Source organism: Sphingomonas sp. GM_Shp_1 (assembly GCF_026540895.1).
Taxonomy (GTDB): Bacteria; Pseudomonadota; Alphaproteobacteria; order Sphingomonadales; family Sphingomonadaceae; genus Sphingomonas.
The window spans coordinates 57,202-170,298 of sequence record NZ_JALNUR010000002.1; the positions used below are offsets into that span (position 1 = coordinate 57,202).

Below are 113,097 nucleotides of genomic sequence, written 5' to 3' on the forward strand. Positions count from 1 at the left end.
ACTGCTCGGCATTCATCTCGCCCAGCCCCTTGTAGCGCTGGATGGCCAGGCCCTTGCGCCCGGCCGTCAGGATCGCCTCCAGCAACTGGCTCGGCCGCGCCACGCGGGTCTCACCGCGCGCCAGGGTGGTGCTGTTGCCCTCCTCATCGGTCGGCACGACATCGGCCGAGGGCTCGGTCGCGGCACTGCGCAGCGGCACCAGCTTGGCCGCGTTGGTGAAGCTTTCCGCCTGTTCGGCGGCCAGACTGTGCAGCTTGCGCGCCTCGGCCGAGGCGATGAAGCTGGCCTCGACGATATGGTGATCGGTAACGCCGCGCCACAGCCGCTCGAAATGGACGCCGCCATCCTCGGTCAGCCGCGCCGACCAGCGCGCCTCGTGATCGCCCGATTCCAGACGGCGCGTGGTCTCGACCACCGTCGCCATGCGCTGCTCGCGGGTCAGCACCGGATCGAGCGCCCCCGCCAGCGCCAGCACCTCGATGATCGAGGCGTCATAGCGGCGCGGCACGTACCGCATGAGGGTACGCATCCGCCGGGCATGATCGACCAGTCCCTTCAGGTCGTTGCCCGAGCGCGCGCCGCCCGGCCCTTCCAGCACCATCGTGGAAACACCCGCCTCGACCAGATATTCGTCGAGCGCACTGTCGTCCTTGAGGTAGACTTCCGACCGCCCCTTGGTCGCCTTATACAGAGGCGGCTGGGCGATATAGAGGTGCCCGCGCTCGATCAACTCGGGCATCTGGCGGTAAAAGAAGGTCAGCAGCAGCGTGCGGATGTGCGCGCCGTCGACGTCTGCGTCGGTCATGATGACGATCTTGTGGTAGCGCAGCTTGTCCGCGTTGAAGTCGTCGCGGCCGATGCCGGTGCCCATCGCCTGGATCAGCGTACCGATTTCCTTGGACGAGATCATGCGGTCGAACCGCGCGCGCTCGGTGTTCAGGATCTTGCCGCGCAAGGGGAGGATCGCCTGGAAATGGCGGTTGCGCCCCTGCTTGGCCGAGCCACCGGCCGAGTCACCCTCGACCAGGAAGAGTTCGGACTTGGCGGGATCGCGCTCCTGGCAGTCGGCCAGCTTGCCGGGCAACGAGGCGATGTCCATCACGCCCTTGCGCCGGGTCAGTTCGCGGGCGCGCTTGGCTGCCTCGCGCGCGGCGGCGGCGTCGATGATCTTGGCGACGATGGCGCGGGCGTTCTGGGGGTTCTCCTCCAGCCAGTCGGCCAGCTTGTCGGCGATCAGCGATTCCAGCGGCTGGCGCACCTCGGACGAGACCAGCTTGTCCTTGGTCTGGCTGGAGAACTTCGGATCGGGCAACTTGACCGAGACGATGGCGGTCAGCCCCTCACGCATGTCATCGCCGGTCAGCGTGACCTTCTCCTTCTTCAGAAGGCCCGACTTGTCGGCATAGTTGTTGAGCGTGCGGGTCAGCGCCGCGCGGAAGGCCGCGATATGCGTGCCGCCGTCGCGCTGCGGGATGTTGTTCGTGAAGGCGAGAACGTTCTCGTAATAAGAATCATTCCACTCCAACGCGACGTCCATGCCGATTGCATCGCGCTGGCCATGAATGGCGATGGGTTCGGGGAAGAGCGGCGACTTGGAGCGATCCAGCCACTTCACGAAAGCGGCGATCCCGCCCTCATAATAAAGCTCGACCGTCTTGGGCTCTTCGTGCCGCGCATCGGTCAGGAACAGGCGCACGCCCGAGTTCAGGAACGCCAGCTCGCGATAGCGATGCTCCAGCTTCTCGAAGTCGAACTCGGTGATCTTGAAGGTCGACGGGCTCGGCAGGAAGGTCACGCGCGTGCCCTTCTGCCCCGGCTCGGCCTTGCCGACCACCTTCAGCGGTGCGACCGCGTCGCCATGCGCGAAGCGCATGTAGTGCTCCTCGCCGTCGCGCCAGATGGTCAGGTCGAGGAACTCGGACAGCGCGTTGACCACCGACACGCCGACGCCGTGCAGGCCGCCCGAGACCTTGTACGCATTGTCGTCCGAAGTGTTCTCGAACTTACCGCCGGCGTGGAGCTGGGTCATGATGACCTCGGCCGCCGATACGCCCTCTTCGGGGTGGATGCCGGTCGGGATGCCGCGGCCATTGTCGGTCACGCTGACCGAGCCGTCGGCGTTAAGCTGGATGTCGATACGGTCGCAATGCCCCGCCAGCGCCTCGTCGATCGCATTGTCCGACACCTCGAACACCATATGGTGGAGGCCCGATCCGTCGTCGGTGTCGCCGATATACATGCCCGGCCGCTTGCGCACCGCGTCGAGGCCCTTCAGCACCTTGATCGAGGAGGCGCCGTACTCATTCGTCTGGGGGGTATCTGCCATAGCGAGTATATAGGAATTCCGGCCCCCTAAAGGAAGCGAAATGGAAGGGGAGACGCCCCTTTCACGTCCCCCCGACCAAAGGGTGCCGAGGCCGCGTTCCTGACGCCGATTTCATCCCCCGGTCGGGAGCCGATAAGGGCCCCGCGCATATCCCGGCCCCTCCGGCATGGGAGACATTCGATGACCCGCAAAGCGATCCTCCTCACCCTGCTGGCGACGCTCGTCGGCACGAACGCCTCGGCCCAGTCGATGCGGCGGGATTATCCAAGCTGCAACCTAGCGCAGCAGCACCACCTGCACGCGGCCACCGGGGGTGCGATCCGCGACAGCCGTCAGGCGCATCTCTCGATGCGCGCCAATATCCTGCAGGCCGATATCGGCAATGCCCGCAAGGCCCGGCGCTTGACGCAGCCCCAGGCGCGGACGCTGTGGAACGAGGTCGATCGCATCCGTCGCGACGCCGACCGCTTCGTCGCGAAACAGGGTTTTCTGAGCGCGGGCGAGGCGGCGAGTTACGACCGGGCGCTGGATGTGGTGGCGATGAGGTTGTGTCGGTGAGGGGATGGTCTCGGTGAGACACCCTGCCCTCCCCCATCCCCTCCCGCTTGCGGGAGGGGCGTGCTCTGGTCTGACCGCAGGAAACTACTACGAAATAAGCCCGAACGTCGCCCCGTAACGCACCCCTCCCGCAGGCGGGAGGGGATGGGGGAGGGCTCCGGTGTCTCACAGAGCCCCCGATCGCCAACTCAAAACGCCACCCGCGTCGCCTCTCCCGGCACATCGGTGAACAACCCCGGCTCGGTCCCGGTCATCCACACCTGCCCCCGCCCCGCCAGCCGCTCGAACAGCGCGGCGCGGCGCGAGGGGTCGAGATGCGCCGCCACCTCGTCCAGCAGCAGCACCGGCGGCACCTCGCGCCGTTCGGTGACAAGGTCGGCATGGGCGAGCACGATGCCCAGCAGCAACGCCTTCTGTTCCCCGGTCGAACACAAGGCCGCCGCCTGCCCCTTGGCGACATGGGTGACGCGCAGGTCGGCACGGTGCGGGCCCACCAAGGTCCGCCCCGCCGCCGCATCGCGCCTGCGCCCCATCGCCAGCGCATGGGCAAAGGCCCCCGCCTCCACCGCCTCGCCCTCCAGGGCCAGCGCGGCGCGCGCGAAGACGCTCTCGGGCGCATCGGCCAGCCGCTGGTCCAGCGCCGCCACCGCCGCCACCCGTGCGGCGTCAATCGCCGCGCCATGCTCCACCATCCGCGCCTCCAGCGCGCTCAGCCAGTCGGGGTCGACCGGCTCCTCGCTGGCCAGCAGCCGGTTGCGCTCGCGCATCGCCGCGTCATAGCGGGTCGCATGCATCCCGTGCGCAGGCGCGAGCGCCATCACCAACCGGTCGAGAAAGCGCCGCCGCTCGGAGGCGGGCTCGACGAACAACCGGTCCATTGCGGGGGTGAGCCACAGGACCGATAGCCAGTCGGCGAGCGCATTGGCGCTCGCGCCCGCCCCCTGCACCCGGACCACCCGCCGCTCGGGCGCGGAGGGCAGCGCGCCGGTCGCGATCTCGACATCGCCGTCCAGCGTCGCCGCAACCCCGAACCCGCCCTTGCCGCCCTGCCGCGCCATCGCCGACAGCGCCGCCCGGCGCAGCCCCCGGCCGGGCGCGAGCAACGACACCGCCTCCAGCACATTGGTCTTCCCCGCGCCATTCTCGCCGGTCAGCACGACGAACCCCGCACTCGGGAACAGTGCGAGGTCGGCGTGATTGCGGAAATCGGTGAGGACAAGGCGGGTGAGCATTATGTCCGCCTTAGAACATCCTCCCCAGCATGGGGAGGTGGCAGGCCGAAGGCCTGACGGAGGGGGGCTTCCCCATAGGTCACCCCTTGCGGCGATCCCCCTCCACCACCCTTCGGGTGGTCCCCCTCCCGTTGCAGGGGAGGAATTTAAGGGCCTTACACCCGCATCGGCATCAGCACGTACAGCGCAGGCGCTTTGTCATTCTCGCGGATCAGCGTCGGCGCAGCAGCGTCGGCCAGGTGGACCTCCACCAAATCGCTGTCGATTTGGGCAAGGATATCGAGCAGATAGCGGCTGTTGAAGCCGATCTCGAAGCCCAGCGAGGTGTATTCGCCCGGCACCTCTTCCGACGCGGTGCCGTTTTCGGGGCTGCTGACCGACAGGGTGATCCGGTCGCGGTCCAGCGCCATCTTCACCGCGCGGGTCTTTTCGGTCGCGATGGTCGACACGCGGTCGACGCCCTGCATGAACGCCTTGGGGTCCAGCTTCAGGATCTTGTCGTTCGCGGTCGGGATGACGCGGCTGTAATCGGGGAAGGTGCCGTCGATCAGCTTGGAGGTCAGGATCGCCTGGCCCAGGTCGAAGCGGATCTTGGTGCCCGACAGCGACACGCCGACCGAGCCGTCCACCTCGTCGAGCAGCTTGCGCAACTCGCCGACGCACTTCCGCGGCACGATCACGTCGGGCATGCCCTCCGCGCCGTTGGGGCGCTCGATGGTGACGCGCGCCAGACGGTGGCCATCGGTAGCGGCAGCCTTCAGCACGGGGGCGCCGTTATCCTCGGCGACGTGCAGGAAGATGCCGTTGAGATAATAACGCGTCTCTTCGGTCGAGATGGCGAAGCGCGTCTTGTCGATGATCTGCTTGAGCAGCTCGACCGGCAGTTCGAACTGGGTCGGCAGCTCGCCTTCCGCGATCACCGGGAAATCGTCGCGCGGCAGGGTGCCGAGCGAGAAGCGCGCGCGGCCCGCCACGATGGTCATGCGTCCTTCCGCCGCCGTCAGCTGAACCTGGCTTCCCTCGGGCAGCTTGCGCGCGATGTCGAACAGCGTGTGTGCCGACACGGTGGTCGAGCCGGGCTGGTCCACCGCCGCCGCGACACTGTCGTTGATCTGCAGGTCCAGATCGGTCGCCATCATCCGCAACTGGCCCTCGGCCGTCGCCTCCAGCAGCACGTTGGAGAGGATCGGAATCGTGTTCCGCCGCTCCACCACCGACTGGACATGGCTCAACCCCTTGAGCAGCGTTGCGCGTTCGATCGTCGCCTTCATTTCCTGATCCCCCGCCGGAACGACCGCATGGCCGGAGTCCGATAGTGATAAATGGCCTTGGTTCCTACCCGCCAAGAAGGGGCCGAAGCAAGGCTTCGACCCCTTCACCACTGGTAGTAAAACCACCGTTAATGTGGAAAAGAATCCCGGCTCAGAAACGCAGGCCCAGACCGGCGAGCAGCTGGTGACGGTTCGGGTTGATGCCGACGCCGTCCATCTCGTCATAGTGCGAATAGCGATATTCGCCCTTTACGAAGGTGTTGGGGCTGATCGCATATTCCAGACCGGCGCCCAGCCGATAGCCGCCGACTTCCTGGTCGTTGGACGTGGTGACGCCCGCCGTGGTGTAGCGTGCATCGAACTTGGCGTTGGTATAGCCCGCCTTCAGATAGCCCATCGCGACCGGCGAGATGACATAGCCGACGCGCGCACCGGCATAGAGATCGCGGCCCGCACCCAGGCGGAACTCGTCGCCGGGCACGCGGATGCCGTTGCTGCGCGTGTCGGAGCTGGAGCCGGTGATCTCGCCCTCGGCGCCGACGATGACCGGGCCCATCGGGATGTCGTAGCCGATGGCCGCGCCATACAGCACGCCGTCGCTCGAGCTGCTGTCCTGGCCCTGGCGGTCGTTGAGGCTGTCATAGCCGATCAGACCTTCGACGCGGAAACCGGTGAAGGGCTGGCCCGTGGTCGTCTGGGCGGCGGCGGGGGCCGCGGCGGCGAGGACGGCCGAGGTCGCCAGGGCGGCGAGCATGAGCTTACGCATAAACTACTCCGTTACTGTACAGGCCGCCGTTACGGTGGCGGTCGCAGGCTCAATGGCGGGAAAGCGCGCCCGTTGCATGAACCTCAGCTAAACAGGAAAAAGCGTTGCATCCGCGCAACAGCCGCGACAGGGATAAGGCCATGCCGATGCCCGCACCCCCGCCCCTGCATCCGGACCATCCGCGCCGGGGCCGCGACTTCATCGCCCGGCATGGCGAGACGGTGTTCAACCGGATCGGCAAGATTCAGGGGGACCGCACCGACCTTCACACCCCGCTGACCCGGCGCGGCTTCGCCCAGGCCGAGGCCTTGGGCGACGTGCTGCGGGATCATCTGGGCGATTCGCCCGCATTGACCCTGTGGTCCTCCCCCACCGGTCGTGCGCTCCAGACGCTGGCGGTGATCGCCGAGCATCTGGGGCTCGACTGGCATGCCACGACGCAGGATTCGCGGCTGATCGAACTGGGATTCGGCAGTTGGGGCGGACAGGTCTTCGCCGATCTCGCCGCGGTCCATGGGCCCATCGTCCATCCGCACGGCATGGCGGTCGGCGCGCCCGATGGGGAAAGCTATGCCGCGATGGCCGCACGGTTGCGCGGGTGGATGGCGGATACGCACGACCATGACGGCGACCGGCTGATCCTGATGCATGGCCTGTCCAGCCGGGTGCTGCGCGGCTTGATGCTGGGTCTGGCGGACGATCCTCTGTGCGGCGTGCCGGTCGCCGAACGTCTGCCGCAGGGGTCGATCGTGATGATCGAGCGGGGGCGCGAGACGCTGATCCACCGGGCGACGGCATGAGGCGACTCGCGCTGATCCTGACTCTGATCGCGGCGCCGGTGGTCGCGCGCGAGACGATCGGCATCTACAAGGGCTGGGGCGCGTTTCGCGATCCCGATCGCTGCTATGCCATCGCCAAGCCGGTGCTGGCGAACGGACGGCCGGAGGGGTTCGCCAGCGTCGGCACCTGGCCCGCCCGGCGCCTGCGCGAATCCTTCCATCTGCATCTCAGCGCACCGCGCGACCGCGCCGCGTCGGTCACCCTGGCGATCGGCGAGCGCCGCTTTCCGCTGGTGGGCGGGGAACGCGATGTATGGGCCCCCGATGCCGCGACCGACCATGCCCTCGTCGCCGCGATGCGCTCGGGGCGGAGCATGAGCGTCTCGGCGGTCGATACCCGGCGTCGCCCCTTTGCCGACACCTATGCCCTGGCGGGCGCGGCGGCGGCGATCGATGCGGCGACCCTGGCCTGCGTGACGGGCTGACGCCTACTTCCTCCCCGGCACGGGGAGGGGGACCAGCGAAGCTGGTGGAGGGGGCGTGCGGCACAGGATGTCCCATGTGGCACGCCCCCTCCGTCAGGCCTTCGGCCTGCCACCTCCCCTTACAGGGGAGGATGGAAATCGTCGCGATTTTGCGCTATGGGCACGCAATGCAGACAGTTTCGGCCGCCCCCATGCCCATCCCCGGGCACATCGATCCCGTGCCCGTGCCGCGCGGTGTTCAGCCGCGCCCCGATGGCCGGGTCGACCTGATCGGCCTGACCAAGGACCAGTTGCGCGAGGCGCTGCTGTCGGCGGGCATGGAGGTGCGGCAGGCAAAGCTGCGTTCCAAGCAGATCTGGCACTGGCTCTATAACCGCGGCGCGACTCGCTTCGCCGACATGACCGATATCGCCAAGGCGCAGCATCCCTGGCTGGAGGAACGCTTCGCCATCGGCCGTCCCGAGGTGGTCGAGGCGCAGGTGTCGAATGACGGCACCCGCAAATGGCTGCTCCGCTCGCCCGACGGGCAGGATTACGAGATGGTGTTCATCCCCGACGCCGACCGGGGCACCCTGTGCGTGTCGAGCCAGGTCGGCTGCACGCTGAACTGCCGTTTCTGCCACACCGGCACGATGCGGCTGGTGCGCAACCTGACCGCGGGCGAGATCGTCGGGCAGGTGATGCTGGCGCGCGATTCGCTCGGCGAATGGCCCAGCCAGCCCGAAGGCCGCATGCTGACCAACATCGTCATGATGGGCATGGGCGAGCCGCTCTATAATTTCGACGCGGTGCGCGATGCGCTGAAGCTGGTGATGGACGGCGACGGGCTGGCCCTGTCCAAGCGTCGCATCACCCTGTCGACCAGCGGCGTCGTCCCGATGATGGCGCGCGCGGGAGAGGAGATCGGCGTGAACCTGGCCGTCTCGCTCCACGCGGTGACCAAGGACGTGCGCGACGAGATCGTGCCGCTCAACAAAAAATACGGCATCGAGGAACTGCTTCAGGCCTGTGCCGACTATCCGGGCGCCAACAATGCCCGACGCATCACCTTCGAATATGTGATGCTGAAGGACAAGAACGACTCGGACGCCGATGCGCACGAGCTGGTCCGGTTGCTGCGCCAGTACAAGCTGCCCGCCAAGGTGAACCTGATCCCGTTCAACCCCTGGCCCGGTGCCGATTACGAATGCTCGACGCCGGAGCGGATTCGCCGTTTCTCCGACATCGTGTTCGAGGGCGGCATCTCCGCGCCCGTCCGCACCCCGCGCGGCCGGGACATCGACGCCGCCTGCGGCCAGTTGAAGACCGCCGCCGAGAAGAAGAGCCGCGCGCAGCTCGATCGCGAGGCGGAGGAGAAGTTCGCGGCCCTGGGGTGATGCCCCTCCACCATCGCTGACGCGATGGTCCCCCTCCCCAAGCAGAGCTCGGGGAGGATTTAAGAAGGCCGTCTCATTCCTCCCCAAGCTCCGCTTGGGGAGGGGGACCGCCCGGCGAAGCCGGGTGGTGGAGGGGCGCGCGCCCCCTTGCCCCCCACCCCCGCCTGAGGCACGGAAACGCGTAACCATGTGTTACCGCCCATCATGATCGACTGGACCTTCCTCGCCCTCGCCGCCGCCGGGGGTTTTCTCGGCGGCGCGATGAATGCGTTGGCGGGGGGCGGCAGCTTCTCGACCATGCCGACGCTGATCGCGCTCGGCCTGCCCTCCACCATCGCCAATGCCACGTCGAACGTCGCGCTCCAGCCCGCCGCGATGGCGAGCGCCTGGGCCTATCGCCATGGGCTGGAGCCGGTGATGGGCGTGACGATGCGGCGCATGGTCGCGATCACGATGATCGGCGCGTTCATCGGCAGCGCGCTCCTGTTCTTCACCCCGCCCCGCGCCTTCGACCTGATCGTTCCCTGGCTGCTGCTGACGGCGACGCTGGCTATCGCGGGCGGGCGCCATGCGTCGGACTGGCTCGCCCGCATCGCCCGGCCCGGCCCCCGCGCGCTGATGACGGCGCAGGGAGTGCTGGGCGTCTATGGCGGCTATTTCGGTGGCGGCATCGGCATGATGCTGACCGCCGCATGGGGCCTGTTGTCGGGACGCGATCCGGCCCAATTGGCCGCGCCCCGCACGCTGATGCTGGCCACCGCCAACGCCGCGGCGACCCTGGTGTTCATCGCCACGGGCATGGTGGCATGGGCCCAATGCCTGCCGATGCTCGCGGGCGGCATCCTGGGCGGATGGAGCGGTGCGCTGGTCGGGCGCAAGCTGCCCGCCGGGCTGATCCGGGGCTGGACGCTGCTGCTGACCACGGTGACGACGGTGGTGTTCTTCTATCGGGGCTATGCGTGACGCAGCCGAACGACCGCCGCCAAAGGGCGTCTCAATCCGGCCGCCGCATCTCGAATCGCGCCGCCTCGGTCACCTCAAAATAATCCACCGGGCCGCCGCCGCGCAGGATCGGGCGGGCGCGGGCGGTCTGGTAGATGCCGTCCGTGATCATCTCGGCGGCGATGTGGATGCCGACCGCCTCGCCGATGACCAGCCACTGGTCGAGTTCGCGCCCCTCCTTGGTCTCCAGCCGGATCAACTGGGTCAGGCGGCATTCGAACGACACCGGGCTGTCGGCGACGCGGGGGGCGGCGACCAGGCGACCGTCCTCCGCCGTCACGCCGGCAAGGGCGAATTCGTCAATCTCCGCCCCCACGGCCGCGGCGCTGGCGTTCATCGATTCGGCCAGCGCCATGGTCGCGAGGTTCCAGGTGAAGACCTTGGTCTCCGCGATATTGGCGACCGAGTCCTTCCACCCCTGCGACGAAAAGCCGATCAGCGGCGGGCGGTAGTTGAAGACGTTGAAAAAGCTGTAAGGTGCCAGATTGTTGACGCCCCGTGCCGACCGGCTGCCGATCCAGCCGATGGGCCGGGGTGCGACGATCGCGTTCAAGGGATCATGCGCCAGTCCATGGCCGTTGACGGGTTCGTAGAAATGCCAGTTCTGGGTCATGCCTGGGGTCACCGAAAGGGAGTGTGGATGGAAGCGCCAACGCCGCAAGAGCCTCAAAGACCCCGATCGCGGTCGGTCATTCGCCGCCACGGCGTGGTGACGCGGGTCTGGCACTGGGTCAATGCGGTGGCGGTCCTGATCCTGCTCGGGTCGGGCCTGGGCATCTCGAACGCGCATCCCCGGCTCTATTGGGGACGCTATGGCGCCAATTTCGATCCCGCATGGGCGAGCCTGCCGCATTTTCCCGGTTGGATCACGATTCCCGCCCGCTACAACCTCGCCATTTCGCGACGCTGGCATCTGTTCTTCGCGCTGGTGCTGGGGTTCGGACTGCTCGCCTATATGATTGGCGGCCTGCTGACCCGGCATTTCCAGCGCGACCTGCGGATTCGGGGGCGCGAGCTTCGCCCCACCGCCATATGGGCCGATTTCCGGCGGCATCTGGCCTTCCGTTTCCATGACGAGCACGATCCGCGCCGCTACAACCTGTTCCAGAAGCTGAGTTATGTGCTGGTGCTGTTCGTCGCGCTGCCGCTGGCGATCCTGACGGGGATCGCGCTGTCGCCCGGGATGAATGCCGCCTGGCCCTGGGTGCTGGAGATATTGGGCGGGCGGCAATCGGCGCGTTCGATCCATTTCATCACCGCCGGCGCGCTGGCCCTGTTCACCATCGTCCATCTCGTGCTGGTCATCCTGGCGGGCGCGGGCAACGAGATGCGGTCGATGATCACCGGTCGCTGGAGGATTCCCGAATGATCGGCCGTCGCACCATCCTGACCGGCGGGGCCGGGCTGTTGCTCGCGGGCTGCGACCGTATCATCGAGCAGCCGACCGCGCGCAAGATCCTGTTCGCGGGTGAGGATATGCAGAAGGGGCTGCAACGCGCGCTGACCAATCGGGGCGCGCTGGCCCCCGAATATCGCCGCGACCAGATGTCGCCCTATTTCCGCACCAACGGCACGCGCAATCCCGGCACGCCCGAATATGCCGCGCTGCTCGCCAACCGCTTCGAGGATTGGCGGCTGAACGTCGGCGGGCTGGTCGGCAAGCCCTTATCGCTGTCGCTGCGCCAGATCGGCGAGTTCCCCGCCCGCCGCCAGATCACCCGCCACGACTGTGTCGAGGGGTGGAGCGCGATCGGCGAGTGGATGGGCCCGATGCTGGGCAGCATCCTGAAGGCCGCCGATATCAGCAGCCGGGCGCGCTATGTCGTCTTCACCTGCGCCGACCTGTACGGGGGCCAGCCCTATTACGAATCGCTCGACCTGATCGACGCCTTCCACCCCCAGACGATTCTGGCCTGGGGCATGAACGGGCGGATGCTGGACGTCGGGCACGGCGCACCCTTGCGCCTGCGGGTCGAGCGGCAACTGGGGTACAAGCACGCCAAGTATCTGATGCGCATCGATGCGGTCGCCAGTCTGACCAACATAGGTTTGGGCAAGGGGGGATATTGGGAAGACCATGTCGATTATGACTGGTATGCGGGGATTTAAGACACTAGTCGGTGCCATATGGCGCTGATCGATCTCTTTCTGTCGCGCGCGGTCCGCAAGGGCCGCCTGTCCCTCACCCATCATGACGGCAAGGTCCGCGAATTCGGCACGCCCGAACCGGGCTATCCCGATGTCGCGATCCGCTTCACCGATGCCCGCGTCGCCGGACAGATCGTCCGCAACCCGGCATTGGCGGCGGGCGAATCCTTCATGGACGGCCGCCTGATCGTCGAGAAGGGCGATGTCCGTGATCTGGTCGAACTGCTGACCGCCAACGACAAATGGGAAGCGGGCCGGGCGAACCTGAACCCGTCGCGCTTCGTTCGGGCGGCGGGGGCGATCAAGCACCGGATCGACCGGATCAACATGGAGCGCCGGTCGAAGAAGAACGTCGCGCATCATTACGACCTGTCCGCCACATTGTACGAACTCTTCCTCGACACCGACAAGCAATATAGCTGCGCCTATTTCACCGATCCCGCCAACGATCTGGAGCGGGCGCAGCGCGACAAGAAGGCGCATATCGCCGCCAAGCTGGCGATCCAGCCGGGGATGAAGGTGCTCGACATCGGCTGCGGGTGGGGCGGTATGGCGCTCTATCTGCACCAGATGTGCGGCGCGGAAGTGCTGGGCGTCACCCTGTCGGAGGAGCAGCTCAAGGTCGCGCGCGCTCGCGCCGAGGCCTTGGGCGTCGCCGACAAGGTGAAGTTCGAACTGATCGACTATCGCCGGGTGGAGGGCCGGTTCGACCGCATCGTCTCGGTCGGCATGTTCGAGCATGTCGGCCCGCCACAATATCGCACCTTCTTCCGCAAATGCCGCGACCTGCTGACCGAGGACGGCGTGATGCTGCTCCACACGATCGGGCGGCTGAGCGGGCCGGGCGTCACCGACGACTGGACGACCAAATACATCTTTCCCGGCGGCTACAACCCCGCTCTGTCGGAGATCGTGCGCGCGCAGGAGGGCTTGCGCATGTTCCTGACCGATGTCGAGGTGCTGCGCTGCCATTATGGCTGGACGCTCGACATCTGGTACGACCGGACCGTGGCGGCGAAGGAGCGGATCGTCGAGCTGTATGACGAGCGCTTCTACCGCATGTGGCTGTTCTATCTGGCGGGCGCGGGCGCGGCGTTCCGCAATGGGGGCCTGTGCAACTATCAGGTGCAGCTCACCCGTGGGCGGCTCTCGGTGCCGGTGACGCGGGATTATATGTATGAGGGCGAACGCGCGTTGCGGGCCAAATAAATCCTCCCCTGCAGGGGGAGGGGGACCGCCGCGAAGCGGTGGTGGAGGGGGGCTTCCTCATAGGATGTCCCTGGTGGCGAGCCCCCTCCACCAGCTTCGCTGGTCCCCCTCCCCGTGCCGGGGAGGATCGGTCAGGCTCGAAGCCGCCGGATATCCAGCACATCGACCCCGGCGAGCGTCACCGGGCCGAAACGGCCATCGACTTCCGCGACGATCCCCTCGGCGGTCGAGCGTACGCGGGTCCAGGGGATTTCGCGCACCGCGATGCGGCGGCCCTGGAGCTTGATCGCCGCGACGCGACCGTCCTGCGCCACCGCCAGCGCGCCCTGGCCGTCGGCACCGACCACCGCGCCGGATACCGAAAAGCCCTCCAGCGCGGCTTCGGCCGCCGCCGCGACATCCTCCGGCGCGCCGAGGCGGCGGTTGCGGCGGCGGCGGACCAGCCAGCCGATCCCGACCCCACCCAGCACCGTTCCGGCGCCCAGACCGGCCAGCGCCCAGCCCATCACGGCGCCGGTGATCGGCAGGATCATCCCGCCGCGCCCGACAGGGCTTCGAGCGTCGGGCGAAGACCGGACAGGTCATAGCCCGCCCCCTCGGCCTGCATCACGATCAGGGTCGGGTTGCGCCCCGCCTTGGCCGCCGCCAGCGCCCACAGGTTGCAACTGCGCGTGCCCGACCGGCAATAGGCGAGCACCGGCCCCTTGGCCTCGACCAGCGCCTGGGTCATCTGGTCGACCATCTCGTGGCTGAAGCCGCCGGGCGTCACGGGAATGGCTGTATAGGCCAGCCCCTGATCCTCCGCCGCCGCGCGGATCGAGTCGCCATTGGGCTGCCCCGGCTCCTCGCCATCGGGGCGGTTGTTGACGATGGCGGTATAGCCCGCCGCCTTGATCGCCGCGACGTCCTCGGGGCGGATCTGGGGGGCGACGGCGACGCTTTCATTGAGTGGGCGGATCATGCGACTCACCTATTCAAAGGGCCGTTTCACCGCAACCGGTGCCGAGCCTTCTTCGGCAGGAAAAGACGCATCAGCCGGCGCTTGGCTCCGATGGCATGGGAACATCCCGCGCTCCCCCACGTCTGATCCGCAATGGATTTTCGCAGGAGCCGGGCGCCATGTCGCTGATCGATCGTCGCCAGGGGCTGTGGGGCCTGGCCGCGCTGGGCGCCGCTGCCGCCGTACCGCTCGCCTGGCGCCGGGCCCAGGCCGCCGCCCCCGGCCCCGCGACGCTGGCGGTTGTGGAAAAGGGCGCAGGGCGCGTCGCCTTCTACAGCCTGCCCGATGGCCGCCGGACGGATATGATCGCGCTGGGGCCGCAGCCGCATGAGATGGTCGCCGATTCGGCGGGCCGCTTCGCCTATGTCGGCGGATATGGGGTGAAGGGCTGGCAGTTCGGCGGCGAGGGAGGGCACCAGCTCTGGGTGATCGACCTGACGACGCGCAAGCTCGCCCGCACCATCGACCTGTCACCGCACCGCCGCTGGCACGGGATGCGGATGGACGCGAAGGGGAGGCTCTACGCGCTGTCGGAAACCGACAGCCTGCTCGCCCGCTTCGACCAGCCCGCGACCGCGACAAGCCCCGACCGGATGATCCCGGTCGGCGGCGCGCGCAGCCATTATTTCGTGGTAAAGGCCGATGGCACCCGCGCCTATGTCGCGGACACGATGAGCGGCATGGTCATCATGGTGGACCCCGACGATGCCAGCTTCGCGCCCGTCAAACAGCATATCGGCACCGCGCCCGAGGGTCTGGCGCTCAGCCCCGACGAGCGCACCCTGTACGTGATCGACCGTCCGGCGGGCGTGCTCCACGCGCTGGACGCGATCACGCTGCGCCCCCGTGCCCGCACGACCCTGCGCGGCGAGGCGGTGCGGGTGATCGTCCAGCCCGATGGCCGCCTGATCGTGTCCAACCCGGCGGACAAGAGCCTGACCCGCCATTCGCCCGCCACGCTGAAGGAGGAAGCCAGGCTTCCCCTGCCCGCCGCCGCGCCGGGGCTGAACCTGCCTGCGGGCGGGTCGATCCTCTATGCCGCGCTGGAGGACGACCGCATCGCGATCGTCGATCTGGCGACCTGGCGGATCGTCGGCGGCTTCGCGACCGGCGACGCGCCGGATACCGCCGTGCTTCTGTAATGGCACCGGCCCTTTGCCTTCGCGCCGCTTTACGGTAGCGGTAAGGCGATGGCTGCCAAAATCTCCTGCGATGTCGCGATCATTGGTGCAGGCCTGGCCGGCGGCCTGATCGCGCTGGCGCTCAAGGCGCGGCACCCGGCGCTCGACGTGCGGCTGGTCGATGCGGGCGAGACGATCGGCGGCAACCATCTCTGGTCCTTTTTCGGCAGCGATGTGGCGAAGGCCGATCGCTGGATCGTCGAGCGGCTCGTCGCGCATGGCTGGCGCAGTTACGACGTGGCCTTTCCGGCGCATTCGCGGACGCTGAACCAGACCTATTATTCGATCGAAAGCCACCGACTGGACGCGGAGGTCCGCCGCGTGCTGCCGCCCGAAGCCCTGATGCTGGGCCGCAAGGTGCTGTCGGTGACCGCGACCGCCGCGGTCTTCGCCGATGGCGACCGGGTGGAGGCGACGGGCGTGATCGACGCGCGCGGCGCGGGCGACCTGTCCTCGCTGTCCTGCGGATGGCAGAAATTCGTTGGCCAGGAACTGCGCCTGACCCACCCGCATGGCAGCGAGCGGCCGGTGGTGATGGACGCCACCGTCAAGCAGCTCGACGGCTATCGCTTCGTCTACACCCTGCCCTTCGCGCAGGATCGGATCTTCGTCGAGGACACCTATTATTCGACCTCGTCCGATCTGAACCGCCGCGCCATCGTCCAGCGGATCGAACGCTATGCCGAGGCGCGGGGGTGGGAGACGGTGGAGGTGCTGCGCGAGGAAGCGGGCGTGCTGCCGGTCGCGATGGGGGGCGACTTCGACAATTACTGGCGCAGCGGCGGGGCCAGGACGCCCAAGGCCGGGATGCGCGCCGGGCTGTTCCACCCGACCACCGGCTATTCGCTACCCGATGCGATCCGCATGGCGGCGATGCTGGCCGAGCGGCGCGATTTCGCCGGGGCGGACCTGCACGATGCGACCTATCGCATGGCGCGCGCCGCCTGGGACGCGCGCGGCTTTTACCGGATGCTCGACACGATGTTGTTCAAGGCGGCGGAGCCGGATGAGCGATACCGCGTTCTGGAGCGTTTCTATCGACTTCCGCCCGACCTGATCGGGCGATTTTATGCGGGGCAATCGACCATGGCCGATAAGGCACGAATATTGACCGGACGGCCGCCGGTGCCGATCCTGCGCGCCATCGCCGCGCTGCGGGGCAGGTCATGAAGAGCGCGGTCGTCATCGGATCGGGCTTTGGCGGGCTGGCTCTCGCCATCCGCCTGCAATCGGCGGGCGTGCAGACGACCATCGTCGAGGCACGCGACAAGCCCGGCGGGCGCGCTTATTATTGGGAACGCGACGGCTTCACCTTCGACGCCGGCCCCACCGTCATCACCGATCCGGCCTGTCTGGAGGAACTGTGGGGCCTGACCGGCCGGTCGATGTCGGAGGATGTGAAGCTCGATCCCGTCAGTCCCTTCTACCGGCTGAACTGGGTCGACGGCACCAATTTCGATTACAGCAACGACGACACCCAGCTGCGGTCCGAGATCGCCAAGCTGAACCCCGACGACATTGCCGGATACGGCAAGTTCCTCGACTATGCGGCGGGCGTCTATCGCGAGGGTTACGAAAAGCTCGGCCATGTCGCGTTTCTCGACTTCGCCTCGATGGTGAAGGCCGCGCCGTCGCTGATGAAGTATCAGGCGTGGAATTCGGTCTACGCCATGGTGTCGAAGTTCGTGCAGTCGGAGAAGCTGCGTCAGGCGCTGTCCTTCCACACGCTGCTCGTCGGCGGCAATCCGATGACGACCAGCGCCATCTATGCGCTGATTCACAAGCTGGAGCGTGACGGCGGCGTCTGGTTCGCGCGCGGCGGCACCAATCGCCTGGTCGCTGGCATGGTCGCGCAGTTCGAGCGGATCGGCGGCGTGCTGCGCCTCGGCGATCCCGTCACCCGGATCGAGACCCTGGGCGACCGCGCGACCGGCGTGGTGACCAAGAGCGGCCTGACCATCCAGGCGGAGGCGGTCGCGACCAATGCCGATATCATGCACAGCTACCGCGACCTGCTGGCCGACAACCGCTCGGCCCGGCGGACGGTCAACCGGCTGGAGCGCAAGCGCTATTCGCCGTCGCTGTTCGTCGTCCATTTCGGCATCAAGGGCGCGTGGCCGGGCATCCCGCACCACATGATCCTGTTCGGCCCGCGCTATAAGGGGCTGCTGACCGATATCTACGACACGGGCGTGCTGTCGGAGGATTTCTCGCTCTACCTCCACCACCCGACCGTCACCGACCCAAGCCTGGCGCCCGAGGGGCATTCGACCTTCTATGCGCTGGCCCCGGTGCCACACATGGGCAAGTTCCCGATGGACTGGGACGAGGTCGGGCCGATCCTGGAAAAGCGCATCCTGGACGAGGTCGGCCGCCGCCTGATCCCGGACATCCACGAGCGGATCGTGACCAAGTTCCATTACGCGCCGTCGGACTTCGCGACCGACCTGAACGCGCATATGGGCTCGGCCTTCTCGCTGGAGCCGATCCTGACCCAGAGCGCCTATTTCCGGGTCCACAATCGCGACGATTCGATCCCGAACCTGTATTTCGTCGGCGCGGGCACGCATCCGGGCGCGGGTATTCCGGGCGTGGTCGGCAGCGCGAAAGCCACGGCGGCGCTGATGCTGGAGCGGCGATAGCAGCCAATCCTCCCCGGCGCGGGGAGGATCACGCCAGCAGCGCGTCCCCCTCCGCCTCTTCCACCTCGGCGGCTTGGCGGGCCCACATCTCCGCATACAAGCCACCCCTGGCCAGCAATTCGCCATGGGTGCCACGCTCCGCCACCCGGCCGCCGTCGAGCACGACGATCTGGTCGGCATGGACGATGGTCGACAGCCGGTGCGCGATGACCAGCGTGGTGCGCCCGCGCTCGATCGCCTGCAGCGTCGCCAGAATGTCCGCTTCGGTCCGGCTGTCGAGCGCGCTGGTCGCTTCGTCCAGGATCAGGATCGGCGGGTTCTTCAGCAGGGTGCGGGCGATGGCGACCCGCTGCTTTTCGCCACCCGACAGTTTCAGCCCGCGCTCGCCGACGCGGGTGGCGTAACCCTGCGGCTGGCGTTCGATGAACTCGGCGATCGCCGCGCCCTTCGCCGCGCGCTCGACCTCGGCCTGGTCGGCCCCCTCGCGGCCATAGGCGATGTTGTAGCCGATCGTGTCGTTGAACAGCACCGTATCCTGCGGCACGATCCCGATCGCGCCCCGAAGCGAGTCCTGCGTGACGGTGGCAATCCCCTGCCCGTCGATGGTGATCGCGCCCTCCTTCGCCTCGTAGAAGCGGTAAAGCAACCGCGCGAGCGTCGACTTGCCCGCACCCGACGGCCCCACCACCGCACAGGTCGTCCCCGCCGGAATGTCGAGCGTCAGTCCCTTCAGGATGGTCCGCTCCGGGTCGTAACCGAACACGACATTGTCGAACCGAACATGGCCACCCGCCACCCGCAGCGGCGGCGCGCCGGGGGCGTCGACCACCTCGGCGGGGGTGTCGATCAGGTCGAACATCGCGCCCATGTCGATCACCCCCTGGCGGATGGTGCGATAGACCATGCCCAACAGGTCGAGCGGGCGGAACAGCTGCGACAACAAGGTCGAGACGAACACCACATCGCCCGGCGAGGCCGCGCCCCGGCTCCATTCGCGCGCGACCCAGGCCATGGCGAAGCCCAGCATCAGGCTGGTGATCAGCGCCTGCCCGACATTCAGCCAGGCGAGCGAATTCTCCGACTTGGTCGCCGCGCGGGCATAGGCCGCGACGCCGGTTTCGTATCGCCGCGCCTCGCGTTCCTCGGCGTTGAAATATTTGACCGTCTCGAAATTCAGCAGCGAGTCGACCGCATGCGCCACCGCGCCGGTGTCGAGATCGTTCATCCGGTTGCGCAGCGCATTGCGCCAATCGGTCACCTTGCGGGTGAAGACGATGTAGAGCACCACCATCGCCAGCGTGGTGACGACCAGCACCGGCCCGAAGCTGCGCCCGAAGATCGCCAGCACCAGCCCCAGTTCCAGCACCGTCGGCGCAATGTTGAACAGGAGGAAATAGAGCATCGTGTCGATGCTCTTCGTCCCCCGCTCGACCACCTTGGTCACCGCCCCGGTCCGCCGTTCGAGGTGGAAGCGCAAAGACAGGCGGTGGAGATGGCGGAACACGTCCGCCGACAGCCGCCGCGTCGCGTCCTGCCCGACCATCTCGAACACGGCATTGCGCAGATTGTCGAACAGCGTCGTCCCGAACCGCGCCGCCGCATAGCCGACGACCAGCAGGGTCACGAGCGTCACCGCGCTCCGGTCGCCCCCCGCCATCCGGTCGATGGCGTATTTCAGCGTATAGGCCGCGCCCAATACCTGAATCAGTTTGGACACCACGACCAGCGCCATCGCCGCCACGATCCGCACGCGCAAAGCAGGGGCTTCGGCGGGCCAGAGATAGGGGAGGAAACGGCGAAGCGTCGGGATCAGGGGCCGGTCAGGCGTACCGGCGGTGGAGTCGATAGGCGGCATGTCACCCCCATGTCGGCGGAACCGAGGGGAAGTTCAATGGGTGGTACGATCATGGGCGTCATGGCTTGCGGCCCTGCCCTCCCCCGGCCCCTCCCGCCTGCGGGAGGGGAGTTTTGTGGGAATTTTGGCTACCCGCATCCCCGCCCATAGAAATTACAGTGAGCGCTTGCCTCTGGCCGCTCCCCTCCCGCAGGCGGGAGGGGCTGGGGGAGGGCCTCGCCACACGCGACACCCTCCCGAACCTCGCCCCCTTACAACCCCTTCACGAACTCCGCCCCATGCTTCACCTGCGCGGTCGAGGCCTTCAGCGTATCGCCGATCGGCTCGGCCCGCCCGCCCAGGCAGGGCGCGAGGAAATTCTCGGCCACCGCGTTGAACGCGATGCCGTTCACCGGTCGGGCAAAGCCATGCCCCTCATCGGGGAACAGCACATAGGTGACGGGAATGGCCTTGGCCGCCATCGCCGCGACGATCTGGTCGCTTTCGGCGACGTTGACGCGCGGGTCGTTGGCGCCCTGCCCGATCAGCAGCGGCTTCCTGATCCGGTCGACGAAGGTCAGCGGGCTGCGTTCCTTGAGCAGCGCGCGGCCTTCCTCGGTGGTGGGGTCGCCCATCCGCTTGTAGAATTGCTGCTTGCCCGCTTCCCAATAAGGCGGGATTGTCTTGAGCAGGGTGAACAGGTTGGACGGCCCGACGATGTCGACGCCGCATGCGAACTTCTCCGGCGTGAAGGTCAGGCCCGCCAGCGTCGCATAGCCGCCGTACGAGCCGCCCATGATCGCCACCTTGTCGACCGTGGTAACGCCCTGCTTCACCGCCCAGTCGACCGCGTCGATCAGGTCGTCATGCATCTTGCGGCCCCATTGCAGGTCGCCCGCCGAGATAAAGTTCTTCCCGAAACCGGTCGAGCCGCGATAATTGACCGACAGCACCGCATAGCCGCGATTGGCGAGCCACTGGTGATAGCTGTTATAGCCGAACCCGTCGCGCGCCCAGGGTCCGCCATGGACGAACAGCACCATCGGCACCGGCCCGGTCACCCCCTTCGGCTTGGTCAGATAGGACACCAGGCTCAACCCGTCGCGCGCCGGAATCTCCACCGCCTCCATCGGGACGAGCGGCGCATCGGCCAGTTCGGGGCGGCTGACATAAAGCTGGGTCAGCTTTTTCGCTTTGCGATCGTACAGCCAGGTCGAGGCGGGCGCGGTGACCGGGTCGAAGCTGACCAGCCATTTGTCGTCCGCATCGGTGCGCGACCCGATCGAGAACTGCCCCTTGTTCTGCGCCTTGAGGAAGGCGAGGTCGGCCTTCACCGCGTCGCCGACCGGGACATAGTCGCGCTTGAGGTAATCGACCTCATAGGCCTCGACCCGACCAGTCTTGGGGTTGAACAGCCCGCCGCCGACATCCGCCTTGGGGCTTTCGCCGATCACGGCCATCTGGCCGCTGGCCATGTCCTGTGCCATCAGCGCGGCGGTGTTCCGCCCCCGGCTGTCCATCCAGTAGAGCGTCTTGCCGTCCACCGTGAAGCCCAGCGGCGAGGTGGTCAGCGAATCGTCCAGGCCAAACTGAACGACGGGCGTCGTCTCCACCTTGGTGCCGTCGACGCGGAAATAGTCCGACCCGCCATCGGGGCGCGCCTTGGCCGCCATGCGCAGGCGCAACTGGTCGTCGGCGAGGAACCCGGCATAGCCGTCATTCTGCATCACCTTGGTCAGCGCGCCGGTCGTCAGGTTCAGCTCGTACACGTCGTGCCAGCGCGGATCGCGATTGTTGACGCCGACGAGGATGCGATCCTTGATCGTCTCGCTGGTGCCGACGATCTGGACCCGTGTCTTCTCGAAAGGAGTCAGCGCCTTTTGCTCGCCGGTCACGACATTGACGCCGTAGAGCAGGAAATTCTCGTCGCCGCCCTTGTCGTTGACGAACAGGATGGACTTCGAATCCGGCGACCAGAAGGCTTGGCGGATCGGCCGGGTCTTTTCGGCGGTCAGCGGGCGGGCCTTATCCGGCGTCGCGATCGGTGCGACCCAGACGTTGAGCACGCCGTCGCGCGGCGCGATGAAGCTGATCCACTTGCCGTCGGGCGACAGCCGCCCGCCGGTCTTGGTCGGATTGCCGAACAGCTTGGCGCGTTCGATCAGCGGCACGTCCGCCGCCATCGCCGATTGCGCCACCATCAGCGCGGCCCCCGCCGCCAGCAAAGCCCTGAATCCCATCTCATGCTCCCCACCATGAACTGTATTGCCACAGCATGACACCCGTCCCGTGATCGGACAAGCGCAAAATCGGAACAACCCGCCGCCCTTACGAGTTTTCAATTCCAAGTGGAGGCGGTCGATGGAACCGATTTTCTATGTGATGGCCATATTGGGTTGTGGCGATGGCAGCATCGATTGCACCGAAGCGCGCATGGTGCCTGCCAGGTACCAGACCATGGCCCAATGCCGCGCCGATCTTGCCAACCGGATCGCCGCGAATACGGATGTGCCCTATCCCGTGATCGGCGCGGACTGCCGCCGGATGGGCGCGCAGATGGCCAAGGCGGAGCGTAAGCCCTCCAAGGGGTGAATCCCACCACCTCCGCTCAGCCTGAGCGAAGCCGAAGGCCAAGGGAAACCATGCCCGCTGAGGTCATCGCGTGCGCTTCGACTTCGCTCAGCGCGAACGGTGACCGGGAATTGTCACGCACCCCCCATCATCAGCCATCATCTCGGCAGGCAAAAAGCTACCGGGGTCGCGTCCACAGCGTCGGGTCGCGCGGGGTGATCGTCATGCTCCCCCGCCGCGCCGCCTGGACGCTCGCGCCCGCCATGAAGCGCAGCTTCTCCGCCTTGCTGGTGCCGACGCGGCTGTCCCAGGCACGGCGTCCGCGCCGGGCGACCTTGCGCCCGATCGCGCCATAGATCGCCGCCGCCGACAGCACCGCCCAGGCCGATCGATAGGACAGAGCCGGCGTCCCCATCCGCGCACTCGCCTCGAACCTTGCCGCCTGGTCGGTCAGGCGGCGGGCCAGCGCGCTAAGGCCGGGCCGGTGCGAAGGCGCCATGATCGCATCGGGCGCGATGCTCTTATAGGCGAGCCATTCGCGCGGCAGATAATAGCGCCCCGCGCCCGCATCCTCGGCGATGTCGCGCGCGATATTGGCGAGCTGGAACGCCAGCCCCAGGTCGCAGGCGCGGTCGAGCGTCGCCTGGTCGTCGGGCGCCACCCCCATCGTCACCGCCATCATGCAGCCGACCACACCCGCGACATGATAGCAGTAGCGGTAAAGATCGTCCTCGGTTTCGGGCCGCCAATCCTCGGCATCCAGCGCGAAGCCCGCAATCAGGTCGCGGGGCCAGCGATGCGGCATCCCCGTCTCCGCCGCGACGACCCGCAACGCGTCGAAGGCCGGATCGCCCACGACCTGCCCCGCCAGCGCCGCCTCGGTCTTCTCGGTCAGTTCGGCCAGCCGCGCGGGCGCATCCGCCACGCGGGTCATGCCATGGCCATGATCCTGCCCGTCGGCGATGTCGTCGCAGCGGCGGCACCAGGCATAGAGCAGCCAGGCCCGCGCCCGCGTTTCGGGATCGAACAACATGCTGGCGGCCGCGAAGCTCTTGGAGCCCTTCGCGATCGACGTCTTTGCCGCCGCCACCAGCGCCGCGCGCTCGTCCGGGGCGGCGGACGGGCTCACAGGTCGCCCGCGTTCATGCGTACGATGGGCTGGGTCGGCACATGCGCACCCATCCGCCCCAAAAGGCCGTCCAGCGTCGAATCGACGATCAGCAGGTCGCGGTGCTGCGGTCGCAGGAAACCGACCTCGCCCATCTTCTCCCAAAAGGCGACGAGATGATCGTAATAGCCACCGGTGTTGAGCAGTCCGACCGGGTCGGCATGATAGCCGAGCTGCGCCCAGCTCAGCGCCTCCCACAATTCGTCCATCGTGCCGGTGCCGCCCGCGATGGTGACGAAGCCGTCCGACAGGTCGGTGAACGCTTTCTTGCGCTCATGCATCCCCGGCACGACATGGAGTTCGGTGAGGCCCCGGTGCGCGACCTCGGCATCGACCAGCGCCTGCGGGATGATGCCGATCACCTCGCCACCCGCCGCCAGCGCCGCATCGGCGACCGCGCCCATCAGACCCAGCCGCCCGCCGCCATAGACGACGCCGATCCCGCGCTCCGCCAGACCACGTCCGACGCTACGAGCGGTTTCGATGTAAAGGGGGTCGCTGGGGGTCGCCGACCCGCAATAAATGGCCAATCGCTTCATGAGCCATGCGCTAGGCCAAGGCGCCGGGCGGAACAAGCGGGCAAGCGACCGGTCACGCTGGTCGCGCGTCGATTATGGAAGGGGCGACGCGAACAAGGCCGCCCCGCCCCTTCCCGATATTACCGGCCGCGCAGCGTGTTCAGCAGCGCGATGCCCAGCACGCCGCCCAGCGCCGCCGAGGCATAGGGGCGATCCTTCACGAACTGGCGCGCCTGGTCGATCAGCGGGCGGACGGTCTGGTCGATGCTGGTCTTGGCATCGCCGAACGCCTTCTGCGTCTTGCCGCCCAGTTGCTCGCCCCGGCCCTCGGCCTGCATGGACTTGTCGCCCATGGCCGTGCCGATCCCTTCCTTGACCTTGCCGCCGAAATCCGTGGCCGAACCGTTGATCGTGTCGGTGTTCATCGATGCCTCCTATGCTGGACTGGAAATGGCCGGGGCCCATCAAAGCCCCCGTGACGATGGAGCCTAGTAACCCCGCAGCGCGGCGATGTTTCCCCCAAAGGTCCGCACGAGCCAGGTCGGCCGGGCAAAACCGCCATCGCCCTTTCGCATCCATCCCCCGCTCGCTACATGCAGCCCGATGGCCGCCGACCCCCTTGCCAAGCTCCACGAAGTTTTCGGGTACAGCCAGTTCCGCGGGGTGCAGGAACAGGTGGTCGACCGTGTCCTGAACCGGCAGCGGACGCTGGCGGTCATGCCGACCGGCGCGGGCAAGTCGCTCTGCTATCAACTCCCCGCCGTGATGATGGACGGATGCTGCGTCGTGGTCAGCCCGCTGATCGCGCTGATGCACGACCAGTTGCGCGCCGCCGAGGCGGTCGGCATCCGCGCCGCCACGCTGACCAGCGTCGACCAGAATCGCGGCGAGACGATGGCCCGCTTCCGCGACGGCCAGCTTGACCTGCTCTATGTCGCGCCCGAGCGCGCCTCGTCGGGGCATTTCCGCGAACTGCTCGGCTCCGCACCGCTCAGCCTGTTCGCGATCGACGAGGCGCACTGCGTCAGCGAATGGGGCCACGACTTCCGCCCCGACTACCGGCTGCTCGAACCGCTGATGGACGCCTTTCCCGAGGTGCCCCGGCTCGCCCTGACCGCGACCGCCGACGCGCATACCCGCGCCGACATCGCCAAGCAGCTGGGCATCCCGGTCGAGGGGATGATCGTCTCGGGCTTCGACCGGCCCAATATCCGCTATGCGATCAGCCCCAAGGCGAATGTGAACCAGCAGATCGCGCGGGTGGTCGCCGACACGCCCGGCCCCGGCATCGTCTATGCCCAGACCCGCGCCGCGACCGAGAAGCTGGCCGAGGCGCTGGCCCGGACCGGCCGCCCGGTGCGCGCCTATCATGCCGGGCTGGACCCCGCCGTACGCGCGAAGAACCAGGCCGATTTCGTGGCGAGCGAGGACATGGTGATCTGCGCCACCGTCGCCTTCGGCATGGGGATCGACAAGCCGGACGTCCGCTTCGTCGCCCATGCCGGGCTGCCCAAGTCGATCGAGGCCTATTATCAGGAAACCGGCCGTGCAGGTCGCGACGGCGATCCGTCGGTCGCGCATCTCTTCTGGGGCGCCGACGACTTCGCCCGGGCACGGCAACGCATCGCCGAGGTCGAGCCCGAACGCCAGCCGGGCGAGCGCGCGCGCCTGTCCGCGCTGGGCGCACTGGTCGAGACAGGCGGATGCCGCCGACGTATCCTGCTGCGCCATTTCGGCGAGGAGCTGGCGGAGGATTGCGGCAATTGCGACAATTGCCTCGGCAGCCCCGATGCGGTCGATGCGACGACGACCGCACAGAAATTCCTCTCCGCCGTGTTCCGCACCGGCCAGATGTTCGGCGCGGGCTATATCGAGCAGGTGCTGACCGGCCAGTCGACCGAGCGCAGCCTGATGAACGGGCATGAGGCGCTGTCTGTGTGGAACATCGTCTCGGGCGATGAGGTGGCGCTGCTCAAGCCGGTCCATCGCGCACTGCTGCTGCGCGACGCGCTGCGCACCAATTCGCATGGCGGGCTGGAGTTCAGACCCGCCGCCCGCGCGCTGATCAAGGGCGAGGCGCGGCTGTCGCTGGTCGTGCCGCCCAAGCGCGAACGCAAAGCCCGCCGCACCGCGCCGGTCGCCGCCAATCCAGCGGACAATCCGCTGTTCGAGGCGCTGCGGGCCAAGCGGCGCGAACTTGCGCAGGAGGCAGGGGTGCCGCCTTATGTCATCTTCCACGACTCGGTGCTGCGCGACATGGCGGCGCAAAGGCCGACCAGCCGCGCGGCGCTGTCGCTGCTGTCGGGCATCGGCGCGCGCAAGCTGGATGCCTATGGCGAGGCGTTTCTGGCGGTGATCCGCGACGCGGGCTAAGCTCGGGGCCATGAACGCCCCGACCCTGACCCCAACCCTGACCACTGCGCGGCTGACCTTGCGCGGTCACCATCCCGACGATCTCGACGCACTGACGGCGATGTGGGCCGATCCTGCGGTCTACGGCATGATCGGCGGCAAGCCGCGCGCCCGCGAGGAGGTTTGGATCCGCCTGTTGCGGTCGGTCGGCAGCTGGACGGTGTTCGGATACGGCGCATGGGTGGTGTGCGACCGGGCGACGGGCCAGGTGCTGGGCGATATCGGCCTGCTGGAATCGCGCCGGGCGATCGTACCCGAACTGACCGTACCGGAGGTGGGATGGGCCCTCGCCGCCGCCGGGCACGGCAAGGGCTATGCGGTCGAGGCGATGCGCGCGGTACTGGACTGGGCGGATGCGAAGGGCCTGGCACGGACCTGCTGCATCATCGATCCGGGCAATACGCCGTCGATCCGGCTGGCGGAAAAGCTGGATTACGGATCGCCGGTCGAGGGGATTTATCACGAGCGGCCAATCCAGATTTTCCACCGGGGCTGACAGTCGAAGTATAAGACCTTTTGGGGATAGGATCGGGCATGGGCTTCGACTTCGCTCAGCCTGAACGGAGCGGGGGTAAGGTCGCGCAAATGGCGCGTTGTCGGTGAAACGATCGCGATCCTGGTCCGCTCGGTCCCGCCCCGCCCTCCGTTCGCGCTGAGCGAAGTCGAAGCGTATGGGATGCCATTCGCGGAGAGGTTCATGCGTGGGCTTCGACTTCGCTCAGCCTGAACGGAGGGTGGGAGGTTCGCGCGGAGACGCGGAGGCGCGGAGAGGACGTGCCCGGCCGACAGGCCGCTTCTCACCGGCGACGGTACGGCATGTGCGACGCCGAACGGACACCTGACGCCGCCGCACGGGCAAACCTCTCTGCGCCTCCGCGCGAACAAAAGGCCGCATATCCGACGATCACGGTTCAAGCCCCGCCTCCGATAGGGTACAGTCCCACCCGTGACGCTTGCCCTGATCCTGTCCGCCATCGCCATGACGCTGATCGTCGGTGTGCGCTATCTGCTCGCCTCGGGGGCGTTCGCGCTGGCGACCCGGGCGCGGCATCCCGATCTCTATGCCGGGCTCGACCCGCAGATCCGGCGGGAGATCGCCTGGAGCCTCGCCTCCGCCGCGATCTATGGCGTGCCTGCCGGGATCGTCGCCTGGGGGTGGCAGAACCGGGGATGGACGCGGATCTATGCCGACGTCCATGCCTATCCGCTCTGGTATCTGCCGGTTTCGGTGCTGCTCTACCTGATCGCACACGACACTTGGTTCTACTGGACGCATCGCTGGATGCACCGCCCGGCGATCTTCAAGCGCGCCCATGCCGTCCACCATGCCAGCCGCCCGCCCACCGCCTGGGCCGCCATGGCGTTCCATCCGATCGAGGCGGTGACGGGCGCTGTGGCCATTCCGCTACTGGTCTTCGTGATTCCGATCCATGTCGGCGCACTCGGCTTGGTCCTGACGATCATGACCGTTATGGGCGTCACCAACCACATGGGTTGGGAAATCTTTCCCCGCTTTCTGTGGCAGGGGCACCTGGGGGGGTGGCTCATCACCGCAAGCCATCATCAACGGCATCATGAGCAATATGGGTGCAATTATGGACTCTATTTCCGCTTCTGGGATCGACTGTGCGGGACCGACCGGGGTCTGGGCGATTTCGGACGCGCCCATGCGCAGGCCGCGCGTCGCGCTTCTGCTGCTGGCCGCCCTGCCGTTGATGAGCGCCGCGCCGGTTAGCCGGCTGGACATCGGGATCGACAATCTGCGCTCGGGCAAGGGGATGATCCGCCTGTGCCTGACCGCCGACCCGGACAATTTTCCCGCCTGTGTCGACGATGCCCGCGCGATGACGCGCTCCGTCCCCGCAGGCCAGAAGGCCTTGCACCTCGACGGCCTGCCGCACGGCGATTACGCCGCCGCCGTCATCCATGACGAGAACGGCAATGCCAAGCTCGACACGCTGGCGGGCATCCCGCGCGAGGGCTTCGGCTTTTCGCGCAACCCGGCGATCCGCTTCGGCCCGCCGCGCTTCACCGCCGCCCGCTTCAGCCTGGGTTCTGTGGCCGAAACACAACAGATTCGGATGCGTTACATTTTCTGAACGAGGGAACCGGAGCGAAATCCTCACCCTGGCGTTCCATTTCGGATAATCCATTCAGGGAGTTTTCCGTCTTGCGCCTTTTTCCGCGCGTAATCGCCCCGCTGATCGCCACGGGCGCGCTATCCCTGTCGCTGCCCGCCTGGGCGCAGGATACGACCGTTTCCAGCGACCCCGCCGCCGCCGAAATGGCCGGGCAGTTGGGCAAGAACACCATCACTGTCGGGCTCGGCGCGGCCTATCTGCCGGATTATGAGGGGTCGAACGACTATAGCCTTTCCCCCGCACCCGCTGCTTTGGCCTATATCGACGGGCACACCATCACGCTGATCGGCAATCGCCTTTCGGTCGATCTGATCGGCGACCGGAACAACCGCGACTGGGATTTCCAGGCGGGCCCGATCGGCGTCGTCAATCTGGACCGCACCGCGCCGTCGCGGATCGACGACCCCCGCGTCCGGGCGCTGGGCAAGATCGGCGCGGCGGTGGAACTGGGCGGCTATGTCGGCATCGGCAAGGTCGGTGTGGTCACCAGCCCCTATGACCGGCTGTCCGTTTCGGTCAGCTATCGCCATGACGTGACCGGCGTGCACGACAGCGGCATCTGGCAGCCTTCGGTCAATTACTTCACGCCCCTGTCGACCAAGGCGGCGGTCGGGCTGTTCGCGACCGCCGAACATGCCGGGCGCGGCTATGCCCGCCGCTATTTCTCGATCGATCCGAACCAGAGCGTGGCGAGCGGCCTGCCCGTCTACAACGCGCGTTCGGGGTGGAAGGACTGGTCGGTCGGCGGCCTCGCCACCTATTCGATCACGGGCAATCTGCTGAAGGGGTGGAAGCTGGTCGGCGGCCTGACCTATGGCCGCATGGTCAACGACTTCGCCGACAGCCCGATCGTGTCGCAGGCCGGGTCGCGCAGCCAATGGCTGAGCGCGCTGGGGGTCGCCTACACGTTCTGAACCCTATCCTCCCCGGCACGGGGAGGGGGACCATGCGAAGCATGGTGGAGGGGGATCGCCGCACAGGGTGTCCTATGAGGAAGCCCCCCTCCGTCAGGCCTTCGGCCTGCCACCTCCCCGTACCGGGGAGGATTTCTCACTCCTGCGGGCATTCCCCCGGCTGGGTCACCGGCGCGCCGCCCATATACCATTGGCTGCGGTCGCCCATCGTCTCGCGATCGTGATAGCAGACCCGCGCCTTGGACGATTTGGTGTCGACCTCGACCGTCCAGTTATTGTCCGTACAATCATGCGGGGTACAGCCATGCGCCGCGATCCCCTGCTCCCCCCGGCGGAAGATCGGCACCGTCACCGCGCCGCGCGACATGATCCGCTGGATCAGCTGCTGATTGCCCACCGCGTCGTGCAGCGCGCTCGCCACTTCGGTCCGGTCGAAGAAGGTCACGCCGTCGACCGCGTCATTGGGATAATGGCCGATATAGGCGGTCAGCGGATTGACCTGCGCCACCCCCGCCACCGGCGTGGGCCGTGCGGTGCCGGGCGGGGTGAAGTTGCCCGGCGCGACGTCCGAATCCGCATCTCCTTCCCGACTGCCACAGGCCGCGAGCGCCAACAGGGCCATGGGGGCAAGGAAGGCGAAGCGGCGCATCTCTCTCTCCTGAAAACAATCGCTTTTGACGGGAACGCTTTGACGGCATGGCCGGTTGCCAAAGCGATGACAGCCGCGCCCTCCCCTGATTCCGACCTGTCCCGCTTCGTCGAGGCCCAGGCGGACAGTTTCCCCGCCGCGCTGGCCGAACTGCGCGCTGGGCGAAAGCAGAGCCACTGGATGTGGTTCGTCTTTCCCCAGATCGCCGGTCTCGGCCGCAGTCCCACCGCGCGATTCTACGCGATCCGGGACGCGGGCGAGGCGCGGGCCTATCTGGCGCATCCGATCCTCGGTCCCCGCCTGCTCGAAGCGGTCCGTACCGCGATCGCCGCACCCGGATCGGCGGAGGCGGTGTTCGGCGGGATCGATGCCATGAAGCTGCGCTCCTCGCTGACCCTGTTCGCCGCCGTCGCCGACGATCCTGCGCCCTTCCGCGAAGGGCTGGACCGGTTCTTCGACGGACAGGCCGACGACGCGACCCTGGCGAAGCTCGACCACCCCGCGCCGTGACGCGTGGGGCGGCCGAGCCTCGCAACGGTCATTTGATGGTGACGGGCCCCGGTCCGGTCACGCTGGCCGACTGATCGGCGGTCAGGACGATGGTCCACTGGGTGCTGTTGTCGCACACCGCGTTCCAGCTCGGATTGCCATTGACCGGGGCGGCTTCCTTCATCGCGGTGACGGACTGGCAGCTCGCCCCCGAAGGCCCGGCATCGCGGATCGCGCGGAACAGCACCCCGCGCCGCTGCCCCTCGGGCAGGTCGCGGATCTTGGCGCCCAGCGCGTCCGCGCTCATCACATTGCCGGTGGCGGCGACCGCAGCGGTGTTGTTGGCGGGCTCGGTCGAGGAGCCGCACGCCGCCAGCGGCAAGGCGGCGGCCATCACGGCGAGGGTGATCGTCGAACGTTTCATGATCATGGTCCTCCAATAGGCTCGGCGGCCGGCGGAATGACGACCGTATCGGGTGCATAACGATTATCCGCCAAGCCGGTTGCGCGCCAATCGCACCGGGGGCAAGAGGATGCGATGAGCGACATCCGACTGGACCCAAGCTGGCTGGCCGTCCTGCGCGACCAGTTCGACGAGCCCTATATGAAGGCGCTCAAGACCTTCCTGGCGGACGAGCGCGCCAGCGGCCAGCAGGTCTTCCCCCGCCCCTCCGGATGGTTTCGGGCGCTGGACCTGACCCCGCTGCCCCAGGTGCGCGTCGTGATCCTGGGGCAGGACCCCTATCATGGCGAGGGGCAGGCGCATGGCCTGGCCTTCTCGGTCCAGCCGGGCGTCCGCCCGCCGCCCAGCCTGGTCAACATCTACAAGGAAATGGCGACCGACCTGGGCATCGCGCCGCCGAGCCATGGGCTGCTCGACCATTGGGCGCGGCAGGGGGTGCTGCTGCTCAACTCGGTGCTGACCGTGCGGATGGGGCAGGCCGCGTCGCATCAGGGGCGCGGCTGGGAACGGTTCACCGACGCGGTCATCCGCACCGTCGCCGCCAAGCCCGAGCCGGTCGTCTTCATCCTGTGGGGCGCCTATGCCCAAAAAAAGGCGGGGTTCGTGCGCGAGATGGGTGCGGGACGGCACTGCGTCCTGACCTCGGTCCACCCCTCGCCCTTGTCGGCGCGGGGCGGCTTCTTCGGCTCGAAGCCCTTTTCCAAGGCCAACGCCTTTCTGGTGGAGCAGGGCCGCGAGCCGATCGACTGGGCGCTGCCGCCGCTGTCCTGATCTGTAATCATACTGGCTTCAATTGCCGCGAGGGCGCATACGGGCCGCCATTCCACCGATGCGATGAGGACCAAGGGCAATGGCCGACGACGAATATGTGTATGACGAAGCGACCGGCGAATGGATCAGCGCCGCCGACGCCGCCGCCAAGGCCGGCACGGGCAGCGACGATGACGCGGTGGTGGTGCGCGACTCGGTCGGCAACGTCCTGAGCGACGGGGATCAGGTGACGCTGATCAAGGACCTGACCGTCAAGGGCGCAGGCCAGACGCTGAAGCGCGGCACCCTGATCAAGTCGATCCGCCTGACCGGCGACGCGCAGGAAATCGACTGCAAGTTCGACGGGATCAAGGGCCTGGTGCTGCGGGCGGAGTTTGTGCGGAAGCGGTAAACCTTGACATTGTACAGGTGATTGTACAATTCTACACGTATGCAGGCTGTCTCCTATTCCGAAGCGCGTGAGAATTTGAAGGCGATGATCGACAAGGTCGTCGCCGACCGCGCGCCCGTGGCGATCACACGCCAGCGGGGCGAAGGCGCGGTGCTGATCTCCGCCAGCGAATGGGCGTCGATCGAAGAGACGCTCTACCTGTTGCGCTCGCCCAAGAACGCGCAGCGCCTGCTGGAAAGCATTGCTGAGTTGGAAGCAGGCGGCGGCGAGACACACGATCTTATCCAGTCGTGAAGGTCCAATTCTCGTCGCAATCGTGGGCCGAGTATCTCGACCTCCACGCCCATGACGCTAAGCTCTTCGCCAAGCTTAATGCCCTGATCGAGGAATGCCGCCGTCACCCGTTCAAGGGGACCGGTAAGCCCGAACCGCTGGGCGGCAACCTGTCAGGCTGGTGGTCGCGGCGGATCAGCCATGAGCATCGGTTGGTGTACCGGGTGGCGGGCAGCGGTGAAGAACAGGTGCTGCAAGTGGCACAGTGCCGGTATCATTATTAGATTATCTGCGGGCGATGGTTTAGGATCTAATGTCCTTAAAAAGCGCCTTTACGACAAAGACAGCTAGACCAACGATTTGCGTCAAATTTTGAACCAGCAAGGCCGGAAGAAGCCACTCATACGCCTTAAAGTTCCATGCCCCGACACCAACACGATAAAGCAGGTATGATTGAAACCCTACCATGCCTGCCATTAACGACATAATAAACCAAGACCAATTCTTCTTATGCTGATAATGATCTCGCAGCCCTTGCAGATGAGCGTAACTCTCTTGAGCCTCAATCGAAGTCCTACGAAATTGATCTAAATATTGATTTTCGGCGGCCATAGGCGGCGTTGGTGAAGCCTTGACTTCCGCCAGAACATCCTCAGGACGAGGAAGAGCGTGATCTACCGCCGTGGGATTATCATCTGACATTTTTCAGACGATATTCCATCATAGTTCTCGAAACGGCAAATGCGTCAGCGAGGCTGGCGACAGAGGCCCCCTTTACGGACTTCAGCAATCGCTTAGGCACTAAAAGATTTGCAGCAAAAAAATTGGCCTCTTTTTCAAAAGCATCATTGCTGTCTACGCTTTGAAATCTTGGTAATATATCATAGTCATCAGGATTTTTATCAAAATAATGCTTATGTAGCAACCAATGCCCAAGCTCATGAGCAATAGTAAATGTTTGACGACCCGTTAGATCTTCGGCATTCACGTAGAGTTTTGCAGCCGCAAAATCACAAAATCCTGCCACCTTATCGCTGGCCTTGCCAAAATTTGCGAATACTACATCAACCCCACTCCGCTCGGCAATTTCAAGCGCAGGGATTGGCGGTGCAGAATACAATTCGGAAAGCTCATTGGCTTTCCTTTCTACTTCACGCCACCGTGGCGACGTCAAAGGCTGGAGTGCGTTATCCATCGCGTCGGCGATATAACAAATCCACGCAGATTCGTCTAGAGGAATTTGTCAAGATCACTACGCCAGATTTTTGACCGGATGTGTCTAGCATCCGGTCGATTCGATGGTGTTTTTGCTTACTCACTCCGCCGGAAGGTAAACCTCCCCACCCTTCTCGCGGAATTTCTCGCTCATTTCCTGCATCCCCGCCTCGGCATCCTCCGCCGCGACGAAGGTTTCCACCGGCGCGTTCTGCTTGGCCGCGAATTCCCGCACTTCCTGCGTGATCTTCATCGAGCAGAATTTCGGGCCGCACATCGAACAGAAATGCGCGGTCTTGGCGCCCTCCGCGGGAAGCGTCTGGTCATGGTACGACTCCGCCGTGTCGGGGTCGAGCGACAGGTTGAACTGGTCGCGCCAGCGGAACTCGAAGCGGGCGCGGCTGAGCGCGTCGTCGCGCATCTTGGCGGCGGGGTGGCCCTTGGCCAGGTCGGCGGCGTGGGCGGCCAGTTTGTAGGTCACCACGCCGACCTTCACGTCGTCGCGGTCGGGCAGGCCCAGATGTTCCTTGGGCGTGACGTAGCAGAGCATCGCCGTGCCGTACCAGCCGATCATCGCCGCACCGATGCCGCTGGTGATATGGTCGTAGCCGGGCGCGATATCCGTCGTTAGCGGCCCGAGCGTGTAGAAGGGCGCCTCGCCGCAGGCCTCCAGCTGCTTGTCCATATTCTGCTTGATCTTGTGCATCGGCACATGGCCGGGGCCCTCGATCATCACCTGCACGTCCTGCGCCCAGGCGCGCTTGGTCAACTCGCCCAGCGTATAGAGCTCGGCGAACTGCGCCTCGTCATTGGCGTCGGCGATGGCGCCGGGGCGCAGGCCGTCGCCCAGCGAATAGGCGATGTCATAGGCCTTCATGATCTCGGTGATCTCGTCGAAGCGTTCGTAGAGGAACGACTCCTTGTGATGCGCCAGGCACCACTTGGCCATGATCGAGCCGCCGCGCGACACGATGCCGGTGACGCGCTTGGCGGTCAGCGGGATGTAGGGCAGGCGTACGCCCGCATGGATGGTGAAATAGTCGACGCCCTGCTCAGCCTGTTCGATCAGCGTGTCGCGGAAGATTTCCCAGGTCAGCTCCTCGGCGATGCCGCCGACCTTTTCCAGGGCCTGATAGATGGGGACGGTGCCGATCGGCACCGGCGAGTTGCGGATGATCCACTCGCGCGTGTCGTGGATGTTGCGCCCCGTCGACAGATCCATGACCGTGTCCGCGCCCCAGCGGATCGACCAGACCAGCTTGTCGACTTCGGAGGCGACGTTGGAGGCGACCGCCGAGTTGCCGATATTGGCGTTGATCTTGACCAGGAAGTTGCGGCCGATCGCCATCGGTTCGGATTCGGGGTGGTTGATGTTGTTGGGGATGATCGCCCGACCGCGCGCCACTTCGTCGCGGACGAATTCCGGCGTGACGTAATCGGGGATTTCCGCGCCGAAGCTCTCGCCGTCGCGGACATACTCCTTCAGCATCTCGCGGCCCAGATTCTCGCGGGTCGCGACATATTCCATCTCGGGCGTGATGATGCCTTGGCGGGCATAATGCATCTGGCTGACGTTCATGCCTGCACGCGCGCGCAGCGGCCGGTTCAGCCCGGTGCGCGGGAATTGCGGCACGCCGCCCGAACGGTCGGGGCCGAGCTGGCCATTGTCCTCGGGGCGGAGCTCACGGCCGTCATAGGCCTCGACATCGCCGCGCCCCTCGATCCACGCGCGGCGGATCTGCGGCAGGCCCGCCATGATGTCGATGCGCGCATTGGGGTCGGTATAGGGGCCGCTGGTGTCGTACACGCGCAAGGGCGGCTCGCCCGAGGACGAGTCGAGATGGATTTCGCGCATCGCGACGCCCAGCGGGCCGACATGAATCTTCTTCGAGCCACGGATCGGGCCGGTGGTCACGCCGATTTCGGCCTTTGCGGGGATATCTGCCATAGTCGTCCACTCCATGCGGAGGAAACGGACCATGAGAGATGGGGCCGCTCCCTCCCTACGCCGGTGTCAGCCGGATCAGGTTCAGCGGGTCGGGGGCTCTTGCCCCCCTCTCAAGCGCAGGTCAGCGCTCCCCCGGGGATGGACACAGCATAAGCGGTTTCGCGGCGGATAAGAAGGGGTTTTGCAGTGGCCTCGCCATGACCCGCCCGGATGCGCGCACGGAACGGCGACAAAAAAACCCCGACCGGCCAGGGGACTAAGGCCGAGTCGGGGCAAGGACCGTGAAGAGGATCGGCGCTTATCCGCTGGCGGCGCTGGTCCGGACATTGCCGTTCAGGCCGTTGGGGAAGAAGCCGCCGCCGGTCACCGCCGCCTTGTTGAGATAGACGACGTTCAGCACTTGGCCGGGCGTACGGGCAAAGGCGATCGCGTTTGAGTCGGCGGGAACGATGTTCGCCACCTGCGTGCCGTTGACCGTCGCGACGATGCCCTGATCGAGGTCGGTCGAGCCGTCCAGGCTGTCGCGCGCATCGGAAATCTGCCCGGCGGCGGTGATCAGCCCCGCATTGGTCAGCCCCTTGCGATACAGGACCGAGCGGACGAGCCCGGCATGATAGGCCTCCGCCGCATGGATGCCCGCCGCCGCCTCGACATAGGTCTTGTTGGTCAGCAGGGTGACGCCGCCCATATAGGCGGTCACCCCGACATCTTCGAAGATATAGGCGGCGAGCAGGAAGTTCTCGTCCGAGGCATAGGGGTCGAAGGTCGCGTCCGCCGCGATCACGCCGGCGGCGCGGGCCGCCGCGGTGAAGGCGCCATTGGCATCGCCCGACAGGTTGATCGCCGGTTGCGCCACCGCCGAGGTGCCCAGCGCGGAGCGCAGGAAGTTGACGTGCGCGATCTCGTCCAGGGCGATCTCGCGCGCATATTGCGCGACGATCGGGTCCTTGAACGCGACCCCGCGCGGCTGGCCGCTGGTGCCGGTCGCGACCGCCCCTTGCGTGCCCGTCCCCGTCTGGAACGACGCGGCAAGGCCCGTATTGAAGGCGGCATAGCTGTAGAATTGCGCTTCCAGATATTCGAGCTGTAGCGCGAAGTTCAGCACATCGGCATCGGTGACCGACCCGGTCGGGCTGGCGGTCGGCGTCGGGGTGGGGACGACGATCACGTCGTCATCGTCGTTGTTGCAGGCGCCCAGCATCGCCAGCCCGCCCACGGCGCCCGCTCCGGCGGCCATGCGCATGAAACGGCGGCGATCGGCCCGGCGCTTGGCCGAGGCTTCGTCAATGACATCGAGAATGAAGCGTTCTTCGCTCATGATGATAATCCTCTCGAAACGAGGAAAGAGGGATCAGTTCGCCGCGCTGGCGCGCAGGGTGCCGTTCACGCCCGCCGGGAAGAAACCCCCGAGCGTCGCCGCCGCATTGTTCAGATAGACGATGTTGAGCACCTGCTGCGGCGTCCGGCTGAACGCGATGCCGTTATTGTCGAGCGGCACGATGTTGGACACCAGCTGACCGTTGATGGTCATCTGCGCGATCCCCTGGTCGAGGTCGGTCGAACCGTCCAGGCTGTCGCGGGCGTCCGAGATGCGGCCGGCTGCGGTGATCAGCGAGGATTGCGGGTTGGTCAGGTCATAGCCCAGGCCGTAGAGCGTCGTGCGAACGATCGCGGCGTGATAGGCCTCGACCGCCAGGATGCCCGCAGCGGCCTGGAGGAAGGTCTTGTTGCTGATCAGCGGCGAGGCACCCTTATAGGCGGTCACCCCGACATCCTCGAAGATATAGGCACCCAGCAGAAACGCGGTCGGCGAGGCATAGGGGTTGAAGGTCTCGTTGGCACCGACCACGCCCGCCGCCCGCGCCGCCGCCGTGAACGGACCACTGGCATCGCCGGAGATGTTGATCGCGGGTTGCGCGACGGCCGCACTGCCCAGCGCGGTGCGCAGGAAGGCGACATGGGCGGCCTCGTCGGCGGCAATCTCTCGCGCATATTGGCCGATGATCGCGTCGTCGCTGTTGCCGGTGGCGAAATTGACCTGCGCGCCGCCGGTCACCGCACCCTGGTTGCCCGTGCCCGTCAACTGGCTGGCGGGCAGGCCCGCGCCGTTGGCGGCATAGGCATAGAATTGCGCTTCGAGATATTCGAGGTTCAGCGCGAAGTTCAGGATGTCGGTATCGGTGATCGCCGCCTGTGCCCCGGCCTTGCTGGTCAGGGTGAAGGCGGTCGCTCCGGCAGCAGCCGCTCCGACCGCGAGTTTGAAGAAATCGCGCCGCAGGTTGCGGCGCTCGGCCCGCGCGTCGAACGCGTCGAGCAGTTGTGCGCTTTCCGTCATCATGCTCCTCCCTAAAGGAACCAAGATGAACTCTTCTGTATTTAGGTAACCGTCAGAAGAGCTCACAAAGGGGCATGGCCGAGAACTTTCCTTAATCTAGGCTTTCGGCCGGACCATGAAGCGAAACGTCACCCATTGGAAAAAGACGCAGCTTTTTTAAAAAAAGCGTTTTGTCGAAAATCTTATGCCGGCCGGCCGGTCATGGGGCGAGACGGACCGATTGTGCCTCGGCAAGATAGACGGCGAACAGGTCGTCCGGGTCGCTCCACTGCGCCACCGGGGTCCAGCCGCCCGCACGCAGCAGGATCTTGGCATCGCGGGGACCATATTTATGGCTGTTCTCGGTATGGATGGTCTCCCCCGCCGCCATGGCGAAGGGGCGTCCCTCGATGGTGAACTCGACGTCCCGCTCGGCGGCGAGGTGCATCTCGATCCGCGAGCGGTCGTCGTTCCACACCGCGCGGTGGCGGAAGGCATCGACCGGGATGGTGCCGTCGAGCTCGCGGTTGATCCGGTCGAGCAGATTGCGGTTGAACGCCGCCGTCACCCCCTGCGCATCGTCATAGGCGGGGACCAGCACCTCGCTGGACTTGGCCCGGTCCATCCCGATCAGCAGCATCGCCCCCTCACCCAGCGAGCCGCGCATCGCGCGCAGCAGGTCGGTCGCCATGGCGGGGGTCATGTTGCCGATGGTCGACCCGGGGAAGAAGCCGAGCTTGGGCGCGTCGGCGACCATGGCAGGGAGCGCCAGCGGGCGCATGAAGTCGCCCTCCAGCGGATGGATGGGCAGGTCGGGGAAGGCCTGTTGCAGGTTGCGCGCCGAGTCGCGCAGGAAGTCGCCCGAAATGTCGATCGGCACATAGGCGGACGGCTCGACGCAGCGGAGCAGCACCGGCGTCTTGGTCGAGGAGCCCGATCCGAATTCGACCACCGCGCGCCCCTTGCCGACATGCTGGATCAGATCGGGGCAGATGGTCTTCAGGATCGCGGTTTCGGCGCGGGTGGGGTAATATTCGGGCAGGTCGGTGATCGCCTCGAACAGCTCCGACCCCTTGCGGTCGTAGAACCAACGGGCGGGAATGGCGCGCGGACGACGCTCCAGCCCGGCCAGCACATCGGCGCGGAAGGCGGGGTCGGCAAGGGACATCTGACCGTCCTCGATCTCGGGCTTCAGCATGGTTACAGGTCCTTTGCCAGGCGGACGCCGGTGAATTGCCAGCGCTGATGGGGATAGAAGAAGTTGCGGTAGCTGGCGCGGGCATGGCCGCGCGGGGTCGCGCAACTGCCGCCGCGCAGGACGAACTGCCCGTTCATGAACTTGCCGTTATACTCGCCGACCGCGCCCTCGACGGCACGGAAGCCGGGATAGGGGCGATAGGCGCTGCCAGTCCATTCCCAGACATCGCCGAAAAAGGCCGGGCCTTGCGGAGCTGGGCGCGGCTCGATGGGGCCAGCGGCGTCCATCTGGTTGCCGCCGGAAGCGTCGTGCGCGGTCGCCGCCGCTTCCCATTCCATCTCGGTCGGCAGCCGTGCGCCCGCCCAGGTCGCATAGGCATCCGCCTCGTAGAAGCTGACATGGGTGACGGGCGCGGCGGGATCGATCGCGCGCCGCCCGTCCAGCCCGAAGCGGGTCCAGCCACCGTCGCGCTCTTCCCAATAGAGCGGCGCGCCGATAGCCTTTGCCTTCACCCAGGCCCAGCCGTCCGACAGCCAGAGGCGCGGATCGCGATAGCCGCCATCCTCGATGAAGCGCATCCACTCGGCATTGGTGACGGTTCGGTCGGCGATGGCGTGCGGATGGAGCAGCGCGTCGTGGCACGGCCCCTCGCAATCGAAGGCGAAACCCTGTCCTTCATGGCCGACCTGCACGATCCCCTGCCGCCCCTCGATCCAGCCGATCGCCCCCGGCATGGCGACCGGGGTCTTGGGCCGGGGCGCGTAGAGCGCGGGTTCGAGCGGGTTTTCGGAAAAGAGATGCAGGATGTCGGTGACGAACAGTTCCTGATGCTGCTCTTCATGATGGCACCCCAGCGCGACCAGTTCGAGCGCCCCCTCGGGCAGATCGGGCATCGCCGCCAGCAGGGCGGCATCGACATGCGCCCGATACGCCCGCACCTCGTCCAGCGACGGGCGGGTGATCATCCCCCGGCGGTGCCGAGCATGGCGCTTCCCTTCCGCTTCGTAATAGCTGTTGAACAGGAACGGAAAGCGCGGGTCGTGCAGTTGATAGCCCGGCACATGATCGCGCAACACGAAGGTTTCGAAGAACCAGGTCGTGTGCGCCATATGCCATTTGGCGGGTGAGGCGTCGGGCATGGACTGCACCGTCGCATCGGCGTCGGACAGCGGCTCGGCCAGCGACAGGGTCAGCCCCCGAACCGCGCGATAGCGGGATGCCAGTTGATCGGCAGGCGTCGGCGCCGTCGCGGAGGACGGGACGATAGTCGGCATTCGGGTGCTCCCCGGATTGCGGGGAACAACGACCGGCCCTTTACCGTGTCGCTCGCACCCCTCCTGGAACCCAAAGAACGTCCGACGCGCCGTTTTGGTTCACCGCGCGCGCGGCGACGAACAGCCAATCCGACAGACGGTTCAGATAGGCGAGCGCGAAGGGGTTGATCGCCTCCAGCTCACCCAGCGCCACGCCCGCCCGCTCGGCGCGCCGCGCGATGGCGCGCGCCAGGTGCAGATGCGCCGCCGCCGATGTGCCGCCGGGCAGGATGAAGCTCGTCAGCGGCGACAGTGCCGCGTTCATCGCGTCGATCTCCGCCTCCAGCCGCGCGACCTGTTCGGGCAGGATGCGCAACGCCCCCTCAATCTCCCCCGGCGTGGCAAGGTCCGCGCCCAAGTCGAACAAATCGTTCTGGATGCGCGTCAATGGCCCATGGAGCGCCCCCTCGATCGACAGCAGCGCGACGCCGATCGCGCTGTTCGCCTCATCGACCTCGCCGATCGCGACCATGCGGGGCTCGGCCTTGGACCGGCGCGATCCGTCGACCAGCCCGGTGGTGCCCGCATCGCCGGTGCGGGTGTAGATTTTCGTCAGCTTGACCAAGGGATCAGGTCCGCCCCGCCATGAACAGCAGCAGCACGACGACGGTGATCGCCAGCGCCTGAAAGAAGATGCGCTGCTGCATCATCCGATTGGACTTGAGCTGCGACGCGGTCGGCCCCTCGCCCTTCGCCTCGGCGGTCGCTTCCTGAAGAAAGGAGATGATGCCGCGCACCAGCGCGACGACGGTGGCGATCATCGCGGCGATCAGCAGGATCACGAGAAAAGTGTTCATGCCCGAAGCTTACGCCTCCCCCAGCCGAAATCCAGCAGGAAGCATATTGCGGCGCAGCGCATCCGCCAGCGCCCGCCCGTCCGCGCCGCCCTCGCGCATCGCGGCCAGCGCGGGCGCGCCGTGGCGCTTGGCCAGACGCTGTCCGTCTTCGCCGACGATCAGCGGATGGTGGTGATAGAGCGGCGTCGGCAGGCCCAGCAGCGCCTGGAGCAACCGGTGGACATGGGTCGCCTCGAACAGGTCGACCCCGCGCACCACGTCGGTCACGCCCTGGGCCGCATCGTCCACCGTCACCGCCAGATGATAGCTGGCGGGCGCGTCCTTGCGCGCAAGGATGACGTCGCCATGGCTCAGCGGATCGGCGGCGACCGTCCCCGCCCCTGCGTCATGCCAGTCGAGTGGCCCCGCGAGAGCCGCCGCACGCGCCATGTCGATCCGCCAGCCATGCGGCGTCGCCATCCGCGCGGCGCGGGCCTCGGGCGACAGATGACGGCAGGTGCCGGGATAGACGGGCGCAGGTCCGTGCGGCGCGGACAGGCTGGCGGCGATCTCGGCTCGGGTGCAGAAACAGGGATAGAGCAAGTCGGCCAGCCGCGCCTGCGCCGCAGCATACAGGTCCAACCGTTCGGACTGGAAGGACAGATCGTCCCATTCCAGCCCCAGCCATTCCAGATCGCGAAGAATTGTCTCGACATGCTCGGGGCGGCTGCGGGTGCCGTCGATATCCTCGATCCGCAAGAGGAAACGCCCGCCCCCCGCCCGCGCCAGATCATGCGCGCGCACCGCCGACAGGGCATGGCCCAGATGCAGCCGCCCGGTCGGGCTGGGCGCGAAACGTGTCACGGGTCGCACTCCGCTCATCGCCCACCCCCTTGACCGCATTTCCTTTCCCATGCTGTCATAGGCATGTCACGACGCTGCGCGAAGAGGCACGGCGTACCGCGAAGGGAGGAGCTGTGTTTCATCCCGACTTGATCCGACACCCGGACTCCTGTCCGGCTCTCGTGCTGAACGCCGATTATACGCCGCTGTCTTATTACCCGCTGTCGGTCTGGCCATGGCAGACCGCGGTGAAGGCCGTGTTCCTCGACCGGGTAGATATCGTCGCCCATTATGAGCGTGAGGTGCGCAGCCCGACCGCCAAGGTCAAGCTGCCCTCGGTCATCGCGCTCAAGCAATTCGTGAAGCCGTCGCAATTTCCGGCCTTCACCCGCTTCAACCTGTTCCTGCGCGACCGCTTCTCCTGCCAATATTGCGGGTCGCATCGGGACCTGACCTTCGACCATGTCATCCCGCGCGCGCAAGGCGGGCGGACGACCTGGGAGAATGTCGTCACCGCCTGTGCCCCCTGCAATCTGAAGAAGGGCGGGCGCACCCCGCGCCAGGCCGCGATGCCGCTGCATATCGAGCCGATCCGCCCGACGAATTGGCATTTGCAGGAACATGGCCGCAGCTTCCCGCCCAATTATCTGCATGAAACATGGCACGACTGGCTGTACTGGGACGTTGAGTTGGAAGCGTAACGAAGCTGGGAGTGTCGAATGCGTGCATGGGCGATGGGCCTGGGGCTGACGGCGTTGATGGCCGCGACCACCGCCTGTGGGAAGAAGGAGGAGAACCGCGCCGAGGCCGATCGCGCCGCCGCCAAGGCCGGTTTCGTGCCGCCGTCCGTGACCTCGCGGGTCGATTTCGGCGGCATGATGGCGCGCCGCTTCCGCGAACTGGACCGCGACGGCAACGACATCATCACCCATGAGGAAATGCCCAGCACCAATTCCCGCCTGTGGGAACTCGACCGCAACAAGGACGGCGAGATCACCGAGAGCGAATTCTTCGAGGGGATGCTGGCCCGGTTCGACCGGATGGACCTGAACCGCGACGGCACGGTGACGTCGGAGGAACGCGAAGCCTCGCGCACCGAACGCCCCACCGCGCCGAGCAATCCGGTCGCGACGGGTGCGGGGGCCGGCGCGAACGCGGGCGCTCCGGGGAATGCGAACTGACGCTACCTGATCCTGGCCTCTTTCGGGTTGCATAAATTGCCATTCCCTATGGGAAACGGCCCGAGCCCTATGGTCCGTTCTGGTCGACCGCGACAGTCCAAGTTCCGAACATCGTAAGGTCGCATGCTTTTGCCAGACCGATGGACGGGTGATTGTCGAGCTGGCAACGATATTGCGGTTCGTAGCCGTGCGAGCGCGCGAAACCACTGATCGCTTGAACGACCGCGCGCGCATATCCCCGCCCGCGCGCCTCAGGCAGGGTCAGCACGCCCAGGTCCGCCATTGGGCTATCGGTCCAGAGATAAGCGCTCGCCGCGCTGACCAGACGCATCCCGTCGAAGCAACCGAACACCGCCCAATGGTCCAGTTCGACCCACGCATCCTCCTTGTCCTGCTCCGACGCCTCCGCCAGGAAGGCTTCGAACACCCGGCGGTCATCTTCGGCAATCCGACGAACCGGGATGGCCTTATCCGCTCTCGGCAGAAACGCCGCCCCGTTTCCCCGATAGAAAAGGCAGTCGGGGTCGTGCAGGATGATCCCCGCCCCTTCTAGCCGTGCCTTGAATCCTTCGATCGATAGCCGATCGGCGAAACCGACGCCTGCCCGATCCGCCACCTCAGGACGAATCGCGGCGCATACCGATCCATCGACCTTTTCCAATATCATCACCGGACGCTTCGGATTCAGCGTATCGGATATGGCATAGGAGACTTCCGCCGGGTCGTCCGGCTGACAACCCGCGAACGCCTTACGCCAATATGCCAGGACAGGCTGCGGAGCATCGGTCATGCTCTTTACATAGCATTTCGAGCTATTTCCTGAACCCCGTTCACGGAAGGCTTCGATAATCCCAGGGCGTAATTTCCTATTTGTAATCGATCACGATATTATACCAAAATTACCCACCGCAATCGGTTGACGCCTGCGCTATTGCGTTGCAGCAATGGCGCCCATGACGACCTTGCCTCCTATCGCCAACAATGCCGATATCCGCTTTCTGGGCGCGCAACTGGGTGACGTGATCCGTCGCTATGGCGGCGATGCGCTGTTCGAGGCGACGGAGGCCATTCGCCGCGCCTCGGTCAATCGCCATCGCGGCCTGGGCGACGATGCCGAGGTCGACTTGCAGTTGGAAAAGCTGGCGCTGGACGAGACGCTGGATTTCGTACGCGGCTTCATGCTGTTCTCGATGCTCGCCAATCTGGCCGAGGACCGCCAGGGCATCGCGCGCGAGCCCGGCACCGACATCGCCGAGGTGCTGGAGACGCTGGCCGACAAGGGCATCGACCGCGAGGCGGCGATGGAGTTGCTGGCCCGTGCACTCGTCGTTCCCGTGCTGACCGCGCACCCGACCGAGGTACGGCGCAAGAGCATGATCGACCACCGCAACCGGATCGCCGAGTTGCTGGCGATGCGCGATGCGGGCCGCGACGTGACGCCCGACGGCGACGATGTCGAGGCGGCGATCGGTCGCCAGATCGCACTCCTCTGGCAGACCCGCGTGCTGCGGCGCGAACGGCTGTACGTCACCGACGAGGTGGAGACGGCGCTGTCCTACCTGCGCGACGTGTTCCTGCCGGTGCTGCCCGCCTTGTATCAGCGTTGGGACAAGGCGTTCGGCGCGCGCGTGCCCGCCTTCCTGCGCCCCGGTTCGTGGATCGGCGGCGACCGTGACGGCAATCCCTTCGTCACCGCCGAGTCGCTGACCACCGCGCTCGCGCAAGCAGCAGACGCGGTGCTGACCCATTATTGCGAGGCGGTCCACGCGCTGGGCGCCGAGCTGTCCATCTCGACCGAACATGCCGAGGTGGACGAGGCGGTTTTGGCGCTGGCCGATGCCAGCGGCGACGATGCGCTTAGCCGTTCGGACGAGCCCTATCGCCGTGCGCTGTCGGGCATCTATGCCCGCCTCGCCGCGACCCATCAGAAACTGACCGGCAAGACCCCGCCCCGTCCCGGGCGGCTGACCGGCGAACCCTATCCCGATCCCAAGGCATTGCGCACCGATCTGGTCGCCATCGCGCGCGCGCTGGCGGCGCGCGGTGACGGAGCGTTGGCGAGCGGCGGGGCGCTGGGGCGGCTGATCCGAGCGGTCGAGACCTTCGGTTTCCACCTCGCCACGCTCGACCTGCGGCAGAATTCGGCGGTGCACGAACGCGTCGTCGCCGAACTCCTGAAGGTCGCCGGGGTCGAGCCGGATTATCTGGCACTGGACGAGGACGCCCGCGTCGCGCTGCTCCGCCGCGAACTCGCCAATGCCCGGCCGCTGTTCAGCCATTATGCGGACTATTCGGACGAAACCCGGTCCGAACTGGCCATCGTCCAGGCGGCGGCCGATGCGCATGCCAAATATGGCCCGAAGTGCCTGACCAACTATATCGTCTCGATGGGCAAGTCGGTGTCCGACCTGCTCGAAATCAACCTGATGCTGAAGGAATTCGGACTCTATCGCCCCGGTAATCCCGCCACCGCCGCGATCATGGCCGTCCCCTTGTTCGAGACGATTGAGGACCTGGAAGCGGGTCCGGAGATCATGCGCGCCTATTTCGGCTTACCCGAAATCGCCGCCATCGTCCGCGCGCGCGGGCACCAGGAGGTGATGATCGGCTATTCGGACTCGAACAAGGATGGCGGCTACCTGACCTCCACCTGGTCGCTGTCCAAGGCGTCGAGCGCGTTCCGCCCGGTGTTCGAGGAAGCGGGCGTGCGGATGCAGCTGTTCCACGGGCGCGGCGGTGCGGTGGGGCGCGGCGGCGGCAGCGCCTTTGCCGCGATCCGCGCCCAGCCGCACGACACGGTGCAGGGCCGCATCCGCATCACCGAGCAGGGCGAGGTGATCGCGGGCAAATACGGCACACGCGACTCCGCGCTGACCAATTTGGAGGCGATGGCCTCGGCCACGCTGCTCGCCAGCCTGGAACCCGACCGTTTGTCGGCGGCGGATAATGCGCGCTTCACCGCCGCGATGGAGGAATTGTCGGCGACCGCCTTCACCACCTATCGCGACCTGGTCTATGGCACGGAGGGCTTCCGCACCTTCTTCCGCCAGATGACCCCGATCGCCGAGATCGCCGGGCTGAAGATCGGCAGCCGCCCGGCCAGCCGCAAGAAATCCGATGCGATCGAAGACCTGCGCGCCATCCCCTGGGTGTTCAGCTGGGCGCAGGCGCGCGTCATGCTGCCCGGCTGGTTCGGGGTCGGCACCGCGATCGCGCGGTTCGAGGACAAGGCGCTGCTCGCCGAAATGGCGAAGAGCTGGCCCTTCTTCGCCGCCACGCTCGCCAATATGGAGATGGTGCTCGCCAAGTCGGATATCGGCATCGCGCGCCGCTATGCCGGACTGGTCGAGGATGAAACGATGCGCGACGCGATCTTCGGGCGCATCCATGACGGCTGGCACCGCGCGCGCGACGGGTTGCTGACCGTGACCGGCCAGACGCGGCTGCTGTCCGACAACCCGGCACTGGAGGCGTCGATCCGCCTGCGCCTGCCCTATATCGAACCGCTCAACCTGCTCCAGATCGAGCTGATGAAGCGCCACCGCGCCGGGGAAAGCGATCCCCGCATCGGCGAGGGCATCCTGTTGTCGATCAACGGTATCGCCACGGCCTTGCGCAACAGCGGGTAAGGCGGATGGCCGATTTCGTCGTTCATTACGAAGGCGGCCTGCGCTGCCATGTCGCACATCCCGACAATGGCGCGGTGCTGGTCATGGATGCGTCGCAGGAACTGGGCGGGCGGGGTGAGAATTTCTCGCCCAGCGACATGCTGTCGGTGTCGCTGGGCGGCTGTGTGCTCAGCATCATGGCGATGGCGGGACGCGTCGCCGGGCTGGAACTGGCGGGCGCGACCGCGACCGTGACCAAGGAGATGGGCAACGCCCCGCGCCGGATCACCAGAATGGCGGTGACGGTCGCGGTACCAGGCGTATTCGACGCCGCGCAGAGGCGCAGGCTGGAAACGGCGGCGCAGGCCTGCCCGGTTCATACGGCACTGGGCATCGATGCGCCGATCCGGATCATTTGGCAGGACTGACCGACCATCCTCCCCGGCACGGGGGGGTGGCAGGCCGCAGGCCTGACGGAGGGAGGGGCTTCGACAAAGGACGCCGCGCCCGGCGCGCCCCCTCCCCCGGCCAGCGAGCGCTTGGCGGACCGCCTCAAGCCCCGAGGTTCGATCGACATTCAGGCTGCACAATCCTTATTCCTCCCCTGCAAGGGGAGGGGGACCATGCGCAGCATGGTGGAGGGGTGTCCCCCTCTCGAGAGCGCGACACCCCTCCGTCAGGCCTGACGGCCTGCCACCTCCCCTTCCAGGGGAGGAATGGAGGAATGTCGATCCGCCCTAACGCTCCGCCTTCGCCATCACCTCCGCCATCGCCCGGTCGCCCGGGTCGGAAGACGCCGCCAGCCCGGCGATCACGCCGTGGCGGTTCGCGTCATCATGATGTTGCGCGATCTTCCATATGCCTTCCAGCCGCTCGATCCGGAGCGTCAGCCCGACGATCCCGCGCTGCAAGCCCTGGATAAAACCGTCCGGGGCATCGTCCAGCGACCAGGGATCGTCGCGACCGGCTTCCCGCGCATCGGTCAGCCGGGCGAGATGCGCCGCCAGCCAGGCCGGATCGCGCGTCGGGGATAGCCGCCCATGCGCATGGACCGTGACGTAGTTCCAGGTGGGCACGACCTTCCCATGCTGGCGCTTGCCGGGATACCAGCCGGGATGGACATAGGCGTGCGGCCCCTGAAAGATCGCCAGCGCCGCGCAGCCGCCCTCGGCCAGCCGCCACAATGGGTTGGCGCGCGCGACATGCCCCTCCAGCACCCAGCCATCGCCCAGCGGCACCGCCAGCATCGGCAGCGATACCGCCTCGGGCGCACCGTCGCGCACCACGACCAGCGAGGCGAGGCCGATGGCTGCAATCGCCTCCAGCAGCACCGCTTCGCGTGTTTCCCGAAACTGGCGGGGCGGGTAGCTCATGCGAGCGCCCATGCCGGTTCGCCGCGCTCGTGCGCCAGCAGCCATTGCTTCACCGCCAGCCCGCCCGCAAAGCCGGTCAGCGTGCCGTTCGCGCCGATCACCCGGTGGCAGGGCGTGACGATCGACAGTGGATTGCGGCCGTTCGCCGCCCCCACCGCGCGCGACGCCCCCGGCCGCCCGATCGCGGCGGCGAGCGCGGCATAGCTGCGCGTCTCGCCGTAAGGAATGGTGTTCAGGCCGGTCCAGACGCTCTTCTGGAAGTCGGTGCCCACGGGATCGAGCGGCAGGTCGAAGCCGCGCCGCCGACCGTCGAAATATTCGCCGAGTTGCCGAACGGCCTCGGCCAGAATGGCATGGGCGGGATCGCTGCGTCGATCGGGCAAGGGCACGCGGCCCGCCCGCTCCGCCGCCCATAGGACGGCGCGCAAGCCCTGGTCGCTCGCCACGAGGGTCAGCTCGCCCACCGGCGAGGCCATGGTGCATTCGCTCAACATGGCGCGACCTTAACCGATAGCGCGCGGCGATGCGTCCCGCTTCTTGCGGTCAAAGCCGAAAGGGTGCCGCAATCTCGGGCGTGACGCGCAGCAACCGGCCCGTCGCACGGTCGATCAGCGCCCAGGTGGTCACCGCCTCCACCTTCACCTGCCCGTCCGCGCCGATGAAGCGGACATGCCGGTCGAACCGCGCGCCCTTGGGCGGGTTCGGCACCCAGGTTTCGGCGGTCACCGTCTCACCCATGACGACATTGCCGCGATAGTCGATCTCGTGCCGGGTCACGACCCAAACATGGGCGGCGACATGCTCGGGCGGGGCGACGGCTTCCCAATGGGCGGTGGCGATCGCCTGAATCCACTGGACCCAGACGGCGTTGTTCACATGGCCCAGTTCGTCGATATGCTCGGGGGCAGCGGTGATCTGGATCGAAAAGCGGCTCATTCCTGTTCGTTCGGGTCCCTGTATCTCTGCCACAGCGAACGCACGCCCCAGCCGATCGCGGCCGCGACCATGACCAGCGCCGCCGCCATCAAGATGTGCAGCAGGCTGGGACGATAGCGCGCCGCCAGTTCCTGAAACGCCTCGCCGAACAGATAACCGATCCCGACGAAGATCGACGCCCAACATGCGGCGGACACCGCATTGACCGCGACGAACAGCCGGGTCGACACCTTGCTGGTCCCCAGCGCCACCGGGCTGATCGTGCGCAGGCCGTAGAGGAAGCGGAAGGCGAAGATGAAGCCGACCGGATAACGCTCCATCATATGGGTCACGCGCGCATAGACCCGCCTTTTGCGCAGCTTGCCGATCCACCGCCCGTCGCGCGAGCGTCGACCGATTATGAAGAAGATCTGGTCGGCCAGGAACGACCCGATGGCGGCGGCGACCAGCGCGGCGGGCCAGCCGACCAGCCCCTGATGCGCCAGGATGCCGCCGGTCACGACCGCCGTCTCTCCCTCCAGTCCGGCGCCGAGCGCGATGGCCACCACGCCATAACGGGCGACGATCGCCTCTATGCTCAGGATTCGACTCCCATCTGCCACAGGATGAAGGCGTGCTCCTCCGCCCCCTCGCGCAGGGACTCGAACCGGCCCGACTTGCCGCCATGCCCTGCCCCCATATTGGTCTTGAGCAGCAGCAGATTGTCGTCCGTCTTGGTCGCGCGCAGGCGAGCGGCCCATTTGGCGGGCTCCCAATAGGTCACGCGCGGATCGTTCAGCCCGCCCGAGATGAACATCGGCGGATAGGCCTGGGGCTTCACATTGTCATAGGGGCTGTAGCTGCGGATCAGCTCGAACGCCGCCTTGTCCTCGATGGGATTGCCCCATTCGGGCCATTCGCCCGGCGTCAACGGCAGTTCGGCGTCCATCATCGTGTTGAGTACGTCGACGAACGGCACGTCCGCGATCACCGCGCCCCACAGCTCGGGATCGGAATTCACCACCGCGCCCATCAGCTCGCCCCCCGCCGAGCGGCCCGCAATGGCGATGCTGCCCGCCTGGGTCCAGCCGCCGTCGATCAACCCCTTCGCCACGTCGACAAAGTCGTTGAAAGTGTTGGTCCGCTTTTCCAGCTTGCCGTCCAGATACCATTGCTGGCCCAGATCGTCACCGCCGCGGATATGCGCGATGGCATAGGCGAAACCGCGATCCAGCAGGCTCATCCGCCCGGTCGAGAAGCCCGGCGGAATGGCATAGCCGTAGGCACCATAGGCATAGAGGAACAGCTTGCCCGATCCGTCGCGCGGGAAGTCCTTCGGGTAGACGATCGACACCGGCACCATCGTCCCGTCACGCGCGGGAATCTTCAGCCGCTCGGTCCGATATTTGTCGGCGTCATAGCCCGACGGGATTTCCTGCACCTTCAACACGGTGAGCCCACCGGTCGCCACATCATAGTCATAGACGGTGCCCGGCGTGACCATCGACTCATAGCCGAGGCGTAGGACCGACACGTCATATTCCGGATTGTCGCCCAGACCCGCCGTATAGCTCGCCTCGGGAAATTCGATCCGCTGCGGCACGGTCGGCGTGTCGTAGCGGTGGATGGCGATCCGGTCCAAACCGTCCTCGCGCCCCTCGACCACGAAGAAGTCCTTATAGCACTCCACCCCGGTCATGTAGAAATGCGGGTTGGGGCCGATCAGCTCATGCCAGTCGCCGGGATTGTCGATCGAGGCGGTGCAGAGGCGGAATTGCGGGTCCACGTCATTGGTGTGGATGAACAGCGTGCCGTCATGCTCGTCCACATCATATTCGCGACCCTCTTTCCGGGGCGCGACCAGGATCGGTTCGGCAAAGACATTGTCGCTGGGAAGCAGTCGCACCTCGCTGGTGACATGGTCGCCGGTCGCGATCACGATCCAGTTGCGCGCGGAGGTCTCGGCGACGGCGACGCGATAGCCTTCGTCCGCCTCGTGGAACAGTTCGACATCGTCCGCCACGGGCGTGCCCAGCCGGTGGAAGCGGGCATTGTCGGTCCGCCACTGCGCATTCGCCACGCCGTAGAGAAAGCCGCTATCGTCCGCGACCCAGACGATCTCCGACAACATGCCGGGGATGACGTCGGGGAGGTGCTCGCCGGTGGTCAGGTCCTTGACCCGCACCTCGAACCGTTCCGAGCCATTGTCGTCGATCGCATAGGCGAGGTAGCGGCCATTGTTGCTGATCGAGAAGGCGCCCAGCCGGAAATATTCCTTGCCCTCGGCCAGCGCCGGTTCGTCGAGCAGCAGCTCGTCGGGGCCGCCCGCGACGGGCTTGCGCCACCATTTGCGATATTGCCCGCCGGTCTCGAACGCGGTCCAGTAGAGCCAGTCTCCGTCCTTCTGGGGAACCGAGGATTCGTCCTCCTTGATCCGCCCCTTCATCTCTTCATAGAGGCGATCGATCAGCGGCTGGCGCGGGGCCATCACCGCGTCGAAATAGGCATTCTCCGCCTCGACATAGGCGAGAACGTCCTTGTCCTCGACCTCCGGATAGGCGGGGTCCTTCAGCCAGGCATAGGGATCTTCGATGGTGATCCCGTGGGCGGTGAAGCTGTGAGGGCGGGTTTCGGCAACGGGCGGCGTCGGCGCGGCGGGTTCGGTCATCGCCCGGATGTAGCTAGGGTTACGTCCTACCGGAAGGGGGTCGAGCGGTTTCCTCATACCCTCTCCCCAGCTCGCAACTCCACCTCCGTTCAGCCTGAGCAAAGTCGAAGGCCATGGGAATCCCGTGCGGCGATGGGCGGTACGTGCACTTCGACTTCGCTCAGTGCAAACGGAGGATGGGATACGCCCCTTCCGGCCTGACCCTTCTAACTCGCCCCTTCTGGGTCGACGATACGGGCGTGCAGGGCTAGACCGCGATCATCCTCCCATCGCCTTCAGGTCCCGTCATGCCCCATTCCTCCCGCCTTGCCGCGCTTCGCGCCCTACTTGCCGCCCAGGGGCTCGATGGTTTCGTCGTGCCGCTGACCGACGAGCATATGAGCGAATATGTCGGCGACTATGCGCAGCGCCTAGCCTGGCTGACCGGGTTCGGCGGATCGGCGGGAACCGCGGTGGTGATGGCGGACAAGGCCGCGATCTTCACCGACGGGCGCTACACGCTCCAGGTGCGCGAGCAGGTGTCGAGCGAGGACTATGCCTATGTCCCCGTGCCGCAGGACAGCGTGTCGGGCTGGCTGGGGCGCGAGGCGGCGGCGGGGCAGCGGATCGGGTACGACCCGTGGCTGCACACCCGCCAGCAGGTCGCCGACATGGCGGCGGCGCTCGCCGACCGGGATGCGGAACTGGTCGCGGTCGCCACCAACCCCATCGATGCGATCTGGTCCGACCGCCCCGCCCCCTCCCCCGCCGTGCTGACGGTGCAGGACGATGCAGTCGCGGGCGAAAGCTCGGCGGCCAAGCGCGCGCGGATCGGCGAATGGCTGGCCGAGCAGCGCGCCGATGCGGTGGTGTTGTCGGCACTGGATTCGATCGCCTGGGCGCTGAACGTGCGCGGCACCGATGTCGCGCATACGCCGGTCGCCTTGTCCTATGCCATCGTCCATGCGGACGGCGAGACCGACCTGTTCGTCGCGCCGGAGAAGATCACGCCCGAAGTGCGCGCGCATCTGGGCAATGCGGTGCGGCTGCATGAACGCGCGGCGTTCGAGGGTTATCTGGGGGGCTTTGCGGGTAAGCGCGTCGTCGCCGACCCCGAGCGCGCGGTGGCGGCCATCGCGCAAGCGCTGGAGGCGGGCGGGGCCAAGGTACTGGCGCTTCGCGATCCGGTGGTGCTGACCAAGGCGATCAAGAACCCCGCCGAAATCGCCGGGCACCGCGCGGCTTCGATCCGCGACGGGGCGGCGATGGTGAGGTTCCTGCACTGGGTCGAGCGCGAATGCCCCAAAGGCGGACAGACCGAACTCTCCGCCGCCGCACGGTTGCTGGCGTTTCGCGAGGCGACCGGGCTGCTCAAGGATACCAGCTTCTCGACCATCTCGGCGACCGGAGCGCATGGTGCGAGCCCGCATTACCATGTCACCGAGGAGTCGAACGCCCCCATCGAACCGGGCCAGCTCTTCCTGATCGACTCGGGCGGGCAATATCGGGACGGCACGACCGACATCACCCGCGTCATGTCGATCGGCGCGCCGACGGACGAGATGCGCGACCGGTTCACCCGTGTGCTCAAAGGGCATATCGGCCTCGCCACGGCGGTCTTCCCGGATGGGACGTTGGGCGGGCACCTGGATTCGCTGGCCCGGCGGCCGCTCTGGGAGGTCGGGCTGGATTATGCGCATGGCACCGGCCACGGGGTCGGCGCGTACCTGTCGGTTCATGAGGGACCGCAACGTATCGCCGCGCCCAACTATCCCGGCGGCGCGGCGATGGAGCCGCTGCGGGCGGGCATGATGCTGTCCAACGAGCCCGGTTACTACAAGGCGGGCGAATATGGCATCCGCATCGAGAATCTGGTGCTGGTCGAGCGGCGCGAGATCGCAGGGGCGGACCGGGAGATGCTGGGCTTCGAGACGCTGACGCTTTGCCCGATCGAGCGGACTTTGATCGTGGCGGATTTGCTGACCGCGGGGGAGCGGGCGTGGCTCAACGCTTATCATGCGCGGGTGGCGGAGGTTTTGGCGCCGGAGCTGGAAGGGGCGGATCGCGACTGGTTGCTGGAGAAGTGTGCGGCGATCTGATTTTTGGTTCACGCGAAGCCGCGAGGGCGCGAAGAGATTTGGTTCGCGCGGAGACGCGGAGGCGCGGAGAAGATTGTTCGCGCAGAGGCGCAGAGGACGCAGAGAGGGTGCGTGCGCGGCAGCGCTCTCACTTCATCAACGCCTGAGATAAGAGGGCCGCTGGCGCGGCGGGCGAGACACCTCCGCGTCTCCGCGCCTCCGCGCGAACAAATCTTCTTCTTTCTTCGCGTCCTCGCGGCTTCGCGTGAACACAAAAAACGCCGCGCGGGAGGGGCTTCCCACGCGGCGTTTCTGTACCCTTCATTGGGCACGGCTACTGGACCCCGGCCTTCGCCGGGGAACAGGTTACCGACCCAACAGCACCCGCGCCTGCCCTGCGATCTGCGCCAGCATCGCGGCATTGGGTTGCGCGGCCAGGCGCGCCCGGTCGATCACCGCCTTGAACTGGCCGACGCGCGACGCATTGCGCTCCAGCCATGCCTCGACCGCCGCTTCCGGGTCGGTCGCGCCCGCGCGGCCCAGGAAGTCCAGCCGCTGCTGCTGGAAATCGCGCGCGAGGCCCGCGATCAGCAGCCGCTCCCACGGATCGCTGGGGTTGATCCGCGCCGCCTGGCCCTGCGCCCAGTCCAGCCCCAGCGCCTGGCCCAGACGGGTAAAGGCATGGGTCAGCCGCGTCTCGTCGAGCGACAGGCGCTGGCCGAGATCGGCCAGACCCACCGCGCCGTCCAGTTCCGACACCCGCACCACCCGCGCCGCGAGGTCGGCCGGAGCACCCGCCTCTTCCAGCGCCGCGACGACCCGCGCACTCTGCGCCTTGGCCTCGTCGCGCAGCAGCGCGGGCGTTTCCGCCGCCAGCCGCTCGATCCCCGGCTGCAACCGTTCCAGCGCCGCGCCAGGCGCGGTGCCCGCCGGCATGGCGCGCAGCAGGTCGGCAATCTGCGACCGGGTCGCGCGCGCGACTTCGTCGAACAGCGCGATGCGCGCCGCCTCGGGCATCGCCGCCGTCTCGATGGCGGTCCACAGGCTGGGCAGATCGAACAGCCGCTCGACCACGACGAACATCGCCGCGATGTCGGCCATCGCCGCACCTTCCTCTTCCGCCAGCTCGAACGGATGGAGGATGCCCAGCCGGTTGACGATCCGGTTGGCGAGCTTGGTGGCGACAATCTCGCCGCGCAGGCGATGCTGGTCGATCGCCTCGCCGAACTGCGCCTGCATCGCCGCCGGGAAGGCGGCACGCAGATCGGGGAGCAGTTCGTCGTCCAGCGCCAGCGGGCTGGTCTCGATCGCATCCTGCAGTGTCAGCTTAGCCGTCGCCAGCAACACCGCCAGTTCGGGCCGGGTCAGCGCCAGCCCGTCCTGCCCGCGCCGCAACAGCACGTCGTTGCTGGCCAGCCCCTCGACCGCGCGGTCGAGCCGCCCGGCGCTCTCGAAGATCTCGATGACACGGACATAGCTCGGCATCGCGCCCGCGCCGTCCGCCTCGGCGATCGACAGGCCCAACGTCTGGAGCCGGTTATCCTCCAGCACCAGATGCGCCACGTCGTCGGTCATCGACGCGAGCAACGTATTGCGGTCGTCCTCCGCCAGGCGGCCCTCGATCATCTCGCGGTTCAGCGCGATCTTGATGTTGACCTCGTTGTCCGAACAGTCGACGCCTGCCGAATTGTCGATGAAGTCGGTGTTGATCCGCCCGCCACGCTCGGCAAAGGCGATGCGCGCGGCCTGAGTCACGCCCAGATTGGCACCCTCGCCGATGGCGATGACCCGCAGATCCTCGGCATCGACGCGCAGCCGGTCATTGGCCGGATCGCCGACCTGGACATTATTCTCCGCCGCCGCCTTCACATAGGTACCGATGCCGCCGAACCAGAGCAGATCGGCCGGGGCCTTCAGGATCGCCGAGATCAACGCCGCTGGTTCCAGCGAGGTCGCGGTGATGCCCAAAGCCTCGCGGATTTCGTCCGACAGCGGAATCGTCTTGGCCGAACGCGGGAAGACCCCGCCGCCGGGCGAAATCAGGCCGGTGTCGTAATCCGCCCAGCTCGACCGCGGCAAAGCGAACATCCGCGCGCGCTCTTCCCAGCTCGTGGCGGGATCGGGGTTGGGGTCGAGGAAGATGTGGCGATGGTCGAACGCCGCGACCAGCTTGATCGCCTTGGACAAGAGCATCCCGTTGCCGAACACGTCGCCCGACATGTCGCCACAGCCGACGACACGAATGGGCTGGCTCTGCACGTCAATGCCCCGCTCGGCGAAGTGACGCTGGACCGAGACCCAGGCGCCCTTGGCGGTGATGCCCATCGCCTTGTGGTCATAACCCTGACTACCCCCGGAGGCGAAGGCGTCGCCCAGCCAGAAGCCGCGCTCCAGCGCGAGCGCATTGGCGACGTCGGAGAAGGTCGCGGTGCCCTTATCGGCGGCGACCACGAAATAGGGGTCTTCGCCGTCCAGCACCTTCACGCCCTCGGGGTGCACCACCGCGCCCTCGACGATATTGTCGGTGATCGACAGGAGCGCGCGGATGAAGACGCGGTAGCTTTCCTTGCCCTCCGCTGCCCAGCCGTCGCGGTCGGTGACGGGCGAGGGCAGTTGCTTCGGGTAGAAACCACCCTTGGCCCCGGTCGGCACGATGACGGCGTTCTTGACCCGCTGCGCCTTCATGAGCCCCAAGATTTCGGTGCGGAAGTCGTCGCGGCGATCCGACCAGCGCAAGCCACCACGGGCCACCGGCCCGGCGCGCAGGTGGATGCCCTCGACGCGGGGGCTGTAGACCCAGATTTCGCGCCACGGCAGCGGCGCGGGCAGGCCCGGAATCTTGTGGCTGTCGAGCTTGAACGCCAGCGCTTCCTTGCCCGCCTCGGCAAAGGCGTTGGTGCGCAACGTCGCCGCGATCATGTCGCGGAAGCTGCGCAAAATCCGGTCGTCGTCGATGGCCGACACCGCATCCAGCCCCGCCGCGATGGCGGCATCGGCGGCGGCGATGTCGCCGGTCGCCTTGGGATCATGCGCCACCGTGAACCGCTCGATCAGCGCGGTCGCCAGCCTGGGCGCCCGGCGCAGCGCATCGACCACGGTGGTCAGGCCATAAGGCAGCCCCGCCTGGCGCAGGTAACGGAACCAGGCGCGGAACAGCACCACCGCCTGCGGGCTCAGCCCCACATCGACGATCAGGCGGTTGAACGCATCATTCTCCGCCTTGCCCTCCAGCACGGCCGCGATCGCGCCCTCCAGCACCGCCGCGCCCTTGGGCTCGGTGGTCGCCTCGGTCTCGACGATAAAGTCATGGACAAAGGGATCGGCCTCGTCGCGCAGTCGGGTCGGCAGTTCGCCGATCACCCGAAAGCCGAAATTCTCCAGCACCGGCACCGCGTCCGACAAGGGCAGCGCGCCGTTCAGCTTGTAGATCTTCAGCTGGCGATCCTGCCCCGGCTGGACCGGGAACAGGCGGACCGAGCGGCTGTCCTCATTCTCCAGCGACGCCAGGCGCAGAATGTCGGCGGCGGCTTCGGCCGCATCGCTGACATTGCGGTAATTGGTCGGGAAGCCATTGGCCCAACGCAGCGCCAGACGCGCAGCACGGGGCGCGGGCACCTGCTCGGCCAGTGCGGCCTCGACATCCGGCATCCAGCCGCGCACCATCTTGCGCAACCGCTCGGCCAGCGCCGCCGTATCCGGCAGGCGGCCGTCCTGGCGCAGGTCGATGGTATAGCGGATCAGCGCGACGACGCCGTCCTCCAGCGCGATCGACCAGTTGAGCAGCGAGCCATTGGCGGCCTCGCCCAGCATGTCGCCGATGGCGACACGCCGCGCGGTGGTTAGCTCATCGCGCGGCAGCCAGACGAACGCGAACAGATGCCGCTGCAACACCGATCGGATCAGTACCAGCTCGGGCCGCGGCCGGTCGGCCAGCGACATGGCGGTCAGCGCCAGCTGCTCCAGCGCCTCGCCCGGAAACGCCGTCACCAGATCGTGCGGCAGCGCGGTCAGCGCATGGGTCAGCGCCTTGCCGGTATGGCCGCGCGGATCGAAACCGAACTTGGCCTGCAGCGCGGCGAGGCGCGTCCGCAGCACCGGCACCTCATGCGGCGGGCTGGCGAGCGCCGCGCTGGTCCACAGCCCGGCATGGATCGACAGGCCGACGGCGCGGCCGCCCTCCATGATCGGCACCAGCACCAGGTCGAGCGGCACCGAGCGATGCACGGTCGAGATCGCATTGGACTTCAGCAACAACGGCGCCGCGCCGCCCTCGACGAAATAGTCCAGCGCGCGCTGGCGCGACGTGTCCGCCAGCAGCGGCACCTTGTGCGGCGTCCGCGCAATGCCAAGTGCGGGGGCGTCGCGGCCATCTTCGAACCACTTCTCATGGCCCAGCAGCGTCAACTTGCCGCCCAGGAACCAGAGGAGCAGCGCCGCGCCCTCGCCATTCTTCTCGCCCAGCGTCGTCGCATCGGCGGCGAGCGAATCCTGCAATCCCGACCAGTCGGCAACGGCGGCCCGGACATCGGCCAGCACGGCGCGTAGGTCATCGACCAGCCCCCGCCGGTCGCGCGCGTCGGCGCGTTCCATTTCCAGGTAGATGAAGGATTCGGACTTTCCACCCGCGCCGATCGCCTGAAGCTCACCCTCACCGTCACGGGTGACCGGCAGGACGGGGTGGATCACCCGGTCGATCGCGATGCCGTCCGCACCGACCATCGCCGCGATCGAATCGACCAGGAAGGGCATGTCGTCATTGACGATGGCCAGGCGCATCCGGCGATGCGTGTCATCGCCCGATATCGGCTCCAGCGCGATGGAGGGCTCGCCCGGTGCGCGCCGCTGGGCCACCCCCGCGACGAAGGCCGCCGCGGCCGCCACCTCCGCGGGGCCAAACCCCTGCAACTCCGCCGGAAGGGCGCCCTGGGTCAGCCGCGCGGCAATCGCGTCGGCCATCGGATGCGACATATTCGGTGCCATGGCCGCTAGTCCTAGGCCCGGCGTTCGCGCCGCTCAACCCTTTGCAACCCGAGAAAAGATGTTGCGTCGCAGCGCAATTATCAGCGCGTGGCGCGCAATACCCTTTCCGCCAACCGGGCGTCGCCGCTGACCGACCCGGTGATCGCCACACCGCCGTCAACGCTGACATGACCGACCAGCACCATCGGCGTTCCGGGGGCGGCATCGGTCGCGAAATCGACATGCCCGATGACCTCGGGCTCGGCCATCGCTTTGGCGGACGGCGGATTCCACAGGTCCTCGGCGGTCCCTTGCGCCACCGGTGCCGCCGGACGGCTCGCGGATTGAAGCAGCGCCGAATCTAGCGTCGCCTGCAACAGCGGATCGGCCAGCTCCTTCCAACTGACCACCCCGTGGACGAAATCGATCATCAGCCCGTTGGACGAATAGGGCAGCAGAATGCCACGATAGAGCGTCGTCCGCCCCCGTCCGTTGATGAACTCGGCCTCGAACCCCGCGGGGGCCTGATCGATCAGGATCCGGTCGCAATGCCCCGTCAGCCGGGCGAGCAGCGATCGTTCGGGAAGGTCGGCGACGCGCTTGACCGGTCCCGCCATGCCGCACTCCTCGCGCAGCGCCTGGCCGATATAGGCGATGGCCGGATCGCGCCGGTCGCCGCGAAAGTCGAGCAGGACCGAATTGGCTGCGAAATCCCCCATCGCCTCGGATTCGAGCGCCCCGATCACCGGGAAGCGCGCATCCCCCAGCAGCGACGCCCAATGGTGATAAGCCCGCGCATGCAACCGCCGCTCGACCCCACCGAGGTCCAGAAGCACATCATCGCCTCGATCCGCCACGTCGCTCCCGACCGATGCGGTATCGGGGCGCGGGGCGCTGTTCATGACTGTCTTCCTGGCCATGCTCCGGTCATGCCCACCTATAGTTAACCCCGGGTAAAGATCGCAAAGACGCTTGCCAGCCCCCCAACGACCTGTTAAGCGCGCCCACCTCGACCGGATACCAGCCGGATCGATCGACGGGCCGCTTTAGCTCAGCTGGTAGAGCATCGCATTCGTAATGCGGGGGTCACAGGTTCGAGTCCTGTAAGCGGCACCATCACGTCCCCGGAACAAACCTGGAAAACCGCAGAAATCTGCGGTAAAATGCCTCTCGGCGGTCCCGTGAAATCTCATTATGTTCCGCCGTGGCCCACTCAAAAGGGGCCACGAATCATGGGGCCACGAACGTTGCAGGAGGCGTGGCCCCATGCTTACGGTTGTGCAGATCCGGGCGCTGAAACCGGCAGAGCGTCCCTACAAGGTGGCCGATTCGGACGGCCTATATCTACTGGTGCAGCCATCCGGCGCCCTGCTCTGGCGCTTTCGCTACCGGTGCTGCGGCATCGAGCGCAAATTATCGCTGGGCAGTTTCCCCGATGTCACCTTGATGCAGGCGCGCCGGAAACGCGACGAGGCCAAGGCCGAACTCGATGACGGGATCGACCCTGTGGAGGAAAAGCGCCAGCGGCGGCTGAAGGCCGAACTGGCGGCGCAGACGACGTTCGCGCTCGTCGCCGGGGAATATATCGAGAAGATGGAGCGCGAGGGCCGTTCCCCCGCTACCATCAAGAAAGCGCGCTGGTTCCTCGAACTACTCGATGGCATCGCCAAGCGTCCGATCGCGGCGATCACCCCGCATGAGCTTCTCGACGTGCTGAAGCGGGTCGAGCGTCGCGGGCATCATGAGACGGCGCTTCGGCTCCGCTCCTTCGCCGGCCGTGTCTTCCGCTATGGTTTCGCGACCCTGCGCACCGAGCGTAATCCAGCCGACATCCTGCGCGGCGCCCTTACTGTTCCCAGGGTCAAGCATCATGCGGCGATCGTCGAGCCCAAGAAAGTCGGCGACCTGCTGCGCGCAATAGACGGGTACACGGGCCGGCCCGAGACCCTGCATGCACTCAGGATCGCGCCGCATGTCTTCCTGCGCCCGGGTGAGTTGCGGCAGGCGAAATGGAGCGAGATCGACTTCGCCGAAAAAGTCTGGCGCGTGCCGGCCGAGCGCATGAAGATGAAGCAGCCGCATGCCGTACCCTTGTCGCGGCAGGTGCTGTTCCTTTTGCAGGATCTGCGGTCGCTGGCGCGGGACAGCGAATTCCTCTTCCCGGCGCTTCATACCACCAAGCGCTGCATCTCGGACAATACGCTGAACGTCGCGCTGCGCCGCCTGGGGTTCGAGAACGATGAGATGACCAGCCACGGCTTCCGCGCCATGGCCAGCACGCTCCTCAACGAGTCAGGGCTGTGGCATCCCGATGCCATCGAGCGCGCGCTGGCCCATGGCGAGAAGGACAAGGTGCGCGCCGCCTATCATCGCGGCGCGCACTGGGCGGAACGGGTGCGCATGGCGCAGTGGTGGTCGGATTATCTCGACCAACTCCGGATCGGCGGTGCCGTCATCAAGGGCAAGTTTCGCAAGCGAGCGTAGGACTTGCTACGCCTGCCATGCGATGATGGCGTCATTTCGCAGGATCGTAGGAAGCGGGATTGCGCATCCACTCGTCGATGGCCGATGCACGCCAACCTATGCAGCGGGTGCTGAGCTGAGTGCTCCTTGGAAAGGTGCCGTCGGCCATCTTGCGATATAGGGTGGAACGGCAAAGTCCTGTCTGCGCCAGGACGGCGTTCAGACGGAGAAAGCGGTCAGGATTAGCGGACATGGGTACCACCTTTCGGTTTTTGCGGTTGGGAACCGCTAAGGTCCTGTTTCCCCGCTAAGTGGAGTAGATCCTCTTTGGGTCCTCCGGGGTGCTCGCGAGGGACATTCGCTACCGTCTCTCACGATGCTGCAGGAACGGCATCGACGCCGCTGGCGTGGTGCCAAGCTGCTCCGTCTGGATCCATTCTGTTTTGTGACCCGAGGCAAAGAGCGCGAGTGTCGCAATGCTTGGTGGATATCGACGGCGCCCCACCCAAATCTGCGCAAGGGCGTGAAGGCAAGGCTGGCAAACGTTGGAATCGCGCGCGTTACATGTCGTCGTCCAACCATGCTGACGAGAATAGCTCTTCCCCGCCTCTGGCCGCTACCCTCGCGGACGCCCGATATAGCCCAGCGTCCTTAACGTTGATAATGCCCCACAGGGTATAAATACACAATACACCCTTCAAGGTATATCGCTAGTTTATCCCTTATAGGGTATGCCGTCACTGAAAGGCGTCTCCCGTGGCCCATATTGCTCGCTCTCCCAAACAGCTCGGTGCGCTCATCCATAACGCGCGGACCAAGCGCAACCTCACCCAGCAGGCTCTGGCGGCCTTGGTTGGCACCGGGCAGAAGACGATCTCCCGCATCGAAAGCGGGCAGACGGGTACGAAGCTCGACACCCTGTTCGGTATCCTGGCAGCGCTCGACCTCGACATGCAGATCGCACCGCGCAGCAAGGGCAGCGCTGACCTGAGCGAAATCTTCTGACAATGGCACGCCGCAAGACCCACGTTCCCCTGAACGTGCTGATCAATAATCGCCTCGTCGGCCGCCTCGAGAAGGAAACGAGCGGCGCCGTATCGTTCCGCTATGATCAGAGCTGGCTCGAGTGGGAGCACGCATTTGCGGCCTCGCTGTCACTGCCGCTTCGTGCAACCACCTATCGCGGCGCGCCGGTACTCGCCGTTTTCGACAACCTGCTTCCCGACAGCGTAGATATCCGACGCCGCGTGGCGGAGCGCACGGGTGCCGAAGGTACCGATCCGTACAGTCTCTTGGCCCGCACCGGCCGGGATTGTGTCGGTGCGATGCAGTTCCTGCCCGACGGTGAGGCCATCGACGCCATAGGCGATATACGGGGCGAAGCTTTGAGCGACGAGGATATCGAACACCTCCTCGACAATCTCAAAGGTGCGCCGCTCGGGATCGATCCTGGCCAGGAATTCCGAATCTCGATCGCGGGTGCGCAGGAGAAGACCGCGCTGCGGCGCCACGACGGCCAGTGGCTGCGTCCAATCGGAACGACTCCGACAACGCATATCCTAAAGCCTCAGCTCGGCGAGATTCCGACCTCGACCGGCACGGTCGACATTACCGCCAGTGTCGACAACGAGCATTACTGCCTGGCGCTGCTGGGTGCCTTCGGCTTGCCGGTCGCGAAAACCGAGATCGTCACCTTCGGAGCGCGGCGCGCGCTGGTCGTAGAGCGGTTCGATCGCCGATGGCTCGCCGATGGCCGACTGCTGCGCGTTCCGCAGGAAGACTGCTGTCAGGCACTCGGCGTGCCATCCTCCCAGAAATACCAAAGCGAAGGTGGTCCCGCCGCGGCGGACATCATAAGACTGCTCGGCGGTAGCGACGATCCGACCGAGGATCAGGCGACATTCCTGTCGAGCCAGATCATCTTCTGGCTCATCGGCGCGACCGACGGACATGCGAAAAACTTCAGCCTCTTCCTGCGTCCGGGCGGCGGCTTCAAGCTGACGCCCTTCTACGATGTCCTGAGCGTCCAGGATGCTGTCGATCGCGGACAGTTGGCACAGAAGAGTTTCCGGTTGGCAATGTCGGCGGGCACCAGCCGCCATTACCAGGTCGAGGAAGTCCTGGGCCGGCACTTCGTCCAGACCGCGAGAGCCGCGGGTATCGGCCCGACCATTATCGACAAGGTCATCACCGACATTCGCAAAAAAGCCGTCACGGCCGCGGACGTCGCGCGGGAAGCAATGCCGGACGACTTCGCCGACGACGTCCATGCCAGCGTAAGCCGCGCGATCGCCGATCGTCTGGCACGTCTCGACACGGCGTTTACGGAGCTAAGCTAGTCGCGTTGCAAAACATGTCCGGCATGCCCCTCTCCGCCATCCTCATTGTCGGTCAACCGCTTGAGGCTGCGATACTGGACCAGCGTGGCACGGCCGACCTTCGTCGTCTCGAGGTCGCCCGACTGGATGAGCTCGTAGATCCGCGAGCGGCTGAGGCCGGTGATACGAACCGCCGTTGCCACGCGGACCGTCAGCGGCTTGATCTTCCTTTCCCATGCCCGCTCGATCATGTCTGCCCCCGTACTCGCGCGTCGCGCTTGCGCACGAACGCCCGATCGCTCTCCAGAAAGGCCGACAACATCGCGGGGATCAATTCGGTGACCGGCTCCTCAATGCCGTAGGTCGAGGCATAGGCCGCAGCATAGGCCTGCAACGACGACTGGAGGTCCGGCGTGATGGTGATGGCCAGCTTGACCGGCGTGCGGTCGGGCAGCTTGCCGAGCTTGAGATCGGCCATGTCAGCTTGTCCTTCTCGGATAAGGGGCGAGGATGAGATCGTGGGTCACCAGCAAGCGGACCGGCGCCCCGGGACGGATCGTGACCGTCGGCTGGACGTCGAGGTTGCGCTGGGTAATCTGGTCGCCGGCCCGCGCAACGTTCATCTGGGCGGACTGGCGGATCGCCTGCACGAGGTCGCTTCCGCCGGAGATCGACAGCTCGGAACCGACGCCGAGCATGGTCGCGATCGCGACACCCTTGAGCAGCGTCCATGTGTGGAAATCGACCCGGTCGGCAAGCCCGGCATAGCCTTCCGGGTCGGTGGCAGGCATGTTGTCGAGCCGCACCGAGCTGCCGTCGGGCAGGATCAGCCTTTGCCAGATCACCAGCGCACGGCGCTGCCCGAACGCGACGACGCTGTCATACTTGCCGATCAGCCGGGCACCCTGTGGTACGAGCAGGATCGTCCCCGTGACGGTATCGAACACGTTCTGGGTGACCTGCGCGGTGACCATGCCGGGCAAGTCGGAACTCAAGCCGGTGATGAGGCTTGCCGCGATCACGCTGCCCGCCAGCAGGCTGTTGGGCGAAGCAGGAGTGACGAGGGCGCCGACGTTGAGATCGCCGCCCGTGTCTCTGGCCGCGGCGAACTGCTCCTTGCGCGTCCCCGTCGCCGTCGCAGGGATGGCATCAGGGACTTCGGGGCCGACGGGGGAAGCAGGGGTGACCATGCTATGGCCGGTCGTGACCTGCGCCATCAGGCCCGATTCTCGCGCCGCCTTGAGGTCGGCCATCCGCTGCTGCCGTGCTGCCGCGACCGTATCGACGGACGGAGGGGCAACGGTCGCTTCGGCCCGTTCCTGTGCGCGAAGGATTGGCCGGCCAAGGTCGCCGGGAAGCGGTGGGCCGAGCCTGGGCGCATCGCCATAGCTGGCCGGGAGGCCAGAGAGTGCGTCGGCGGCGGGCTTTGCCATCGGCTGAGACAATTCGCTGTCCTGCGCGACGTGCCGGAAGACCTGCGGCTTCAACGCCATCCAGGCGATACCCATCAGGCTGGCCGAGCCCAGTGCGGCGATGCCCATGATCGCACCCTTGCGGAAGCGGATCGCGCGTGCCGGACGGGAACGGATGGCCAATGTCTCCGGGTCGACCTTCGGCGGCTGGGCGGGCGCCTCGGGTGCGGGCGCGTCGAGCATGGCTTCGGCGGGCGAAGGTGCGTCTGACGAAGGTTCGGCAATCTCGGTCATGCCCCCCTCCGCTGAGCGGATGGCCCGATCCTGTCGATGCGGACGACCTGCTGCTTCTTCAAGCCGAGCCGGAGTTCGGCCGCGTCGAAGATACGGTCGACGACATAGAAGCGGTCGCGCAGCCGGTAATTGACCAGTTCCACCTTCCCATCTGGGCCGACGACGAAAAGGGGCGGTGCATCACCATTGGCCAGCGAAGCCGCAAACTCGACATAGGTCCTTGTCCCGTCGTCGAACACGCGCAGCGGCCGCCATGGCGGGCGGTCGCCGCTGATCGCGTAGTTGAAATGCAGCTGCTCGACCGCCAGCCCCGTCGCCCCCGGTGGCGCAGCCTGCGCGGCTTCCGCCTTGCGTCGCACGGCCAGCAGCTCGTCCTGCGGATAGGTCCAGCGCAGCGAGGACAGCGCCGTTGCCGGGGTGCTGGCGAGCCTGAGATGATAGGCGCGCCGGTCGGTCGTGATGACCAGGTTGGTGAGGAGGCCTGCGGAGACCGGCTTGACCAGCACGTGCGTCTGCTTGCCGTCGCCCGAACCGCTCGTCGTATCGCCGATCACCCAGCGGGCGGTATCGCCGCTCGCGACCGCCACGAGGGTCTCGCCGGGCTGGAGCGCAATGTCCGTTACCAGCCCCGGCGCGGTATAGACTTGATAGATCGTGCCGTCGCTGAACGGATAGACCTGCGCGCCGCTGACGAACCCGTTCGCTGCCGGCTCGACCGTGGCGTTCCGTGTCGCGGACCGCACCGTCTTGAGCCGTGCCGCGGTGCGATCCTGCGCCCACGCGGGGCCGGCCAGGACCATGGTGGCGATGGCCGGCAAGATGACGGATTTCATGGGTTCTTCTCCTGTGAGTTGGACAGGCTCACCGCGCCGGATCGGGCGCCGAGTGAAGGATCGAGCGGTGATCCGAATGGAAGGTTCGCCGGCGACCGGGTGGCGGGGCGTGGGGATGGCGACGATGGCGCGGTGTCCAGTTCGCGGCTCCAGTCGATCGCGTCGACATAGATGCCGAGCGGGTTCTTGCGCAGCACATCGGCCGATGTCGGCGCGCGCATGACGATGCTGAGGATCGCCGTCCAGCGCTGGACGCCGGCCTGGCTGCCGCGCTCGAACATGGTCTCGGTCCATTTGACCTGGAACGACGTGTCGGACGCGCGAACGACGCTCGTGACCTGCACCGACACCGTCCGGTCGCCGACCTGGGCAAAGGGCGCTGCCGACCGGGCATATTCCCCCAGGAACTGGGCCCCGCGCTGGGTTGCGAAATCATAGGCCTCGAGCCAGTCGCGGCGCAGCAGCACCGGGTCGAGCGACACCGAGCGGATGTTGGTGATGAATCGCGACAGGTGCCACGCCACCTGCGGGTCGGTCGGCCGGTATGCGACGTCGGCCGGCTGGACGGAGCGCGCCTCGCCGAGCTTGTCGACCTCGACGACATAGGGCGTGACGCGGCTCTGCATCGATTGCCAGGCAAGGGCTGCCGACGTGCCTGCGGTCAGGAACAGGCAGCCGAACGCCATCAGCCGCCAGTTGCGCGCCTGCACGCGCGCCGAGCCGATCCGCTCGTCCCACAGCTGCCCGGCACGCTGGTAGGGTGTCTCGGGCGGCGGCGTTCGCCCGTAGCGCTGCACGCTTCGCTTGAAGACCATGGTTCAGTCGTTCCTTTCCTTGATGTCGGGAATGGCGGAGCCGCCGCCACGATCGCCTTGGCTGAGCGCGTGGATCGCGACTTGGCGGCGATGGCGGCTCGTCTGCTGGTCGCGCATCGCCCGCGCCCAGGCGGGCATGCCGCCCTCGGCGTCGTTCGTGCCCGGCGACGCGTCGGAGGTTCGATTGAGCGCCGACCAGGCGGCGTTGCGACCTCGCTCTGCAGCAGCGCCGAGCCCGAAGGTGCTTTCGATCTTCTGGGCCGCCGCACCCTTGGCAGCGGCGGCCATTCCGCCGACTGCAGAGCCGCCCGTCTCACGACCGAGCTGCGCGGCGGTCGAGGCCGCGGATCCCATTGCGGTGCCGGCACGCACCGCCCCCAGCGCAGCGCCGGCCAGGGCGCGCGCGCCGCCTGCCGCCGCGCCGCCCGCCAGCATCGCGATGCCGCCGGCGCCGACCGCACTCCCCAGCGCCGCGCCGGCGCCGAGTTGCGGCGCGCCTGACACAAGTCCCGAGGCGATCGAAGGCCCGAAGATGCCGAGGCCGAACAGCGACAGGCTGGCAAGGACGAGGCTCATCGCCTGGCCGATGTCGGGCTCCTGACCCCGCAGCGCTTGCGTGAACTCGGCGAAGAAGTTGGAGCCGATCCCGACGATGACCGCCAGCACCATCACCTTCACGCCGGACGAGACGACATTGCCCAGCACGCGCTCGGCGAGGAAGCTGGTGCGGTTCCACAGCGCGAACGGCACGAGGATGAAGCCCGCCAGGCTCGTCAGCTTGAACTCGAGGATGCAGACGAACATCTGCACCGCGAGGATGAAGAAGGCGACGATCACCAGCGCCCAGGCGAACAGCAGGATCATGATCGTCAGGAAATTGTCGAAGAAGGTCGTGAACCCGACCATCTCGCTCGCTTGATCGAGCAGCGGCCACGCCGCCGAGAAGCCGGTACCGGCGAGCCGCCCGGGTTTCAGCAGGTCGTCCGCGGACAGCGTGCCACCGCCGGCGGTCAGCCCGGCCTGCGCGAACGAGCGGAAGATGATGTCGGCAAGGCGAGAGAAGCTGTTGAGGATGAACGCGAAGGCGCCGACATAGAGGATCTTCCTGAGGAAGCGTCCGATGACATTGTCCTCGCCGCCCATCGCCCAGAACAGGCCGGCAAGTGTGATGTCGATGCCGATCAGCGTCGCGGTCAGGAAGCCGACGTCAGGACCGAGCAGCCCGAAGCCGCTGTCGATGTAGGTGATGAACGCCTGGAGGAAGCGGTCGATGACGTTCAAGTCGTTCAAGGCGGTTCATCCTGCGTCGGTAAAGGGATGTCGCGGGGCGCGGTGGGGAGCGGGACCGCACCCCGCGACGGCGACCGATGATCGGGGCATCACCGGCCGCCGGCCGGATCGAGCCTGTCTACGCCGTGGGGCTATTGGGACGTGTAGGCTGATCCGGAGCCGAGGAACTTCCTGGTCGCCACGCGTGCCTCTTGCGCCTGCGTCGCGCGCCGTGCCTGCTCGATCGCCTCGCTACGGAACTGCGCGGCCATCATCTGCTGGAGCTGGAACTGCTGTTTGGCAGTCAGGGCAAGGAGCTGGTTGGTGGCCTGCTGTGCCTGGAGGGAACCTTCCGCGCCTTGGCTGCGCGCGACGATGTCGGCGAGCGCCTGTGTGTCGGCCCGGACGTTCTCGACGACCTGCGCCTGCACCGTCATCGTCTGGCGGAAGGCACCCATGCTGGCATCGAGCCGCGCGCGGGCATCCCGCACGCGGGTGTCGGTGCGGAGCGCCGAGGAGAAGTCGGCGGGAAACAGCGATTTGAACTGGTCGTCGAGCTGGCCGACCCGGAAGTCGATCGCCTGCGCCCGGCCCATCAGCCGGTCGATCTCGGCAAGCTTCTGCTTGAGTGCATCCAGCTGCGGGAAATCGATGCGGCTTAGGTTCTTGCCCATGGCAACCAGCATCTGCGCCTCATTCTGGAGCTGCTGGATCTGCTGGTTGACGCTCTGCAGCGTGCGCGCGGCGGTCAGGATGTTCTGCGCATAGTTTCGCGGATCGAACACGATCCCGCCGAACTGCGCATGGGCCGGCGTCGCCGCCGACATGACCCCCATGATGAAACTGCCCCTGGCAGCGGCGGCGAGCATGGCGGCGATGACGCGGCGGCGGTCGAGGAACGGCATGACGATCTCCAGTGCTTTGGCACCCGCACCCGCGTCGATCGCGGTCGGGCTCGGCATGGAGTGTCGGCCTCTCAGCGCCGCGGCGTCAGATACCGGCTGGGGTCTGCACGGGACCTTGTGGGGACAATCACGAAACCTTCCCCAAAGACCCGGCAGTTGTTGTGGCCAGACTTCGACGTCGCTATGCGTGGCACATGAGTAATACAGCCAATCTTCTGAAGCGAACAGTTCACGTAGGCTTGATTGCGCTGCTAGCTTGCGCCTCGATGGCGGACGCCAGAGCCAACGCCTCTCTGCCGGATATGACCACGGCTCTCCGAGAACTGCACGTGGAGAGTGCTTCGGTCGCCGTGATCCGCAACGGACGGATCGTCTCGACGGGCGCCTGGGGCATGGCAGGGCCAAACCGGGCGGCGACCGTCGCCACGCCCTATAATCTCGCCTCGCTGACGAAGCCGCTGACGGCGGAAGTCATCCTGCGCCTGGTGTCAGCTGACAGGCTGTCGCTCGACGAGCCGATGGATCGCTACTGGAGCGATCCCGACCTGTCGCGTGATCCCCGGCGGATGAAGCTCACCGTCCGCATGGCGCTGAGCCATCGCACCGGGTTGCCAAACTGGCGCGATGCCAAGGGGCTGGCGTTCGATCATGATCCTGGCACGACGACCGGCTATTCGGGCGAGGGGTATCAATATGCCGCGCGCTACGCCGAGCGTCGCACCGGGCAGTCGTTCGAGACGCTGGCTGGCCGCTGGCTGTTCGCACCTGCCCACATGCGCGCTTCCGGGTATGTGTCGGCGCAAGGCGAGGCGGCGCCGATCGCCGTGCCCTACGACGACGCCGGCAAGCCGCTCCCTGTAGAGCGTGTGACGCGCTACAACGCTGCCGATCTCGCGCACGCGACAGCGCGTGATTATGCGCGCTTCCTCATCGATGCGCGCAACGACAGGGGCCTGGTCGCGTCCGTCGCGGCGGAGCGCAGCAAATCGCAGGCCGATCTGACGCCCGGAATATGTGCCGGATCGAAGGCAGCCAGCTGTCCACCCTGGACCGGCTTTGGCTTCGGCTGGCAGCTTCTCGGATTTCCCGGAGGCACAACGATGCTCCACACCGGCAAGGATGCCGGGGCCTTCACCTTCGCCGCGATCGATCGTGCGAGCGGCGACGGCATCGTGATCCTGACCAACAGCGACAACGGATGGCGGGTCATCCTGCCTATCCTCGAACGCACCGGCAGCGACCCGAAGCTGATCGCCTTCCTGCGTGGCCAGATGAACTGACAGGACCAAGGTCATGCTGACTGCCCTTGCCGCCGCCGCAGTCCTGCGGACGACGGCTCCGTGCTCACGTCCTTCTCGTCTTCGTTGCAGTTTAGCCGAGCGGTAGCAGGCGACCAATCGCGATCGGTTCAGACTTGGCCGCGGATCGTGGCGGCGCGCTCCGCGAGTACGGCCGCCGGCCCTTCAAGCTCGTAGAAGGCAAAGGGATTGAGGAATTGCCGTCCCCAGAACAGCGCCCTGTCCACCGGCCCCAGGCTCGCCTCGTCGCACAGCGCGAGCCATTGCGCGCCAATGGTCTCGATCTGCCTGGACACGATCGCAATGGCCTGGTCGGACGTCATATGGAAGTCGCCGGCGGCGGCCAGGCAGGTGGCGATCTGGCTCGAGCGGTGCCGGCCCACAATCAGCATCGCTTGGCTGGCTTCCTCGCCGGCTCGCGCCTGTGGGCAAATGTCGTAGGCGGGCGTCAGGGCGAGCTGCGCCCCATCCCAGAACGCGGCGTGGTTGCGCGTATGATCGTCGACATTGCCGACCAGGATGTTGAACGTCAGCCGCGCGAACAGCTCGTGCAGGGTCGCGGTCGGATTGATGAAGCGGAAGCGTATCTTCTCGGCAAGATCCTGATAGCTCGCATAGCGCGCCTGCATCTCGTCGAGCTCAAGGATGGTGAGCGCCGATACCATCGCCCGGCGGTGCCAGTCATTCCCGGTCGGCACCGTCGCGTATCGCGCTCGCCATCGCAAGTGTGCCGAGGGGTGCGATGAGTTCGCCCACGAGCGGGAGTTCCGGCATATAAAGCGGGATGGCGTCGGTCCGCTCGCGATACGAACGGCCATACATGAACTGGATACGCTCGCCGTCGGATACCAGCCGGCCAGCAACGACCGGCTTCGTGGCTCCGGGCAGCCAGGTCCAGACAAAGGCCTCGCGCGGATGGGGCAGCTTAGAAGTCATCGCTGAAGCTCAACGGCCTCGGCCGCACGCGGCGAGGGAGCAGTGCGAGGCGCTTGCCCGCTTCGTCGAGCCGCATCGACACCCCCTGTGCATCCTCTTCGAACAGCGGAATGCCGAGGATGGCACACGCCTCGAAGGCAAGTCCCAGTTCGACCTTCGGATCACCCCTTTCCAGCCGATGCAAGGTGCTGCGGTCGACGCCGAGCCGGTCCGCCAAGTCTTGCGCGGTCATCCTGCGCGACTTGCGCTCGAGCTGCACCAGCATGCCGAGGAGCTCTACAGCGGCAATCGTATAACGTGCGTAACTGCGCTTCTTTGAAGCAGGCATCTGTGGCACCCATCCGGCATCAGGCGGGTTAACGCGTGATGTATCCGGCAAATGTAATCTCAAACATCCATTGTCAATCCTTCTGCTGCATGTATCCATCATTAGAAAGGTTAATGATGGATACATCCATCGATCATGTCCCATCGCCAACGGCTCGTCTTTCGCGGTAGAAAGACCCAAGGCGATCGATTTTTGCCATTATCGCGCATCTCGAATGCACGATGATCTCAGACCGAGGCAGCCTAGCTGTGACCGCAGCAGGCGTCGCGTAATTCTGCATCGCTAGAGTGATGCTCCGCCAGGTTCCGGCTGCGGGGCATCGGCCATGAGGTCGGCCGCCCAATCGAGGCCAGCGTCGCGAAGGAAGGCACTGGCGAAGCCATCGCGGCCATGTTCGGCGAGCACAGCATTGATCCGCTTCTGCGTCGCCGGGTCCGACGCGCCGCACAGCGCGAGTGCGATGGGACCAAGCCCCAGCTCGAACAGCCGGTTCCCGCGCGCCGACTGGAGGTAGTAATGGCGCTTGGGGGTCGCCCGGGCGATCAGCTCGACCTGTCGGTCGTTGAGACCGAAGCGCGCGTAGAAGTCATGGCCCTGCGGTTCGACCGCCCGGTCGTTGGGCAGCAGGATCCGCTGCGGGCAGCTTTCGATGATCGCGGGCGCGATCGCCGAGCCCGCGATGTCGGCGAGGCTCTGTGTCGCGAAGACGACTGCGACATTCTTCTTGCGCAGCACCTTCAGCCATTCGCGGATACGCGCGGCGAACAGTGGGTGGTCGAGGAAGATCCACGCCTCGTCGAGGACCAGCAGCGTCGGGCGCCCGTCGAACCGCGCCTCCAGCCGGTGAAAGAGATAGGTCAGCACCGGCGCGACCGCGCTGGCCTGGCCCATCAGCGCCTCGGTCTCGAAGCATTGGACATCGGCAAGGTCGAGTTGCTGCTCGGACGCGTCGAGCAATCGGCCGTGCGGTCCCTCCAGTGTGTAGGGCTGGAGCGCGAGGCGCAACGCGTTGGACTGGAGCAGCAGTGCGAGGCCGGTCATGGTCCGCTCGTCACGCGGGGCGGAGGCAAGGCAGCCTAGCGCAGTCCAGATCGCGTCCTTTACGTCAGGGGTAACCGGCACGCCCTCGTGCGCCAGCAGCGCCGCGATCCATTCGGCGGCCCAGCCTCGTTCAGCGGCATCGTCGATATCGGCGAGCGGTTGGAAAGCGAGCGTCGTGCCGTCCGCCTCCGCCGCGCCCAGCGCATGGTGCGCCCCGCCCATCGCCAGCACCGACGCACGCGCGCTGTAGCCCTTGTCGAAGATATAGACCTGGGCTTGGCGATAGCGGCGGAACTGGAGCGCGATCAGGTTCAGAAGCACCGACTTGCCGGCGCCCGTCGGCCCGACCACCATCATGTGCCCGACATCGCCGACATGGGTCGACAACCGAAACGGCGTCGATCCGGCGGTCTTGGCGACGAGCAGCGGCGGCGCTTCCTGGCTCGTGACCGCGGCGAGATGGTCGTTGCCGGCCGGGCCGGCCCAGACCGAGGAAAGCGGCATCAAATGCGTGAGGTTGAGCGTGTGCACCAGCGGCTGCCGGACATTGGCATAGGCGTGGCCGGGCAGGGACGACAGCCAGGCCTCGACCGCATTCACCGTCTCGCGCTTGGCGGTGAAGCCGAGTCCGTTGACGATCCGCTCGACCGCGCGGACCTTGTCCTCGACGGCTTCCCGGCTGCGGTCGCTGACCGTGATCGTCGTCGTCAGATAGCCGAAGGCGACATGGTCGCCGCCGAGCACTTGGAGCGCCTGGTCGGCATCGGCGACCTTGTTGTCGGCATCGCTGTCGAGCAGCTGCGCCGGGGTGTTGTACATGACCTCGCGCAGCAGCGCGGTGACCGACTTGCGCTTGTTGAACCACTGCCGCCGGAGTGAAGTGAGCGTCTTGGTCGCCTGAGTCTTGTCGAGCGGGATGAAGCGCGTGGCCCAGCGATAGCCGAAATCCTGATGATTGAGCGCGTCGAGGATGCCGGGGCAGCTGAGATTCGGAAAGCCCAGTACCGTCAGCGTGCGCACATGCAGTTGCCCGAGCATGAGCTCCAGCCCGCCGACCAGCGGCGTGTCGGCGAGGATGCCGTCGAGATACATCGGGGTCTCAGGGACCGCGACGGGATGGCCCCGGTCGGAGACGGTGCCATGCAGGAAGGTCAGCGTCTCGCGGTCGTCGAGCGGACGCACCGACGCCATGACGCCCGACAGCAGGTCGAGCACGCGATCGGTCTCCGCGACGAACGAAGCGAGCGTACCCCGCCAGTCGCGCTCCCGGTCGCTGTCGGGGCGCTCGACTAGGCTCCGCCCGGCACGGTCCGCCGTGTCCGCCGGTGGCAGCCAGGTCAGTGTCAGGTGATAGCGGCTCTCGAAATGCGTGCCCGCGGCCTCGAACGCCGCCCGGCGCTCGCGATCGACGAGCCAGCTCGCCGGGTCGGGAAAGTCGCTGTCGGGATAGGCCAGGGCCTCGCGCCGCTCGGCGTCGAAGAACAAGGCCCAGCCGCTGCCCAGACGCTTGAGCGCGTTGTTCGCCCGTGCGCAGGCGCCGACCAACTCGGCCTCGGTGGCGGATTCGAGATCGGGGCCGCGGAAGGCGAGCACCCGCAGGAAGCTGCCGTCCTTGTTCAGCACCACGCCCGGGGCGACCAGCGCCGCCCAAGGCAGGTGATCGGCGAGCCGCTCGGCACGGTCGCGATATTCGCCGAGGTACATCATGCCATCTGGCTCAGCATGCGAGATATCCCTTCTGGCGGATGTGACGGAGCAGGACCGGCGCGAAGTCGGGATCGCGGCGCGCCGCCATCACCGCGGCGCTGTGGCCGACGGCCCAGAGCAGCACCCCGGCCACCCATTGCTGGAGGCCGAGGCCGACCGCGGCGGCCAGTGTCCCGTTGATGATCGCGAGCCCGCGGGGTGCGCCGCCGAGCAGCAGCGGCGCGCCGAGCGAATGATGGATCGTCACCTCGAAGCCATCGAGGTGCCGGCCGGTATCGGTCGCCGGGGCGGTCATGCGACCAGCGCCCCGCCGCCGAAGCTGAAGAAGGACAGGAAGAAGCTCGACGCGGCGAACGCGATCGACAGGCCGAAGACGATCTGGATGAGGCGCCGGAACCCACCTGCGGTTTCGCCGAACGCCAGCGTCAGCCCCGTCGTTATGATGATGATCACCGCGACGATCTTGGCGACCGGCCCCTGCACGGACTCGAGCACCTGTTGCAGCGGTTCTTCCCACGGCATGCCCGAGCCGGCCGCCTGGACCTGGGTCGCGAAGGTCAGGGCGAGGCCGATCGCTGCACCGGCGATGAGATTCCGCCGAGCGGTCGGGCGCGTGATGGAAAGACGGGTCATGGTCGGGTCTCCTTCGGGTTGAACGGGGACAGGTCGGCGAGCGTGTAGGCGCCGGTATCGGGGTCGAGCCCGGCGACACGCGCGATGGTCGAGACGCGACGGTCGACACCGCGCCCGGCGATGAAGACGACGAGGTCGATCGCCTCGGCGATGAGCTGGCGCGGCACGGTGACGACCGCTTCCTGGCAGAGCTGCTCGATCCGATAGAGCGCGGCTTGTCCGCTGTTGGCGTGGACCGTCGCGACCCCGCCTGGGTGCCCGGTGTTCCAGGCCTTGAGCATGTCGAGCGCCTCGGGGCCGCGCACCTCGCCGACGATGATCCGGTCGGGGCGCAGCCGCATCGTCGAGCGCACCAGCTGGGTCATCGACACGTGCGGCGGGCGCGTGCGCAGCGCCACCGTGTCGGGCAGCGGGCATTGCAGCTCGCGGGTGTCCTCGATCAGGATGACGCGGGCATCCTGCCCTGAGCGATCTTCGGCCATCTCGGCCAGGAGCGCGTTGGCGAGCGTCGTCTTGCCCGAGCTGGTGCCGCCGGCGACGAGGATGTTGTCCCGCCGGACAACCGCGGTGCGTAGCGCCGCGGCCTGGACCGCGGACATCAGCCCGTCGGCGACATAGTCGTCGAGCGTGTGGAGCTTTGTCGCGGGCTTGCGGATCGCGAAGCAGGGCGCTGGCGCCACCGGCGGCAGCACGCCTTCGAACCGCTCGCCGGCATGGCCTTCGACATGCGGCGGCAGCTCCGCCGAGATGATCGGGTGCTCCGCATGGACCTCGGCGCGGGCATAAGACGCGACCAGCCGGACGATGCGCTCGACCTGGTCGGCCGCCATTCGCACCCCGGTATCGCTCCGGCCTTCGCCGAGCCGGTCGAGCCGCAGCGCACCATCGGGATTGACCATGATCTCGACGACAAGCGGATCGCGCATCGCGGCAGCGATGTCGGCCCCCAGCGCCGTGATCAGCATCCGGCGGCCACGCTCCGCGGACAGCGCGCCGCTCACCGGTCGCTTCCCCGCGTGAGACGAATCGCATCCGCGTCCTGCACCGATCCCCCCAGCGAACGGCGTCCGGTCGAGACCTGTCGCCCCACCTGCGTCACGAAGGCCTCGAAGCGCTTGGCGCCGAGCGCGCGACCGGCGGTATCGTTCTCGGCCAGCGGGGTCTGGATCGAGAGTTCGAACCGGATGAACAACGCCAGCGTCTCGAGGATGACATAGGTGTCCCGGTCGACCCGCCCGATTGCGTGCGTCAGCCGGTCGAGCCGGATCGCGAACCGGTCCTCCAGCTCGGACGCCCCGCGCCGGTTGAGCCAGGCGGTGACCGCATCGACGAGGATTGCCGACTTGGTCGCGCCGGGTTTGGCCGCGAGTGCCTCCAGCCGGTCGGACAGCGGTCTCGGGAGAAAGAGTTGATGGCGCACCTTGTCGCTCGTCTTGTCCATCGCTCAAATCCCCAGCAGCAGGTCGTCGGGGCGGCCCGAGGCGGCATCGAGGCCATAGACCGTGCGAGCGGTGCCGACCTGCTGGGCACGGTCCATCGCGCGTCGCTCCGCCGCCTGATCGCCATCGTCATCGCCGAGGCCGAGTGGGTCGGCGATCTCCGGCTCGACCATGATGGTCGGCTCGATCTCGTGGGCAGGATGCCGGGCCTGTTCGAGCCCGGCGTCCTCCGTGTCGTTGCTGGCTTCGGTGCCAACCGCGAGCCGCAGGTCGGCCCCGCATACCCGTCCGGCCCAGTCGTCGGGACGGGCGGCGGGCACGTCGCGATATCCGCCTGCATCGAGCGTCGGCGGCGGAAGGACGCGCGCAGTGTAGCGCCGGTCCTCATAGTAGCGCAGCTTCCTGGCCCGGATCGGCGGATGGCCCGAGATCAGCAGGAGCTCGTCGGTCGGCGCGAGCTGCATCACCTCGCCGGGCGTCAGCAGGGCGCGTGCGGTCTCCTGCCGGCTGACCATGACATGCGCCAGCCAGGGCGCGAGCCGGTGACCGGCATAGTTGCGCATCGCGCGCTGCTCGGTCGCGGTGCCGAGCGCATCCGATATCCGCCTCGCCGTCCGCTCGTCGTTCGTCGCGAAGGCGATGCGGACATGGCAATTGTCGAGGATGGCGTTGTGCTCGCCGTAAGCCTTCTCGATCTGGTTGAGGCTCTGTGCGATCAAGAAGGCGCGCACGCCATAGCCTGCCAGGAAGGCGAGGCTCGTCTCGAAGAAATCGAGCCGCCCGAGCGCCGGGAACTCATCGAGCATCATCAAGAGAGTCCGCCTGCTGCTGGGGCGGCTTCCGGAACCTGCGGCACCGGTTTTGCCGTCGTTGCCAAGGCCATGGAGTTCCTCGGTCAATCGGCGGCCGATCTGGTTGAGGATCAGCCGCACGAGCGGCTTGGTGCGGCTGATGTCGGACGGCGGTACGACGAGGTAGAGGGAGACCGGATGCGCTGCCTCCACGAGGTCGACGATCCGCCAGTCCGACGCGGCTGTTACGGCCGCGACGGTTGGATCGCGATAGAGGCTGAGAAACGACATCGCCGTCGACAGCACGCCCGAGCGTTCGTTATCGCTCTTGTTGAGCAGTTCGCGGGCGGCCGAGGCAACGACGGGATGGACGCTCGGCGCATCATCGGTGCCCAGATGGTTGGTCTCCATCATATGGCGCAGCGTCTCGGCGAAGCTACGCTGCGGATCGGACAGGACGGTCGCGACGCGGGCGAGCGTCTTCTCTCCCTCGGCATAGAGGACGTGCAAGATCGCGCCGACCAGCAGTGCATGGCTGGTCTTTTCCCAATGGTTGCGCCGCTCCAGCGCACCTTCCGGGTCGACCAGGATATCGGCGATGTTCTGGACATCGCGGACCTCGTTCACGCCGCGCCGCACCTCGAGCAGCGGATTGTAGCGCGCCGAGCGGGCATCGGTCGGATTGAACAGCAGGCAATGCGAGAAGCGCGCGCGCCAGCCGGCGGTCAGTTGCCAGTTCTCGCCCTTGATGTCGTGGACGATCGTCGAGCCGGTCCAGGTGAGCAGCGTCGGCACGACCAAGCCCACTCCCTTGCCAGAACGGGTCGGTGCGAACGCCATGACGTGCTCGGGGCCGTCGTGGCGAAGATCGTCACCGCCGAACCGGCCGAGGACGACGCCGCGATCACCGAGCAGTCGGGCCGCCGCGACGTCCTTGCGGGCCGCCCAGCGAGCCGAGCCATAGGTGGTGAGGTTGTTCGATTGTCGCGCCCGCCAGATCGATCCAAAGACTGCGGCGCCGCACCCGAGGAAGCCTCCGGCCGCAGCGATCGCACCGGCCTCGTCGAAGATGACCGGCGCGTAGGCGTCGAACGAGAACCACCATGGGAAGATCGACCACGGATGGTAGATCGGACGATCGAATGCGATGAACCAGGGCGGGCCGAGCTGCGGCTGGTAGGCGAGCCGAGCGGCGGCCCATTGCGTCGCGATCCAGATACTCGCGACGACGATCGCGAGCACCACGAGGATCTGTCCGATAAGCAATTTGGTCGGTGTCACGAGCGTCTCCAGCCCGGGACCGGACATCCTGTCCTCCGGGCCGCCTCCACGATCGCATCATCGCCGCCCCACGATCAGACCCTCGCTGGGGCCGGCACGGACGTGTCGGAGGACATCGATGCGACGTCCGCCGTATCCAGCGAGTGAATCAGCGGGGTCGCGCACGCAAAATCGAAGCATGGGGCAACGGGCCCGATGCAAGCGATCAAGGCACCGAAGCACCGGCACGAGACCATCGCCGATGGCGGCCCCATCGGTCCTTGGAAATTCGGCGGCCGTTCTTGAATGCCAGCATCCGGTGCTGCCGGGCAGCGACATACTATTTTATCGATGCCGGCGATGCGCCGACCTCTTGGTCGACATCGCGAATATGCGTAAAATAGTCGCAGCCCATGCCGAACAGAGCATCGACCGGGTCGCTGGCGCGTATGTCCAGGCCTCGCGGCTAAAGGCGCCGGCGCATGTTCAAGCATGTCTCAGGGCCCGGTTCGGCCGCACAGCCTTGCCGTCGACGGAGCATGTCCACCGCTTGCCCGCCTTGCATTGGGCATCGGACGCGATAAGCTGGCGGCGTGCGGGCCCCGGTCCGCATCGAGGCTTGAGGACCTTGCCTGGGATATTTTGGCCGGGACGAACGATCGTTCCGGGCTGCTGGCGTAGATGTCCAGGCCGCGCTCGTCGGCTAAAAACGCCCGCCACGTCCCTTGCGCGAGTGACCCGATCGCTGGCCTGGCCGGCTCGCCTCGGCGCTGGAGGCGTCCCATGTCTTCCGGAGAAGCTGCCGCGCGGGCGCGTGTCCGCTGCTCGCCATGAGCAGTGGATCGGCACTCCCTCGCGCACGTCGCACTAAAGGCGACGATGCGCTCGTCGAGACGCTGTACGCGGTCGAGGCGCCTCGCCTGGCGCGATCGCGTGCAAGGCGCTCCGATCGCCACGATGCCTTCGACCTCGTCCATGACGCGTTCGTCCGGCTGCTCGGCCTCGGACCGGACCGGCTGCGCTCCCTGGCGCAGGACAGACCGGTGGCGTATCTCTGGAGGATCGCAACATCGGTTGGGCTGGACCAGGCCAAGCGCGACCTTCGCCGCGCGTCGGACATGCACGTCCCGCTCGACAGCGTCGAACTCGTTGCCCCCGATATCGAGCGGCAACTCGAGGCGCGCGACGAACTGCGGCGCATCGAGCGCGCCGTCGAGGCCATGCGTCCCCGCACCCGTGCCATCTTTCTCGCGCACCGCGTCGACGGCATGAGCTATGCCGAGATCGCGCAGGCCTGCGGGATTGGCGTGAAAGGGGTCGAGAAGCAGATGAGCCGGGCGATCGCCATTCTCGCCCATGAACTGGACCATGCCGACGATGGCTGACAATCGACGGCTGCAGCGCGAGGCCGCAGCATGGCTCGCGCGTCTCCAGGCGCCCGATGGCGAACGCGATCGTGCCCGCTTCGAGGCATGGCGCAACGCGGACCCCGCGCATGCCGCCGCCTTCGCCCGGGTCGAACGGCACTGGCAGGACAGCACCATCATGGCGCGGAGCAGCCTGCGCTATCGCGCACCGCTAACAAAGCCCTGGTGGCATATCGGTGCGTCCGCGCCCGGCCGACTCGCCTTCGGCAGCGCCGCCGCCATGGCCCTTGTCGTCGCGGCATGGAGCGTTTCGCATGCGCCGCGCGTCGCCGAGCCGGAGCGCGTCGCCAGCGCCGTCGGCCAGCTTCGTACCATCGGCCTTCCCGATGGGTCGCGCGTCACGCTCGATACCGACAGCACGCTAGCGATCCATTACTCTCCGGAAGCGCGGCAGCTTGTGCTCGAGCGGGGCCGCGCGCGATTTACGGTCGCCCATGACTCGCATCGCCCGTTCACCGTGACGGCAGGTGCGATGACCGTCGTTGCACACGGGACGGTCTTCGATGTCGACACCCGACCGAGCGGAGCCGGCGTCACGCTGATCCAGGGCATCGTCGAGGTGATCACCCGATCGGCAAAGTCGCCGGAGCAACGCATCCGCCTGACGGCCGGCAAGCAGGTCACCGCCACGGCGGATATGACGCGTCTCTCGGCGCCCAGGACGGTGCCGGCGGGCACGACAGCCTGGACGAGCGGGATGCTCGGCTTCGATTCTGCGCCGCTCGATCGCGTCGTGGCCGAAGCGAACAGCTATTCGGCAACCAGGCTGGTCCTCGCCGATCCCTCGCTCGCCCGGCTGCGGGTCACTGGGGCATTCCCGGCCGACAAGCCGGCGGACCTGGCGGCCAGCCTTGCCCGCATGTTCGGCCTGCGCGTCGAGACGCGAGCGGATGGCGCCATCCTGCTCCTGCCGACCACCGGCGCCTCGCGTGGGCCGCAAGGGGGGTAGATCGAGCGCGTGTCGTTGAACCCCGTGGAGCGGCGATCATGCCGCAGGGGGAACGACGATGAATCGCTTCTATCTCGGGGGTGCCGGCCTTGCCTGCCTGGCCGTTGTCGCACCGGCCAATGGCCAGGCACGCGACGAACACGCCTATGACCTGCCAGCCCAGCCGCTGGGATCGGCGCTGAGGGCGATCGCCCGGACGACCGGGCAGGCCGTCATGGTCGATGCGGCCCTCGCCGCCGGACGCCGCGCGCCGCCGCTCAAGGGGCGGTTCGATGCCGCGGGCGCGCTGGCGCGCGTGCTCGCCGGGTCGGGCCTGCGGGCCGAGCCGATCAACCAGGGATTCGTGGTTCGATCGGACGGCACGCCGCAGACCCGGGCCGAGGTAGAGCCCTCCCTGGACACCGAGATCGTGGTCACTGGAAGCCGCATCCGCGGTGCACCGGTCGCTTCCACGTTGGTCGTGCGCACCGCCGACACGATCCGCAGCGAAGGCCAGGCGACGCTTGCCGAGGTCATCCGGACCATCCCGCAGAATTTCGGCGGCGGCCAGAACCCCGGCATCGGTGCCAATGTACCGGCCAGGAGCGGGGTCAATGTCGGGAGCGGATCGTCGCTCAACTTGCGCGGCCTGGGCAGCGATGCCACATTGACGCTGCTCAATGGCCGGCGCCTCGCCTATAGCGCCTCGCGACAGAGCGTCGATGTCTCCGCGATCCCGGTGAACGCGGTCGAGCGGATCGAGATCGTCGCGGACGGCGCCTCCGCTCTCTACGGATCGGACGCGATCGCCGGCGTGGCCAACATCCGGCTGCGGCGCGACGCCCAGGGGCTGACCACGAGCGCGCGCCTCGGCGCCTCCACCGACGGCGGCAATGTCGAGCAGGTCTACGGCGTCGTGGCAGGAAAGCGATGGTCCGGCGGCGGCATGCTGCTCGCCTATGAGTTTGGTCACAGCACCGCCATCCGCGCCGTCGACCGCGACTATGCCCGCGACCGGGTCGGACTCGATCTCTACCCATCGCTCCGGCGGCACAGCGTGGTACTGTCCGGCCACCAGGGGCTCGCCGACACGGTCGAATTGTCGCTCGACCTGCTCTACAACAATCGCCGCAGCTTCTCCCAGTTTCCGTTGAGCGCCGCCGGGGTGACGCCGTTTCGACACGCCGAGCAGCCGTTCGACAGCGACTCGGCCGCGATCGCGCCGGCGCTGCGCTGGTCTCCCGGCGCGTGGCGCTTCGAACTCGCGGGCAGCGCGGGCCGGGACCGGGTCCATTATGCGACCAACCAGTTTACCGGCACGCAGCTGACCAGCCGGACCTTCGGCTGCTATTGCAACGATGCCCATAGCGTCGAGCTCGCGGCCGATGGCCCGCTCCTGGCCTTGCCCGGCGGTCCCGCCAAGATCGCGCTGGGCGTCGGCTATCGTGACAACCGGCTCGTCAGCCAGCGCGGCGACAACATTGCGCAGGACGTCGATGCGCACCAGGACAGTCGCTACGCCTATGCCGAGGCCAGCCTGCCGCTCGTCGGCCCCGCCCAGGCGATCCCGGCCATCCATCGCCTCGATGCCAGCCTGGCCCTTCGCCATGAAGATTATCCCGGCGTCGACGCGGTCACCACGCCGAAGCTTGGCCTGATCTACGCGCCAACGCCCGATGTCGCGGTGAAGGCGAGCTGGGGCCGGTCCTTCCGTGCGCCGACGCTCCTCCAGCGCTACCAGCCGCTGGTGGTCGCCGCACTTCCAGTCACCGTGTTCGGTGGCACCGGCCTGCCGCCAGGAGCCACGGCCATGCTCTTGTCCGGGGGACGCGATTCCCTCCAGCCCGAGCGTGCGCGAAGCTGGTCGACGACACTGGCAATTCATCCCCGCGCGGTCGACGGGCTGAGCGTCGAGATAAGCTATTTCGAGACGCTCTATCGGGATCGTATCGTGGCACCGGTCACCTTCATCGCCCGTGCGCTCGCCGATCCCGCCTATGCCGACCAGGTGCTGCGCTCCCCCAGCCTTGCAACCCTCGAGAGCCTGCGTCTCGGGGCGGGGCAGTTCCTCAACGCCACCGGTCGCACCTATGACCCCACGAGCGTGGTCGCTGTCATCGACAACGCCAACCGCAATGCCGGCCGGCAGCGCGTACGGGGCCTCGACATGCTGGCCCGCCTCGATCGCAGCGTTGGCGCCGGGCAGGTCAACGCCACCCTTTCCGGCGCCTATCTGCAAAGCGACCAGCAACTGACGCCGGCGCAGCCCGTCGTCGATCTGGCCGGCACGATCTTCAATCCTCCCCATTTTCGCGGACGAGCCACCCTCGGCTGGACCCAGGGCGGCTTGACGATGACCGGCGCGGTAAGCCGGATCGGCGGGGTCGAGGACCAACGGACCACGCCGGCGCGCCGTGTCGGCGGCATGACCCAGGGCGACTTCACGCTTCGCTATCGCACCGGTTCGGGGCCGACATGGTGGCATGGCGTCGACCTTGTCGTCACCGCCCAGAACATCCTGGATGCCACGCCCAGTCCGATCGCGACGAGCCTGCCATACGACACGCCCTACGACTCGACCAACTATTCGCCCTTCGGGCGTGTCCTCGCCGTTTCGATGAGCAAGTCGTGGTGAGCGCGATGTTGTTAGCCGCTGGCCTCGCTCTTGCCGGTATCGATGCCGCACCACCGCCATGCCCCGGGATGGCGCCGACGGCTGTCTCGGCTGCCGCAGCGGGACGGCCGGTCTCGCTCGACGATCTTCTGGCCTTGCGCGACATCGGCCAGCCCGACCCCTCGGTCGGGGGACCGAGCCCGCTCACCGTCTCGCCCGATGGTCGCCGGATCGCGTTTATCATCTCGCGCGCCGACCCCGTGGCCAATCGCGTCTGCCAGACCTTGGTCGTGCTCGACCTCGAGCCGCAGGCTCGGCCACGGATCGTCGATGAAGGCGGCGAGGCCATACGCGCGGAAAACGTCGTGCGCGGGTCGCGGACCGGCAGCGGCCTCCCCGCAACCATCGTCCCGGCATGGTCGCCCGACGGACGATATCTGGCCTATCTCAAGCGCGTCGGCGGCCGGACGCAGGCCTGGCGCGTCTCGGTCGACGACGGTGCCGCCGTCCGGATCACCGAAGCGCCGGACGATGTCGAGGCCGTCGCGTGGAGCGAGGATGGGTCAAGGCTCGTCTTTGCGACGCGGCCCGGACGAACGACCTTCGCCGACGCGGTGCGTGCCGAAGGGCGCAACGGATTCCTGTTCGACCATCGCGTAATTCCGCCCAACGGCTTTGCACCGCAGCTACCAGGCGATCTCGAGCGAATGGTTTGGTCGGTTCCCCGGGAGGGCGGACCGGTTGCGCGTGCCGGTCGCCAGGACATCGCACGCCTGGGTGGTGAACCAATATTGAGCGAGCCCTCTCCCCTGAATGCCGTGACGTCGGACGGGCGCAGGGCGGGCGCCGAGGTGGACGGTCCGTCCCCCTTTGCCGGCCGCCGGATCTGGGCCGACGGTAGCGATCGCCAGCGTCTGGCCTGTACCGCTTCCGAATGCCATGGCTCGATCCGCGGGACATGGTGGGCCCCCGACGGCCGCACCCTTCTCTTCCTCCGCTATGAGGGCCCGAACAACGAGCGTACGTCGCTCTTTCGCTGGACGCCGGGCGAGGCTGCAGTCCGCCGCATCTTGACTACCGAGGATGCGCTGGTCGGCTGCACCATGGCCCCTCGGGAACTGCTGTGCCTGCGCGAAGCATCGCTGGCGCCGCGTCGTATCGTGGGGATCGACCTTGCTAGCGGTACCGCACGAACCGTCCTCGACCCGAACCCAGAGTTCGCGTCACGAGCCAAGCCCCATGTCGAGCGCCTGCGCTGGACGAACCCTGCCGGCCTTCCCGCCTGGGGCGATCTTGTCCTGCCTGTAGGCCGTCCACCCGCCAGCGGCTGGCCGCTCGTCATCGTCCAGTACACCAGCCGCGGCTTCCTGCGCGGCGGCACGGGCGACGAATATCCGATCCTGCCACTGGCCGCGAACGGGATCGCGGTGCTGAGCTTCCAGCGTCCACCGCTTGTCGTGCAGGCCCAGCCCAACCTCTCGAGCGCCCAGGCGGTCGCCGCGGTCTTGCGCAACTGGGACGAGCGACGCAGCACCCATGCGTCGCTCGAAGCGGGATTGGCCAAGCTTGCCGCGCGCGGCGACATCGACCGCGACCGGATGGGCATTACCGGGCTGAGCGACGGATCGACCACGGCGCGCTATGCCCTGGTCGCCGGCATGCCGTTCCGCGCCGCGTCGCTCAGCACCTGCTGCCGCTACCTGCGAAGCGACCTCATCTACGGAGGCACCGTCCTCGCCGACGAGATGCGTGCCATGGGCTTTCCCAAGGTGACCGACGACGATCCCGCCTTCTGGGCGCCGCTATCCTTGCCCCAGGCGGCCCACCGGCTGCGCACGCCGATCCTCTTCCAGTTGGCCGACGAGGAAGGCCTGTTCGCGCTCGAGACATTCGCGGCGCTGCGCGAGAGCGACGTGCCCATCGAACTGCGCATCTTCCCGGACGAGCATCATTTCAAGTGGCAGCCGGCGCACCGGGCCGCGGTCTATGCCCGTAATCTCGACTGGTTCCGGTTCTGGCTCCGGGGCGAGGAGGATCCCGATCCCGCCAAGCGCGAGCAGTATCGGCGGTGGCAGGACTGGCGTGACCATTCGGCCCTGACCCGGCCCCCGGCATCAGCTCCATGACCGCGCCCACGCCTCGGCGTCGGCGAGTTGCAACAGCCGGGCAAAGCGCAAGTCGCGGGCCGGTCCCGGCGCCAGCGCGGCCTCCACCGCCGCCCGGTCGATGACGCCATGGACGGCCAGGCATCCGTCGAGCAGGAAAGGCCGCAACTGGTCGGCCTCCCGCTCGACCAGTCGCGCCAGGAAGCCGGTTGGCGTGCCCTTGGAGCGCCGCCCCACCACCGCTGCGGGCAGGCGGGCGGCATAGGCTTGTCGGACGAGCACACGATTGCGTCCCTCCTCGAACCACATCCAGCTCGGCACTCGTAGCGCAGCCTCGGCAATAGGCTGCGAGACGAGAGGCGACAGAAGCGCCGGATGTCGGTCCGGATCAAGGCCATCCGCGACCGCCATGGCGGCAAGAAGAAGACCGACCTGCGCTGCCTTGCCCGGCGGTGTGCCGCGCGGCACGTCGAGCCATGGATGGGAAGGATCAAGGCCATCGACTATCCCGGGATCGAGGAAGCTGTGGTCAACCGGCCAGCGATAGGCCGCGCGACGCGTCGCCAGGCGCACGCCAGCGCGCGCCAGGACAGCGGCAAGGCTGACCTGGGCCATCCGCGCGATCGCGGCCGCGGTTGCTAGGGGACGTGACTCCCTGCCTATTCCGAGCAGGGCATCGACCACCGGGGCGACGCTTTGCAGCGAGCAGAACATGTTGTCGCCGCCACCGCCATCGATGACCAGTGCCGAGCTGGTTTCTCTCGCCAGATCGTCCGCGGCAGCAAAAGTGGCCTGGCGGAACTGGGCACCGGTCGGTCGTGGCAAGCCACGCGCGAGGGGATGGGTGAGATTCACTTGCCGAGGATCGCGCACGACCTCGACCAATGGGACGTCGAGATGGCGCGCCACGGCCCGGGCATGATCGCGTTCGTCGCCCTGCGCGTCCGCGACCACCATTGTCAGGCAAGTGAAGCGGCGCCCACTAGATGCCAGCGCCGCCGCCACGACCGACGAATCCAGTCCGCCGGACAGGAGCAGGATCGCCGGCACGTCGATGGGGAGGCGTGACACGACCGCAGTGTCGATCGCCCGGGCCACTGCTTCCGCCGCCGCATCCCGACCTTGGAATGCCTGCGCCCGGTCGGCCCATGACCAGGGAGACCAGTACCGCTCCAGGCGAATGCCGCGGTCCGAAATCTGGATTGCTTGGCCGCCGCCGAGTTCCTCGACGCCGCGCAGGCAGGTGCGCCCATTACGCAGGTCGGTGGCCGCGAGGAAATGGCCCAAGGCATGCCAGTCGACAGCCGGAGCCGAAGCACCGAACGCGCCCAACAGCCGGACCGAAGAGGCCACAACGACATGGTCTCGCGCATCATGCCAATAGCATGGCAAGCTGCCGAACGGCGCGCGCAAGGCGTAGCGGCCGTCACTCAAGGTACCGAAGGCAACATAATCGCCCCAATGGTTGCGCGTCAGTTCACTTGCCGCGCTTCCAGTCCCGGCCGGGGCGCGAAGGGTCGCTTCCGTCAGCGGCGTGGCTTCTCCGCGCCGGAACAGCGATCCGACAATCCAGAGTCCCTGCGCCGCGCTCACATTCGACGCTGCGATTATCATCCGATCGTCGACGTGGCATAGCCCAAGGCCCGCCCGGCCGGCTGCCTCGGAAAAGAGGGCTTGCTCCCCTGCGCCGAAGGGCTTGGACCTGGCCAGCCATGCAGCGAACGCCGGCCGGATCATATCACGAGAATCGGCGTGAACGCGTGCACGACATGCAACTCGTCGTTGAGCACTTCGGTGTCGCGCTGGACCCAGGCATGTGCCGCGAACGGGTCCAGCTGCACGCCGAAGACAAGCCGGGCATCGGCAGAAGCACATCGCCGGGCCAGCGCCAGCGACAGGGGAAGACAGTTTCCCGCCGGACTGACCAGCAGGCGCAGTCGCGCAAAGGCGCCCGCATGGCGATCGACATCGCGGACAGTTCCGGCCTGCCGCTCTTGCCGACGCTGAAGTTGTGCAAGTTCACATCCCAGGCCGCGCCTGCGTATGCGGCAGGTGCTCGCCGCGAAGCACAGTCCGGCAATCATCGTCGAGGACCTAGGCGTGGTGTCGATTAGGTCGAGGCGACTGGTCCGCGCGCGCGGAAGTTCGCAAGGCACAAGAGGCTCGCCCTTGGTGCTGTCGAGCAGTCCGGCCCGGACGAGTGCGAGGAGCGGTGCCGCCTCCTCGCCCACGAGTTCTTCGCCCGCGCATTGACGGTTGAGCGCTTGGCTCGTCGCGACGGGAAGCATCCAGTAGCGATCCGAGCGGGCATCGAGGAAGATCACGCTGTCGCCTATCAGGCAGAAGCCGACAAACGGGGGTAGGAAGAGCCTCATCGCGAAGCGGCGGGTTGCTCCCGGGAACACCCCGCCACCCTTTCAGTCGTCGGCCAAGCCGGCGCCGAGCATTCCCTGGACCTCGTCGATCGGGGTCCCGGTCGCTCCTTGGGTCAGGACACGGGCATCGCCCAGGTCGACCAGCGTCGGTGCCTTGTCGGTATCGCGTTCCATGACGTTCTCCTTGGTATGCCGCGATCATTCGCGACCTTGGGAGAATGTGCCGGCCGGTTGGATATACGAACTTTATACGGAGTTGATATTTCGAATGTCAGCAATTTGATCGTCCGTAACTAGCCCGTAAAGATTGCGGTTCACGGCATGTACGATTGCCCTAGTTTGATTTCGGCCAATCTTGTGGCGCGACTAGGGCCGCTATTGCCCTCCCCGCGTCATCACATTTTTCCATCAATCGATCGTTTCGAAAATGTATTTGGGAGCATATCTTTGGAGAAGCGAGCCAATTGGTTGGCTGGCAAAGCGTGTTCCGGTCAAGGCCGGTTCCGGGCCTTCCATTTTAAGAAGGGTCAATCGGACGCTGTCGACCAAACCAGGTCATTTAAATTAGCTATCGCGAATGTCTGCACCTGACAGAAGCTGCCTTACGGACGTCCCAAAGCGAATGCGAGCTTTGCACTCCATTGTGATCTTTTACCGCGGCACTCCATGAGTCCAAAAGCTACCGTACGCTGACCCGGCAACGGTGGCTCTGGCGAACTCGCGCGATTGACGTGGGATAAAGGATGGCCGCGCTCCGCAAGCGCCGCAATCAGCTCGCCATTGCAGCCGCGGGTGACTTCAAAGGCGACACAAGCATCATGGTCGAGCGTGTCGAGCCAGGCAGCGACGGCATCGGCGATCTGCCCAAACCGGCCTGATGGCAGCTCGCAGATGGCGATGAAGGCGCGAGAGATCGCAGTCGATGACGGCTTGCGGCATAGCTAAGGCTCCAGTCGATGTCGTGAGGAATAGGCAGTCCCAAGCAAATCTTCAGGGTTGTCGACCAATGTAAAAGCGACCCTTGCTTCCTATCGGACTCCGAACCCTTGAGGAGGACAGGCTCTCTTCCGCAACCATCTGATGCCGGCTTCGCATTAGGCAGGGGACGATAACGAAACTCATTCAAGATTGACTCAGGCCTTATGAATGAACTGATGCAGCGAAATCGCATTATTTATAACGATCTCGATCGCCGAAATATAGGAATCCCAATCCCCGTGCGATGATAGCGCATTTAGTGCATAGTGCATTCCATGCGCATTTAGCGCAAATGCAGGGCCAAGAGGTATCGAGGGGACGCTTACCTCTCTACAAAGTGAAAATCCTGCATGCAGGAGTGACCTAGCAAGCCTTCCATTACCATCCATGAAAGGATGTGACATTATAATTTCGGCAAATGAGTATAATGGAACAAAAGCTAAATTGGTGGCGCGATTTCGGTACTCCAATACGCGCCCGATGGCCAATCGGGCATATGATGGTTCCGGAAACCGCACGGACCGATCTCGCCAATGACCAACACAAGTCGCGTTTCTATAGTCAATGTCCCTTCCTAAAAAGACTCGGACCAAGCTTCTGGCAACCGTCTCACTCAGGTTAAAATTTTTGAGGATGTCCCAATGCGAAAAAAGCATCACCTCAAAAGACGGGCTCAGGCATATCCTTCGGCACTTTGCGATCCAAACATCTGGATTATCGGGAGAAAATTCCCCCTCGCCCCCTAGTAGCATAAGTGAAGCTATAATTTCATTGCCCACAGCATCCGTAAGATGACAACAGCTTGACGCGAAAGTGTAATATAAATTTGCGAGCCGCTGAATCCGATCAAGCGGAAGTTCAGCGTCACGGGGCGGCGGCGGGCATTTCCAAAGTGGGGGTGCTTGTTTAACTGTTTCCATCGCCCATGACCTTATCCGCTCTGTCAGACAAACCTGGTGAACGGTGAAAAGGGGCGGTATAATGCGGGAACTGAATTTGCAAGAATGCGGCTTGGTATCCGGCGGTCAGTATCAAGACTCCGGGTACCAGGACTCCGGAACAGGCTATGTTGCATCTGGAAGCGATGGCGACGCCGGCAACAGTGGCCAAGGCACTGGAGGGAGCCAAGGTGCGTCAGCAAGCCAAGACGCGGGTGGCCTTTATACGCATGGGACTATCGGTGACATCAAGAGGTTCGCGATGGAGTTGGCCGGAGACCAGCTCTCGCAATTCTTCTCGAGTTTGCAAGATGCCGCACCCCGTGTGGGCCCAAACTCTCAAGACAGCGGATTTGACCACGACAACCCAGAAAATACGGGCCCCATTGACCCGGCATTTGCAGATTTCATCTCGGAGTACGGGAACCCGTCATCATTGGACAGAATGCCGGAGTCTCACTACTGGGATTTCTTGACGCAAGGAATCGATCCCGAATTTCAGGCGACGGCTATCGGTCCTAATGAAATAAAAGCGAATTACTCTGCGGGTCAGGTGATCGTATCAGGTGACCAGGGTCTTGCTGACGGGGGCTTTGACGGAAAAACTGCGCACTTCAACGTAAATGGCCTTGATTTGATTGGTACATTTCACGCTGACGGAAAGTATCATAGCGGGTCCATCGATCCCGATACCGGCAAGCTCGATGTCGTCGTCACAGCCCCAAGTGGAGCGCTTACCCATTGGACGTTTGATGTCGACCCCAGCCACGCCCCTGGAGATCCCTATTCAAACATCCTTTCCAATGGAGTTGCGTCATCCGGCGAGAGTGGAAGTAGCGATAATAGTTTTCCAAACTCATATTCTCGTAGGGAGTCGCTCGCGCCATATCTAGATAAGCCTCACATGAAAGAAGGTGAGACGCGACATCTCACAGACGGAGAAAAGGCTGCACTGAGAGATTTTTATGGTGACAAGCTCACTGATGCCCAGATGAATAGCGTCATCATAAAATCTGGCGGTGCGTATGGCGACGCTTCCGCAACAACGTGGAGCAAGAATAACATAAGCTTTAATACGAAAACGGCCATAACCGATTACTCAACGGATAATTCTACAATGGCGCTACTAATCCATGAATTCACGCACGTGATTCAATGGAACGAGGGCTATAGTTTGTTTCGGTTTGGCAAAGATGAAGTAGCCGGCGCGTTTTCTGACGCATACTCCTATAACGAGCAAACATTCAACGACCTACTTCTTGGAAAAATCAACTTTAAGGATTTAAATGTTGAAACTCAGGCGGCACTGAAAGAAGATGCGTTTAGGGCAGAGCATGGCCTGCCCACCTTGGGCAACTACGGATTTGATCCAGGTGTACCTGCCTATAGAGAAGTCCAATTGACATATGATCCATCGCATTGATGTGCCCGATGTCTATCAACACGTGGTGATATTTTATGGCCGTGTTTGCCCTGGTAATAGTTATTCCGATAATGATTTTATCCGTTATAGCTTTATTAATTTTCATCAAGTTTAGACTATACAGATTAATGGCGATCCCAGGATTCGCAATTTTGGTATGCGCTTATGTTTGGATATGGACTTATTTTAGTAATTCTAGGTGAGTCATTCATAAGGTTGCTTGCTTAACTATTGCATCGTTTTCACAACATGGGCAATTTTTTGATGGATTGGGGCTCTCTCTGGTATTGTTCTAGAGAGAGTTCCTCTTGCGGTGCATAATCTGTGCAGGCGCCCGCAGTAAGCGCTTGCGCCGTTGTTGATTGTAGATTGCCGGCATTTCGACCTGCAATTTAGGCGAATTCCTATCAAATACCGTTCAGTTCTACTGCCATGTTTGCTATAGAACTCAACGTATGAGGGTGCGCGTAAGTCGCTATTGTAAAGCTGGCATTTTAGGGCGGACCAAGCTTCAACAAGCCGCGATGTTAGTTAGACTTTCTGAGATAGAGGCGATGTATCAAAATTATGCAGACCTCTTTAGAGAGGAAGCGCTCCAAGCACGTGGGATTCGCTTGGAAGGCGAGGTTCTGCTGTCGAGACCACTTCGCGCGCACACGATTATCGGCCTGTTGACGTGTAGTGTCACCGCATTAGCCGTATGGGTTGGAGCCGGGCATTATGCCCGCACCGAGACCGCGCGGGGCGTTTTGGCGACTGATGCCGAAACTTCAAAAATCGTGGCACCGCATCCAGGCATCGTAACGCGCATGGCTGTAACGGATGGGCAGCACGTCCGGCAGGGCGCAGTGCTCGCAACAATTCTTGTCGAACAGCGAGATGCCGATGGCAACAGGGTAACCGAGGACAGTCTTAGTGTTCTGCGGGCTCAGCGGAGCTTGGGGGCGCGGCAGCTAGCCGCGCTGCATACCAGTGGCGACAGTGAACGGTTGGGACTGGCCGCAACGATCGCAAGCGCGGAATCTCAGTACGCCAATGTCCAAGGCCAGGTGGCTGTCGAGCAGGCGGCGTTAAAATCCCTCGAGGATGCTTTTGAGCGATACAAGCCGATCGCAGCCAAAGGCTTCATTTCGCAAAGTCAGATGGACGTTCGTCAGCAACAGATATTCAGTGCGCGCCAACAGCTCGCTCAGCTTCGTCAGCAGCTGATCGCGCTCGATAGTAGCCGTTCCGAAGCCACGGCGCGACTTCACAAATCAGTGGCAGATGAAGAAGAGCAGGCGACCAACGCCCGCTCGTCCTTGGAAGGTTTGCGCGCTGAACAGTCCCGATTAAAGGCACAGCAAGCCTATGTGCTGACGGCGCCGATCGACGGTGTCGTTACAGCGCTACAAACCGGCCTGGGGCGCGCGGTCGACGGATCCATGCCGGTTATGACGATCGTACCTTATAATGTTGCCGTTCATGCCGACCTATACGCGCCGAGCCGTGCGGTCGGCTTTCTAAAGGCTGGCGACGAGGTTCGCTTGCTTTATGACGCGTTTCCCTATCAGCGATTTGGCAGCTTCAAGGGTACAGTGCGTGGCGTGTCGCGCGTGGCGCTGGATCCTCGCCAAATAGATGCGCCATTTAAAATCGATGAGCCGGTGTATCGGATAAACGTCACGCTGGAGCATCAAAGGATCGCGGGCTATGGCGAACAGGTACGCTTGCAGCCCGGGATGACGCTATCGGCGAACATCATCCTTGAGCGCCGCAGCTTTCTCCAATGGCTTCTGGAGCCGCTCAACGCCGTTATGAAGCGTGACCGATAAATGGCGAGCATCCTCGACCTTCTTGATTTCGGAAGCCCGCGCAAGATACCGGTCGTCCGGCAGTCCGAGGCGAGCGAATGCGGGTTGGCCTGTCTCGCGATGGTGATGGCCTATCATGGTTTCGAAGCAGATATGCCTCTGCTGCGCCGGCAATTCGGAATGGGCTCGCGTGGGGCCACGCTCAAAACGCTGATGGACCTAGCGGATCGGCTTGGCCTGAGTGCACGTGCGCTCCGGGTCGATGTCGATGAGCTTGGCGATGTTCAAACGCCTGCCATTCTGCATTGGAGCCTGAACCATTTCGTCGTCCTGACCCGTGTCAGCAAGACGTGGAAAGGGCTACGCTTCTTCATCAATGATCCGGCGCGCGGTAGCCTGACGATTGGTGAAGGCGAATTTTCGCGGCAATTCTCGGGTGTCGCTCTCGAACTGGTTAAAACGGCGCGGTTCAAGCCGCAGCGCGCCAAATCGCCTTTGAAGATAGGTCAGCTCTGGTCGAGCCTTCGGGGTGCCGGCACCACCCTGGCGGGCGTGCTGATGTTATCCGCGATCCTTCAGCTCATTTCCCTGGTGATGCCATTCTATCTGCAACTCGGCATCGATACGGTCCTACCGACAAGCGACGATCAACTCCTCCAGATACTGGCCATCGGGTTCGCAGGCCTTGCTCTCATCAACATGCTGACGATCTGGTTACGCTCGATTGCACTCCTGAATACGACGAATGCGTTCTCGTTTCAGGTCGTCAACAACTTGTTCCGGCAATTGATGAGCCTGCCACTCGCTTGGTTCGAGAAGCGACATACTGGCGATGTGATAAGTCGGTTCGGCTCGATTCAGCCGATTACCGATTTCGTCAGTCAGGGGATGGTCTCGGCGGTAATCGACGGCATCATGGCGTCGATTACGCTTATGCTAATGTTTGCTTATTCACCGATACTAGCGGCATTGGCGCTGACGGCATGGGTTTTCTATGTCGCGATAAAACTCGGCTCTTTTGGAGCGATGAGAGGCGCAAATACAAGCTCGATTACGGCAAATGCTCGCGAAAACTCAGCCTTTATCGAAACCATGCGCGGCATTTCGACGATAAAATCCTTCGGGCAAGAGGTTTCGCGCCAGCGCGTTTGGCAAACATTAAAAGCAAATGCGGTGAATGCGAGTCTGAAGCTCGGCCGTATCACCGCGGGGTTCGACGCGATATCTGGATTTATCTTGGCGCTTGAGCGCGTATTATTCGTCTATCTCGCGATCAAAATGGCGATGAAAGGCACCTTCACAGTCGGTATGATCTTCGCCTTTCAGGCCTACAAGCAACAATTTCTGGATGCGGCTTCGCGGTTGGTCGACCAAGGCATCCGCTACCGATTGATCGACGTTCATCTGACCCGCATCGCCGATATCGCACTTTCGCGTCCCGAGCCGGCGGGGCTGCAACGTTCAAGTGACCGACTAATCCAAGGTGTGATTGAGCTGAGAAATGTGAGTTTCCGTTACGGCGTGGGCGATCCCTTTGTGTTGTCAAACATTAACCTTCGGATCGAAGCTAGAGAGATGGTCGCGTTTGTGGGCCCATCAGGCGGTGGTAAAACGACACTGCTTAAGATCATGATGGGGTTACTGGAGCCAACCGCCGGCGTCGTGCTGGTCGATGGGCAGCCGCTTGAGCGGGTCGGCCTACGTGCATGGCGCTCCACAATCGGCTCCGTGCTTCAGGACGACCAGCTCTTTGCGGGCTCCTTAGCGGAGAATATTGCGTTTTTTGAGCCTGAAATCGATATGGATAGGGTCCGGGAAGTTTGTCGCCGAGCCGCAGTGATTGACGAGATTGACGCAATGCCGCTGGGCCTTGAAACACTGGTGGGGGACATGGGATCGTCCTTGTCCGGCGGTCAGCGGCAACGCGTGATGCTCGCACGGGCGCTCTATGCGCGACCCGTTGTGCTCTTTATGGATGAGGGGACTGCCAACCTCGATCCTGCTAAGGAGGCGGAAGTTGTTGAGGCGGTGCGTGTGACATCGGTCACCCGTCTCATCATCGCACATCGACCATTGGCAATCCAGGCCGCGTCGCGCGTCTTCTTGGTTAGCGACGGACGTTTGATGCAGGTAGAGGCGAGGCCAAATTTAGGTCTCGCGAAGCCACAGTCCGAAAGCGTAGCGTGAGGCACACCGCCTTCGGCTGGCTCGTACTTGACTACGGCTATCTGAGGGCGTCAAATAAAACGTGCTCAGAAGGACGTTAGCGGCGTTTGCTGGGGCGGTTTCGGAGTCTTTTGAGTGTTTGAGGATTCATACAGGGGAGAGGTTCTGACTTAGGTTCTGTGCCGGGTCAGGGCGCTGGCATGGATGCCCCAAGTGTTGTCACGGATTTTCGAGAGCGAGGGCGTGGCGGTCGATGGTGGAATGTCGCACCGTGCTGCGGCATCACGGTTATTTCTGCCGTTAAGTTGCGCGAAGTACTTCTGGACACCAGCGATAACTGCCTATCCTGGCGCCCGGATATGTCGGCTCTTTGTCTAAACCGGACGTTTGGCGATCTCGGCAGGAATGACGGGTTTGTCCCAAATCTCGCCGTGTCAGCATCGGGAACGGCCTGGGCCTTCGAACCCGATTTAGAACATGAATGAATGGCAGGAGTTCGGGAGTGGGGAGGCGGTCTGAACGGCCGAGTTTGGGTCAACCAACCCATGATATGCGGGATGATTACATGCTGATCGCTTTTTTAAATCCCGTTCGCCAGTCTTTGTCCAAGCCCAGCCGAAATCAGGCGAGCCGAAGGGCATCATTAGGAGATATCTGACAGTCGATTGAGGATAGGAATTGCGGCCTTCAGGTGTTCGCGCTCATCCAGAGACAGCAATCTGCGGATTGCTTCCTCGATATGGACGGTGCGTTTCGACCTTCCTTGGAAAAGGGCCAGCCGCCCCTCGGATGTAATCGACACGAGCCTGCTGCGGCGGTCGGCGGGATCGGCAAGCTGGCGCACCGACCCTTCCGCCTCGAGCCCTGCGACCACGAGGCGCATCGTCTGGTGAGTGACGCCTCGTCGGTCAGCCAGAGCGGCGACGTTCATCGAGCCAAGGCTATCGAGAAGATCAAGTGTCTCGGATTGCGCTGACTTCACTGTACCCGTTCGCTGTCGTACGACACGGACAAACGCGCTTATGCTTTGCCGTAGATCCTCGGCCAGTTCAGCCGCATCGTCCGACGCCTCGCCAGCATCACCCATCTGACGGCTCGTCCCGTTGCAGACTCGCAAGCGCGGTCGGGAGTGTATTGATGCCCCAGTGTTCAGCATAGCGGCCGTCCTCGATCCGAACGATGTCAATCACGTCGATCCGAATGGGTTTTCCGGTAGGCTCCACGCCAACGAGGGTGCCATGGTGGGTCCCCGATATGGTTTTACGTGTTGTGACCTTGTCGCCCTCCGCGATCTGATCATGAATGGTGACGGTGAGGCCTGCGATCGCAGGGCGAAGAACCCGATCGAAGGTGTCCCACATACTTTCGCCATCCGAAGGGGCGCCGGGCGGCGCCGATCGATTGATGAACGTCGGCGACATCAAGTCGTCGAAAGCTTCCCGATCACCTCGTTCGATGACATCTCGATTGAAACGGCGAACCACCGCTTTCGCATCGGTGATGGACATAGCTCCTCCTCAGCTCAAGGATATACAGCATAACTGTATATGGGGCTGGATATGAATAGCGTCAACCTGCAGCCCGATGCTAGTCATTGGGCCAGCGTTTCCCCACTGATCGAGTCAGCTGAACCAGTGTCCGATCTCGATTGGCGCTGAATGGCAGAGGAATGACTGGATATGGTCGTCGCCGTCTTCGAGTTGGATTCTCCGGATCAATCGTCATGTGCGTCCAATAGCATGCGCAGCTTTTCAGCATCTTTTGGCGTGGCAGGATTGTAGACTATCATCCCTAGCTCCGGCCGGCCTTCCACAGCGAATGACGAATAATCCATCGCGAGCAGTCCCGCATTGGGGTGACGGATTCGCTTCACCCCTTCGCCATGAGCGACCACGTTGTTGTCCTGCCACAGTGCAACGAACTCGGGGCTGACCGCGCTGAGGTCCCCTACCAGCCTCGCGACTTCGGCGCAGGTGCTTGCATTTACCCGCGCGACGTCCGCGCGAAAGGCGCCCACGACGAAGCGGGCGATGCTTTCCCAATCTTCGTTCCGGCTGCGGACATGGTTGTTGCCGAACATCAGGCGGAGTATGTTACGATCTTCGCGCGGCAGCTTGGAATAGTCGGTCAGGAGAACCGTCGCTGCGCGGTTCCAGCCAACCACATCCCACATCGCCGTCTTGATGATCGCCGGGCTCAGCACCATCCCGTCAAGCACGCGCTGCAGGCGCGGGGTTATGCCGTCGACCGGCTGATACCGGGCCTCGGGAAGCCGACCCAGGCCCAGCATGTACAGATGCTCGCGTTCCGGCTCGGTCAACATCAGGCCCTTGGCGATCCGGTCGAGAACGTCCGCGGATGGCGCACCGCCGCGCCCTTGCTCGAGCCAGGTGTACCATGTCGGACTAATGTTGGCCCGGCTCGCCACTTCCTCACGACGCAGACCGGGCGTGCGTCGCCTGCCGCCACCAAACCCGAATGCCGCCGGATCGAGGCGGGTGCGGCGATCACGCAGATAGGTGCCGAGCTGGTTGGGAGCTTCGCTGGCCATCATCGATCCTGTTGCAGCTTATACCACCATAAGGTCACTACTTTAACAGGGTTCCGCGAACAGCGATACGTCGCTCCGACAGCAAGGAGATAGCTCATGCGGGTATTCCTAACCGGCGCGTCCGGCTTCATCGGTTCGCATATCATTCCCGAATTGCTCGACCGCGGCCATCAGGTGCTCGGTCTCACGCGATCCGACGCGGGCGCACGACAGCTTGAAGCGGTTGGTGCCGACGTCCATCGCGGTGATCTCGACAGGCCCGAGACGCTCGCGCGTGGCGTCGCGGCGGCCGATGCGGTGATTCACTGCGCATTCGACCATGATTTCGCAAACTTCGTCGAGAACACCAGAAAGGACCAACGCAACATTGCGGCCATGGGAGAGGCGCTTGAGGGAACGGGAAAGCCGATCCTGATCACCTCGGGGGTCGGCATCGGCACGCCGCTGAATGGCGGGCCAGCGACGGAAGACGTGCTGAACCCGCGCCACGCCAATCCGCGCATCGCGACGGAACTCGCGGGCGCGGCACTGCTGGCGCAACGCATCGACGTGCGCACTATTCGATTGCCCCAAGTGCACGACACTACCAGGGCCGGACTGATCACGCCGCTGATCGCCGAAGCACGGCGGGCGGGAGCGGTAGCGTATGTCGGCGAAGGGCAGGCGCGCTGGTCCGCCGCGCACGTCAGCGACGTGGCGAAGCTATATGTGCTTGCCCTCGAAAACGGCGAGCCGGGCGCACGTTACCATGCCTCGGCGGAGGAGGGCGTCACGGCGCGTGCCATCGCCGAGGCGATCGGCAGGGGCAGCGGGCTATCGGTGTGCTCGGTCGCGGCGGATGAGGTCGATCAATATTTCGGGTGGATGGCACCGTTCGCAAACCTCGAAATGACGGCGTCGAACGCCTGGACGCGCGCCCGACTCGGGTGGGAGCCGACCGGCCCCGATCTCCTCACCGACCTTGCCGCAATGGACTATTCAGCGATCACCACCGCGTGATCTACTACAGTGGCACACTGGCGGATCGAACTGTTGTCGAGCGGGTGAGCTTGCATCAGGAAACCGAGCCGCGGATTGATGCTTAACCTCGAGCTATATGCGAGACGTCCATGCGCCTGATCGCCATCGAAGAACATGTCCTGCCACACACTGTTCGTGACGCCTGGGCGTCGGCGCCGCCCCCACACGACCCCGTATCTGCCATCGCAGACGGGGGCGTAACAGGAGAGCGTCTGGCGGACCTCGGAGAGGGTCGCTTGGCGTTGATGGACGAGCAGGGCATCGATGTCCAAGTGCTGTCCCTGACCACGCCCGGCCTTCATAATCTGGAACCTGGACCCGCAGTGGAAATGGCTCGGCGCGTCAACGATTTGATCGCCGATGCATGCGCGCGTCACCCCACACGCTTCCAGGGTTTCGCGGCTCTCCCGACATCCGATCCAGATGCCGCCCCCCGCGAGCTGGAGCGCGCGGTAAACGAGCTTGGGCTGAAGGGAGCGTTGCTCTGCGGACGCACACGTGATCGTCACCTCGACCATAGGGCGCTGCGACCGATGCTGGCGAAAGCAGCAGAACTGGGCGTTCCTCTATTCATCCATCCCCAAACGCCGGCACCGGAGGTGCGCGCGTCCAATTACGCCGGAATCAGCGACAGGGCGGATCTCGCGCTCGCCGCCTTTGGTCTTGGCTGGCACTATGAGGCAGGCCTGGAATGGATCAGACTGGCCGCGGCGGGTGTCTTCGACGAACTGCCGTCGTTGCAGATCATCCTTGGTCATTGGGGCGAAGTGGTGCTGTTCTACCTCGAGCGAACCTCGGCTGTGATGGGCCGGGCCCTTGAACTTGAGCGGTCGCTGTACGAATACGCACGCGGCAACCTTTACGTCACCGGCAGCGGCATGTGGAGCCAAGCCTATCTGCGGCAGTGCCTGGAGATCGTCGGCCCGGATCGTCTGCTGTTCTCGACCGACTTCCCATACCAGTACCGACCGGGCGGCGAGCCACGTCGCTTCCTTGAGACCGTCGACTTGGACGACCCAGCGCGCCGCGGTTTCGCCTTCGCAAATTGGGAGCGTCTGACGGGGGCAAATACGGCCTAGGCTCGACCCGGCACCGTTGGTCATGAGACCGCGGCCTCCGAAACGCCCGATGAACGAACGGCCACTTTAGGAGAAGCACCCGCGCGCTTAGAATGTCCATAATTGGGTCTGACGGTCACAGCAGATATCGACCAGCTAACGACATTCGATGATTCCCGACTAAACGGCGGCTTTTGCCAAGAGCTGCCGTTCAAGGCTTCGAGAACGCCCAGTCAGCTTCGCGCCCCAATCCCGGTCATTCATCGGCCCGGCAGTAAAGCTCGAAAGCAGCCATTCGTTCAGGCCGATCGCGATGGTGACCGACACGATGCGACCGGCCTGCCACATCTCATTCTTCCACGTGGTTTTGGTGCGGAACTGATCGGCAGCCTTGATCAATACATTGCCCGGAGATAGCCTGATCAGGCAATCGAGCCATTTCGGATCAAAATGTCGGCTCTGAACCGAGCTGATGAACTCTTACCTATTCGATCGGCAAGACGGCTGTGGTAAGCCGCCATTTTCGATGGATAGCGCGACCCCAGCAGGAGCCGAAGGCGAGGATGTACCGGAGGTGACTGCCTCCGCGCTGACAGTCGTGCCCGCTCGGGGAATCGAGATCGAACGCTGGGCCCTGCTCAACGACAGGCTGGCGGCATGCGACCCACAGGACCAAGACGCGCTCAGGGACGCGATCGCATGGGTTTACGAGGCCATCGCCGACACCCCGGAATGGGCTTTGCAGGACTTCGATACTTTTAGCGAGGCGATGGTGGCCAAAGATGCCATCGCCAGAGCCGACGAGGTCGCTCAGGGCACGGTCATGGTCGCTGAAGATAGCGACCTGACGGCGGCGCTACGCGATGCCGCTGTCCTCTTGCGTGCGCTCGAGTTGAATTTTTCCGAGTTTGGCAGATACATCGAAAGTGACATCGACGAAGAGCTTGAACGCCAGTGGCAGACGACGGATGGTCGGCATTACGTCATTCCGCGCTTGACGCCGCTGGCGTTGATCGACGGCAAGCCATTCCTGCGGCGCGCACTTCGCGATCACCGCGTCATTCCCACGAACGTCAAGGGTTTCGCCGTTCGGCTTCACCGGTCCACTACGGCCTTTGATGCCGCTCATGCGGATGAAGAGCGGGGTGTGGGAGGTCGTCGTTATGGTGCCGCTTTGTTCCCGGGCCTTTCGATCAAAAAGGTGGCGGCGGGAGACAAGCTCTTCCTCGTCGATGCCTTGACGGGCTTCGACGCGATAAAGATGGTCGATCTTCATCTCGACCAGGCCGAAGCATCACAGTGTCGGGCTTTGGTCTGGGGGGAGCTGACGATGCCCAAAGAACGTGTCGATCAGGTCAGTGACCGCATGAGCGGCATGGGCCGGCCAGCTTCTTCGTTGCAATATGTGATCGCTGGCAGCTGGCATCGAACGGTAGGCGGCAAGATGCGCAACGTCGCGCAGGTCCTCGACGGGTGCGGCCAGCCTCTCTTCGAGATCTACAAATGGGCCAAATTCAAGATCGACAGCGATGTGGAGGCGATCGAGGCGGGCCGGGAGGTCCATCTCCTCATTGCGGAGGACGAACTGGTACTCATCGCGATCTGTCGCGATTTCCTGCAGGAAACCGGCGACGTTCCCTATCGATACCTCAACGTTGACACAGCGATCGTTCCATCGATGACGGGCGCGCTGCCTGACGCGGCGACGATGACTGGCCATGCCGCGACGGCGAACACGTTGCGGGTCCGATACGGGACACGGACTCTCGTCGTTGCTCAGCCTGCCTATGCGGCAAAAGGTGCGGTCGGCGAGATTCTTGCTCTGCCGGAAAAGCCTTTGCGCGAGGGAAGCGTGGCCGTTCACGACGCGTTTTTCCTTTGCACGTTGGAAACGCTCTAGCTGCTACGCATATGGTGGTGTGTAGTGAAGTGTAGTGTATGGTACTCGAGAAGTGCCGAGGAGAATTGGAATGGTCGCCTTAATGCAGGGTCGTAGACTCGACTTCGCTGGCGTGCTCCCAAGCGCAGCACGCGCGGTCATCAGCGATACGCTTGCGGATGATCCGAGCGCTGGTCGCCGGGTCTATGCGGCGCTCGCGCACAAGGTCTGGACCCTGCTGATCGAGCGGCGTTTCGACGCTGAAATCCGCGACTGGCATGCGCTTCTCAACCAGTTCAAGGCGCATGTCCGCAAGGTGGATGCGGTATCGGCCGAGCGCGCCACCGCACTCGCCGATCTTCTGCGCGAGTCGATCAGCCTATCGGAGGCGAGCCCGGCTCGTGAGGTGGCCAAGCGACCCAATGCCCGGAGGATCCTTCAGACGCTGCACGAGGAGGGCGGCTTTGTTGCGCGACGTCGTCTTCTCGATACACTCGAGATGCGATCTTCGAACCTTTCCAATGTGCTGACCCAATTGGTCGCGCACAATCTCGTCGATCGCCGGGACAAGGGCAAGGAAGCCGAGTTCCGCCTGACAAGGTTCGGCAGCCAAGTGCTTCTGGGCGAGGATATCACGCTGGCCTTGCCGGTGTCGCAATCGCTAGCAGACGATCTGGCCAAGTTGGAGCGTCTTGTTATCAGCGTCAGCCTGGAATGGGAGTCGCAATGTTCCGCTCCTGGATCCTGGTGCCTTCCGAAATCCGCTGACCCGCTATTCGGCCCCGTTTCGATCAGCAATCTTTTTCTGCCAAACGATCATGCCGATACCGTGGAATGGCTCTCAGGCCGCCAGGCGCGTACACTTCCGACGCACCCGCAGACACTCGAGTTCATGCCGGCTCGAGCGCGAGCGGCGTTGACCGCATCGACCTGATGTCGCGCTGAGGCCCTATGGCATCCTCCATAACCGCCATCGGCCTGAAAGTCGCGGCACCTGCCGTGTTGGCAGGATACCGCGCATTTCAATATGAACTGGCACGGCGATCGGATGACCGCCAGTCAGTCGATCTCGCGGGCCTTGACGATGTGCTGGACGAGGCACTGGCCGTATTGGCGGGATCGGCCTTGACCTTGTGGGGGACGGTTCAGGTCGCGGCAAAGGGGTTGGTTGCACGGCCTGCGCTTTTTCAGCACTCGGTGCCGCGGGCTTGGATCGCGACCGAGGAGGCGCAGACGGCGCTCAAAATGGCGGCCAGCGCTGCGCTTCGCGGTGACGACGATGCTCCCCATGCCGAACGCGCATTCAAACAATATATGCTGTTTGCCCGTGATGATCCGGCGGCACCGGAGGTCGGAGCGGTATACGGCGAATCGCTGGACTTTTTGCTTCTCAGCTTGAGGCGTGCCTTCACGCCGGGCGACCGTGCGATATTGCAAGCGGTACATGGCCTGGGCGCGAAGTTGGAGGCTTGGCCCGAAAATACTGTCTTGATCGATGCGCACATCCACGAGCGGGTCGGCCGGTTGCGGGCCCAGCGTTTCTTCCGGTCGGCCAATAGCAGCGCCGATGCTGCGACTTTGATCGCAGAGTTGCTGGAGGGGCCGCTTCGTGGCGGGAGCGTGGACAGGCGCGCTTTTGCGCTCGCATGGTGTGCTCGCGTCTTGTCGTTTGCCGAACCCGGATTGGCGCAGGTCGCGATCGAGAAAGTGATCGCGCTGGGACGGTCCGAGCTTCTGGAGGCTAGAATCGCCCAGGCCTTCGTCGCGGCGGCGACTGACTTTGAAGCCGGGCTAAGATTGCTGGATGTCGATGAAAGCGGGACGGCGGCAACGGCGGTGTTTCAGATCTTGCGGCGGGGCCTGGGCACGCAGGCTGCGCTCGTCAGGGCACAGGAAGCCGGGATCGATATGTCTCACCTCGACAGCGATGGGCGCTATTCGCTGATCACCGCACTGATGGAGACGGGACAATGGGAACGCGCACTGGAGGCGACCCGGGCTCTTCAAATTGATGATTTCGAGGCCACGCCGGCGCTTTTGTGGATAACGGGAACCCTGCTTGTCGCAGTCCAGCTTCCCTCCGACCTCAAGTCGCTCGTGCTGCAGGATATACCTCAATATCCGCGCGCGCTCCCGCTCAGGGACGATGAGGCGTCGCGCGAACAGCGGCAGCTGGCCGGCACCTTCATGGAACGAGCCGCAGCGGCATGCGTGGATCTTGGTCTTTCACGTGAAGCGCAAGCGGCGACACGGTACAGCCTTTGGCTTCGCCTGCGCGATCCGCGCACGGCACCGGCGGCGCTCAAGGACCTGAAGCGCCGTATCGATATACCGGGAAGCGAACTCGTCTATCTTCCGCTCGCGCTCCCGTTCGACGTCGGGGTCGATCGTAGAAAGGCAGAGGAGCTCATCACGCGGCGCATAGCCAGGGGCCTTGGTGATGCCACTGACGTCGCGACAGCCACGCTCGCTTTGCTGCTTGATCATGCCCGTCACAATCCGAAGGAGGCTTTAGCCTTTCTCGACAGGAATCGTCTTTTTATCAGTGACTTCCTTGACCCCCTGAGCCTGACCAATCTAGAGGTCAGCATTCTGATCAGCGCAGGCCGGCATGGCGATGCGACGGCGCTGCTCGAGGCCGCGAGTGCCACTCTGCCTGCCGAGATGCATGCCGTTTTGCAAAGCGCGCTGGATCAGAGTGACTTCGAGCCCTCGCTCGAGGTGCTGGAGCAGCTTTACGCCGCCGAGCCGAAGACGGCACTGCTGGATCAATTGGTGCGCCGTTTTCGCGGACATGATTATGACCCGCGATTTCTCGTCTATGCTCGCCAATTACTGACCGAGCTGCCTACGCAAGACTCGGCGTTAGCGTGCCTTGCCTTCCTTGGCGATCACAACCGGGATGCCGAAGCCGCAGGGCTGATCGAGCTTCTGGGCAAGTTGGTCGACGAGAGCCCGCTGCTCGCTATACAGGCGGGCTGGGTCTACTTTAGGCTAGGCAATCTTCAACGTGCTGAAGTGATGCTGGCCAGCGTCGGGGACGGGGCGGTGGAAGAAGCGGCGAGGTCGCTGCGGTTCCATCTGCTGGTCTCGGGCGGCAATTGGGAGGCGATCGACGCCTTTCTCGAAGAGCAATGGCAGGCTCGCGCTACACGCTCGCCGCAGGAGCTCGCCAAGAGTGCGATGCTTGCGGCGCAGATACGGGCCAAACGTGTCGTCGATCTCGTGCGCGAGGCAGTGGCGCGAGCACCCGACGACGCGCAGGTGCTGGTCGCCGCCTATAGTGCGGCGACGACTGCGGGTCTCGAGGAAGCGATTCCCGAGGCGAGCCATTGGCTCATGCATGCAGCGGAGCTATCGGGCGAGGGAGGACCGATCGAGAAGCGATCGATTTCCGAATTGCTGGACAGCCGACCGGATTGGGAAGCCCGCGTTGACGAGGCGAACCGCGGCTGGGCCGAGGCACAATTGCCGCTGGTCGGCGTCGCGATGATGCTGACGAGGCCTTGGCTGGAGTTGCAGCTGAGCCCGATGATCCACAACGCGGAGGGCGCCGATCATCGCCGTCAAGCGGTCCCGCTGTTTAGCGGCAGGGTTCGGATCGATGACACCGAGCGCTTCACCGGTGGAAGGGTCGCGCTTGATCGTCACGCTATCGTGACGCTGGCCGCAACCGGCGTATTGAGCAGCGTCGTGGCGGCGTTGGACGACATTCTCGTACCCCACGACCTTTTCAGTGACCTTTTCGAACAGCGCCAACGGGTTGCCTTTCACCAGCCAAGCAAAGTTGCTTTTGCCCATCGACTTCTCGAATTGCTGGCGCGTGGACGGGTCAAAGCGTTTGAGGCAAGCGTCTTGGCCGATGTCGGCCTCGTCAGCCAAATAGGACAAAGCCTGGCGGCCCTGCTTTGCGAAGCTGCGGCGCAGGAAGGCGGCCAGCATCTGCTCGTCCATCCTTTCCCGATTACCCGTGTCGGCTCCTTGTTGTCCGAGCCTGTCGATCTTACGCGCTACGCATCGCATATCGTGAGCTGTTCGGCGGTGCTTGCAGCGTTGGACAGTGCCGGCCGTCTAAGCCAGGCAGAACGGAAACGCGCGGCCGACTATTTCGCGCTTCATGACGCCAGCTGGCCCGACGAACCCGCCATCACGCAAGGCGCCACATTGTATCTCAGCGACCTGTCGGTTGACTATTTTCGTTATACCGGTCTGATCGATAAGATCGCCTTCGCGGGATTTACGGTCGTCGTCGCTAGGACCGAGATCAACGAGGCTGAAGCACTCCGCGAAATGGAAGGCCAGAGCCGCGCGCTCGAGGAGGTCATCGACGAGGTACGCCGTGTGCTCGTCCCCGGGTTCGCGGCAGGTCGAATTCGTTTGGACGCGGCGCCTGTCGCAGGTGAGGGCGTTAGTACTTTTCCAGCCATCGTGACCAGCCTGGCTGCGGGAAGCGAGATACTGGTGAGTGATGATCGTGTCATCAATCGGCACACCAATTTCGAACTCCCGACCGGGCGCATACGGATCTTGACCTCGCTAGATCTGCTCGACCTCTTGGCGCGCAGTGAGCGCCTCGACGGGCAGGCAGTGTCGGAGGCGCGCTCGCGACTGCGACGAGGCGGTGTGACCTTCATCGGCACCTCGGCGGCCGAGCTTATCGCCCTGGTCGCCGAGGCGTCCGCGCAAGGCTTTCGCGAGACGGGGGAGCTCCGCGCAATCCGGGAGAATATCCGCATTGCGCAGAAGCGCGGCTGGTTCGATGCGCAAGTGGACATCGGATGGCTCACCATGATGCAGGGGGCCTTTGCCGATGCGATCGGTGCCCAGTGGAGCGAGGGGATCGAGGACGAAACAGCGCGAGCGGCGTCGCGCTGGCTTCTGTCCTGCTATCGGTCGCAAGATTGGGCACAAAGTGAGATGGGTGCTCCGTTGGAGGGCCTAGCTGTCAACGGCATGATGCTTGACCTCGTCAAGCTTGCCTCTCTTTATGGTCGGATAGAGGTGGGCGCGCGTGAGCGCTACGCCGCGTGGTTTCGCGAGGAAGCCTTCGATCCGATCCTGATATCCGAACCTCGCCTTGACGAGCCCTTCAAGCAGACCCTTCGCCATATGCTGGTTTCGATCGCAGATGAGGCTCGCGCCGAAACCCCGCAGGTCGATTTCCGTCAGGCGCTGGCGCTTGCACTGCGAACGCTGCCGGACTTTTTGCAGCTTCACATAGCGGATGACGATACTTTCCGGGTGCAGGCGGGCCAAACGATCGAAGCAACGGTCGAGATCGGCGAAGCCCAATTTTTGCGTAGTGTCTTTTATAAGGCCGCGGGCGCGGTCTACGCAAAACCCGACAAGAAGCGCGAGATCAGGGACCAGGAAGGCCGACGCTGGACGCTGGGCACGGACGGCGTACGTGGCGGCTGGTCGCTACTGCTCGTCCGGGGCGGCCACCGATACCGGACGCGTGGGATTATCGGCCTTCACCCGGACGCCGATGTGCGCGTGACGATGTTGGATGCGGCACTGGCCGACTTCGGCCATACCCCGTCAGCGCTCGCATTATGGCGCGAACGGCTTGAGCATACTCGTCTCGATGTGCAGGCGCTAGACGCGCTGGACCGAGATGTGCGCGCGCTGCCGGGCGCTGTTGAGGGCTCGATACGAGAAAGTCTTGCGGCCAATGAAGCCAGTATCGCCCTGCTGGTGCCGCCGACACGGGCCTATTGGGAGGCGCTTGTGGGTGCGGGCGAGGCATCTCATCTTGACGACTATCTGGCAAACGTCGGGCCTAGGCAAATTGCCAGGATCCGCGCCGATGCCATTGATGCGGACAAGATGCTGCTGTTGCTCGCCGCCCATTCCGCGGTGCTGGGTGATGGCCGATTCGGCACGCGAACGTTGCAGGAATGGTGCGCGCTCGGCGAATGGGCGTCGAGCGCGGGAGATCCTTTGGCCAAGGTCGGTTTCATCGAACTGGCGCTGCCCCACGCTTCGGACGACGAGGCGCTTGAGACACTGATCATTGCGCTTGTCGACGAGATCGAAGCGATCGATGCGGACGACGAGACCAGCAGCCTGCATCTCCTGTCTAGTCTGGCCATGTTTGTTGATGGGGAGCTCAGTCGCCTGGGGCTTTTGGCGGCCTGGCCGCCATTCCGACGTAGGCACGCCTCGTTGGCGCAAGCCGCCTTGATCTCGCGCGTGGTCGACGGAGAGGTCGACACGGCTCATTTCGCCCGTTTTTGTACCCGCGAGCGTGGCTGGCGCTATTTCGCGCAGAATCTCGTCGATATGCAGCGGGAGCCTTATTGGCGCCCCGATCTCATCGCCACCTCGCAGCTGCGTCATGAGATGATCGGACGCATCGTGAATGCGGCGGGTGGCGTTGGCGAAGTGTTGAGCGAGCGGCTCAGGCGACGCCTGTTGGCCGATCATGAAAGTTTGCGGGCGCGGATGACCTTCCCGCAAATATTCTGGCCGGGTCCGCTGGAGGGGGGGAACCGTCTGCCCGCTCTGCCGGATGATTTGTGCAACCAGCTTGATCAGGCGCTCGCACAAGAGACGCCGACCCTTGAGATGTTGACGTTGCTCGTCAACGCCGCGGCCATGTTCACTATTCCTGCGGATCTTGCCGAGCGTGCCTCAGCACGGATCTGCAGCGCCGGCTTCAGCCTCCTGGCCTTGATACCGGCAGAAACACTTTATGGACATTTGACCGGGTTGGCGCTTGTCGCCGCGTCCCACCGTCTCGAAGCGTTGGCCGATGCGGTTCGGTTGCTGGCGCGGCTCCATCGGCATCAAGTAGCATGGCCGGTGGCGGAGGAAGTGCAGCTTGCGCTCTACGCCGCCGCATCGCGCACGGATACGTCAGAGTGGCGCGCATATCTTGGGCATTGGCTCGCCGAGGTGTCGGCGAGCAGCGACGATAGCGCGTTTGCCGAGCAGCTACTCGATTGGATCGAGGCCTTGAACGAGATTGACCCCGTGCTACGCACCCGAACGGCTAGTACGGTGGCCGCGATCCGTCTGTTGCTTGATCGGTAGGACGTCCTGGTGGCGACGGTTAGCATCTTCGATTTTCTCGCTCGCTGCCAGCCATTGTCAGATGGCTTTGCGGCGTTGGAGGCTGGGGATATCTGGCGCCTTGGGAGTGTCCTGTATGCGCGAGCGGGCGCATCCACGGCGCTGGTGCAAAAGGCATCCGTTTACGGCGAGGCATATCAGTTCGCCGGGCTCTGGGCGTTGCCAGGAGGGATGGTACGCGCCGAGACTGGCTATAACGGCAATCATCATGGTTGCTTCGACCTGATACGTCAGTCGCTCGTGTCGCGAGCAGCTCTGGAATGCGGGCTGCAACTGTCAGATATGATCGATTTGGGGACGACCGATCGGCTTGGTCCGATCGTCACTAGCTATACAGCCAAGGAGCGGCAGCGGTTCACGTTGATGACGGTTCAGAGGTGTCGCGTCGGCACTGCGGTGTGCTTGTCGTCGAAAGATCGGTCGATCGCCTCGGCAGAATGGCATGAGCCTCCGTTGGAGTGGGGACAATTAGCACCGGGCAATCGGCTGGCGCTCGCCCATCTCCTTTGGGCAGAACTTAGCGAGACCCAACGCGCTACGGCGAGACGAGCGGTAGAATTTGCATTGGAGCAGTGCGCAGACTGGGCAGAGACGGCTGGGGTCGTCGCACCGCCGTCGCCATGGGCGGACGGTACGGCGATCGCCCGTTGGCGAACGGCGTGGCCTTATTCCTTCAACGAGCCTGATCTGCCATGTGATTAAGGCGGCGTTTTGGATGGAAATCATCTTGGCGTTAGGTCGCCGTAATGGAAGGCATTTCTCCTGCCAAAGGCTCGGCGGTCGTGCCTCACGGGGGTAGTGTAGGTGAGGAGTAATCATCGAACATTTCCGGACAGGTTAGGTTGCGATATCCAACCAACGGAAACCCCGATGCCGACGGACCTGCCTGAACTTTCTTTCTTCGCCGACAAACCTTTTAACCCTCGATTCATGTTGTCGGAGATTGATCGGCTCACTTCCTGATTTTGCAGGCGATGGGTATTTCAGGGAGCGACCCCGTCCCGGAATACCACCTGTTCCGGGGCATTCGCGAATGGCAGCTCTTGGCTGAACCCGCCGTCCAATGAGGCCGCTGCGGATGGCAGATTTGTCCCACAGGCCGACATTGTAGCGATGCGCGAACGACCAACGCGATTGATTTTGGGGATTGCGAGAACCGCCACATGGCGACGCACGACGTCGGGGCGATCATTCATCCCCCGTGCCGCCAAAGCGCGGCGTGTAGATTTCGCCCGGGGTTCGCCATGTAAGGAGCGCCTCGACAGGATCTTGCCCTCTCAATAGGGCACGGCCGCTTTCTAGCCGTTGCCTTGCAGCCTGAGCATCGCTTTCAAGGAGGCCAGCAAGCTGCGTTTCCACGGCATCGAAGAAGCGTCGAATGCTCATCGCTCTGGTCCAGTGCTCGATGACCTTGTCAAGCTGCGCGGCGCTGTCGACCTTGGATTGTTCGATCCGCTTCTTGTCCTCAGCTCGATCGCGGGCTTCCAGCTCGGTCAGCCACTTCTTGTGAGCGATCTCGGCGCGGAGCCGAGCCGCTTCGATACGGGTCACCAGTTCGGGGGCCATGTCTTCGACAGCGCGAACGAGGCCGGGTATCTTGGATGCCAAGCTGGCTGAACCGGCTTCCTGCCAATGGTTGGTCCAGAAGACGTTGTGGTAGGGCGAGTAGGCGATGAGCCGCAGGCGGCTTGACGGCATGTCTTTCGTGGTGGTGAAACTGTAGCAGTTCTCCCCTCGCCTGGGCGGGACATGGTCGCGCTCAGGAATATACCCGCCATCGATGTATCGCACGGCGACATTCTCGGACATCTCGACGATCGCGAGACCGATGGCCACCGACCCGATATAGACGACCGTCGGACGCTGGGGAGACCAAAGGCGTCTTGCGCTCCAGCGCTCCTTGGGCTGGCCGACAGCTTCGCGCTCATCAGCCGATATGCCCCAGAGCTCCTCGTCTGGCGGTGCCATGACCACCCGGTGCCCTTTGGATTCGAAGGCATTGAAGAGGTCATTGGCAAAGGCGAGCGCCTTTTCGAGGCCCGATGCCGAGGCATTCACGTCAACGAGCAGGCGCTTGTGCGGTTTGAGATGGGAATGCTTGTCGACTGGTCGGCCGCTTTCGAAATGGTGCCGTGCCCCGCTGATCATGCGGTGGATGGTCCCTGCCGCGATCCGCACGCGCCGCTTTGCTGTTGGCGCAGCCGGCGTACGGGGCCGGGGCGCCGCAGCTTCAGCCGTTGGCCGTTGCGTATGGCGAGACCAGGTAAGCTGATCACCGGGCTGCGCTTCCGGCAAGCACGGAGGCGGCGGAGCCTTGCCGACCGCAAGCTTGGCCCAATAGCCCTGCGGCGGCCTCGGCACATTGAGCATGGCACAGACGCGAGCGAGATAGCTGCCGGATACGCCGAAGCGCTTGGCGGCATGCATCATCGGCTCGGACCAGATGATGTCATAGAGTTCGTCGCGGCCGCAGCCATCACGAGCGGTCATCGGGGCCATGCTCCTTGCAGATCACAGGCAAGATAACATGGCCGGGATGACGTCTCGGTGGCGTCGGATCGTCATCGGGCAGGATTCCAGCAAGGACGCTTCGGCCCCGCCCCCGCCGCCTCCTGCCGAAGAGAGCGCAGGCCCTAAAGGGACAGCGGCTATAGGACCGACCCTGCGCCTAGTCGCGCAGGAGTGCGCGGACGATCTCGGGAGCGAGCCGCTGGCGACGCTGGTGATAGCGACGCCAGCCGATGCGCAGCGCGGCGACGTCGCCGCGCTCGGCCGCCGCCGCGAGCCGCGCGAGTTCCTGGTCGGTGTCGGCGATAAGGTTGCCCTCGACGAGGCGGACCGCATGCAGGCGGGCATTGATGTCACGCATGGCCCGCAGATGCTCTTCGTTGCCCGACGCGCGGGCGAGCCGCTCGGCCAGCGCTGCCGTCGCGTTGGCGATATCGTCAGCATGCTCCTGTTCGCGCGCGCCGACGGCAAGCGTCCGGGCCGCCGATCGCAGGATGACCCCGATGACCTCCTCGTTCCAGCGATAGAGGTCGGCGAGCGCGGGCGCGTCGATCATCGGGACATGGAAGCCGCCGCCGGGACGCGCATCGACCAGCCCTGCGCCGCACAGCTGGTTCAACGCCTCGCGTACCGGCGTCGCGCTGGTGGCAAGGCCATCCGCCAGCACGGCCGGGTCGAGCCGCGCGCCGGGTCGCAGGCCGCGCGTCAGGATCATTCGCCGGACCGCGTCATGGACCCGCTCGGTCGTGGCTCCAGCGTTCATCCGCCCGGCCGTTGCCCGGCGACGAAGGCCGCGACCATCTCGGCCTGGTCGGGCCGGAGCGCGTCGACCGCGCCGATTACCGCGTCGACGTCGTCGCCGAGCAGGATCGAGGGGCATTGGCCCTCGTAATTGCCGAGATTGGGGCGGTGCTGGCGATAGCCGACCAGCGCGGCCAGTTCCGGCGTGAAGCTCCGCGCCACCGCCGGCGGATAGGCGAGCCACTGGTTTTCATAGGGCTTCAGCCATCCCAGCGCATAGCCGACCACCACGCCCCGCCGGATGGCGTCGCTCCGGTTCGGCCCCGCGCCGTGCAGCGTCGAGCCGAGGAAGAGCAACGCCGAGCCGGGCGCCATCGTGGCCGCGCAGGGTGCCGTCTCGGGGTCGTGCGTCGCGGCATGCCGGCCATGGCTGCGCGGCCAGACCAGCGTCGCGCCGTTGTCGGCTTCGAACTGTGTCAGCGGCCAGATCACGTTGACGAGATACTCGGTCGCGCCGGGCTCGACCCGCCACATGTCCTGGTCGCGATGCGGGACCTGCTGCGGCGCGCCGGGATTCACGGCTATCGCCTGTGCGACATTGAGCTGGAGCGTGTCGCACCATGGCGCGAGCAGCCCTTGCACCACGTCGAGCACCAGCGGGTGCATGACCATCGCCTCGGCATGCCGGGACCGGGCCAGCAGGCGGCCGAACCGCTTGGTCGTCTCCCCGTAGAAGCCGCCGCGCCCGAACGGCGTCGCCGCGAAAGCGGGCGCAAGATCGTCGTCCAGATGCGCAAGCGTCTCGCCCGGCAGCAGGTCGGGGATGATGCAATAGCC

Annotated in this window: 104 protein-coding genes, 1 tRNA gene and 1 riboswitch (2 of these 106 cut by a window edge); of the genes, 46 read left to right on the plus strand and 59 right to left on the minus strand. The window is 65.3% G+C overall.

Translation table 11 applies throughout. From position 1 onward, the window contains the following. Window positions 1-2,326, minus strand: partial view of a DNA topoisomerase (ATP-hydrolyzing) subunit B gene (gene gyrB, locus OXQ33_RS01455; RefSeq protein ID WP_267432805.1) — the 5' portion only. It extends 167 nt beyond the left edge of the window; only the first 2,326 of its 2,493 coding nucleotides appear in the window; it begins with the start codon at window positions 2,324-2,326; its stop codon lies beyond the left edge, outside the window. Between the two features lie 180 nt (window positions 2,327-2,506). On the opposite strand from gyrB, the gene OXQ33_RS01460 reads away from it, so the two are divergent. Beyond that, window positions 2,507-2,884, plus strand: a complete 378-nt coding sequence (locus OXQ33_RS01460; RefSeq protein WP_267432807.1) for a hypothetical protein — start codon at window positions 2,507-2,509, stop codon at window positions 2,882-2,884. Window positions 2,885-3,072: 188 nt separating this feature from the next. Here OXQ33_RS01460 and recF read toward each other — a convergent pair whose 3' ends face one another. The 3 genes from recF to OXQ33_RS01475 form a co-directional block, all read right to left on the minus strand. Beyond that, a complete protein-coding gene (gene recF, locus OXQ33_RS01465; RefSeq protein ID WP_267432809.1) occupies window positions 3,073-4,116 on the minus strand; it encodes a DNA replication/repair protein RecF in 1,044 nt (347 codons plus the stop codon). Window positions 4,117-4,271: 155 nt separating this feature from the next. Further along, on the minus strand, window positions 4,272-5,387 hold the full coding sequence (gene dnaN, locus OXQ33_RS01470) for a DNA polymerase III subunit beta (RefSeq protein WP_267432811.1): 1,116 nt from the start codon (window positions 5,385-5,387) through the stop codon (window positions 4,272-4,274). 151 nt (window positions 5,388-5,538) lie between these two features. Next, the gene (locus OXQ33_RS01475) at window positions 5,539-6,153 is read right to left on the minus strand and encodes an outer membrane beta-barrel protein (protein WP_267432813.1); all 615 of its coding nucleotides are present in this window, start codon (window positions 6,151-6,153) and stop codon (window positions 5,539-5,541) included. A 140-nt stretch (window positions 6,154-6,293) separates the two neighbouring features. On the opposite strand from OXQ33_RS01475, the gene OXQ33_RS01480 reads away from it, so the two are divergent. From OXQ33_RS01480 to OXQ33_RS01495, 4 genes are all read left to right on the plus strand, one after another. Further along, window positions 6,294-6,953, plus strand: coding sequence for a histidine phosphatase family protein (locus OXQ33_RS01480; RefSeq protein WP_267432815.1), 660 nt, complete (start codon window positions 6,294-6,296; stop codon window positions 6,951-6,953). Further along, window positions 6,950-7,417, plus strand: a complete 468-nt coding sequence (locus OXQ33_RS01485) for an invasion associated locus B family protein (protein WP_267432817.1) — start codon at window positions 6,950-6,952, stop codon at window positions 7,415-7,417. Before OXQ33_RS01480 ends, OXQ33_RS01485 begins: the two co-directional genes overlap by 4 nt. Before the next feature lie 167 nt (window positions 7,418-7,584). After that, window positions 7,585-8,793 (plus strand): 23S rRNA (adenine(2503)-C(2))-methyltransferase RlmN, encoded by a 1,209-nt coding sequence (rlmN, locus tag OXQ33_RS01490; protein ID WP_267432819.1) that lies wholly within the window; start codon window positions 7,585-7,587, stop codon window positions 8,791-8,793. A 204-nt stretch (window positions 8,794-8,997) separates the two neighbouring features. Further along, on the plus strand, window positions 8,998-9,756 hold the full coding sequence (locus OXQ33_RS01495) for a sulfite exporter TauE/SafE family protein (protein ID WP_267432820.1): 759 nt from the start codon (window positions 8,998-9,000) through the stop codon (window positions 9,754-9,756). A gap of 31 nt (window positions 9,757-9,787) precedes the next feature. On the opposite strand, the gene OXQ33_RS01500 is transcribed toward OXQ33_RS01495, so the two are convergent. Next, the gene (locus OXQ33_RS01500; RefSeq protein WP_267432822.1) at window positions 9,788-10,408 is read right to left on the minus strand and encodes a flavin reductase family protein; all 621 of its coding nucleotides are present in this window, start codon (window positions 10,406-10,408) and stop codon (window positions 9,788-9,790) included. A 27-nt stretch (window positions 10,409-10,435) separates the two neighbouring features. Between OXQ33_RS01500 and OXQ33_RS01505 the strand changes: the two genes are divergently transcribed. The 3 genes from OXQ33_RS01505 to OXQ33_RS01515 are packed head-to-tail and all read left to right on the plus strand — an operon-like array spanning window position 10,436 to window position 13,152. Beyond that, window positions 10,436-11,164 carry a cytochrome b/b6 domain-containing protein gene (locus tag OXQ33_RS01505; protein WP_267432824.1) on the plus strand — a complete coding sequence of 243 codons (729 nt, stop codon included), beginning with the start codon at window positions 10,436-10,438 and terminating at the stop codon, window positions 11,162-11,164. Further along, on the plus strand, window positions 11,161-11,904 hold the full coding sequence (locus OXQ33_RS01510; RefSeq protein WP_267432826.1) for a molybdopterin-dependent oxidoreductase: 744 nt from the start codon (window positions 11,161-11,163) through the stop codon (window positions 11,902-11,904). Before OXQ33_RS01505 ends, OXQ33_RS01510 begins: the two co-directional genes overlap by 4 nt. An 18-nt stretch (window positions 11,905-11,922) precedes the next feature. Continuing rightward, entirely contained in the window at window positions 11,923-13,152 is a 1,230-nt protein-coding gene (locus OXQ33_RS01515; RefSeq protein WP_267432828.1) for a cyclopropane-fatty-acyl-phospholipid synthase family protein, read from the plus strand. Between the two features lie 131 nt (window positions 13,153-13,283). Here the strand turns inward: OXQ33_RS01515 and OXQ33_RS01520 are convergent, their stop codons facing one another. Together OXQ33_RS01520 and OXQ33_RS01525 are read right to left on the minus strand one after the other, a co-directional pair. Further along, window positions 13,284-13,685, minus strand: a complete 402-nt coding sequence (locus tag OXQ33_RS01520; protein WP_267432830.1) for an LPXTG cell wall anchor domain-containing protein — start codon at window positions 13,683-13,685, stop codon at window positions 13,284-13,286. Continuing rightward, a complete protein-coding gene (locus OXQ33_RS01525) occupies window positions 13,682-14,113 on the minus strand; it encodes a TIGR01244 family sulfur transferase (protein ID WP_267432832.1) in 432 nt (143 codons plus the stop codon). The genes OXQ33_RS01520 and OXQ33_RS01525 overlap by 4 nt, the downstream gene beginning before the upstream one ends. 158 nt (window positions 14,114-14,271) lie before the next feature. On the opposite strand from OXQ33_RS01525, the gene OXQ33_RS01530 reads away from it, so the two are divergent. The 3 genes from OXQ33_RS01530 to OXQ33_RS01540 are packed head-to-tail and all read left to right on the plus strand — an operon-like array spanning window position 14,272 to window position 17,975. Then, window positions 14,272-15,294, plus strand: coding sequence for a YncE family protein (locus OXQ33_RS01530; RefSeq protein WP_267432834.1), 1,023 nt, complete (start codon window positions 14,272-14,274; stop codon window positions 15,292-15,294). A 48-nt stretch (window positions 15,295-15,342) separates the two neighbouring features. After that, window positions 15,343-16,503, plus strand: a complete 1,161-nt coding sequence (gene crtY, locus OXQ33_RS01535; protein WP_267432836.1) for a lycopene beta-cyclase CrtY — start codon at window positions 15,343-15,345, stop codon at window positions 16,501-16,503. Next, on the plus strand, window positions 16,500-17,975 hold the full coding sequence (locus OXQ33_RS01540) for a phytoene desaturase (RefSeq protein ID WP_267432838.1): 1,476 nt from the start codon (window positions 16,500-16,502) through the stop codon (window positions 17,973-17,975). The genes crtY and OXQ33_RS01540 overlap by 4 nt, the downstream gene beginning before the upstream one ends. 28 nt (window positions 17,976-18,003) lie before the next feature. Here OXQ33_RS01540 and OXQ33_RS01545 read toward each other — a convergent pair whose 3' ends face one another. Both OXQ33_RS01545 and OXQ33_RS01550 read right to left on the minus strand, forming a co-directional pair. Next, window positions 18,004-19,830 carry an ABC transporter ATP-binding protein/permease gene (locus tag OXQ33_RS01545; RefSeq protein ID WP_267432840.1) on the minus strand — a complete coding sequence of 609 codons (1,827 nt, stop codon included), beginning with the start codon at window positions 19,828-19,830 and terminating at the stop codon, window positions 18,004-18,006. 251 nt (window positions 19,831-20,081) lie between these two features. Further along, window positions 20,082-22,049, minus strand: a complete 1,968-nt coding sequence (locus OXQ33_RS01550; protein ID WP_267432842.1) for a S9 family peptidase — start codon at window positions 22,047-22,049, stop codon at window positions 20,082-20,084. Between the two features lie 121 nt (window positions 22,050-22,170). On the opposite strand from OXQ33_RS01550, the gene OXQ33_RS01555 reads away from it, so the two are divergent. Continuing rightward, window positions 22,171-22,401 (plus strand): hypothetical protein, encoded by a 231-nt coding sequence (locus OXQ33_RS01555; RefSeq protein WP_267432844.1) that lies wholly within the window; start codon window positions 22,171-22,173, stop codon window positions 22,399-22,401. 157 nt (window positions 22,402-22,558) lie between these two features. Here the strand turns inward: OXQ33_RS01555 and OXQ33_RS01560 are convergent, their stop codons facing one another. From OXQ33_RS01560 to OXQ33_RS01570, 3 genes are all read right to left on the minus strand, one after another. Next, window positions 22,559-23,509 (minus strand): phytoene/squalene synthase family protein, encoded by a 951-nt coding sequence (locus OXQ33_RS01560; protein WP_267432846.1) that lies wholly within the window; start codon window positions 23,507-23,509, stop codon window positions 22,559-22,561. After that, window positions 23,506-24,087 carry a TIGR00730 family Rossman fold protein gene (locus OXQ33_RS01565; protein ID WP_267432848.1) on the minus strand — a complete coding sequence of 194 codons (582 nt, stop codon included), beginning with the start codon at window positions 24,085-24,087 and terminating at the stop codon, window positions 23,506-23,508. The genes OXQ33_RS01560 and OXQ33_RS01565 overlap by 4 nt, the downstream gene beginning before the upstream one ends. Before the next feature lie 119 nt (window positions 24,088-24,206). Next, complete coding sequence (locus OXQ33_RS01570; RefSeq protein ID WP_267432850.1) at window positions 24,207-24,491, minus strand: CsbD family protein; 285 nt, start codon at window positions 24,489-24,491, stop codon at window positions 24,207-24,209. 178 nt (window positions 24,492-24,669) lie between these two features. Between OXQ33_RS01570 and recQ the strand changes: the two genes are divergently transcribed. The 5 genes from recQ (at window position 24,670) to OXQ33_RS01595 (ending at window position 29,533) form a co-directional block, all read left to right on the plus strand. Then, window positions 24,670-26,439, plus strand: a complete 1,770-nt coding sequence (gene recQ / locus OXQ33_RS01575) for a DNA helicase RecQ (RefSeq protein ID WP_267432852.1) — start codon at window positions 24,670-24,672, stop codon at window positions 26,437-26,439. 10 nt (window positions 26,440-26,449) lie between these two features. After that, a complete protein-coding gene (locus tag OXQ33_RS01580; RefSeq protein ID WP_267432854.1) occupies window positions 26,450-26,974 on the plus strand; it encodes a GNAT family N-acetyltransferase in 525 nt (174 codons plus the stop codon). A 483-nt stretch (window positions 26,975-27,457) separates the two neighbouring features. Then, the gene (locus OXQ33_RS01585) at window positions 27,458-28,213 is read left to right on the plus strand and encodes a sterol desaturase family protein (protein WP_267433050.1); all 756 of its coding nucleotides are present in this window, start codon (window positions 27,458-27,460) and stop codon (window positions 28,211-28,213) included. Next, window positions 28,146-28,577, plus strand: a complete 432-nt coding sequence (locus OXQ33_RS01590) for a DUF2141 domain-containing protein (protein ID WP_267432856.1) — start codon at window positions 28,146-28,148, stop codon at window positions 28,575-28,577. Before OXQ33_RS01585 ends, OXQ33_RS01590 begins: the two co-directional genes overlap by 68 nt. 71 nt (window positions 28,578-28,648) lie before the next feature. Beyond that, the gene (locus OXQ33_RS01595; protein ID WP_267432858.1) at window positions 28,649-29,533 is read left to right on the plus strand and encodes a MipA/OmpV family protein; all 885 of its coding nucleotides are present in this window, start codon (window positions 28,649-28,651) and stop codon (window positions 29,531-29,533) included. Window positions 29,534-29,669: 136 nt separating this feature from the next. Here OXQ33_RS01595 and OXQ33_RS01600 read toward each other — a convergent pair whose 3' ends face one another. After that, the gene (locus tag OXQ33_RS01600) at window positions 29,670-30,182 is read right to left on the minus strand and encodes a hypothetical protein (RefSeq protein WP_267432860.1); all 513 of its coding nucleotides are present in this window, start codon (window positions 30,180-30,182) and stop codon (window positions 29,670-29,672) included. 66 nt (window positions 30,183-30,248) lie between these two features. On the opposite strand from OXQ33_RS01600, the gene OXQ33_RS01605 reads away from it, so the two are divergent. Beyond that, window positions 30,249-30,692, plus strand: a complete 444-nt coding sequence (locus OXQ33_RS01605; RefSeq protein ID WP_267432862.1) for a DUF1810 domain-containing protein — start codon at window positions 30,249-30,251, stop codon at window positions 30,690-30,692. A 28-nt stretch (window positions 30,693-30,720) separates the two neighbouring features. Here the strand turns inward: OXQ33_RS01605 and OXQ33_RS01610 are convergent, their stop codons facing one another. Continuing rightward, the gene (locus OXQ33_RS01610) at window positions 30,721-31,095 is read right to left on the minus strand and encodes a hypothetical protein (protein ID WP_267432864.1); all 375 of its coding nucleotides are present in this window, start codon (window positions 31,093-31,095) and stop codon (window positions 30,721-30,723) included. A gap of 114 nt (window positions 31,096-31,209) precedes the next feature. Between OXQ33_RS01610 and ung the strand changes: the two genes are divergently transcribed. The 4 genes from ung to OXQ33_RS01630 all read left to right on the plus strand — a co-directional run bounded on the left by ung (window position 31,210) and on the right by OXQ33_RS01630 (window position 32,853). After that, on the plus strand, window positions 31,210-31,905 hold the full coding sequence (gene ung, locus OXQ33_RS01615; protein WP_267432866.1) for a uracil-DNA glycosylase: 696 nt from the start codon (window positions 31,210-31,212) through the stop codon (window positions 31,903-31,905). Between the two features lie 79 nt (window positions 31,906-31,984). Next, window positions 31,985-32,296: an alkylphosphonate utilization protein gene (locus OXQ33_RS01620; RefSeq protein WP_267432868.1), complete on the plus strand. Its 312-nt coding sequence runs from the start codon at window positions 31,985-31,987 to the stop codon at window positions 32,294-32,296. 39 nt (window positions 32,297-32,335) lie between these two features. Next, a complete protein-coding gene (locus OXQ33_RS01625) occupies window positions 32,336-32,590 on the plus strand; it encodes a type II toxin-antitoxin system prevent-host-death family antitoxin (RefSeq protein ID WP_267432870.1) in 255 nt (84 codons plus the stop codon). Then, window positions 32,587-32,853 carry a Txe/YoeB family addiction module toxin gene (locus tag OXQ33_RS01630; RefSeq protein WP_267432872.1) on the plus strand — a complete coding sequence of 89 codons (267 nt, stop codon included), beginning with the start codon at window positions 32,587-32,589 and terminating at the stop codon, window positions 32,851-32,853. Before OXQ33_RS01625 ends, OXQ33_RS01630 begins: the two co-directional genes overlap by 4 nt. Window positions 32,854-32,872: 19 nt before the next feature. Here the strand turns inward: OXQ33_RS01630 and OXQ33_RS01635 are convergent, their stop codons facing one another. From OXQ33_RS01635 to gluQRS, 10 genes are all read right to left on the minus strand, one after another. Then, window positions 32,873-33,271, minus strand: a complete 399-nt coding sequence (locus tag OXQ33_RS01635) for a hypothetical protein (protein ID WP_267432874.1) — start codon at window positions 33,269-33,271, stop codon at window positions 32,873-32,875. Then, window positions 33,261-33,764, minus strand: coding sequence for an ImmA/IrrE family metallo-endopeptidase (locus OXQ33_RS01640; protein WP_267432876.1), 504 nt, complete (start codon window positions 33,762-33,764; stop codon window positions 33,261-33,263). Before OXQ33_RS01640 ends, OXQ33_RS01635 begins: the two co-directional genes overlap by 11 nt. Before the next feature lie 120 nt (window positions 33,765-33,884). Continuing rightward, a complete protein-coding gene (thiC, locus tag OXQ33_RS01645) occupies window positions 33,885-35,732 on the minus strand; it encodes a phosphomethylpyrimidine synthase ThiC (protein WP_267432878.1) in 1,848 nt (615 codons plus the stop codon). Between the two features lie 35 nt (window positions 35,733-35,767). Next, a riboswitch (TPP riboswitch) is annotated at window positions 35,768-35,877 on the minus strand. 153 nt (window positions 35,878-36,030) lie between these two features. Then, a complete protein-coding gene (locus OXQ33_RS01650; protein WP_267432880.1) occupies window positions 36,031-37,050 on the minus strand; it encodes a ferritin-like domain-containing protein in 1,020 nt (339 codons plus the stop codon). 33 nt (window positions 37,051-37,083) lie between these two features. Next, window positions 37,084-38,067, minus strand: coding sequence for a ferritin-like domain-containing protein (locus OXQ33_RS01655; RefSeq protein WP_267433051.1), 984 nt, complete (start codon window positions 38,065-38,067; stop codon window positions 37,084-37,086). A 199-nt stretch (window positions 38,068-38,266) separates the two neighbouring features. Next, entirely contained in the window at window positions 38,267-39,244 is a 978-nt protein-coding gene (gene egtD, locus OXQ33_RS01660) for an L-histidine N(alpha)-methyltransferase (RefSeq protein WP_267432882.1), read from the minus strand. A 2-nt stretch (window positions 39,245-39,246) separates the two neighbouring features. Continuing rightward, window positions 39,247-40,518: an ergothioneine biosynthesis protein EgtB gene (gene egtB, locus OXQ33_RS01665; RefSeq protein ID WP_267432884.1), complete on the minus strand. Its 1,272-nt coding sequence runs from the start codon at window positions 40,516-40,518 to the stop codon at window positions 39,247-39,249. 40 nt (window positions 40,519-40,558) lie between these two features. Then, the gene (locus tag OXQ33_RS01670) at window positions 40,559-41,122 is read right to left on the minus strand and encodes a cob(I)yrinic acid a,c-diamide adenosyltransferase (protein WP_267432886.1); all 564 of its coding nucleotides are present in this window, start codon (window positions 41,120-41,122) and stop codon (window positions 40,559-40,561) included. A 4-nt stretch (window positions 41,123-41,126) separates the two neighbouring features. Beyond that, window positions 41,127-41,354: a twin transmembrane helix small protein gene (locus OXQ33_RS01675; protein WP_267432888.1), complete on the minus strand. Its 228-nt coding sequence runs from the start codon at window positions 41,352-41,354 to the stop codon at window positions 41,127-41,129. Window positions 41,355-41,363: 9 nt separating this feature from the next. Next, complete coding sequence (gene gluQRS, locus OXQ33_RS01680) at window positions 41,364-42,215, minus strand: tRNA glutamyl-Q(34) synthetase GluQRS (RefSeq protein ID WP_267432890.1); 852 nt, start codon at window positions 42,213-42,215, stop codon at window positions 41,364-41,366. Between the two features lie 95 nt (window positions 42,216-42,310). Here gluQRS and OXQ33_RS01685 point away from each other — a divergent pair, with 95 nt between their 5' ends. Continuing rightward, window positions 42,311-42,877 carry an HNH endonuclease gene (locus OXQ33_RS01685; protein WP_042485172.1) on the plus strand — a complete coding sequence of 189 codons (567 nt, stop codon included), beginning with the start codon at window positions 42,311-42,313 and terminating at the stop codon, window positions 42,875-42,877. An 18-nt stretch (window positions 42,878-42,895) separates the two neighbouring features. Further along, on the plus strand, window positions 42,896-43,357 hold the full coding sequence (locus tag OXQ33_RS01690) for a hypothetical protein (protein WP_267432905.1): 462 nt from the start codon (window positions 42,896-42,898) through the stop codon (window positions 43,355-43,357). A 67-nt stretch (window positions 43,358-43,424) separates the two neighbouring features. On the opposite strand, the gene OXQ33_RS01695 is transcribed toward OXQ33_RS01690, so the two are convergent. Beyond that, entirely contained in the window at window positions 43,425-44,147 is a 723-nt protein-coding gene (locus OXQ33_RS01695; protein ID WP_267432907.1) for a GNAT family N-acetyltransferase, read from the minus strand. Between the two features lie 163 nt (window positions 44,148-44,310). On the opposite strand from OXQ33_RS01695, the gene ppc reads away from it, so the two are divergent. Continuing rightward, complete coding sequence (ppc, locus tag OXQ33_RS01700) at window positions 44,311-46,986, plus strand: phosphoenolpyruvate carboxylase (RefSeq protein WP_267432908.1); 2,676 nt, start codon at window positions 44,311-44,313, stop codon at window positions 46,984-46,986. Between the two features lie 5 nt (window positions 46,987-46,991). Then, on the plus strand, window positions 46,992-47,393 hold the full coding sequence (locus OXQ33_RS01705; protein ID WP_267432909.1) for an OsmC family protein: 402 nt from the start codon (window positions 46,992-46,994) through the stop codon (window positions 47,391-47,393). 309 nt (window positions 47,394-47,702) lie between these two features. On the opposite strand, the gene OXQ33_RS01710 is transcribed toward OXQ33_RS01705, so the two are convergent. The 5 genes from OXQ33_RS01710 to OXQ33_RS01730 are packed head-to-tail and all read right to left on the minus strand — an operon-like array spanning window position 47,703 to window position 51,921. Further along, window positions 47,703-48,338, minus strand: coding sequence for an FMN-binding negative transcriptional regulator (locus OXQ33_RS01710; RefSeq protein ID WP_267432910.1), 636 nt, complete (start codon window positions 48,336-48,338; stop codon window positions 47,703-47,705). Further along, the gene (locus OXQ33_RS01715; RefSeq protein ID WP_267432911.1) at window positions 48,335-48,832 is read right to left on the minus strand and encodes a methylated-DNA--[protein]-cysteine S-methyltransferase; all 498 of its coding nucleotides are present in this window, start codon (window positions 48,830-48,832) and stop codon (window positions 48,335-48,337) included. The genes OXQ33_RS01710 and OXQ33_RS01715 overlap by 4 nt, the downstream gene beginning before the upstream one ends. 49 nt (window positions 48,833-48,881) lie before the next feature. Next, complete coding sequence (locus OXQ33_RS01720) at window positions 48,882-49,274, minus strand: acyl-CoA thioesterase (RefSeq protein WP_267432912.1); 393 nt, start codon at window positions 49,272-49,274, stop codon at window positions 48,882-48,884. Then, window positions 49,271-49,876, minus strand: a complete 606-nt coding sequence (locus OXQ33_RS01725; RefSeq protein ID WP_267432913.1) for a DedA family protein — start codon at window positions 49,874-49,876, stop codon at window positions 49,271-49,273. The genes OXQ33_RS01720 and OXQ33_RS01725 overlap by 4 nt, the downstream gene beginning before the upstream one ends. Beyond that, on the minus strand, window positions 49,852-51,921 hold the full coding sequence (locus tag OXQ33_RS01730; RefSeq protein WP_267432915.1) for a S9 family peptidase: 2,070 nt from the start codon (window positions 51,919-51,921) through the stop codon (window positions 49,852-49,854). Before OXQ33_RS01730 ends, OXQ33_RS01725 begins: the two co-directional genes overlap by 25 nt. Before the next feature lie 287 nt (window positions 51,922-52,208). Between OXQ33_RS01730 and OXQ33_RS01735 the strand changes: the two genes are divergently transcribed. Beyond that, on the plus strand, window positions 52,209-53,999 hold the full coding sequence (locus OXQ33_RS01735) for an aminopeptidase P family protein (RefSeq protein ID WP_267432916.1): 1,791 nt from the start codon (window positions 52,209-52,211) through the stop codon (window positions 53,997-53,999). A gap of 345 nt (window positions 54,000-54,344) precedes the next feature. On the opposite strand, the gene OXQ33_RS01740 is transcribed toward OXQ33_RS01735, so the two are convergent. Together OXQ33_RS01740 and OXQ33_RS01745 are read right to left on the minus strand one after the other, a co-directional pair. Further along, on the minus strand, window positions 54,345-58,958 hold the full coding sequence (locus OXQ33_RS01740; RefSeq protein ID WP_267432917.1) for an NAD-glutamate dehydrogenase domain-containing protein: 4,614 nt from the start codon (window positions 58,956-58,958) through the stop codon (window positions 54,345-54,347). 80 nt (window positions 58,959-59,038) lie between these two features. Continuing rightward, window positions 59,039-59,839, minus strand: coding sequence for a hypothetical protein (locus OXQ33_RS01745; protein WP_267432918.1), 801 nt, complete (start codon window positions 59,837-59,839; stop codon window positions 59,039-59,041). A gap of 138 nt (window positions 59,840-59,977) precedes the next feature. On the opposite strand from OXQ33_RS01745, the gene OXQ33_RS01750 reads away from it, so the two are divergent. Beyond that, window positions 59,978-60,053 (plus strand) — tRNA-Thr (locus OXQ33_RS01750). Between the two features lie 150 nt (window positions 60,054-60,203). Further along, window positions 60,204-61,421 (plus strand): integrase arm-type DNA-binding domain-containing protein, encoded by a 1,218-nt coding sequence (locus tag OXQ33_RS01755; protein ID WP_267433052.1) that lies wholly within the window; start codon window positions 60,204-60,206, stop codon window positions 61,419-61,421. 31 nt (window positions 61,422-61,452) lie between these two features. On the opposite strand, the gene OXQ33_RS01760 is transcribed toward OXQ33_RS01755, so the two are convergent. After that, window positions 61,453-61,653, minus strand: a complete 201-nt coding sequence (locus OXQ33_RS01760) for an AlpA family phage regulatory protein (protein ID WP_084220569.1) — start codon at window positions 61,651-61,653, stop codon at window positions 61,453-61,455. A 503-nt stretch (window positions 61,654-62,156) separates the two neighbouring features. Here OXQ33_RS01760 and OXQ33_RS01765 point away from each other — a divergent pair. Next, on the plus strand, window positions 62,157-62,405 hold the full coding sequence (locus OXQ33_RS01765) for a helix-turn-helix domain-containing protein (protein WP_042485091.1): 249 nt from the start codon (window positions 62,157-62,159) through the stop codon (window positions 62,403-62,405). Between the two features lie 2 nt (window positions 62,406-62,407). Next, window positions 62,408-63,739: a type II toxin-antitoxin system HipA family toxin gene (locus OXQ33_RS01770; RefSeq protein ID WP_267432920.1), complete on the plus strand. Its 1,332-nt coding sequence runs from the start codon at window positions 62,408-62,410 to the stop codon at window positions 63,737-63,739. On the opposite strand, the gene OXQ33_RS01775 is transcribed toward OXQ33_RS01770, so the two are convergent. From OXQ33_RS01775 to trbJ, 7 genes are all read right to left on the minus strand, one after another. Beyond that, entirely contained in the window at window positions 63,736-63,969 is a 234-nt protein-coding gene (locus OXQ33_RS01775; RefSeq protein WP_267432921.1) for a DNA-binding protein, read from the minus strand. The two genes, OXQ33_RS01770 and OXQ33_RS01775, sit on opposite strands and share 4 nt — an antisense overlap. After that, window positions 63,966-64,196 (minus strand): DUF2274 domain-containing protein, encoded by a 231-nt coding sequence (locus OXQ33_RS01780; protein ID WP_267432922.1) that lies wholly within the window; start codon window positions 64,194-64,196, stop codon window positions 63,966-63,968. Before OXQ33_RS01780 ends, OXQ33_RS01775 begins: the two co-directional genes overlap by 4 nt. Before the next feature lies 1 nt (window position 64,197). Further along, window positions 64,198-65,373 (minus strand): TrbI/VirB10 family protein, encoded by a 1,176-nt coding sequence (locus OXQ33_RS01785; RefSeq protein WP_267433053.1) that lies wholly within the window; start codon window positions 65,371-65,373, stop codon window positions 64,198-64,200. Between the two features lie 47 nt (window positions 65,374-65,420). Continuing rightward, entirely contained in the window at window positions 65,421-66,257 is an 837-nt protein-coding gene (gene trbG, locus OXQ33_RS01790) for a P-type conjugative transfer protein TrbG (protein WP_267432923.1), read from the minus strand. Then, on the minus strand, window positions 66,254-67,072 hold the full coding sequence (gene trbF, locus OXQ33_RS01795; protein ID WP_267432924.1) for a conjugal transfer protein TrbF: 819 nt from the start codon (window positions 67,070-67,072) through the stop codon (window positions 66,254-66,256). The genes trbG and trbF overlap by 4 nt, the downstream gene beginning before the upstream one ends. A 3-nt stretch (window positions 67,073-67,075) precedes the next feature. After that, window positions 67,076-68,362, minus strand: coding sequence for a P-type conjugative transfer protein TrbL (trbL, locus tag OXQ33_RS01800; RefSeq protein WP_267432925.1), 1,287 nt, complete (start codon window positions 68,360-68,362; stop codon window positions 67,076-67,078). A 131-nt stretch (window positions 68,363-68,493) separates the two neighbouring features. Next, window positions 68,494-69,246 carry a P-type conjugative transfer protein TrbJ gene (gene trbJ / locus OXQ33_RS01805; RefSeq protein ID WP_058732948.1) on the minus strand — a complete coding sequence of 251 codons (753 nt, stop codon included), beginning with the start codon at window positions 69,244-69,246 and terminating at the stop codon, window positions 68,494-68,496. 194 nt (window positions 69,247-69,440) lie between these two features. Here trbJ and OXQ33_RS01810 point away from each other — a divergent pair, with 194 nt between their 5' ends. Beyond that, window positions 69,441-70,526 carry a serine hydrolase domain-containing protein gene (locus tag OXQ33_RS01810; protein WP_267432926.1) on the plus strand — a complete coding sequence of 362 codons (1,086 nt, stop codon included), beginning with the start codon at window positions 69,441-69,443 and terminating at the stop codon, window positions 70,524-70,526. Window positions 70,527-70,654: 128 nt separating this feature from the next. Here OXQ33_RS01810 and OXQ33_RS01815 read toward each other — a convergent pair whose 3' ends face one another. From OXQ33_RS01815 to OXQ33_RS01855, 9 genes are all read right to left on the minus strand, one after another. After that, window positions 70,655-71,209, minus strand: a complete 555-nt coding sequence (locus OXQ33_RS01815) for a HipA domain-containing protein (protein ID WP_267432927.1) — start codon at window positions 71,207-71,209, stop codon at window positions 70,655-70,657. Between the two features lie 16 nt (window positions 71,210-71,225). Then, window positions 71,226-71,480, minus strand: coding sequence for a hypothetical protein (locus OXQ33_RS01820; protein WP_267432928.1), 255 nt, complete (start codon window positions 71,478-71,480; stop codon window positions 71,226-71,228). After that, complete coding sequence (locus tag OXQ33_RS01825) at window positions 71,470-71,808, minus strand: helix-turn-helix transcriptional regulator (protein ID WP_267432929.1); 339 nt, start codon at window positions 71,806-71,808, stop codon at window positions 71,470-71,472. The genes OXQ33_RS01820 and OXQ33_RS01825 overlap by 11 nt, the downstream gene beginning before the upstream one ends. Before the next feature lie 282 nt (window positions 71,809-72,090). Continuing rightward, window positions 72,091-74,556, minus strand: coding sequence for a conjugal transfer protein TrbE (gene trbE / locus OXQ33_RS01830; RefSeq protein WP_267432930.1), 2,466 nt, complete (start codon window positions 74,554-74,556; stop codon window positions 72,091-72,093). A 10-nt stretch (window positions 74,557-74,566) separates the two neighbouring features. Beyond that, window positions 74,567-74,851, minus strand: a complete 285-nt coding sequence (locus OXQ33_RS01835) for a VirB3 family type IV secretion system protein (protein ID WP_267432931.1) — start codon at window positions 74,849-74,851, stop codon at window positions 74,567-74,569. Next, window positions 74,848-75,189 (minus strand): TrbC/VirB2 family protein, encoded by a 342-nt coding sequence (locus OXQ33_RS01840; protein ID WP_042485066.1) that lies wholly within the window; start codon window positions 75,187-75,189, stop codon window positions 74,848-74,850. The genes OXQ33_RS01835 and OXQ33_RS01840 overlap by 4 nt, the downstream gene beginning before the upstream one ends. Further along, entirely contained in the window at window positions 75,186-76,190 is a 1,005-nt protein-coding gene (gene trbB / locus OXQ33_RS01845; protein ID WP_267432933.1) for a P-type conjugative transfer ATPase TrbB, read from the minus strand. Before trbB ends, OXQ33_RS01840 begins: the two co-directional genes overlap by 4 nt. Beyond that, window positions 76,187-76,630 carry a CopG family transcriptional regulator gene (locus OXQ33_RS01850; protein ID WP_267432934.1) on the minus strand — a complete coding sequence of 148 codons (444 nt, stop codon included), beginning with the start codon at window positions 76,628-76,630 and terminating at the stop codon, window positions 76,187-76,189. The genes trbB and OXQ33_RS01850 overlap by 4 nt, the downstream gene beginning before the upstream one ends. A 3-nt stretch (window positions 76,631-76,633) precedes the next feature. Continuing rightward, a complete protein-coding gene (locus tag OXQ33_RS01855) occupies window positions 76,634-78,700 on the minus strand; it encodes a conjugal transfer protein TraG (RefSeq protein ID WP_267433055.1) in 2,067 nt (688 codons plus the stop codon). An 809-nt stretch (window positions 78,701-79,509) separates the two neighbouring features. On the opposite strand from OXQ33_RS01855, the gene OXQ33_RS01860 reads away from it, so the two are divergent. The 4 genes from OXQ33_RS01860 (at window position 79,510) to OXQ33_RS01875 (ending at window position 85,774) form a co-directional block, all read left to right on the plus strand. Then, a complete protein-coding gene (locus tag OXQ33_RS01860; protein ID WP_267432935.1) occupies window positions 79,510-80,064 on the plus strand; it encodes a sigma-70 family RNA polymerase sigma factor in 555 nt (184 codons plus the stop codon). Further along, window positions 80,036-81,055, plus strand: coding sequence for a FecR domain-containing protein (locus OXQ33_RS01865; RefSeq protein WP_267432936.1), 1,020 nt, complete (start codon window positions 80,036-80,038; stop codon window positions 81,053-81,055). Before OXQ33_RS01860 ends, OXQ33_RS01865 begins: the two co-directional genes overlap by 29 nt. A gap of 58 nt (window positions 81,056-81,113) precedes the next feature. Then, a complete protein-coding gene (locus OXQ33_RS01870; RefSeq protein WP_267432937.1) occupies window positions 81,114-83,669 on the plus strand; it encodes a TonB-dependent receptor in 2,556 nt (851 codons plus the stop codon). A gap of 68 nt (window positions 83,670-83,737) precedes the next feature. After that, window positions 83,738-85,774, plus strand: a complete 2,037-nt coding sequence (locus tag OXQ33_RS01875) for an Atxe2 family lasso peptide isopeptidase (RefSeq protein ID WP_267432939.1) — start codon at window positions 83,738-83,740, stop codon at window positions 85,772-85,774. Here OXQ33_RS01875 and OXQ33_RS01880 read toward each other — a convergent pair. From OXQ33_RS01880 to OXQ33_RS01890, 3 genes are all read right to left on the minus strand, one after another. Further along, on the minus strand, window positions 85,763-87,490 hold the full coding sequence (locus OXQ33_RS01880; RefSeq protein WP_267432941.1) for an asparagine synthetase B family protein: 1,728 nt from the start codon (window positions 87,488-87,490) through the stop codon (window positions 85,763-85,765). The two genes, OXQ33_RS01875 and OXQ33_RS01880, sit on opposite strands and share 12 nt — an antisense overlap. Further along, entirely contained in the window at window positions 87,487-88,077 is a 591-nt protein-coding gene (locus tag OXQ33_RS17485) for a lasso peptide biosynthesis B2 protein (RefSeq protein ID WP_267432943.1), read from the minus strand. Before OXQ33_RS17485 ends, OXQ33_RS01880 begins: the two co-directional genes overlap by 4 nt. Window positions 88,078-88,170: 93 nt before the next feature. Further along, window positions 88,171-88,302, minus strand: a complete 132-nt coding sequence (locus OXQ33_RS01890) for a benenodin family lasso peptide (protein WP_267432944.1) — start codon at window positions 88,300-88,302, stop codon at window positions 88,171-88,173. A gap of 569 nt (window positions 88,303-88,871) precedes the next feature. Here OXQ33_RS01890 and OXQ33_RS01895 point away from each other — a divergent pair. From OXQ33_RS01895 to OXQ33_RS01910, 4 genes are all read left to right on the plus strand, one after another. Further along, window positions 88,872-89,006 (plus strand): hypothetical protein, encoded by a 135-nt coding sequence (locus tag OXQ33_RS01895; protein ID WP_267432946.1) that lies wholly within the window; start codon window positions 88,872-88,874, stop codon window positions 89,004-89,006. A gap of 1,081 nt (window positions 89,007-90,087) precedes the next feature. Then, entirely contained in the window at window positions 90,088-91,467 is a 1,380-nt protein-coding gene (locus OXQ33_RS01900) for a hypothetical protein (protein WP_267432947.1), read from the plus strand. A gap of 455 nt (window positions 91,468-91,922) precedes the next feature. Continuing rightward, the gene (locus tag OXQ33_RS01905) at window positions 91,923-93,281 is read left to right on the plus strand and encodes an HlyD family efflux transporter periplasmic adaptor subunit (RefSeq protein WP_267432949.1); all 1,359 of its coding nucleotides are present in this window, start codon (window positions 91,923-91,925) and stop codon (window positions 93,279-93,281) included. Beyond that, a complete protein-coding gene (locus OXQ33_RS01910; protein WP_267432950.1) occupies window positions 93,282-95,447 on the plus strand; it encodes a peptidase domain-containing ABC transporter in 2,166 nt (721 codons plus the stop codon). 622 nt (window positions 95,448-96,069) lie between these two features. On the opposite strand, the gene OXQ33_RS01915 is transcribed toward OXQ33_RS01910, so the two are convergent. From OXQ33_RS01915 to OXQ33_RS01925, 3 genes are all read right to left on the minus strand, one after another. Beyond that, window positions 96,070-96,513, minus strand: coding sequence for a MarR family transcriptional regulator (locus OXQ33_RS01915; protein ID WP_267432951.1), 444 nt, complete (start codon window positions 96,511-96,513; stop codon window positions 96,070-96,072). Beyond that, a complete protein-coding gene (locus OXQ33_RS01920) occupies window positions 96,506-96,934 on the minus strand; it encodes an ester cyclase (RefSeq protein ID WP_267432953.1) in 429 nt (142 codons plus the stop codon). The genes OXQ33_RS01915 and OXQ33_RS01920 overlap by 8 nt, the downstream gene beginning before the upstream one ends. Before the next feature lie 206 nt (window positions 96,935-97,140). Then, window positions 97,141-97,977 carry a helix-turn-helix transcriptional regulator gene (locus OXQ33_RS01925; RefSeq protein WP_267433056.1) on the minus strand — a complete coding sequence of 279 codons (837 nt, stop codon included), beginning with the start codon at window positions 97,975-97,977 and terminating at the stop codon, window positions 97,141-97,143. 96 nt (window positions 97,978-98,073) lie between these two features. Here OXQ33_RS01925 and OXQ33_RS01930 point away from each other — a divergent pair, with 96 nt between their 5' ends. Further along, window positions 98,074-98,976, plus strand: coding sequence for an SDR family oxidoreductase (locus OXQ33_RS01930; RefSeq protein ID WP_267432954.1), 903 nt, complete (start codon window positions 98,074-98,076; stop codon window positions 98,974-98,976). A 110-nt stretch (window positions 98,977-99,086) separates the two neighbouring features. Beyond that, window positions 99,087-100,076, plus strand: a complete 990-nt coding sequence (locus OXQ33_RS01935; protein ID WP_267432955.1) for an amidohydrolase family protein — start codon at window positions 99,087-99,089, stop codon at window positions 100,074-100,076. Window positions 100,077-100,235: 159 nt separating this feature from the next. On the opposite strand, the gene OXQ33_RS01940 is transcribed toward OXQ33_RS01935, so the two are convergent. Beyond that, window positions 100,236-100,454, minus strand: a complete 219-nt coding sequence (locus tag OXQ33_RS01940) for a hypothetical protein (protein WP_267432956.1) — start codon at window positions 100,452-100,454, stop codon at window positions 100,236-100,238. A gap of 127 nt (window positions 100,455-100,581) precedes the next feature. Between OXQ33_RS01940 and OXQ33_RS01945 the strand changes: the two genes are divergently transcribed. From OXQ33_RS01945 to OXQ33_RS01960, 4 genes are all read left to right on the plus strand, one after another. After that, window positions 100,582-101,955, plus strand: a complete 1,374-nt coding sequence (locus OXQ33_RS01945; protein WP_267432957.1) for a hypothetical protein — start codon at window positions 100,582-100,584, stop codon at window positions 101,953-101,955. Window positions 101,956-102,025: 70 nt separating this feature from the next. Further along, the gene (locus tag OXQ33_RS01950) at window positions 102,026-102,868 is read left to right on the plus strand and encodes a hypothetical protein (protein WP_267432958.1); all 843 of its coding nucleotides are present in this window, start codon (window positions 102,026-102,028) and stop codon (window positions 102,866-102,868) included. Between the two features lie 17 nt (window positions 102,869-102,885). Then, window positions 102,886-108,972: a hypothetical protein gene (locus OXQ33_RS01955; protein WP_267432959.1), complete on the plus strand. Its 6,087-nt coding sequence runs from the start codon at window positions 102,886-102,888 to the stop codon at window positions 108,970-108,972. Window positions 108,973-108,981: 9 nt separating this feature from the next. Continuing rightward, a complete protein-coding gene (locus tag OXQ33_RS01960; RefSeq protein ID WP_267432961.1) occupies window positions 108,982-109,713 on the plus strand; it encodes a hypothetical protein in 732 nt (243 codons plus the stop codon). A gap of 486 nt (window positions 109,714-110,199) precedes the next feature. On the opposite strand, the gene OXQ33_RS01965 is transcribed toward OXQ33_RS01960, so the two are convergent. From OXQ33_RS01965 to OXQ33_RS01975, 3 genes are all read right to left on the minus strand, one after another. After that, complete coding sequence (locus OXQ33_RS01965) at window positions 110,200-111,501, minus strand: hypothetical protein (RefSeq protein WP_267432962.1); 1,302 nt, start codon at window positions 111,499-111,501, stop codon at window positions 110,200-110,202. Window positions 111,502-111,679: 178 nt separating this feature from the next. After that, entirely contained in the window at window positions 111,680-112,282 is a 603-nt protein-coding gene (locus tag OXQ33_RS01970) for a GntR family transcriptional regulator (RefSeq protein WP_267432964.1), read from the minus strand. Beyond that, window positions 112,279-113,097: the 3' portion of a phytanoyl-CoA dioxygenase family protein gene (locus OXQ33_RS01975; protein ID WP_267432965.1), read on the minus strand. Its footprint extends 72 nt past the window's final position; 819 of the gene's 891 nt are visible here — the last part of the coding sequence; the start codon falls outside the window, past its right edge; its stop codon occupies window positions 112,279-112,281. Before OXQ33_RS01975 ends, OXQ33_RS01970 begins: the two co-directional genes overlap by 4 nt.

Excerpts from the sequence above, each read along its gene's own strand:
- thiC (WP_267432878.1), bottom strand. The coding sequence starts at position 35,732 with ATGGCAGATATCCCCGCAAAGGCCGAAATCGGCGTGACCACCGGCCCG.
- OXQ33_RS01530 (WP_267432834.1), top strand. The coding sequence starts at position 14,272 with ATGTCGCTGATCGATCGTCGCCAGGGGCTGTGGGGCCTGGCCGCGCTG.
- OXQ33_RS01735 (WP_267432916.1), top strand. The coding sequence starts at position 52,209 with ATGCCCCATTCCTCCCGCCTTGCCGCGCTTCGCGCCCTACTTGCCGCC.
- OXQ33_RS01555 (WP_267432844.1), top strand. The coding sequence starts at position 22,171 with ATGGAACCGATTTTCTATGTGATGGCCATATTGGGTTGTGGCGATGGC.
- OXQ33_RS01880 (WP_267432941.1), bottom strand. The coding sequence starts at position 87,490 with ATGATCCGGCCGGCGTTCGCTGCATGGCTGGCCAGGTCCAAGCCCTTC.
- OXQ33_RS01930 (WP_267432954.1), top strand. The coding sequence starts at position 98,074 with ATGCGGGTATTCCTAACCGGCGCGTCCGGCTTCATCGGTTCGCATATC.
- rlmN (WP_267432819.1), top strand. The coding sequence starts at position 7,585 with ATGCAGACAGTTTCGGCCGCCCCCATGCCCATCCCCGGGCACATCGAT.
- OXQ33_RS01840 (WP_042485066.1), bottom strand. The coding sequence starts at position 75,189 with ATGACCCGTCTTTCCATCACGCGCCCGACCGCTCGGCGGAATCTCATC.
- OXQ33_RS01905 (WP_267432949.1), top strand. The coding sequence starts at position 91,923 with ATGAGGGTGCGCGTAAGTCGCTATTGTAAAGCTGGCATTTTAGGGCGG.
- OXQ33_RS01820 (WP_267432928.1), bottom strand. The coding sequence starts at position 71,480 with ATGACTTCTAAGCTGCCCCATCCGCGCGAGGCCTTTGTCTGGACCTGG.
- OXQ33_RS01580 (WP_267432854.1), top strand. The coding sequence starts at position 26,450 with ATGAACGCCCCGACCCTGACCCCAACCCTGACCACTGCGCGGCTGACC.
- OXQ33_RS01860 (WP_267432935.1), top strand. The coding sequence starts at position 79,510 with ATGAGCAGTGGATCGGCACTCCCTCGCGCACGTCGCACTAAAGGCGAC.
- OXQ33_RS01920 (WP_267432953.1), bottom strand. The coding sequence starts at position 96,934 with ATGTCCATCACCGATGCGAAAGCGGTGGTTCGCCGTTTCAATCGAGAT.
- OXQ33_RS01620 (WP_267432868.1), top strand. The coding sequence starts at position 31,985 with ATGGCCGACGACGAATATGTGTATGACGAAGCGACCGGCGAATGGATC.
- OXQ33_RS01505 (WP_267432824.1), top strand. The coding sequence starts at position 10,436 with ATGGAAGCGCCAACGCCGCAAGAGCCTCAAAGACCCCGATCGCGGTCG.
- OXQ33_RS01545 (WP_267432840.1), bottom strand. The coding sequence starts at position 19,830 with ATGCCGCCTATCGACTCCACCGCCGGTACGCCTGACCGGCCCCTGATC.
- OXQ33_RS01965 (WP_267432962.1), bottom strand. The coding sequence starts at position 111,501 with ATGACCGCTCGTGATGGCTGCGGCCGCGACGAACTCTATGACATCATC.
- OXQ33_RS01770 (WP_267432920.1), top strand. The coding sequence starts at position 62,408 with ATGGCACGCCGCAAGACCCACGTTCCCCTGAACGTGCTGATCAATAAT.
- OXQ33_RS01565 (WP_267432848.1), bottom strand. The coding sequence starts at position 24,087 with ATGAAGCGATTGGCCATTTATTGCGGGTCGGCGACCCCCAGCGACCCC.
- OXQ33_RS01720 (WP_267432912.1), bottom strand. The coding sequence starts at position 49,274 with ATGAGCCGCTTTTCGATCCAGATCACCGCTGCCCCCGAGCATATCGAC.
- OXQ33_RS01485 (WP_267432817.1), top strand. The coding sequence starts at position 6,950 with ATGAGGCGACTCGCGCTGATCCTGACTCTGATCGCGGCGCCGGTGGTC.
- OXQ33_RS01760 (WP_084220569.1), bottom strand. The coding sequence starts at position 61,653 with ATGTCCGCTAATCCTGACCGCTTTCTCCGTCTGAACGCCGTCCTGGCG.
- OXQ33_RS01480 (WP_267432815.1), top strand. The coding sequence starts at position 6,294 with ATGCCGATGCCCGCACCCCCGCCCCTGCATCCGGACCATCCGCGCCGG.
- OXQ33_RS01935 (WP_267432955.1), top strand. The coding sequence starts at position 99,087 with ATGCGCCTGATCGCCATCGAAGAACATGTCCTGCCACACACTGTTCGT.
- OXQ33_RS01745 (WP_267432918.1), bottom strand. The coding sequence starts at position 59,839 with ATGAACAGCGCCCCGCGCCCCGATACCGCATCGGTCGGGAGCGACGTG.
- OXQ33_RS01650 (WP_267432880.1), bottom strand. The coding sequence starts at position 37,050 with ATGAGCGAAGAACGCTTCATTCTCGATGTCATTGACGAAGCCTCGGCC.
- OXQ33_RS01475 (WP_267432813.1), bottom strand. The coding sequence starts at position 6,153 with ATGCGTAAGCTCATGCTCGCCGCCCTGGCGACCTCGGCCGTCCTCGCC.
- OXQ33_RS01605 (WP_267432862.1), top strand. The coding sequence starts at position 30,249 with ATGACAGCCGCGCCCTCCCCTGATTCCGACCTGTCCCGCTTCGTCGAG.
- OXQ33_RS01775 (WP_267432921.1), bottom strand. The coding sequence starts at position 63,969 with ATGATCGAGCGGGCATGGGAAAGGAAGATCAAGCCGCTGACGGTCCGC.
- OXQ33_RS01865 (WP_267432936.1), top strand. The coding sequence starts at position 80,036 with ATGAACTGGACCATGCCGACGATGGCTGACAATCGACGGCTGCAGCGC.
- OXQ33_RS01460 (WP_267432807.1), top strand. The coding sequence starts at position 2,507 with ATGACCCGCAAAGCGATCCTCCTCACCCTGCTGGCGACGCTCGTCGGC.
- OXQ33_RS01640 (WP_267432876.1), bottom strand. The coding sequence starts at position 33,764 with ATGGATAACGCACTCCAGCCTTTGACGTCGCCACGGTGGCGTGAAGTA.
- OXQ33_RS01710 (WP_267432910.1), bottom strand. The coding sequence starts at position 48,338 with ATGAGCTACCCGCCCCGCCAGTTTCGGGAAACACGCGAAGCGGTGCTG.
- OXQ33_RS01500 (WP_267432822.1), bottom strand. The coding sequence starts at position 10,408 with ATGACCCAGAACTGGCATTTCTACGAACCCGTCAACGGCCATGGACTG.
- dnaN (WP_267432811.1), bottom strand. The coding sequence starts at position 5,387 with ATGAAGGCGACGATCGAACGCGCAACGCTGCTCAAGGGGTTGAGCCAT.
- ppc (WP_267432908.1), top strand. The coding sequence starts at position 44,311 with ATGACGACCTTGCCTCCTATCGCCAACAATGCCGATATCCGCTTTCTG.
- OXQ33_RS01910 (WP_267432950.1), top strand. The coding sequence starts at position 93,282 with ATGGCGAGCATCCTCGACCTTCTTGATTTCGGAAGCCCGCGCAAGATA.
- OXQ33_RS01870 (WP_267432937.1), top strand. The coding sequence starts at position 81,114 with ATGAATCGCTTCTATCTCGGGGGTGCCGGCCTTGCCTGCCTGGCCGTT.
- OXQ33_RS01635 (WP_267432874.1), bottom strand. The coding sequence starts at position 33,271 with ATGTCAGATGATAATCCCACGGCGGTAGATCACGCTCTTCCTCGTCCT.
- OXQ33_RS01740 (WP_267432917.1), bottom strand. The coding sequence starts at position 58,958 with ATGGCACCGAATATGTCGCATCCGATGGCCGACGCGATTGCCGCGCGG.
- OXQ33_RS01815 (WP_267432927.1), bottom strand. The coding sequence starts at position 71,209 with ATGGTATCGGCGCTCACCATCCTTGAGCTCGACGAGATGCAGGCGCGC.
- OXQ33_RS01495 (WP_267432820.1), top strand. The coding sequence starts at position 8,998 with ATGATCGACTGGACCTTCCTCGCCCTCGCCGCCGCCGGGGGTTTTCTC.
- OXQ33_RS01875 (WP_267432939.1), top strand. The coding sequence starts at position 83,738 with ATGGCGCCGACGGCTGTCTCGGCTGCCGCAGCGGGACGGCCGGTCTCG.
- OXQ33_RS01525 (WP_267432832.1), bottom strand. The coding sequence starts at position 14,113 with ATGATCCGCCCACTCAATGAAAGCGTCGCCGTCGCCCCCCAGATCCGC.
- OXQ33_RS01730 (WP_267432915.1), bottom strand. The coding sequence starts at position 51,921 with ATGACCGAACCCGCCGCGCCGACGCCGCCCGTTGCCGAAACCCGCCCT.
- OXQ33_RS01825 (WP_267432929.1), bottom strand. The coding sequence starts at position 71,808 with ATGCCTGCTTCAAAGAAGCGCAGTTACGCACGTTATACGATTGCCGCT.
- OXQ33_RS01570 (WP_267432850.1), bottom strand. The coding sequence starts at position 24,491 with ATGAACACCGACACGATCAACGGTTCGGCCACGGATTTCGGCGGCAAG.
- trbJ (WP_058732948.1), bottom strand. The coding sequence starts at position 69,246 with ATGCCGTTCCTCGACCGCCGCCGCGTCATCGCCGCCATGCTCGCCGCC.
- OXQ33_RS01955 (WP_267432959.1), top strand. The coding sequence starts at position 102,886 with ATGGCATCCTCCATAACCGCCATCGGCCTGAAAGTCGCGGCACCTGCC.
- OXQ33_RS01900 (WP_267432947.1), top strand. The coding sequence starts at position 90,088 with ATGCGGGAACTGAATTTGCAAGAATGCGGCTTGGTATCCGGCGGTCAG.
- OXQ33_RS01540 (WP_267432838.1), top strand. The coding sequence starts at position 16,500 with ATGAAGAGCGCGGTCGTCATCGGATCGGGCTTTGGCGGGCTGGCTCTC.
- OXQ33_RS01810 (WP_267432926.1), top strand. The coding sequence starts at position 69,441 with ATGAGTAATACAGCCAATCTTCTGAAGCGAACAGTTCACGTAGGCTTG.
- trbE (WP_267432930.1), bottom strand. The coding sequence starts at position 74,556 with ATGATGTACCTCGGCGAATATCGCGACCGTGCCGAGCGGCTCGCCGAT.
- crtY (WP_267432836.1), top strand. The coding sequence starts at position 15,343 with ATGGCTGCCAAAATCTCCTGCGATGTCGCGATCATTGGTGCAGGCCTG.
- OXQ33_RS01625 (WP_267432870.1), top strand. The coding sequence starts at position 32,336 with ATGCAGGCTGTCTCCTATTCCGAAGCGCGTGAGAATTTGAAGGCGATG.
- gluQRS (WP_267432890.1), bottom strand. The coding sequence starts at position 42,215 with ATGAGCGGAGTGCGACCCGTGACACGTTTCGCGCCCAGCCCGACCGGG.
- OXQ33_RS01695 (WP_267432907.1), bottom strand. The coding sequence starts at position 44,147 with ATGACCGATGCTCCGCAGCCTGTCCTGGCATATTGGCGTAAGGCGTTC.
- OXQ33_RS01690 (WP_267432905.1), top strand. The coding sequence starts at position 42,896 with ATGCGTGCATGGGCGATGGGCCTGGGGCTGACGGCGTTGATGGCCGCG.
- recF (WP_267432809.1), bottom strand. The coding sequence starts at position 4,116 with ATGCTCACCCGCCTTGTCCTCACCGATTTCCGCAATCACGCCGACCTC.
- OXQ33_RS01755 (WP_267433052.1), top strand. The coding sequence starts at position 60,204 with ATGCTTACGGTTGTGCAGATCCGGGCGCTGAAACCGGCAGAGCGTCCC.
- trbF (WP_267432924.1), bottom strand. The coding sequence starts at position 67,072 with ATGGTCTTCAAGCGAAGCGTGCAGCGCTACGGGCGAACGCCGCCGCCC.
- OXQ33_RS01835 (WP_267432931.1), bottom strand. The coding sequence starts at position 74,851 with ATGACCGCCCCGGCGACCGATACCGGCCGGCACCTCGATGGCTTCGAG.
- OXQ33_RS01945 (WP_267432957.1), top strand. The coding sequence starts at position 100,582 with ATGGATAGCGCGACCCCAGCAGGAGCCGAAGGCGAGGATGTACCGGAG.
- OXQ33_RS01675 (WP_267432888.1), bottom strand. The coding sequence starts at position 41,354 with ATGAACACTTTTCTCGTGATCCTGCTGATCGCCGCGATGATCGCCACC.
- OXQ33_RS01890 (WP_267432944.1), bottom strand. The coding sequence starts at position 88,302 with ATGGAACGCGATACCGACAAGGCACCGACGCTGGTCGACCTGGGCGAT.
- OXQ33_RS01780 (WP_267432922.1), bottom strand. The coding sequence starts at position 64,196 with ATGGCCGATCTCAAGCTCGGCAAGCTGCCCGACCGCACGCCGGTCAAG.
- OXQ33_RS01590 (WP_267432856.1), top strand. The coding sequence starts at position 28,146 with ATGCGCAGGCCGCGCGTCGCGCTTCTGCTGCTGGCCGCCCTGCCGTTG.
- OXQ33_RS01895 (WP_267432946.1), top strand. The coding sequence starts at position 88,872 with ATGGCCGCGCTCCGCAAGCGCCGCAATCAGCTCGCCATTGCAGCCGCG.
- OXQ33_RS01610 (WP_267432864.1), bottom strand. The coding sequence starts at position 31,095 with ATGAAACGTTCGACGATCACCCTCGCCGTGATGGCCGCCGCCTTGCCG.
- OXQ33_RS01970 (WP_267432964.1), bottom strand. The coding sequence starts at position 112,282 with ATGAACGCTGGAGCCACGACCGAGCGGGTCCATGACGCGGTCCGGCGA.
- OXQ33_RS01850 (WP_267432934.1), bottom strand. The coding sequence starts at position 76,630 with ATGGACAAGACGAGCGACAAGGTGCGCCATCAACTCTTTCTCCCGAGA.
- OXQ33_RS01915 (WP_267432951.1), bottom strand. The coding sequence starts at position 96,513 with ATGGGTGATGCTGGCGAGGCGTCGGACGATGCGGCTGAACTGGCCGAG.
- OXQ33_RS01950 (WP_267432958.1), top strand. The coding sequence starts at position 102,026 with ATGGTCGCCTTAATGCAGGGTCGTAGACTCGACTTCGCTGGCGTGCTC.
- OXQ33_RS01585 (WP_267433050.1), top strand. The coding sequence starts at position 27,458 with ATGACGCTGATCGTCGGTGTGCGCTATCTGCTCGCCTCGGGGGCGTTC.
- OXQ33_RS01715 (WP_267432911.1), bottom strand. The coding sequence starts at position 48,832 with ATGTTGAGCGAATGCACCATGGCCTCGCCGGTGGGCGAGCTGACCCTC.
- egtB (WP_267432884.1), bottom strand. The coding sequence starts at position 40,518 with ATGCCGACTATCGTCCCGTCCTCCGCGACGGCGCCGACGCCTGCCGAT.
- OXQ33_RS01550 (WP_267432842.1), bottom strand. The coding sequence starts at position 22,049 with ATGGGATTCAGGGCTTTGCTGGCGGCGGGGGCCGCGCTGATGGTGGCG.
- OXQ33_RS01515 (WP_267432828.1), top strand. The coding sequence starts at position 11,923 with ATGGCGCTGATCGATCTCTTTCTGTCGCGCGCGGTCCGCAAGGGCCGC.
- OXQ33_RS01600 (WP_267432860.1), bottom strand. The coding sequence starts at position 30,182 with ATGCGCCGCTTCGCCTTCCTTGCCCCCATGGCCCTGTTGGCGCTCGCG.
- OXQ33_RS01705 (WP_267432909.1), top strand. The coding sequence starts at position 46,992 with ATGGCCGATTTCGTCGTTCATTACGAAGGCGGCCTGCGCTGCCATGTC.
- OXQ33_RS01785 (WP_267433053.1), bottom strand. The coding sequence starts at position 65,373 with ATGCTCGACGCGCCCGCACCCGAGGCGCCCGCCCAGCCGCCGAAGGTC.
- trbG (WP_267432923.1), bottom strand. The coding sequence starts at position 66,257 with ATGAAATCCGTCATCTTGCCGGCCATCGCCACCATGGTCCTGGCCGGC.
- OXQ33_RS01925 (WP_267433056.1), bottom strand. The coding sequence starts at position 97,977 with ATGGCCAGCGAAGCTCCCAACCAGCTCGGCACCTATCTGCGTGATCGC.
- OXQ33_RS01520 (WP_267432830.1), bottom strand. The coding sequence starts at position 13,685 with ATGATCCTGCCGATCACCGGCGCCGTGATGGGCTGGGCGCTGGCCGGT.
- OXQ33_RS01655 (WP_267433051.1), bottom strand. The coding sequence starts at position 38,067 with ATGACGGAAAGCGCACAACTGCTCGACGCGTTCGACGCGCGGGCCGAG.
- OXQ33_RS01510 (WP_267432826.1), top strand. The coding sequence starts at position 11,161 with ATGATCGGCCGTCGCACCATCCTGACCGGCGGGGCCGGGCTGTTGCTC.
- ung (WP_267432866.1), top strand. The coding sequence starts at position 31,210 with ATGAGCGACATCCGACTGGACCCAAGCTGGCTGGCCGTCCTGCGCGAC.
- egtD (WP_267432882.1), bottom strand. The coding sequence starts at position 39,244 with ATGCTGAAGCCCGAGATCGAGGACGGTCAGATGTCCCTTGCCGACCCC.
- recQ (WP_267432852.1), top strand. The coding sequence starts at position 24,670 with ATGGCCGCCGACCCCCTTGCCAAGCTCCACGAAGTTTTCGGGTACAGC.